This is a genomic window from Mesotoga sp. BH458_6_3_2_1 (assembly GCF_003664995.1).
Classification (GTDB): Bacteria; Thermotogota; Thermotogae; order Petrotogales; family Kosmotogaceae; genus Mesotoga.
This window is the reverse complement of sequence record NZ_JFHL01000017.1, coordinates 1-85,112: the sequence shown is the minus strand read 5'-3', so window position 1 is coordinate 85,112 and position 85,112 is coordinate 1. Positions and strand designations below refer to the sequence as shown.

Genomic DNA, 85,112 nt, shown 5'->3' with positions numbered 1-85,112 from the left:
CGCAAGGCTGGCGAAGAACACGCCAGGACGCAATGCCCGCTTCGCGGGGAAGCAAAGGATCGGGTTAAAAGAACGGGTTAAGAAAACCGGGTTATGAGAATCGGGTTAGGAAGAACAAGATGCTTAATTGAATTCAGATAACGGGATGTAACACATTCCTAGGACCCGAGGCAGTCATCCTGACAATGCTCCTGGTCAGGATCCCTGTCTCTCGCGAAAAATGGGGCAGACCATAGAAGAAGTCGCAAGGCACCGAGAAGCATCGGCGGTCGCAAGGCTGGCGAAGAACATTGCCGGAAGTGATGCCGCTTCGCAGGAGGCCTGTCAGGTCAGCCGTCAACGGTCCGCCGCTGATGTTTCAGAACCGCTTTTGTTCACCAGACCCTAGACCCAAGACCCTAGATCCGATCACAATTCCGGTGGCAGGGAAAGTCAAAATGAGGACTGAGAAGTTCCTGCGTCGGTTGTCCCCAGTTCGATTATCACGAAAAACAAGGGCCCTTTCGAGCCCTTGACTTGATTGAGTAGGGGTTTTATCTCTTACAGCTGTGCTGCTTTTCCGAATCCTCTGCCGAGTCCCGGTCCCTTTTCGCCAGAAGCTCCGTGCCTGTAGCCTGTTCCGTCCTGGGCATTCTTCAACTCTCTTACACCGTCATTCGGGCAGTTGTCATTTATTCCGTCGCCGTCTGCATCTACGAAGTTCTCACAAGTAGTATCCTGACTTCTCTGCATTGCCTTCGCTCCGTAACCTACTGCCAATGTCATTCCACCGATCAAAAGAATCGCTATCGTAATCAACACTATCTTTTTCATCTCTTACACCTCCATATGATTTTTGGTACATTCTCAGTCTACGGCCCGTTTCTTGGAGCCCGCTTAAAAGCCGCTTAGAGATTGCTTAGAGATTTGAAGAGGCGGGTCTGGGATTGTGGGGTCTAGGGTCTGGCAAGAGCGGGACCCCGAACAGGATTCCTGAACAGGAGCACTTCATGGCAGGATCTACGTGATGACACTGAACAAGGGCATTTCAGGGTAGGCCCTACACAGATGGTATTCTTTGATTATTGCGATAACAGCACGTATCTGAACTTTTTCAGCACCCTGCTCTCTGTTTTGATCTTGGCCAATAACGAAGAACAAATCCTTGCTCTGGAAATAAGAACAAACTCTCTCCTCGGTGAAAGGATAACCGTCACTGGACAACCCATTTCTTGGCACATCCCTCCCAGTTGCCTCGGCCTATTCGCTTTTCTCACAGATTGCCCAGATACCTGCTAATAGATGTAATAATTGAGTCAAGAAGGGAGATGACATGAATGGAACTGGAAAGGGTTCTTGTTGTTGATCCAGTAGATGGGGAATACACGGCAAATGTCAGAATATCTGGAACCAAAATCGAAGCAATTGCAAGAATCGGTGGAGAATTCAATTCAATAGCTATGCCTGGCTTTGTCGATACACATTCGCATGGTGCAGTTGGGATTAACTGCATGACGATGAATACAGGAGATCTTCAAGAGTGGGAGAGATTTGCTGAAACTCACGGCGTAACTTCTCTAATTCCCACTACGGTCTCCGCAGACTCAAATGAAATGAAGAGAGTGGCTGACCTTGTCTCAAACTATGTGAGTGAAAGACCCAGAACGGCCGTTCGAGGAGTGCACTACGAGGGACCATATATTAACCCTAAGAAGAAAGGGGCTCAGAATCCCTCTGCAATAAGACCAGCAACAATCAAGGAGCTCAGATCAGTGCTTTCCGATATCGTCGTGCTGATAACAATGGCTCCAGAGATCGAGGGCTTCCTAGAGGTCCTTCCCGAAATATTCAAGCATGAGATTATTGTTTCAATTGGACACACAGATGCCACTTATTCTCAAATCAAAGAGGCTTATGAATCTGGTTGTGGAAGGATGACTCACTTTCCTAACGGTATGAACGTTCTTCACCACAGAGAAATAGGTTGTGTCGGGGCAGGTTTCCTACTACCTATGAAGCTTGAGATGATAGTAGATGGAATTCACACAGCGCCAGAGTTTGTCCAAATGGTCCACAAAATGCGTGGCAGTGAAGCTATTATCTTGGTCACCGACTCGCTTGACGCAACCGGTCTCAGTGATGGAATGTATGATCTCGGGGGTCTAAAAGTGGAAGTCAAAGGCAGTACGGCAACACTTGAAGATGGAACTCTTGCAGGAAGCACTCTTACTATGGAAAGGGCAGCCAATAACTTTCACAGGTGGACTGACTGTAGTCTTCAAGAACTGGCTAAAGTGACTTCATATAACGCTCTTCAAAATCTTGGAATACCCAACAGAGGCAGATTCAAAGAGGGATTCGTTGCTGATCTTGTACTACTCAACAGAAAACTGGAAGTGGAGGAAACGATTCTGGCAGGACAGTCAGTCTTCAAGGCAAGAGAAGGTCAAGGATAATTTCGAACTTCGTTCATCAAAAAAACTCATTAACAGGCTTGAAGTCCTGCAAACAGGTTCAAGAAGCTAATTAGCATCTGTAAATCTCCAAAGAGGATTTCTGATGATTCAGAAAGGAGAGCAAGAAATACTGTTTGATAGGAAGGCGTACTTAACTGACTATGGATACGAGCTCAGCGAACTTGAGAAGAAACACTCGAACCGATGTTTGATGAAGTGTACTTAGTCTAGAACTAACTACTATTTTCCTTCTTAAGAGATGATTCTTCACTATGGCTGGGGTAAGGAATTCTCAATTCCTAATGCTATGCTGTAGAGTGAAGACCGTTAAGGAGGTGTATCTATGGAACTTCATTCATCAACAATTGCTTACTCGCTGAACAGGAGGCTCGACTACTTAATATCCCTCCCACTGCAGTACTCCTCAGAAGAAGCCGACTGGCCTCTCATACTTTTCCTTCATGGAGCCGGCGAGAGAGGTGACAATCTCCAATTGCTTAGAAAACACGGAATACCTAGAATCGTGAGTGAGATGGCTGATTTTCCTTTCATAACGATCTCACCACAATGTCCGGAGAATGACTGGTGGCTTAACAAACTTCAAGATCTGAAATTCCTGCTGGACACTGTCATAAAGCAGTATAGAGTCGACATTTCTAAAATGTACCTCACCGGACTTTCAATGGGAGGGTTTGGAACCTGGCACATGGCTGTAGAGTATCCGGATCTCTTTGCGGCAATAGCACCTGTTTGCGGGGGTGGTCTTGGAATCCTGGGCTTCCCGGAGAGAGTTCTGGAAATCAAGGACTTGCCTATTTGGGCCTTCCATGGCGGAAAAGATAACATAGTCTCAGCCGAAGAGAGCAGGATCCTAATAAGAACGCTGAAAGATGCCGGCGGAAGACCTCTGCTCAAGATATATCCTGAAGCCGGTCACGATTCATGGACAGAAACTTACTCTGATCCGGAACTGTATGAATGGTTCATGAGCAATCAGAAGTTAGGTTGATTTCATTCTTATGGGACTAACCTGAGATCTATTGAAAATCATTCCCGCCGGTCTTAGATTTCTGCTTCTGAAAACGCTCTGGTTCTTCCCGATTTGTTTGCGAACCTCCATATAGGCCTTCAGGGAGAGTAACCAGATTGCTCCCACCAAAACCCAGAAGGCTATCAATACTACTAAAAGCCATCCAAAACCGCTAAGTCTGTCTCCCGCACCAAAAAAAGCCGCAATTCCGTAAATTGACGCAGGTGTTACTATAGCAAAGAGAACCGATGCTCTTATGAAGTTATTCCTAATATGTCCTATTCTGGGCCTCTTGCTTCTCCTAACAGCAAAACCCATCAAAATCACCACCTCGAATTACCGTTACTCCTAACATGATAATTATACACTTCTTCTTTTGCCTGGCCTTTAATAATGACCGATATGCGAACAGCATCGACAGGATCCACTCAATGATTTCATCACATGCCTACACAATAATCTGAACTACATCGCAATTGAGCTGCAAATTCCACCGCCCTCAATTTAGCGAATGATGGACTTGTCTCTGAAATCGCGTCCTAGTCTAGAAATCGAACAATCCTATCTTTTCTAGAAGGTAATTCTTGCCCAATTATGAGAGTTGGTAAAGCTGTTCTCCACTGTTCTAAGGAGAATGTACTATTTCAGCGGGATTTTGCAGGTATCTTCATTACATCATGCAATCTAAAACACAGCTCCTCTAAAGTTTTAAAGCAGGTCGACGGGCAAAAGAGACAGCGATCTAATTGGGTTGAGACACTCACTTCTCCGATAATGGTTGTCAAAACGTCTCGTTGAAGAACACTTCCGATTTCCTTATGTTTTCTCCGACGTATCCTGCAAGGGCCTTTGCCCGCCCCAGCTCAACCATTCTAGACAGTGATTCTCTCCCAGAAATCACAGTTGACAGACTGCCAATGCCTATCTCGATCTGTGGGGTTCCGCCCTCGCAAATCGAGAGAGCGTTGTCCTTTATTTCGAGCCGGTAATTGCCGTCATTCCACGAGCACTGGCTATCCTCGATTTTCATGTCAATTCTTACGTCTTCACTTAGTATTTCAAGCCCGTTAAGTCTCTTTAGGTCCACAATTCTTATCATTGAGGTCTCTCTTAGGTGATGCTCCTGAGGACTCTCATTTATATAAGGCCAAATCTCGAAATGCTGAGGGAGCCACATCCTAACCTCTTTCACCTGGTGAGAAAGCCTTCTCAGATATGTGAACATTGCATTCCTTGCTTCTTCATTTTGCGAAGCAAATGTGAATATCGAGTGGAAGGACGTGTCTTCCTTCTGATTGAAACCAAGTGTATAGTCAAGAATGCCTACAACCTTCTCATCTTTCGAGAACTTGACGATACGCTTGTCAACCTGATCTGGCCAAACCGGCGACAGTCTCTCCTTCCAGTCGACTTCTGATCGGAGCGTGCAGTTGAAGTGGGTCCGAGCATATTCCTTGTAGAAACTGATGGAATCGAAATCCGGAAATGCCATGTCAGAAGCATCTATTCCTGTCGATTCGTGTTCAGTCAATGATCCAGGAGAAAACTTGACGTACTGCCAGCGATCGAATACCTCCCAACCATACTTTCGATAAAAGTCTCTCGAAAACGGATAAAGGACCGATACTTTGAAATCCTTTCTGAGCTCTAGCAATAATTCCGTGAAGAGCTGCCTAATTCCTCCCTTTCCCCGGTAATCCTGTCTTGAACACACCATTGCGATACCGGCCATTGGAACGAAACTCTGTCTAAGTCTCATTTTGTAAGGAAAGACGATGCATCCTGCTACTATTGTCTCTCCGTCGTAGATTCCGTAGAATCTCTTCCCCTGACTCTCCAGACTCTTCAGATACTCCTCCAATGTCCCCTGATTCTTCTTCTCGAAAGAAAAAGCAAGAACAACCATTTCAATCATTTCCCGATAATCGTTGAATCTTCTGAACTCCATGTCTACCCCCGTAATTCATTCAAAAGAATAACCCCGATAATTTTATCACGACAGTTCCTGATTCCATTAACGCCGGATCTGAGATAGAATATGCGTTGTACACTTGAATGAAGGTGGTGTCGCATGATAAAGAAGGTAGAAGACTCAATCCTGAAAAGTTTCATAGAATACAGTCGTCGTGTGGGACCAGAACACGACGACTCATACCTTCCTTCCGACGACTTCGTTGCAGATGAAAGACATCCTTCTGTAGCACTCTTAAATGAAGAAGGGAAAATGATTGGAGCAGCTTCACTAATTCTTGAAGATCACTACAGAAAGGCTAGAAAGGGAAGATTCATGATCTTTCATTCGGTGACTTCACAAGCGGAAGCCTACAGATCTCTGCTAAATGCCATAAAAGGCATGATATCCGAAATCGATGAGGTATATCTATTTGTCTCGCCTGAGCAACCCATTCAAAGTATCCTAGAGGAAATCGGTTTCTCTTTGGAAAGATACTCTTTTATCTTAAAGAGAAGGCTACACAGTGTTTCTTTAGAAATTCCCAATGAAATCCATTTCGTAGATTTCGATCCTGAGACTCACGGAGAAATCTACTGCAATATTATCAACTTGGCTTTCGCTGAAATTGCCGGTCATCTAGATATCGATCAAGAATGGTTGAGAAGATTTCTCTTGAGAAGTAATGTCCCGAGCTCTGGCATACAGCTCCTGATAAAAGTTGACGAGCCAATTGGTCTATTCTTCTCGGAGGTAAATGAAGATGGACTTCTGGAGATAGGCCCTTTGGCTGTATTACCTAATTATCAGGGGCAGGGTTATGGAAGACTCTTGTTAAGAAAGGCATTACTTCTTTCTCTTGACTTGGGCCTCGAAAGTGTCCTTTCAGTAAACGCAGAGAATGAAAAAGCCCTTTCCCTCTATATTGAAGAGGGATTTGAGAAAGCGTGGACAAAAGTGTGCTATAAGTTTGCCCTCTAAATCACTTCAGATTGCTTATGAATTCTAGGACTTCTTCTGCATGGCCTTTCACTTTGACACCTCTGTACTCTTTGACTAAAACTCCGTTCTCATCAATTATAAATGTGGATCTCTCAGTTCCCAAGTACTCGCGGCCATACATCTTCTTCGGCTTAATCACATCGAACATCTGATGAATCTCTCCGTCTTTATCGCTCAGAATAGAAAAGTCAAGATCAAGCTTGAGTGAGAAGCCTGCATGCGATTTCTGAGTATCTTTGCTAACTCCAATTATAACTGTGTTCTTGTCCGCAAATTCGTTCTTTAGATCCCTAAAACTTTCTGCTTCTAGAGTACACCCTGATGTATTATCCTTGGGATAGAAATACAGCACAATCCGTTTACCTGAAAACTTTGATAAAGACACTTCTTTCCCATTTTGGTCGAGCAACGAAAAATCCGGAACAGTCTTGTTTAAAAGAATTTCAGCCATCATTACACCTCCTGAATACTAAGAAATTATTGATCAACACTTCGCACGATTGACAACAAGAAACGATCACCATAACTCAGATTATATGGCAAAGAGTTCATGTTTCTTAGTTTATGATTCTCCTTCATTTCCTACTCATAATTGTTCGTTAGACTGTTATGCTTTTTTTTGCGGTCCTGTTTCCGGGTACGGGAAAGGATAATGAATCAAATTCGACATTGGAAATTCAGTGAAGCTTACAACAAGGATTGTACAGAAATGCTCTAAAGGAAGGAAGATACATCGGGTCATTTTGGCATAGATTTGCTTTGTACTATTCAGTGGAGAAAATTCCACCCCTTATATCTCAAAAGAATAGCGGCCTCGAAGAAGAGGCCGCCTTTTTTCCGATTCTCTCCTGCTGTTATAATCAACTTAAGTCAAATTGGAATTTTGCATAGGAGGGGTAGAGATGGAATTTCTGGCAGCACAACTTCCGGAAAGGATTAGCTGTTTCGAATCGATTGGAGACTACAAGGGCGCTTTAGAGGAGATTGAGCATCAACTCGAAGATTATCTTCCCTCATTAGTGGAAAAGAGACTCTTGTGGGAGAAAGAGAGAATCCTCAGGCTGAAAGACAATTACCCGTACAAATCAGAAAAGGCTTTTGATATTCTCTCAGACATTTTCGTAGACTTCTCAAGAGAGGAGTTTGACTCCCTGAGTGATGCGAAGAAGCTTGACTCAATTGTCTTCGATGGCGAAGAACGTTTCGAAAGAAGATTCGACAAAAACCTTCTCTTTGTAATGCCCGAATTTGAAAACAGACTGAAGAAGAAAGATACTGACAGGGAAGAAACCAGAGCCTCTCTTCACAGAGAGATAGACAGGCTAATAAGCGACAGACGACCCGCTAAGTATAAAATCAATGCAAGGTCGTCAATCGCAGTCCGAAGCTCTGAGGGTAGTCTCTTTCGCTGCTGGCTCCCTGTGCCCAGAATTGGTGATCAAGTGTCTTCTGCCAAAATTATTAAGACAAGTCACAGCTGTTTCTTGTCACCAGATACCTATCCCCAAAGAACCGTGTATATGGAAGCAGATTCAAAGCATGATACATTGTTCAGTGTCGATTTCGAATACGAGATTTCTGAAATCTCATCTTCACTTAACCCCTATGAATGTACCGAACCCGATGGCAAGAGATTTCAAAACTATTTAGGCGAAAGGGCTCCACATATTGTCTTCTCGCCCCTAATGAAATCTCTGGCAAAGGAGATTGCCGAGGGTGAGACTAATGCCTACTTCATAGCAAAGAGTTTCTACAACTGGATATGCGAAAACGTCAAGTATACTTTCATGAGTGAATATGCCCTTTATCCAAACCTCTCTGAATTCGCCGCCATTAACCTTAGAGGGGACTGTGGAGTGAAAGCCCTCTTATTCATAACGCTTTGCAGAATCAGGGGCATTCCGGCAAGATGGCAGTCTGGATGGTTTGCAACTCCCAAGGGAGCAAGCCCTCACGATTGGGCCCTAATCTGGCTAGAGCCCTTTGGCTGGATACCTGTGGACTGCTCATTTGGGGGCTCCAGGAATGACATTCCGGCCTACAAGGAGTTCTATTTTGGCAACCTGGACGCATTCAGAATGGTTTCAAATTCTGCTTTCATGTCGCCGTTGATACCAGCGAAGAAATTCTACAGATCCGATCCATTTGACAATCAGGTCGGAGAGATCGAAATGGATTCCAGAGCAATGAGATCGTACGAGAGAGATTACTCTCTCGAGATACTCTCCTTTGAGAGAGTGCTCTAGCGGATCCAATAACTGAATGGCCGTACACAATGACACCTGTTACTTAAGTCTTTGTGAGTCATCAACATAAACATGATCAGAAGAAATCGATGCGAACATTCCAAAATGATTTGATTCTTGGAAGAACTCTCATATAGTTCCATTCAGAAGGATAAGCGTCTTTTCTCTGTTTACGGGAATTCTTTTGTTGATTCACTTCGGTGCAATTTCTACTATCTTCAAAAGATCAAAAAAACCCATCTAACTGATAAACTAATTTATATTGATTCCAATTAGGAGGCCTTTTGATGCAAAAGACGGTTATCTTCTTCTCTATGATAATAATCTTTGCGGTTTCGACGTTCGCTCACATCCCAACATTTCTAGGGCCGGACGACTTTGTGAATGGTGCATACCTTGTAAGAGACATAGATCTATCTCAGATCTTTTACTACATTCTCTCAGAAGGAGAAAGAATTGTGATCACGTTTGAAGGCTCAATCGGGATGCAATTTCATATGCTTTTCGGAGTTCCAAAGGAAAATGAGGGTATGGAAAGTACGAAGGATTTTCGACCTGAGCTTACTGTATACGATCCCGACAGAAATGCATACGAAAGCTTCGTGCTGGAGAGCATCGAACCTGAGATAATGTACGAATTTTTTGGAGACACTCACTCATATCTCTATGTTAGACATGACTCGACCCTTACAAAAGATGGTTTGTATTCCATTGAGATCGAGGCAACAGATCCAGGAAGAGTCTGGATTACTTTCGGTTTGAAAGAGAAGTTCACTGCTTCTCAAATAGCTTCTATTCCAAAATGGATTAGAGAAATTAGAGAATTTCACTATTTGACAGGACTCGCTAAATGGGAAATGTACGGACTTGGGATTGCGGGCATTCTAAGTGCAGCCTCGATCCTCCTGATCTTTCTCTGAACACACAAGAAGCGCAAGCTTGACTAAAAAAGAAGACATCCATTTCGGACGTCTTAGTTTACATTATATCACGAATATTTGTTAAAGTCAATTGCCTTGAACATTACCATGAAGTAAACCGCCTTTTCAAGGTACCAAGTCAAAGATTACGGCTGGAAAATATCTTCTGGTTCAAACACGACGCTTTCAACCATTTCAAACTGAAGAGCGGTTTTTTCTATCTGGGCTCGCAAGAGATTGACTCTGCATGACCCACCCGAAGTAAACCCCGATGGGTCAGAGAATTTCAGATAAAGAACCCCGTCTTCAAGTCTGGCCCCTAGAAACTGAAGCTCCCTCCCGGGGAATTCTGTTCTGAATCCCAGATCTTCTTCGGCCTTTGTCAATTCTCCTCTTATTAACAACCGAATGACATCGTTAATGGGCGACTGAGAATTAGGGATCGTTCGACCAACAGGTATAACAGCTTCAGTATCGCAAAGGACTTCGCCATTCATAAGTCTATCGAGAAGCTCGTTGTAGTAATAGAGATTTACTTCCATCGTTCTCTGGACACCGGTAACTGCGCTAAGTTCCATCTCAAGCGCAGCTTGATGCCTTTCGAGGCTGGCTATTCTTGTTTCAAGACTCTTCAGCTTCCCAGACTGAAAAAAGCAAAGAATAAGAAGGAAAACCGAAAGTCCACAAAAGGCGACAATGACTAATCTTATAGTTGGGAAAGATTGCTGCTTTTTAACCCTCAACGAGCCTCACCTCTCAATCGATATCCAACTAATTATACATTCTTCCTCCAAGACTTCGGATAAAATACATGTATGAGGAGGTTGCGTATGAAAATTGGATATCCTTGCATAAACACGACTCTTGACTGCAGCTCGGCAAGAAGCTTCAGATTAGCATCCTACAGCGAAAGAAGACTGATCGAAACCGTTGGGGCCAATCTTGCATGTCTTGAGAAAATAATCGATTACAACAAAACGAAAAACATTCTCTTCTTCAGAATCACCTCGAATTTGGTCCCGTTCGCTTCCCATCCAATCTGCAAGACCGATTGGGTAAAATTCTTCAGGAGTGACTTTGAAAATGTCGGGAAGAAGATAAGAAGATACAACATGAGAGTGTCGATGCATCCCGATCAATTCGTCTTGCTCAATTCCCCTAAGCGGGAGGTTGTAGATAACAGCATCGCAGAACTTGAGTATCACGCCAAGATTTTGGATCTCATGAATCTTGACAGAAGTGCGAAAATCCAGATTCATGTAGGTGGAGTATACGGAGAGAAAGAAGCGGCTGTCAGCAGATTCGTTGATGAGTACAAGGGACTATCAAGCGAAATAAATGATAGGCTGGTAATAGAGAATGATGAGAGACTTTATTCACTTGCAGACTGCCTGTCAATTCATCATGCGACAAACATCCCGATACTTCTTGATGTCTTCCATCATTCGATTCTTGATGGGGGAATAGATTTCGCTGATTCCCTCGATTTGCCACGGTCAACATGGTCTAAAGAAGACGGCATACCGATTGTCGACTACAGCACTCAAGAAAATGGGGCACGAAAAGGGAGGCATGCTCAGGCTATCGATCTGGACCATTTCAACTCTTTTTTGATCAAGAGTCGTCCTTATGATTTCGACATAATGCTTGAAATAAAGGATAAGGAGAAATCCGCCGAGGTTGCTATCAGTGTCGCTAATCAAGATAATAGATTCATTGTGAACTGACTTTGAAAATCTGGTTCAAGACAGCCTCAGAAAGCTGCTAATCTTCTAACATAGCCCCTTGTGTGCTAGAATCTCCATGAGGTGAGGAGTTTGATAAAACTCGGTGAACTATCCAGCTTCAGAAGAAACCTAATGCTTCTGATTCTCGATTCAGCGATAGTATATTTTGCGTACATATTGGGTATGTACTTCAGATACGGTATCTTCACTCTGGATGAACCTCAATTTTTCGGTAATGGAATATATTTCAGTATTTTTATTGTCGCTTCTCTTATTCTAAATGGCGTATACAGAATCGCCTGGAGTTACAGTTACTTCAGAGATTATTTCATTATACTTAGGGCAGTTGCAGTTGGTTATGCGGTCGGATTTGCTGCGGGAAGACTTCTAAATCTGTTTAATGTAAAGTTTCTTACAGTGCCCTTCACAGTATCTACCATGGCAGCCATCATCTCGGTATTTCTCATAATATGGTCAAGAATTCTCTGGCTGAGTATCTTGAGCAGGAACCATCAGATTGTCTCTTCTGCAGAGAGAGTCTTCATAGTTGGGGCCGGTGACGCTGGAACTTCTATAGCCGAAGAATTGTCCCGCCATCCAGGACATGGATTTGTTGTTGGGTTCATAGACGACTCACCTCGAAAGCTTCGAAAGAGAATTCGTGGAATTCCCGTGCTAGGCAATACAAGTGAAATCATGAATTTGGTTGACAAGATGGGAGTTGGAAAGGTAATTATCGCGATCCCCTCCGCCGATGCCGCCGCTCTGAGGAGAATCTTTTCAAGAATTGATGTGGAAAAGGTTAAAGTCCAGACTTTACCAAGCATAACAGAGATAATGGACGGCAAGGCCAAACTGGGATATTTGAGAGAGATAAACATTGAAGACCTCCTTGGAAGGGAGAGTGTTCAAATAGATTTGGGGTCGCTCAAGGACTATATAATTGGCAGAAACGTGCTAATAACCGGCGCCGGAGGAAGCATTGGTAGCGAACTGTGTCGTCAGATAGCCCCTCTCGAACCCAGGAGACTCCTACTAGCTGGAAAGGGAGAGAACAGTATCTATGAGATAAGGCAGGAGATAGGCACAATGTTCCCTGATCTCAACCTATGCCAACTGATCTGCGATGTCGCCGATTCATCAAGAATGAGGTATATCTTTGAGGCGGTTAAACCCGAAGTCGTCTTCCACGCCGCCGCTCACAAACATGTACCTCTGATGGAGGAAAATCCGACCGAGGCATTCCGAGTGAATTCACTTGGTACTTACAACATTGCAGGCTTGGCAAGCGAATTTGGCGTTGAGACTGTGGTCATTATCTCAACAGATAAGGCAGTGAAGCCAAGTTCGGTTATGGGTGTTTCGAAAAGAATCGCAGAAGAGTTCGTCAGATCGATCTCATCAAGGAGCAAAACAAAATTCGGTATAGTGAGATTCGGAAATGTATTGGGGAGCCGCGGGAGTGTGATCCCTCTTTTCAAGAAGCAAATTCAGTCGGGCGGTCCCGTTACAGTGACTGATCCCAGAATGACTAGGTATTTCATGACTATCCCAGAAGCCGTATCTCTTGTGCTTCAGGCAGGAGCTTACTCAGGAGGTGGAGATGTCTTCGTGCTAGATATGGGAGAACCCGTCAAGATCTCTTCCCTTGCAAACGAGATGATCACACTGGCGGGATACGTACCGCAGCAAGAAATAGAAATAAAGTACACAGGAGTTCGACCGGGCGAGAAATTATTCGAGGAACTTGTCCTCTCAAACGAGGAATTCATTCAGACGAAGCATCCGAAGATTTTTCGCCTAAAGACAAAGGAAGCAATGGATGAAAAGACCTTACTTACGATAGCCAGTCGCCTTAGGGCAGCCGTTGATAACAACGATTTTGATGAGCTGAACAAAATTACGGCCGAAATAGTCGACGATGCCACAGTTGAAATAAGTGCCGGGTGTGATTTTCGATGAGATGGTATGTTGAATTTGTCAGGGATTTCCCCTTTGTTTCTGCAATGATTCAGTTCTCAATTCTCGGCACTCTAGGCGATTATGTCAGTGCAAAGATTGCAGGTACTAAGGCAAATTTCTCTGCTTCCCTCATGGTTTTGAAGGCGCTAGAATGGGCTTTTCTGGCTATCTTCATAAAGATCGCGTTTATCGGTTACGAAGGATTCGTATCTTCTCTAGTGATAAACAGAGTCCTTCCACAAGTTTTTGTCGAAAGCGTACTCCTAAATGCAATCACTCGCTCTATATCAATGAATCTTCAATTTGGAGTTTTCTTAGTCATTTTTCATAGGTTACTTGATAATCTTGTCCTTCAAACGAAGAACTGGAAGAACCTTGACAAAGCTCTGTTGTCTTTGGTGTGGTTCTGGATACCGGCCCACACACTTACATTCGTATTGCCGAAGGACTTTCAGGTTGGTCTGGCTGCACTGTGGTCATTTATGTTAGGTCTTCTACTCTCTCTCTTTTCAAAATCTCCCCAGGAGGTGAAATGATGTTCATTCCCCTTTCCAAACCCGACGTGACTGAAAAGGAAATCACCGCTGTTACCGATCTAATGAGTAGTGGAATCTTATCTATCGGCCCCAAAGTTGAGGAGTTCGAAGAGAGATTGGCGGAATATATAGGGGTCAAACATGCAGTTGCAGTTAACAGCGGAACCAGCGCCCTTCATCTTATAGTTCGCTCTCTCGACTTGAAACAGGGCCAGACGGTGATCACGAGTTCCTTCACTTTTGTGTCCTCAGCCAATGTTGCAATATACGAAGGTGCCGTTCCTGTTTTCGCAGATATTGACGAGTCAACATACAACATCTCTCCAGAGACTTTGGAAGATGCTCTCGGCAATTATTCGAAAAACGGTTTGAATACAGATCAAATTAAGTTAGGACCCTTCATTCCAGATGTTTTCATGGCGGTCGATATTTTTGGTCATCCCCTTGAATGGGACGGGATAGAAGGTGTCTGTAACAGAAACGGCGTAAAAATCGTAGAGGATTCTTGCGAGGCGCTGGGAAGCTCCTTTATGGGGCGTAGAACCGGCACTTTCGGTCTCGCAGGTGCATTTGCATTCTATCCTAACAAGCAAATCACAACTGGAGAAGGCGGAATAATTGTCACTGACGACAGCAAAATTGCCGAATTATCGAAAAGCATGAGGAATCAGGGAAGGGGTACATCAGAAAATTGGCTTGAACATGTGAGATTGGGCTACAATTATCGGATGGACGAGATGTCGGCAGCACTGGGTATAGAGCAGTTGAAAAGGATTGATGATATTTTAGCAAAGCGTCAGAGAGTTGCCGACAGATACGGAAAACTGCTTTCAAAGATTGATGGAGTAGAGACTCCCTTTGTGGCAGACTATGCTACTAGTATCGGCTGGTTCGTATATGTCATAAGACTTGATGAAAAGATAGAGAGAGACAACTTCATGAAATATCTCAATGACAATGGTGTTCAGTGCAGAGACTATTTCAGACCCATCCACCTTCAACCCTTTTATATGACGAAGTTCGGATTCAAAAATGGCATGTTTCCCGTAACTGAAGAGCTTGCAAGAAGAACGGTTGCTATTCCTTTCTTCAATAATCTGTCTGAAGAAGAACAGCAGTTCGTTGCTCACACTATTGAAAAGGCTTTGGAGTACAACTGATGATGGCTTTTTTCTACGCTCTCGTTCTCTCGGCCGTACTATGTTTTCTTTTTCGAAGAGTTGGCATTGGGCTAGACCTGGTAGACAGGCCTTCGGGTACTCTAAAGCCCCACGAAAAGCCGATTAGTTATATGGGCGGAACAGCGATTCTCCTTGCGCTTGTTCCATGGCTAATTCAGAGTCCTGAATTCTTCCCCGCAATAATCATCATGTGGGCGCTAGGCTTTGCGGACGATATAAGAGGCATATCCCCAAAAATCAGACTGGCAGTGGAAGTTATTGTGGGATTCTCTGTAGCATTCGTAATCTACGGCTTTTCGACAGTTGATTCGATAATACTCTCCATCATCTTTGCAGGAACGGTTAACGCCTATAATATGGTGGATGGACTTGATGGCATATGCTCAACTAATATGATTGTTTTTGGAGTCTTCGCTTTCTTCACGGGATTTGTGCCTCTTATGTCTCTTGCAGTTGCTGGTGCTTATTCCGGCTACTTGATCTTCAATTTTCCCCCTGCAAGGCTTTTTATGGGAGACCAGGGATCATACATCGCCGGAACATTTGTGGGAACGTTACTTATACAGTCTTGGGGAAGTCAGAATTTCGTACGAATTGCCGCTATTTGCTGGCCCGTAGTTCTTGACCTTTTCGTGGGCTTCTTGAGAAGATCTATTGCGAAGAAATCACCTTTCGCAGGCGACAGAGATCACTATTATGACAAAATATTCAGGCTCTTTGGACAGAAAAAGAGAGTCACGCTATTCATCTCTATCGGCATGGCTCTCTTCTATGCAGTCTTAGGACTATTCCTTCCAGTTGCGTTAATTCCCCTCGTACTGCTGTTGACTTCGTTGACTCAGATCTTCCTCCTTAAGTCTCTACGCACTACTTGAACCATCTAATTTTGAAAAGTATTATGGCAACTAGAAACGCCACAACTCCCGAGAGACCCATTGACCAGTAGAAGATAGAGCTGTCGTGCATGAAAGGAAGCTCGACATTCATTCCATATACCGATGCAACCAGTGTCGGAATCTGAAGAGATAAAGTCACTATTGTGAGTATTTTCATTACAACGTTGAGGTTGTTAGAAATAACAGAGGCAAAGGCATCCATCATTCCTGTCAAGATGTCGCTGTAAATATTCGCCATCTCTATAGCCTGTCTGTTCTCAATGGAAATATCCTCAAACAGCTCTTCGTCCTCCTCGTATAAGGTCAGAATGTTGGCTCTCTTAAGCTTTTCAAACATCAACTCGTTGGACCTAAGAGATGTGGTAAAGAAGACCAAAGACTTTTCGAGATTCAACATTGCCACCAGTTCTTGATTCCTGGTGGATCTGTGCAACTCTGATTCGACTTCATTCGATAGTCTTCGGATTTCCTTCAAATACCTAAGGTAATAAACTGTTGCCCTGTCGAAGATTCTTAGAAGAAAACGATTTCGCTTCTTAGTCGATATGTCTCTTACACGACCTTCGATCACATCGGAAACAATCGCACTTTCGAAACCGCTTATTGTGACGAAATAGCCAGATTTCATGGCTATTCCAAGGGTCATTGTCTTGTATGGAACTGTCTCATCGCTCGTGTCAAGATATGGCAGTTTGGTGATTACGTATATTAGATCTTCATCTTGCTCAAATCTTGCTCTCTCTTCCTGGTCTAGAGCATCGAAAACGAAATCTTCATCGATTTCAAGGCTCTTCAGAAAAGCAATATCGCCACTATCAGGAGCAACCACATTTATCCAGCAGCCTTCCACAGGTGTTCCCACGACATTCATTTTTCCGTTTTCAGAAATTAGAATCTCCCGCACATCCATCCCTCCTCTTCTAGTAATGCCATAAGCTCTTGTCAAATAGAAGGAGGTTTCAATGGGCGAGATAGATCAAAGTGGCGGTTCACTCTCACTACTGTATAATTCCATATTCCTCACCTCCGCTCTGAGATTATATCACGATGCAACCAATCACAGTTCCATGATGATCTACAGCTCCTTGGAAGGTCAATCGCCAACTGTAATCTAGTGTTGAAAGGGACTCACAGAAAAATCGGTGGTTAGATGCAACGTGATTTTTCCGTTATAATCTATAATGAACTGATGCAAGCTTGATGACTACAATTGATCAAAGGAGTTGATTGCATTGAAAAAATACATTGTTACCTTTTCCTTGTTCTTACTGATCTTCGCTCAGACATTTTCGGTATACTTGAACGATGTTTCTCAAGACGGAGTTACAGTTAACTGGTTCACCGAAGAGCCTTCTAACTCTTATCTAATCGTCTATGATGGCTCCAATGAGTCGATATTTTCAGAACAGGAGGTAACCCTTCACAGATTCAGAGTATCCGGTCTTCAACCTGGAATGAGTTACGCATATACCGTAAAAAGTGAGAAAGAAGGCGAAGTGATCTACAGGAAAGGCGGTATCCTTACAACAGCTCCTCTCAATAAAACACCGTTTAGCTTCGCAGCCTACGGAGACAGCAGGAGTAATAAAAGCGGTCATCTAGAAGTTGCTCAAGCAATCGCAAATGAAAACGTTCCACTCGTTATTCATACGGGTGATATCGTCTACGGAGACGATCTTATAGAGGAGTGGATTAGTTTCTTTGAAGTCGTCGAAGTTCTGTCAGATTGTGTTTTCTACAGTGCTATTGGGAATCATGAATCAGAAGCATCCAATTACACGAGGTTCTTTGCTTTCCCCGGGAACAAGAGGTATTACAGCTTCTGGTATGGTGATATTTTCTTTGTATGTCTAAACACAAACGAAGCTTTCGACAAATACTCTCAGCAACATGCATGGCTTCTAACACAACTCGAGGAAGCTAAAGAAAAGAACCCCGCATTTGTTATTGTTTACTTCCACCACCCCCCCTACAGTTACGGAGCACATGGCGATCATGTTTACCTGAAACAATACCTAGTTCCTGTGTTCGAAAGCTACAAAGTGGATCTGGTTCTAAATGGCCATGATCACGGATACCAGAGAATCGAGAGAAACGGCGTTACCTACATCGTTACTGCCGGAGGCGGCGCTCCGCTCTATGAAATCGGCTCAGGCGACGGTTTGATAGCCTCCGCAGAGGCACACCACTACATGCTGTTCAACTACACTCTAGATGGATTGACTGTATACGCAAAGACAGAGTCTGGTTTGATACTTGATAGCTTCTACATTTCGAGACGCGATTAACTCTCCTTTAAGGGAATTCACTGAATTTAATATTCTTCAGTTTCAGGTAATATGACCTGTCAATCATCTTTAAGCCTCATCAAAAGACAGTTAAAGATGATTGATTCTCAAGGATTACTTCCGGAGTTCTGATTCGATATCTCTGTAATTGTCTCTCGTATTGCTCTTCAACAATCAGCGAAACTCCTAATAATGGAATAAAACCCCAATAACACCTTCCGTGTATAAACGAACTGTGGAAAAAACTTTAGGAGGTGTAATTTTGAAGAGTTTTGGCATTGTAGTTGTTCTACTCATATTAGTTGGAACGACACTCGGTTCTACACTCGTTATTAAGGGCTCCAACACTGTGTATCCTGTCGCCCAGTTATGGGCCGAAGCTTACAAAGAAATCAATCCAGATGTTGAAATATCGATTGAGGGTGCGGGGTCTTCAACCGGTATCAAAGCCCTGTTCAACGGACAGACGGACATCGCAAATTCCAGTAGATGGATCAAGACTTCTGAGATCGAACAGATGAATCAAGATGGTAAGTACTTCATCCCATTCATCGTTGCTTACGATGGGATAGCAATTGTCGTCAACAAGTCTCTTGAGATTGAAAACATAACCGTTCAACAGCTTTACGATATTTACTCGGGAAAGGTCACCACATGGAATCAGATCGATTCCTCGCTGCCGAAAGTGCGAATCGTACCCATGTCCAGGGACAATGCATCAGGAACATTCGAGTACTTCGTTGAGCACGTGATGAAGGGCGAAAAGTTAGCGCCGCAGGTTCAGCAGCTTGCATCGACGAGAGCAGAAGTTGAACAGGTTATGCAAAATCGCTATGCCATTGGTTATATCGGAATGGGATACATTACCGAAGACGTAAAAGCTCTTACAGTAGAAAATATCGAACCAACCGTGGCTAACGTAAACTCCGGTGCATACCCAATATCTAGGCCACTATTCATGTTTGTTGACGCAACCGATGGGTTGCCTACAGGTATCATAGGTGAATTTCTGAGATTCGCTCTCTCTCCGGAAGGTCAGTCAGCGGTTCTCAGTGTGGGCTATGTAAACGCTTACGGTATGAAGTAGGAACGGATGAAGCGAGTTGAGTAGGAAGAGAATTGACCTTTTCTCAAGACTGTCAGTAACTGTCGCTGCCCTACTAACAATGGTTATTCTGTTCGGAATATTCTTCTTTCTAATATCTGACGGCGTAAAAGTCTTTGGAAAGATATCATTAAAAGACTTTTTCCTCAGTACTCGCTGGTACCCAACATACGAGGATGCCGAGTATGGCATCCTCGCTCTCCTGTCAGGGACTCTTGCAGTCACAGGACTTACCTTGCTTGTCTCTATTCCGCTGGGGTTCATATCCGCAATTTTCCTTGCAGAGTTCAGTAACAGGAAGACTCACGATTTCCTGAAGTACGTTTTTGAGCTTACGGCAGGAATACCTTCTGTAGTACTGGGAAGTTTCGGTCTGAAGTATATATCAAGATGGTTGATGGAACTATTTCCGATGAAAGTGTGGACCGGACTGAATATTCTAAACGCCTCTTTGATGCTTTCTGTTCTTGCAATGCCTTATTTCGTCACGCTGATTGAAGATGCGTTGAAGGCCGTTCCAGTAGATCAGAAAGAAGCCTCTCTGGCGCTCGGTGCCAATATGACCTCAACTCTTTTCAGGGTACTAATTCCACAGGCCAGAAGTGGAATTCTCAACGCAATCATTCTTGGAACGAATAGAATAATTGGAGAGACGATGGTGGTTTTAATGATTGCAGGGGGTGCAACCATGATTCCACAATCGATCTTCGATCCGGTAAGACCCCTAACAGCTGCAATAGCAGGTGAAATGGGAGAAGTGGAGCTTGCAAGTACTCATTACTTCGCCCTCTTCATGATAGGAGTAGTCCTTCTGACGATTTCTCTTATCTTCACAGTTACAGCAATGCGCTTGAAGAGAGGAATGAAAAGATGACAATTGATCGAATTGCGAAGATAGTTTTTGGAATCATATCCTATCTTCTGGTGGCCATAATTCTTCTGATCGTCGGGTTCCTCATATTATCAGGTCTGGATGATATAAACCTTGAGTTTCTGACTTCATTTCCAAGAAACTCAATGACTGAGGGTGGAATCTGGCCTTCAATATTGGGGACTGCCTATTTCCTGTTGATAGCTCTTCTTTTCTCGGTACCCGTTGGGATTCTCGCAGCAGTATACCTTAGTGAATATAGTAAAGAGAATCGTCTGCAACGTCTAGTGCTGACGGCAAACAATATTCTTGCAGGAATACCTTCAGTCGTCTTTGGAATGTTCGGTTTATCACTTTTCTCAATCACATTTGGATTCGGAACTTCAGTTATTTCAGGAGGCCTGACACTCGGAATTATGTCCCTTCCGTACATAATTTCCAATACTCATGAGAGTCTTGTAGCAGTTCCGAAATCATATAGAGAAGCATCAATGGCCTTGGGTGCCAACAAAGCTGAAACAACCTTCAAAATTGTTATACCGGCATCCTCTTCAAGAATACTTACCGGAGTAATCATAGCAATTGGAAGAATAATTGGTGAGACCGCGCCGTTGCTTTTCACAGGAGCTGCATTTTATATAACCAGGAATCCTACTAGTCCTTTTGAACCGGCGATGGCTCTTCCTACTCATATTTTCGTGCTATCCGCTATATATCCTGACAATGTAACTCCAAAGTTGGAGGGAAGCATATCCGTTCTCTTGATCATCGTAGTGGCACTGTTCATGTCGGTTGCAATCAGAAGAAGAAGGGAATCTCGGAAGATGGAGGGATGAGATGACTGAACCAATATTCAAGATAGAAAACCTAAATGTCTTCTATGGCGAGAAGCATGCTCTTAAAGAAGTCACCTGTGATATACCTCAGAGAAAGGTAACTGCAGTGGTAGGTCCATCAGGCTGTGGAAAATCGACCTTTCTGAAAGTTTTAAACCGAATGAATGACTTAATTCCTTCATACAGGCATACCGGTTCTGTCAAGCTCTTAGGCAATGAAATTCTCGACATGGATCCTGTATTACTCAGGAAGCATATCGGGATGGTATTTCAGAAGCCAAACCCTTTTCCAAAGACAATACAGGAAAACGTCACTTATGGGCCAAGAATTCATGGCATAAAGAACCGCCAAGTTCTGCGTGAAATAACCGAGAAATCACTAAGACAAGCTGCTCTATGGGACGAAGTCAAAGATGAACTGAAGAAGAATGCAACAAATCTGTCGGGAGGTCAGCAACAAAGACTCTGCATAGCAAGGGCTCTTTCTGTAGAACCCGACGTCCTCCTTTTGGACGAGCCGACGAGTGCTCTTGACCCTATTGCTACTCAGAGAATAGAAACGTTAATAGAAGAACTCTCTGAAAAGTATACTATTGTTATAGTAACCCATAATTTGCAGCAGGCGCTGAGGATCTCGGATTATGTTATGTTCTTTTATGTTGGAGAGTTAGTAGAGTTTGATACGACGGAAAAGATTACTTCAAATCCCAAGGATCAAAGGACAAGCGACTATCTGAGAGGAATCTTTAGTTGACGGGAGTTGGTTCTGATGACACCAGAGAGACAAAGACATCTTGAAGCAGGCTTCAACAGGCTCAAATCAATGCTTTCAGACATGATGGAGAACGTAAGATCTAGTATTCAGAGAGCCATCGATGCGCTGGACAGACTTGATGGCGACCTTGCAAGAACTGTTATCGAAAATGATGAAGTTATTGACGACTTGCAGAGAAAAATGGATACGGAAATCTGCAATTACATTGGCCGATTTCAGCCTCTGGCAGAAGACCTCAGGTATGTTCTGACAATGATGAAGTTGGCTACTGATCTCGAAAGAATTGGCGATCTTGCTGTAAACATTGCTGAAGTCGCAGTTAGATACGAGAACCAGACTTTGGTCAAGCCCCTCATACACATAAAGAAGATGACTGCCGTTGTGGAAAAGATGTTGGAAGAGGTAATTGATGCTTATTACAACAAGGATACGGAAGCAGCCAAGAGAGTGTGGAATGAGGACAGTAAGGTTGATGAATACTATCTGTATATCAAGAGTGAAGTGAGAGACAAGTTGATAAGCATGTCTGACTCCGGCGCAATTGGTCAGCTTCTTGACCTCCTGCTAGTATCAAGGTTTCTGGAAAGAGCCGGCGACCACGCGACGAATATTGCTGAAGAGATCTACTACATAGAAAAGGGTGAGAGTCTTAAGGAGGAAATGCGACGTTGAAGGTATTGATTGTTGATGACGATCTCGATATTCTGAATATTGTCAGGACGGCTTGTGAGAGCGAAAGCATGGAGACTTCAGCCGCTGCAAATGCAGAAGAGCTTTGGACGGTTCTGCGCGCGGGAAAACCAGACGTCATACTTCTCGACATTATGCTGCCAGACGCAAATGGTCTTGACCTGGTTAAGAAAATCCGGATGAAGTATTCCAGAATTCCAATAATATTCTTGACCGCAAGAAAATCTGACCTCGACATGATTCTCGGACTTGAGCTTGGCGCAGATGATTATGTCACTAAACCTTTTAACCCAAGAGCTTTGGTAGCAAGAATCAAAGCTGTAATGAGAAGAAGCGAGATATCTGGCACTCTTGAAGAAACGTTGACGATAGGCGATGCGATTGTGAATTTAAAATCGTATACAGTGACCAGAAATGGAAAGTCAGAAGAGCTGACGAGGCGAGAATTCGAATTGCTTAAGTTACTCGCAGAAAACCCTGCGAGAGTCTTCACTAGAGAAGAGTTGCTGGACAAAGTATGGGGAATTGATTTCTTTGGAGACTTCAGAACGGTGGATGTTCATATAAGCAAATTGAGGGAGAAGGTTGGAGAAGGTTTTATAAAAACAGTGAGAGGCGTTGGCTACAAATTTGTCCTTGGAGAACAGAAGTGAACAAATCGTTGCTCGATGAGCTAAGCGAGGGGATCATGATAGTCGATGAGGGCCTTGTGATTTCATACGCGAACTCATCTGCGAAAAAAATGTTGGGCGAAATTGAAGGGTTGGCTCTCCCGGACGCTCTTCATGTTCAAGGCATTTCGAAGATCGTCGATAGTCTCATCTCAGGGCTTCATCATAGTACAGATACTGTTTTTGTAAGAGACGAGATCACTCACTATTTAAGAATAAAGGTCTCTCCACCATATATAATTGCTAAAAATATCACAAGCGAGAAGCTGTTCGAGAGTGCCAAGATGGATTTCGTCAATTCAATCGTTCATGAATTTTCGACACCGCTAGCAGTAATAAACGGCTACGTCCAGCTGCTTATGGACAGGAACAGTGAACTGCCCACCGATGTCTCTGAGACAATCGATAGAATATCCAGATCAACAGGAAGACTTTCAAGACTCGTCGAAGAGCTTGGCATACTATCTAACCTCGAACTGCAGAACTACAGAGTGAAAGTCGAAACAGTAAATCTAAGAGAGCTTGTAGATGAAGCCATAGGCGACCTTCAAGCCAAATGGAATCGGAAGAGACTCGAGATCATCACAACTGTGTCGCCGGATACTTACGCGGCCGTTGACTCTATGCTCCTTTTCAGAGTAATATCCAACCTCATCTCGAATGCTGTCAAGTATTCGAGTGTTGGGGATACAATTAACGTGGTTTCTCGTGAAGAAGAGTCTAATATCTACATCTCCGTTAAGGATTATGGAATAGGCATTAAGAGCGACGAACTCCCCAGAATATTCGAAAGATTCTATCGAGCGAGCAACGCGAGGACATCGGGATCGTCTGGTCTTGGACTGGGGCTATCTCTGGTCAAGCACGCTCTAAATCTAATTAATGGAACGATAGACGTCAGGTCAAGATATATGATGGGAACAACTGTAACCATCACTTTTCCCAAGAACATGTAAGTGTATAGTCTTCAAGACTTCAAGATTTCTGATTTTCCACGTGCAACCGACTAATAGTCCTTGCAGAAGGTCTCTCGGTGATTTCCTCAAACAAGTGTGTTGCTTAGACGGATTTTGCACATGCTATAATTTAGGAAAGTGTTCATTCAGACCAAATTCGAACTCATTATTGGAGTTGTTGCTAATGAAATTCGGATCTCACAGTATTGCTTTATATAACAACAATGAAGCCTTCAGAGTTGTGCTTGACTCCATTTTGGGCGAAGGTCTGTCGAATAACGTCAAGATCCTCTGTCTGGGGGCCGAATCGGAATTCAGAGTTTTGAAGAAAACCCTTCTTGACAGAGAAAGCAGTATCGACGAATTGCTGGAAGCGAAGTCTTTGGAACTTGTGGAAACAACTCAATCGTACCTAAGACAAGGGACTTTCGATCCAAATGGCTCTATCATGTTTCTTGAAAAGGCGGTAATGAATGCTCTAAAAGAAGGATTCGAAGGCCTTTACGTGGCAGGAACTGGCACTCCGATCCTCGAATCGGGAGCAAGGATTGAAAGGCTTCTTGAGTACGAAGCATCCGTCAATGACTTGGTCGAAGAATTACCATTGGGGGCAACCTGTCTATACGATACAGCAAGAATGGACCGAAAGAATGTTCTTGAGATCTCTAGGCTTCATCCATACGTTTATCGAATGGGGGAGTTTTCAATGAATGATGATTACTGCACCGCTCCTGATAGAGCTATAGGGTTCGATATTGCCAGCCGTCTTGATATCTGCAGGGGGACCGCCGATTCGCTGCTACAGATGTTCAAAATCAAGAGCATCTATGTGGAAGCACATGAGGATAATGTCTCAAGGCTTGCGGTGGCTATAGCCGATGAGATGGGTCTTGACTCCTTTACAAAAACCTGTATAGAAATGGCAGGAAAGATTCACGATGTTGGCATGATTTCACTGTTTCTTGATATGATTAGCAGGCCAGGCCCTCTCCAAAGTTTTGAGTGGAAGCTTCTTCAAGAACATCCAAGAACCGGATTCGAACTTACCAAAGGCGTTCCATTTCCGGACAAAGTCTCAAATGCGATTCTTCAACATCACGAAAGGATGGACGGCTCGGGATATCCAAATGGTTTAACTGGCTCGGAAATAAGTCTTGAAGGATGTATTCTTGCAGTATCAGAGGTAGTTTCAGCAATGAGCTTCTATAGACCCTACAGGACCACCCACGGAGTGAAGTTTGCTCTTGCTGAAATCGTGAAGAACAGTGGATCTCTTTATCATGCCGACGTAGTAGAGTCTTGTCTCACCGTTTTCAGAAAGGGCTTTTCTTTTGGGTAGAACTCCACAAATTCCCGAAAAGCAGTACCTTCAACAGTTCGTAAATTAAATCTAGTGCCTGCTACGCAAGTCAGATCTACTAATATCTGCAATTCGTAGTCCGTACAAACCAATTCTTCACCTACTACAAAACGACACTCCTCATAATAACTAGTTCAGATGTATCTCTTCTTATCAAGTGTTCTATCGACTTTTTCCAGTGTCTGCATTGTTCCGTTTCGAAGCCTTATCGACTTCTCGAGCAAGAGTTGAATCACAGCAAGCTGGCATACTCTTGGTTGAAGAAGTGGTATCCCAGTCTCATGCCCTCCCTGGGCAACATAGACCGTCTCAGTAGAAACGCTGACAATTCTTGATCCGATCCCACCCGTAATCGCTACAGTATATGCTCCAGAATCAGAGGCTACTTCGATTGACTTGACCGTATCTCTGATATTTCCGCTGGCAGAAATCCCAAAAACAATGTCGCCTTTGTTCAAAGAAACGGCCGTCATTATTTGTAAATGAGGATCAGTATAGAAAGCTGTTGAAAAGCCCGCCCTCATGAAGAGAGTGGCTCCAAATTCCGCCACTATTCCGCTAGAAGCCACTCCGAAGAATATTAGCCTGCTTGCCTTCACAATTCTACTTGCGATTCTGTCAAGCTGGACTTCGTCAATTAGATGATTCTGCTGATTCAGTGCTTCAATAAGATCTGAAATTAACTTGTTCTTGTCGGCAGAAATCGATGGAGTTTCACTCGAAAGCTCTCTTGCCAGTTGGATCTTGAAAGCCTGGTAGCCATTGAAACTCAACTTTTTTGATAATCTGAAGATAGTGGTCTCACTGGTCCCGGCAAGTACTGAAAGCTCGCTAATTGAATGGTGAATCACATCATCCGGAAAATCGATAATGTACTTCGCAGCCTTCTTCTCAGCTGGATTTAATCCTTTTATCATCGCTTTGAGTTTCTCTGTTATTCTGAACTCTTCTCCCATATTGACATCAACTCATCCTTTGCGCTCACAAACTTCTCAAGGAGTCTGTCGGTTTCCTTTTCGGCATCCTCTTGAGTCTTTTCCTCAGTTCTCGAAACAAAACTCGCAACTCTCCCAAAATAAAGAGGAACGAGCAACTCAATTAATCTCTTCCTAAGTGCAACATTTCTGTATCTTGAAGCAATCCTGTATATGATTCTAACCCATAGATCATCATCAATCATCGCGCTGGCTTTTCCAAGAAGGAACAGCTCATGAGAAATTCCCGATCCAAGGATCTCCCCAATAAAGGCCTCTTGCTCTTTAATGCCCTCATAACACTTGAGAATCATATTCCCCAAATCGACTTCTACCGATTCTGGAACTCCAGCTGCCACTTCACCATAGATTGGCGATTCAGAGTAAACTGTCACCGCTCTCCAGAAATCTTCATACCTCTGCATTAGGGAAAACAGAGTGCCGACGACTTCTCTGAACATATTTCCAAGCTGCTTGCCTGGATCCTTCACGTCATGAATTTTCGTACCTAAAGCTGCCTGGTATATACTCCCTCTCGCCTCATTGATTGCAGAAGTGGTCATCCAGATATCGATTCCAAACCTGGAAACGTCGGATTTCCACGTCTCCTCAGATACGGAGGTGTAATAGTCAAGCATTTCTCTGCCTACACCGAAATCTCCTCCAATAGGTTGTCTTATCTTCTTTCCGTAAAGGGTCGTTGTGAGAGGGTAGCATATGCTGTTGGTTATCGTTCCGTCGTACTTGTGTCGTATGTAGTAAGGGGTAACGTACGCGGCATTCTTTTCAAAAATCGGCCGGGCAAGTCTATCTATCCAAAAAGGTTCTACGCTTCTTAAATCCGAGTCGAGAAATACTACTGCCTGAGCATCGAGAGTGAGGGCTTTCTCCATTATCGATCTCATTGCGCTTCCCTTTCCGGAGATCCCCCGGTATCTGAAAGACAGCAGATCCGTTCCATTACTGGAAGCTGAATAGAAAACCTTTTCCGTATTGTCCGTCGATCCTCCGTCTGAATTGATGATACACCCTCTCAACGATGGGAAAAACTGACCAAGACCTTTTGCTGCTGTCTCGACAACGTATTTGATAGTATTCGAGTTGTTAAAACTAGGTATTCCGATTACTATGTCATATGATTTGTGATTCAGTCCAGGCATATTTCCACCTCCTATTCTTTGACACCTCCGGCAGTAAATCCGCTTGTCAGATACTTCTGCATAAGACTGAAGATAAATATGATTGGGATTGCCGAAACTACTGAAGCTGCCATCAGCCTTCCCCACACTGCATGAGCCGAACCGGAAAACGCATTCAACCCAATTGGAAGAGTGAAGAGATCCTTATAGGATTTTAGGCCAAGGAAGGCAGATGCAAACAAGTATTCGTTCCATCCAATCATAAAGGCATAGATATATACTGTGACAATTGCTGGAAGAGAGAGCGGAATAACAATCTTGAAGATCGCCTGCACTCTGGAACACCCATCAATGATTGCCGCTTCCTCAATTGAAAATGGTATTGTTCTGAAGTAATTTCCCAACATGTAAAGGGAGACCGGAAGAGTCTGAATCACATATACCATAATCAAATACATACCCGTCCCTAGAGGAGAGGAAAGGATTCCAAGTTTCACCGCCATCTGATAAAGAGGGACCATTATTACGGTGCCGCCGAATAGATACACGAAAAGAACCGATCGCTGGACTGGTCCCCTTCCCTTGAATCTAAGTCTTGAAAAGGCATAAGCGCCAAGAATCGCAACGAAGAGACTTATCAAGGCGGAAGTTCCCGCAAAAATCAGAGAGTTCCTCAGATACTTCAGGAAGGGAAATTCGCTTGCCCTTTCTTCTAGAATTTTCGTTTTTTGATCTTCGTAAGATTTTAGCTGAGCCTTTGCGTTTTCGAAACCGAAAATCAGTGATTCCTCCGTCAGCGCATTCTCAATCTCAGTTCTCAGATCTGTAAATCGCTTGATATCGTTTACACTGAATATTGACTCCATATTCTCTTCAATGGTCTTGGCCTCTTCTGTGCCGGGAATTAGGGAGTTTTCTACAAACTCTTCCCTATTTTCGACCTCAAGTCCGCTGAAGTCAATTACGAGATCTACGATGTCTCTGAGTTCTTTCTCTTTAGCCTTCAGCTGAACGTCACGAACATATTGAGTATATGCTTCAAGCGAGGCTGTTCTTTTCTTCAACTCATCTATCCTCTTCAATACAGGTTCTAGATTCGCTCGTATTATCTCGTCGCCGAAAAACTCCGTTTCGCTGCTCTGAATGAGCCCAAATATCTCCAGATAGTTCCTTACTGTGAAATCGGAAAATGTTAGCTTATTTGGATCATAGTCTGCTTTAAGAGATACATGAACCATGAAATAGAAGGGAATTAGAATAAAGAAACAGATTGTGAGAATTCCAAGAACAAACATTATTCTTCTGAAAGGTGTCTTCTTCTTTACCATTTCAACACCTTCTTGACGTATGCGGTTATCAATCCGAGCATGACGACCATGAGAATTGTTGCAATTGCAGCCGCTACTCCATACTCAGGTGAAGTTGTGCCTATAACCCTTTCATAAATAAATATCGGAAGAGTACCGGCTCTTTTGCTTATCAAATATACCTCGTCGAACTTGTAGAAGTTCCAAATTCCTCTCATAAGAGCCACTGCTCCCATAACGAAGAAGAGCTCGGGAAGAGTGATATTCGTAAACTTCTGCCAAGCTGTTGCTCCATCTATCTCCGCTGCCTCGTAGTAATCCTCGGGAATTGATTGGAGCCTTGACAAAAGCATCAAGTAAACGAAGGGGAAGTTACGCCAAATGTTGAAGATAGATGCTACGAGGAATGCATTGTTTGAGTTGTTAAGAAGATCGAGTTGAGGGGAAACCCATCCGAGAGTCTGACTAAAAAGCTGCATGAAGGGGCCATAGCTGGGATCAAAGATATACTTCCAGGAGAAAACAATCGAGATCAGGGGAGTAATGTATGGAAGCAAGATGATTGTTCTTACTATTGCTCTTCCCTTGAACTCTTTGTTCAACATTAGTGCAACTCCAAGACCCAACAGTATACTCCCAAAAACTGTTATTAGGGTGAATCCAACAGTTATGAAGAACGACTTCCAGAATGCACCATCTTTGAAAACTCTGATGTAGTTCTCCAGTCCAACAAACGTGGAACTCGTAATCCCGTAGTCGAAAAATGAAATGTATATGTTGTAAGCAACTGGATACAGTATGAGTATCATCAAAAGAATAACCGTTGGTGATACCAGTTTCCAACCCAAACTGTTTTCTTTCCTCAAAATGGAAGAGGTAACTTGCTGCATGAAATCTACCTCCAAAAAAGGAAGGCCCCGGCTCCGGGGCCTTCTCTGTCAGATGTTTATCTGCCTATCAGCTTTCTTATGTCCTCTCTCCAGAAAGTCAGAACTTGATCGGGAGTTGCGTTGTTATCGAACATCATAACGATTCCATTTCCAATTGTGAAGGCTCCAGATATCTTTCCCATCTCAGGGAAGACCTTCCCTTCAACGTAACCGAACTTCTCAATATTCTCCATTCCATAAATGATTGCCTTGATCTTTTCTGCGCCGTAGCTCCTGTAAATCCCCTTCGGATCATTGAGGAATTCTTCACTTTCAGCTGTGGAAGACCTTGTTGGAAGCATTCCACCGGGAGCCATATGTATGTACTTAATGTAGTTGTCAGGCTCGAACATGAAATCGAGGAGTTTGAGAACATCAAGCTTGTTCTGGGAAGACTTAACAACGGCAAGTGACAAGACCTGTCCAAAGGAGGAAGATCTACTATTTGTCATCATTGGAGCAAATTCGGTGTTCCTAACGAGATCAGGATCAAAATCACTAATGTACTGAGTCTGAATTTCGGCCAGAGCTAGATCGTCCATGACATAAGTGGAGTAGAACATCATTGGGGTTTTGCCTGCCAGGAACAGCTCTCTTGCTTGCTGCCAATATGTATGTCCTGGAGCCGAGTATGCGCCTAGGTCCTTGTAGTACTGAAGCACTTCCTTCATTTCTGGGGAATTTACTATAACATTTCCATCCTTATCAAAAATCCTTGCTCCATTTGACAAAGCGAAAATCGTGAATACCTGTTCGGCATATGCGTCGTTTGTTTTTCCAAGAACAATTCCATACATCCCATTCTGTGGATCATGGAAGTGCTCAGCAGCCTCCATTATTGCTTCCCACGTCGTCGGTTCAGATAGTCCCTCTTCTTCAAACCAATCTTTTCTGTACCAGATTCCCTGAACCCATCCATGATAAGGAACCGCGAAGTACTGATCTCCAGACGGCGTAATAACGAATCTTGTGGCCCCGTTGTAGAAGTCTCCGGCATTATTAATGAATCTAGTCGGAATCGCCGTATCGAGAAGACCATCCGCTCCGAGACCAAGAATAGTCTCAGCGCCCGCTTCAATTATATCCGGAAGTGTATCTGCAGCGGAGGCTGCGGCAAGTTTTGAGAACATCTCATTCTCTTCGATCGCCACCACTTCAACTTCGATTCCAGTTTCAATTGTGAACGACTCGATTATTTGGGAAATAACCTGCTGCCTTGATTCTTCTTCTTGAGTATGCCAATAGACAAGCTTTCCAGTCATTGTTACCGAAAGCATCAAAACAAGAAATACCACAAAGAAAATTTTTTTCACTGTCATCACCTCCGAAGGAAATTTTTTTCTTCCATATCATAGCAGATAACTTCACGTTTTCCAAAGACCCGTCAAGATTGCTTAGCTGCGATTATCACTCTTCAGACACTTTTATTTACGATTATTGGTTCATACCATTCACAAATACAAGATAGTATATAGTTATCTTTTGCAATGAAGCCGTACTAAAGATAATAAAGTGAGATAATTTCCCTCTACTGGATTCATTTAATCGTGAACAACAGTAAGCTCTTCGGCCAAAGGTTCCTATTGATCGCCATTGGCAGCTTCGTTTATCATCTTTCACTTTCTTGTGACCAGTTAAGAGTGTCCAAGATCATTTGGAGTTAGTGATTAGAGGAATATACTTGATTCAATGAGGTCTTCCATGACTTCGATTGGAGATGATAAAATGAAAAGAATCGCAATCTTGATAATGTTCTCTGCTCTCGTTTTGATATTGACTTCCTGTTTTCCCGGTTCATTCCCAAGAGTGCCAAAAACCCTTCTCATAGATGACTCCCATAATAACAGAATCGATGATGACGCCTCTGTCGAACTGTCGAAGCTGATTAAGGCTTTCGAAGATAAGGGGTATACAGTTGATCTTTCATCAGAGACGGGATTCTCTCCTGAAGGGTACGGCATCGCTCTTGTTCTAGCACCACAATCGTCTTACTCGGTCAATGAGATGAGCGGGCTGGCCACACTCTTGAGCAGGGGCGGAAAAGTGTTGTTATTGGGAGAGTATTATCCGTACTACGACAATGCTCCAATTAATGCCATAGCCTCTTATCTCGAAGTAGGAATCCAATTCAACAATAATCTTCTCCATGACAGTACGAACAATTATGATAACGAGGAAATCTGGGTCACAACTACCAAATTCAACGCTCACCCTTTGACTGCCGGTCTAAGTAAGATAGTATTGATAGCCGGAGCAACCTTGAATACGTCCGGAGAGGCTCAAACAATTGCATATGCTGAACCAACCTCATATGTCCCTCTAAATGTTGCCGCCATTGAATCTTTGTCCGGTGTGGTCGCAGGAAGCGGTTCTTCGTTAACTGAATTCTCTAAGCAAGTTACTATAGTAGTTCCGCTTGTAGCTGCGGCTTCAGTCGGTTCAGGAAAGGTTGTAGCGATTGGAGATATTAATCTCTTTTCAGACGATATATGGGAATATATCTCCGGAGATTTTATTGATCTATTTGATAACAGGAAGTTGCTGAATAACATCATCGACTGGTAGGAGAACACCTCCTCATTAAGATGAAGAGTTACAGTTACTTACATTGCAAACAAAGCGGGCTTGCACCCGCTTTGCTTCTAGTATTGTACGCTATTTGGACTATCAAAGGCTCTTATGACAGAACCACCAATCGTAGCAGCCTTCCTTACCCTTTCTCTCCTCAGCCGTCTTCACGTCTGATGCAGGAGGAATTATTACGTGATCTCCAATAATTTCGTTGTTGGGCCAATCTGCAGGAATTGCCACTCCATTCTTATCGGCGACCTGGAATCCCTTAATCATTCTCAAGATTTCGTCCATGTTTCTTCCAAGTTCTTGCGGATAGTAAAGAATTGCTCTTATCTTTCCCTTGGGATCAACAATGAACACTGCCCTGACTGTGTTTGTACCCTTCGCTGGGTGAATCAAGCCTAGCGTCATTCCTACTTCTCCCATTTCATCTGCAATAATTGGGAATTCAATCTTGACACCTAGCTTTTCTTCTATCCATTCAGTCCATTTAATGTGGGAGAATACCTGGTCAACACTCAAGCCGATGAGCTCACAATTGAGTTCTCTGAATTTATCATATCTCTTCTGGAATCCTACGAACTCAGTAGTGCAGACTGGTGTGAAATCTCCTGGATGACTAAAGAGAACGAACCACTTTCCTTTGTATGCTTCCGGCAGAGTCACAACCCCGTGAGTTGTCTTAACTTTCATTTCTGGAAAATCTTCACCGATCAATGGAATTCTCTTTTCCATAAAGCACCTCCATAATTAGAACCGTTATTATTAGCTACGAAATCATTATACTTTTATCTTTTTGATTTGTCAACCAAACAAAAAGAGGGCCACAGGCCCTCTTTTTATGTCTTTAACAGAGTAGATAAGGTGTTTCTTCACCATCTGGATAGATGTATGAACTAACCACTCTGTAATCAGGGAAACTTGTTTCCAGCGCTCTTGAGATCAATGAAAGGTACTCGTTGATCCGTGGCACTACTTCTTCGAAAGAACAGGACCCTTTGAGAGCCATGATTTGTACTTCAATAGTATCTTCCGTCTCGGCTCTCATATTGAGCGTGTCACCTTGGGCTCCCAGAAGCAACTTTTTTGAGAGCGTCTCAAGTATCATTTTCAAAGCCTCTGTGGATCTACTTTCAGACACAGCATACCTCAAATCGCACACAATGTACATGGCGCTCCCTCCTTCGTCTGGTTTCTCTGATTCCGTTAACAACTAACATAGGAAGGTACCAGATGTAGATCCTGATTTCTGGAAAAGCCGTTTTTGAATGACCATTAAGAACTGTTTTTGCAGAGTGATCAGCCCGTTCGTTTAATTATACCTCAAACCACAACTACCCTGCATTAGCCGAGAACAGATGGGAATGCTTAACCAGCTATAATCTTTCGAATTATTAAGGTAGAATCTTGTAGACAGGGGTGATTAAGATGATATTTAGAACTCTCGGTAGCAGAGGAGCAGAGATTCCTGCTGTTGGACTTGGAACCTGGGAAGTAGGAGGAAGAGATACCCCCGACAAATCCAGAGACAGGGAACATATTGAGACTATTTCAAGAGCAATTGAAATGGGTTACACACACATCGATACGGCTGAATACTATGGTGGAGGCCATACTGAAGAACTAATCGGAGAAGCAATATCCATCTTCAGTAGAGAGGAGTTGTTTATTACATCTAAGGTCTGGCCCAGCCATTTGCAGAGAGCCGCACTCCATGAAGCACTAGACGGCACACTCCAAAGACTTAGAACTGACTACCTGGATCTCTACTTGATTCACTGGCCTAATCCCGATGTTACTCTTGAAGAAACGCTTTCAGCTATGAGTGACGAAGTCCAGAACGGTAGAGTTAGATTCATTGGTGTATCCAATTTTGATACGTCTCTGTTGAAGGAGGCTGTTGCCGTTTCGCGAGAACCGATTGTCAACAATCAGGTTCTTTTTAACATCGACGACAGACTCGCAATGAATGAACTTCTTCCCTACTGCCAGAATCAGGGAATAACAGTGACGGCATATTCTCCACTGAGAAGAAATGCTGTGAAGACCTCAACCGAAAAACTGCTCAAGGATCTTGCCAGTAAATACTCGGCTTCCATTCAACAAATAATGCTCTCATGGCTACTGGGGAAAGATGGAGTAGTAGTAATCCCAAAGGCATCGAAGCTGGAACACCTTAGATCCAATCTCGAAGCAGCAAGCATTGTCCTCGATCAAGTCGATGTAAGAATGCTTGATTCGCTCAAATAAGGAGGGTACTTTGAACGACATCAAAAGTAGTTTTGCCGATGCTCTCGATTCCCAGGATAAGGAAAGAGCCGTACTCCTTTGCGTGGAGGGGCTCGAATCGAAAAGCATCGAAGTGATTGACTTGTATCTGGATATACTTGCCCCAGCCCTAAAACACTGGGAGTGCGACTATATAGGTGACAGACTATGCATATGGAAAGAGCACATTAGAAGCTCGATCGTCAGAACAGTCTTGGAGTGTTGTTTCCCCTATATTGTGAAGAAAAGAAGGGATAATGGATCATCAAAGAGTGATCAGACGGTGGCAGTACTCTGTCCGCCCGAAGAGTATCACGAGATCGGAGCTAGAATGATCTCGGACATCTTCACTATTGCTGGATACAATTCCATATTCGTCGGAGCAAACACCCCGCTAGACACCTTCCTTCAGGCTGCGAAGAAACTGAGTCCATTGTACGTTGCGATTAGCGTTTCAAACTACTACAACCTCATAAACACACGGAGGATGATTTCACGAATTAAAGAAGCCGGTTGCGAATCGAGAGTTGTCGTAGGTGGAAATGCATTCGAAAATAATCCCGACTACTGGAAGGAAGTCGGTGCAGATATCTTCCTGAAAGATCCGAGAGAGATTCTTGCTCTGGGGAAGCGTGATGTAAAATGAGATTGGCTTTTTCGATTGCGATGCGCTTTCTATCATCTAGCAAGGCACAAACTCTTCTCATAGTGTTGGGAATTGCTATAGGTGTTTCCGTACAGGTATTTATTGGCTCGCTTATCCAGGGGCTTCAAAAAGACCTGGTGGATACAACAATTGGAAGCTCTTCACAAATAACTGTCTCCTCTACGGAAAACAACGGAGTGGAAGAGTGGCAGAACATAGTTTCGGAAATCGCCTCTATTGATTTGCCAACCGATCTGACGGCTCTTTCTGCAAGCGCAGATGTTCCTGTCTTCATAAGCAGCGGCGACAGGACTTTATCTGTTCTGCTTCGAGGCCTGCAGTTCCCTGAATCACACGTTATTTACAAGACGGATAGTCGTCTCATTGATGGTAGCCTTCCTGAAGGCGACGGAGAAATCATTATCGGCAAGGGTCTTGAGGATGAGCTCGATGTGAACCTTGGAGAAGAAATCACAATCTTCACTCCGGATAGAACAGTTGAGACCCTGAAGGTGGTCGGTGTTTTCGATCTGGGTGTTGCAAGCCTTAACAAGAACTGGCTGATCTCAACGATTGGCACCGCTCAATCAGTTGGGAAACTTGGTGATGCAGTCACATCGATAGAGATGCAGGTGAGTGAGGTCTTCAGAGCTGATGAAAATGCCTCTGTCATTTCGGAACGTCTCTCGACGTCTGCTTTGCAGGTTACTAACTGGAAATCTCAGAACGAAGATCTTCTCTCCGGACTGAACGGGCAGAGCGTCTCAAGCATAATGATTCAGGTATTCGTGATCATAGCCGTTTCCCTTGGAATAGCAAGTGTCCTTGCAATAACTGTAGTCCAGAAATCAAGGCAGATCGGAATCCTGAAAGCCATGGGGCTTAAGGATTCCACGACAAGTTTCGTCTTTCTCTTTCAGGGACTGGCTCTCGGTGTTGTGGGTGCAGTAGTTGGAATTGCATTCGGAATCTTGCTAATAATAATGTTCTCCACTTTTGCCGTAGGGACTGACGGAGAACCGATCATCAGAATCTCACTGAGTTATGGGTTTGTAATGTTGTCCGCGCTCATTGCAATTGGCGCTTCAACTATTGCCGCAATGGTCCCAGCCAGAAGATCCTCTAAACTCAGCCCCGTTGAGGTGATACGAAATGGCTAACATAATCGAGCTCAAGGATATAAAAAAGGTTTACGGAACGGTTGTGAAGACAGAAGTTCTTCACGACGTGGATCTCGAAATCGAAGAGTCGTCGTTTCTTTCGATAGTCGGACAGTCTGGAAGCGGCAAATCTACACTCATGAATATTATGGGCACACTGGATCAACCCACGAGCGGTGAAATAACGATCTCGGGCAAACAGACGAACAAAATGAACAAAAATGAACTCGCAAGCGTTAGGAATGAGACTATCGGCTTTATATTCCAGTTTCATTATCTGCTTCCCGAGTTCACTGCTTTCGAAAACGTAATTCTACCCTACAGAATCAAGGGCCTGAAACCCTCGAAGGAAATTACGGAAAGGGCAAAGGAACTAATGGATGTCGTCCAAATAAGCAAGGTTAAGGACAATCTAGCTCCCAACATGTCGGGAGGTCAACAGCAGAGAACCGCAATAGCAAGGGCCCTTATCAACAATCCGAAGATTATCCTTGCAGATGAACCTACGGGCAATCTCGACTCCGATACCTCAGCCAAGGTTTTCAGCCTCATGCGTGATCTCAACAAGAAATACGGAACAACGTTCGTTATAATTACTCACGATAGAAGAATCGCAGAAGAGACAGACAGAATAGTTGAAATCAGAGATGGCAACATTTTCAATGATATAAAGAGATGAGGGGGGGAAATCCCCCCATTTCTCTCAATGAAAACACTACCAGAAAGCTATTTGGACTTTCTTAAGGGAGACTCCCTTCTGAGACGCATCGTATCTTTGGTGAGGAAGACCCCTTCTCTTACCTTTCGAATATCTTCAACAGACATGAACGCCTTTGGAACGCATTCGAGAGCGATTCTCTCGAAGTCTTCCACTTCTTTCCTGTTTATGATACTGTAAACAATGTAAGCCTTTCCTCGAGCACCGTGAGCGTCTATCTTTGTCACTCCAAATCCAGCCTGGCATAGTTTTTCGATAAGTTCAGTCGGATCTCTCGAAATTATCAACCTGACCGAAACGGTCCCAATTGCAAGCCTCTCATCAATGAGCATTCCTATGTAGCTGCCGGCTGCAAAACCACCTGCATAAGCAAGTATATAAAGTACGTTATCAACACTCTGGATTACTTTGCTGGCAACGAGCAACCAAAGAATAATCTCAAAGAAACCGATTGCACTTGCCATTTCTTTCTTGCCTCTCGAAACCATTATGATTCTCGTGGTTCCAAGAGAAACGTCGATGATCCTTGCGAAGAAGATTATTAGGGGCATAATTACCCATCTGAACAGATCTCCGTTTAAGAACTCTTCCATAGAAAACCCTCCTACCGTATTTCATGAAAATTATCTGCCCATCCGTGCAGATTATAAGATATATGACGACGCGTGGGGTGATTAAGAAATTACCAAAGTGACAGTTAGTCCTCCCTTCAAGGTAAGAAAACACTCACCACTGATCCCGTAAGTTCCAAAGCCTTCAGGAATCGGCTATCCTTTTCTTTCTGTTATTCTGTCTCTTGCGTCCACATGACTGCAGAGAATCGGGGACTTTGAATCGTATCTCCCGAAATTTCTATCAATCGTCTTCTTGCTGAAGTTCGCGTAGCAGTAAATGCAGCGATGAAGACAGGTATTATATGAACCGATGTCAACGCTTTCAACGCATCTACATGCAGATCTTTGATATCTGTCCTTTGAATACTGTTTGCTCTTGCCCGTAAGCCTGTTTATCAGATTGCCGTCAATACAGCTGCCGTGATTTACTCCGAACTCATCGAAATCTCCCTTTTCAGAACAAGTTTCAATACGGATCCCCGCGTCCTTTGCTTTCCCGGCAAAAAACCGAACAACATCTCTGATTTCATCTCCTTCCGGCCTTCTCAAACCTAGTTTTCCTAGACCTGAAGAGATTTTCTTATAGTAATCGAGAAAACTAATCACACATTTGTCTGTGTATCCTTGGAGTAGATCGACCATCTTCTCAAAGGCTCTAAAATGGAAAGCTACATTGAACTTCTCCGAAACCAGAATCGGATCATATCGCCAGATTACTCTTTCCCTACCGATTCTATCCGCCAGCTTCTTGAAAGTCTCAATGATTTTTCCCTTATCACGTAGTCCGGGCTCTACAGATCTATCATAAGGTGTGATTGTGAACTGGAAGTAGTAGCAGTAATCTTTCAAGTAAGACAGTTTATCTAGCATGTTCTTGGGGTCTTTGGTCCAGAAAACAAGACAATCTACTGCCTCCGGATTCAAAGCCACCTTACTTACCTGTCTGGGATTGAAGGGATTCCTGACCAGAGCGAAACCGCTTCTGATTCTTTCAATAATCCAGTCGGAATAGAAGGCCGGGATATCCGTCCTCCTGCTTGCGCTGATTATCAATTTTGTCTCCTTTCGAACACAAGTTCATTTAGACTTCCGTGAAAACCACCATTTCAATAGTTACGTCAAAATCGGATTCATGCTTGTTCGGCACTTCTATGATATAAGAAAGTAAATTACGATGCCAAAGAAGCAGAAAAATCGGAGCGAGGAAAAGTGAACGACGACTTGGAAACAATGAGAGCTTTCTTCGATAGAAGAGCCAATTCCTACGAGACTCATATGAAGAACAAAGTAGAAGATTCCGAGAAATTCTATATTGAAGTGTCTAATCTAGTACCCGAGACTACCGGAGTAAGTATTCTAGATCTGGGCTGTGGAACCGGCCTTGAGCTAGACCAAATTTTCAGCAGAAATCCGACGGCCAGCGTCACAGGTATTGACCTTTCTGATAAGATGCTCGAAATCCTTAGAAGCAAGCACCATTTCAGAAGTGATCAACTGAATCTCATAGCCGGCTCTTATTTTGAAGTCGAATTTCCATCTGAAGGATTCGATCTGGCTATTTCGGTCCAATCAGTGCATCATTTCGGATATGGGCAAAAACTGTCTATCTACAACAAGATTTTCCGTAGTCTGGTTGGTAACGGAATGTATATCGAAGCAGACTATGTGGTAAGCACCGAAATTGAGGAAAAGGAATATCGCAAGAGATACGAGTCTCTGAAAAGTGTGTGCAACGTACCTGACGGTTTCTATCACTTCGATTTGCCGCTTTCCATAAACAATCAACAAGCAGTTCTAGAAAAGGCTGGGTTCATGCCTGTAAAACACCATGCAAGATACGGGAATACCAGTATTTTTGTTTCGCGAGAGCCCATATCAAAATGAAGATGAATCTATTGAAGACAATGGAGAGCCAGTGGCTCTCCATTTTTATATTCAGAACAGAATATTGTTTACTGCGTTCAGATAATTATATTGATTATCTTGTCTTGAACGTAGATGATCTTTCTTATTGACTTTCCTTCAAGCATTTTTGAGAGTTTTTCGTCGGCCATTACCGCTTCCATTGCCTTTTCCTGGGATGCATTCTGAGAAAGCACGACCTTTCCCCTCATCTTTCCAGTGATCTGGACAGGCAATTCCGTCTTGGCCATGGATGCGTACTTCTCATAACCATATGGAAAACCATCGTCAAGAATTGTCTTCTTCTTTCCACCTTTCATACTGTAAATCTCTTCGCAGACAAACGGTGCAAATGGAGAAAGAAGCTTCGCCATATCTATGACAAGCTGTCTCTCGATAGAAGTCTCTTTCGAAGCCTCATTGACAAACTCCATAATAGCGGCAATTGCCGTGTTCGGCTTGATGTTGTTGATTGAATACTCCACTTTCTCCACAGTCTCTGACATCTTTATCTTCAACTCGGTAGAACTTTTCCCTTCAGGCATAGTTGCGATGTCCCATACACGATTGAGAAATCTCCTCATTGCGTCCATCCCACTGTCTCTGAAATCTCCGCCTTCTAGAAAAGTACCCATGAACATCAAGTAGGTCCTGAGCGCATCCACTCCATGGGTCTCAAAATACTCGTTTGGATTGACAATATTGCCCTTGGACTTCGACATCTTCTCTCCGTCCTTAATTATGAGCCCGTGACCTCTGAATGAGGCGAATGGCTCTTCAAAAGGAAGAAAGTCGATATCATGAAGCGCCATTGCTAGAAATCTCGAGTACATAAGGTGCAGGGTAGCATGTTCATTTCCCCCTATATACATATCAACAGGACACCATTTGTCAACGAGCTCATCATCAAAGGGGACACTTCTATTCTTCGGCGAAAGATACCTAAGGTAATACCATGCTGAATCCAGGAAGTTGTCGGAAACATCAGTCTCCCTTCTGGCAGGCCCTCCGCAAACAGGACAAGTTGTGTTAACAAACTCTAGATTCTTGGCAAGAGGTGATTTCCCGCTGCCGTCAGGTATGTAGTCATCAGTATTGGGCAGCATTACGGGCAGTTCATCTTCAGGGACGTGAACCGTTCCACACTTCTCACAGTAGACAATAGGAATAGGTGGACCCCAGTAGCGCTGTCTCGAGATACACCAATCATGAAGGTGGTAATTTACAGAACCTTTTATACTATCGCTAACTTCATCTATCTTGTCGATGAAGTCAACGCTCAGCATGTCCGAATACTTTCCGCTGTTGATCATCTTTCCCTTCTCAGTATAGGGCAATTGCGAGGGATCACATTCGATAACCTGTTTTATCTCCAGTCCATACTTCTTCGCAAAGACATAATCTCTCTCATCGTGCGCCGGGACGGCCATAACAGCACCTGTTCCGTATTCTGCCAGCACGTAATCTCCTATCCAGACTGGAAGCTCCTCACCTGTAAGAGGGTGAATGGCATAAGAACCGGTGAATATCCCATTCTTGGGGCGCGAAATAGATGTTCTTGTTGCAAGATCCATGTTCTTGACTTCTTCTTTGAAGTTTTCAAAGGTCTCCAGCGTTGAAGGTGTGATTAGCTTGCTGACCAGACCGTATTCAGGAGCCACAACTATGTAAGTTACTCCGAATATTGTATCTGGACGGGTTGTAAACACATCTATCTGCTCATTCATTCCATGTACTTCAAAAGAGATCGTAGCTCCGGAGGATTTGCCTATCCAGGCCCGTTGAAGATTCTTGGTTGTATCGGTCCAGTCAAGCTTTTCCAGGTTAGATAGAAGCTTCTCTGCGTACTCTGTGATTTTAAAGAACCACTGACTCATTTCACGCTTCTCAACTTCGTTGTTGCACCTTTCACAACGGCCATCGATGACCTGTTCATCGGCAAGCACCGTTTTACACGATGGACACCAGTTCACATTCGATGAGCGTTTTTCTGCGAGTCCTTTCTTGAATAACTGTATGAATATCCACTGAGTCCACTTGTAGTACTCTGGAGAGGAGGTTATCGCTTCGCTGTTCCAATCGAAGATATTCCCGATCTTTTTCAGCTGCTCTTCTCTGAAGTACTCTATGCTTTTCGGAGTGAGTTCAGCAGGATGTCTCCCAACTCTCAAAGCATAGTTTTCGCTATGTATACCGAAAGCATCGAAGCCGATCGGTTCAAATACATCATAGCCCTTCAGTTTCATGAACCTTCCATATACATCCGAACCTATGAAGGAAAACATATTTCCTATGTGAAGTCCCGCTGCGGAGGGATATGGAAACATCATGAGATTGTAGAAAGGCTTCTCCGCTTTCTTGAGATCTATGTTAAACGGCTTTTCCTTCGCATAATAATCCTGCCATTTCCTTTCAATCACCCTGAAATCGTACATATGCTACCTCCCGAAGCGATGATGAAGCTTGACTAAAGCAATTTAGATGCATTATAACACGGTTATGTTAAGGGAATTCTTGCCTTGGAACCACGCTCTCTGCACGCGCAATCCCGGCTAGTCGGTTAGCAACAAGTCTACAAAACCGTGCTCATTCGTAAGCTGCTTTAAAACTCTCACATAACCATCAAGACGATAGTTATTTGGGAATAAGCTATCCTGAATGTATAATTGATTCTGAACACGAAATCTAGAAAAAGGGGGTAAGAGAATGAAGAAAGCATTGTTCGTAACTCTGTTGCTTGTATTCCTGTTCTTTGTCTCTGGCTGCTTCAAAATCAACAATCCGCCAGTAGTATCGTTAACAGGCTCAGTAACAGAAGGAGAGGAAATTGCTCCGAAGACGCTTGTGACTTTTGAGTGGGAAGTAACGGACTTCGATGACACAGAAGTTACCGCTGAATTCAAGCTATACAAGAATGGGGCTGAAGTTCTTTCAGTGACTGATGGGAAGAAAGCTGTGTATGCGCTTGATGAAGAGGGGAAATATCTGGCAGAGGTAACTGCAACTGATTCGATGGGTGCTCAATCGAAAGAGGCAATTTCCTTCAAAGCGACCAATCTGAAGAGGGAGATTTTCCAGTCCGGATCAGGGCTAATGTATTTCGACTACACTGACTTGTTCCAGTATATCGAAGATGAGTTCTTCGGCATTAGGTTTTATAAGGCTGCATCGGAGGAAATTGTTCCTGCAGAAGAGGTTACAGTCAGAAAGCGACTAAACCTACTCGACACCAATGATGACGGCATCTATGACACCTGGGAAGAAATACCGAATGACAGGCCCGATCTTCAGACATATGTGTATCTTCCTGGTTATTTGATAGATTACGATACGCTATGGGTGCCTTATGGATTCGAGTATGGCGAGAAATCGATAAGGGCATACTATGCCGGTGTTGAAGGTCCTTACAGTGGATATGTCTTGTTCTACAAGTTTGCTGAAGTGGGATTTGATCTTAACACAGTTTACGCGAGATGGGTTGAGGCCCATGTATTTGGAAACACATTTAATGACTATGGAGAAGCATACAAAGCCTTCTCTCTTAGAGAAAGATACGACTCCGATGAAAAACCTGTGATCAGCCTTTCTACTCCTGATAGCGATATAGGACCCGGCGATTCATTTACTGTCGGTGTTATGACAGAGAATGTCGCAAGTTTTGCGGATCTTTACGATGTAAGGTATATTCAACTTTCTCTATGGAACTCAGAAGGCATTGTTCTTGAAAGCGTTGAGTTCGGGAATTTCATGGCTGGTTTGAAGGACGTCGGAACATTCAAGAGCAGTGATGAAGCAGTTACCCTTTACAAAGCCTTCCTGAACGGAGAAGATGAAGCTGAAGCTGCCGATAATGTCTTCGCAACTCTCACTTTTTCAGTTCCAGAGGATTATGAAGGCGAGATCATTGCCGTTGGACTGGCGTACGAAGGTTACTGGGATACATATGACATTTACCCCGATTTGCCAAATCCCGCTTTCAGAAATGTAGACAATGGTTCAGTTGACGGCTTCATTGTTGACCATGAACCAATTGTCTTCTTAGAGTAAAGGGGGGGATGACTATGAAGAAAACCTTTATAGTTCTATTTACGGTAATGTTGATATCGTCGTTTGCACTGGCAAATATTGCAACTCAAGTAAGATCGGCTGAGGAAGAGATAAATTCGTCGATCGCAGAATTAAATTTGAGCTGGAAAGCAGGACTGGAAGACAGCTTTGTAGCAAAGCTTGAAACCGCAAATATCTCAGATGTCGGTGCGATATTTGAGCGGCTTAATGGTTACATTGACCTTCCAAAGGATGTTTCCAATCGGTTAGTTGAATACCTTAGAATGGCATATATAGAAGAAGTAGAGGACTTTTCCATTCAGGGGATGACCACAACAGACGATCTTATGATGTCAACTTTCGTTCTTTTGGAACCGAGAGAAGTGGCTGAAAGCTATTTTGTGAGGCTTGAACCCGTAAGAGACCAGTTCATTCATGGCAGCTGCTGGTCTTTCGCTACTGTTGGTTCTTTTGAAAGTGCACTTGCAGTTCAGATCTTTGGAATGAACGGCAATGTGGACAATACTTTTGACTACTCCGAACGATGGGGAACTTACCATAACATCGACTGGGATATCTACAGTTTTTCACCAGACAGTTATGTTCAGGACAAGAACAGTCTTGAGGGTGGAAACAGCTACTTTGCAATGTACAATCTCATAAGGTATGGAATGATGGAAGAACAATACGCTCCATATTCTGAAGTCTATCTCGATCCCAGAGAAGAAGTTCCACTGCCCCCTTCGGCTTATACTGCTCCATTGCTGAAATCCTCAAGAACAGTTATGATACTTCCGGCCGATGCAGCTTATGAACTTGGTTATACGTATGAAGAGTATCTAAACGCCATAAAAACCGCTCTACTAGACTATGGCTCACTGGCAGTATCATTCTCTGTTCCCGCCAGCTTTGATTACTATTCGAAAGGGATCTTTTCTCCAATCGAGGGTGACTACAGCACGGGCGGACATGCTGTCACTCTTGTGGGCTGGGCCAGCGCAACTGATCTTGACGATGTGATACTTGCCGGCAAAACCAATCCAGAGGCAACTCCTATACTAGCTGAGGAGATTGAAAGCTATACATATGTAGATCCGACGCAATCTGGTTCCCCTGTCTTCACCACGACAACTTTCTGGATAATTAAGAACTCGTGGGCATATGATTGGGGAGACGGTGGTTACTATGTAATTCCCGCTATTAGCGAGGAACAGTATGAGAGCGGGCAGATAGGTTTCTGGGAAATCGAGGGACGAGAGATGTATTTGCCGATTTTCCATGATCTTGCACATCACGAAGAAGACAGTCTTGATGTTAACGGTGATGGCATTGTTGACGAGAAGGACTTCGAGGCTTTGGTCGAAAAGATTGGTTCTACAGAAGCAGAGGATATAGCAACATGTGACATTTCTTTCCCAAAAGACGGGAAGATTAACGGTGAAGACGTAGCTGCTTGGGTATTCCTCTATAACAACAGATAGATAGATCGAAAAATCTCTTAAGAAGAACCCCTAAGTGGGTTCTTCTTTTTTTTTTGCTATCATTCAGCAGTCTCTCTTCTGGCATAATTGTTGTGGAGGTGAGTGTAATGCAGGAAGAAATAGTGCTGGACATAATGATAGAGATTCCGAAGGGGAGCAGGAATAAATACGAATACGACAAGAAGCTTCAAAGAATAAGATTCGACAGGACTCTGTTTTCTGCAGTCCATTATCCAATGGACTACGGCTTCATTCTCAATACACTTGCTGAAGATGAGGACCCGCTTGATGCGATGGTTTTGCTCTGGGAGCCAACTTTTCCCGGATGTTTGATTGAGGCAAAGCCAATCGGCGCATTCAAAATGTGGGACGAGAAGGGACCCGATGAGAAGGTCCTTTGTGTTCCAATTCACGATCCAGTTTGGAATTACATTGAGACTCTCGATGACGTTCCACCTCATTTACTTAAAGAGATAGAGCATTTCTTCTCCGTATACAAGGATCTCGAAAAGAAGAAAACGGGTATCGAGGGCTGGGTAAGAAGGGAAGAGACATTGGAAATTATCGCGGCATCAAGGATAAGATATCTTGAAGAAACTCAAAATTCTTAAGATGCTCGACAGGACGAAATTCCCAAAAACGTTTATCATTGAACTAGACATCAGAAAGGGGAAATAGTTATGTTTGAATATGTAATCTGGGATTTCGGCGGCACTCTTTTTGACACATACCCCGCAGCAGCGGAGGTATTCTCGAGGGTTCTTGAGAAGTATGAGGTAAGAGCTTCTGTCAAAGAAATTCTCGAAAAGCTTAAGGAATCAACATCGAAGGCTGCCAGATACTTTGTGGATAAGTACAAACTTCACAATGGATTTCTGCAGGATTTCTACAGTATAGAGAACCATCTTGAACCGGAGAGACAACCTCCCTTTGAAGGGGCAAAGGAAATGTGTATCCAGATCAACAAGAACGGAGGCAGCAATTTCCTTTTCAGCCATAGAAGCAACTATTCCATGACTAAACTTCTTAATTACTACAACATGCTCGATCTTTTCTCTGAAATTGTATCTGCAGACAGTGGTTTCACCAGAAAGCCCGATCCACAGGCAGTTATGTATATTATCGACAAGTATGGACTCGAAAGAGAAAGAGTGATTACGATCGGTGATCGAGAGATAGACATGGAGGCCGGAAAACGTGCCGGAATAGCTACCTGCCTCTTCAATCCAGATTCGGCATCGACAAGCTCAAAAGCTGATTTCGTAATCACTTCCCTGAAGCAAATTCCTTCTGTTTTGCAAGTGTGCAATAGATACAGTGGGTGTGAAAGCTGATGATCGAGAATCTTATATGGGATTTCGACGGTTCGCTCTTCAATACCTACCCCGCTATGGTTAAACTGTTTAAAAAGGCTCTGCTTAGAAAGGGATATGTCACTTCCGAAAACGAAATTCTCTCCCTAATGAAGGACACCCTGGGAAAGGCCGTTGATTTCTATTTGGATAGAGGAGTTGACTATGATTTCTACAAAGACTTCAAGACATCTGAAGAAAAACTTGACCCGGCCGAGCAACCTCCCTTTGAAGGCGCTCGTGAGGTATGTTCAATAGTGGTAAGGAATGGCGGAAAGAATCTGATCATAACCCATAGATCGCGAAAGACTGCTTTCAAGCTGCTGAGCTACTTTGAGATGACCTCACTCTTCAGCGACATAATCACCAGAGAAAGCGGATTCAAGAGGAAGCCAGACCCCGATGCTTTCATCTACGCGATAAGAAATTTTAGACTGGACCCTAGATCAACTCTCTCCATTGGTGACAGAGACCTTGACGTCATTGCTGCAAGGGACGCAGGAACAAAGACGTGTTTCTTCTCGCAGAATGGGACTAGACCATCTATTGATGTTGATTTTATAATATGTGATCTGGTGCAGCTTGAGGAAATAGTTTTGAAAGACAGTCATTCCAGATAGATGCAAAGCACATAAAAGAAGTGCATACGCAGTAAGATGCGTATGCACTTCTTTATTTCGAATCAATACTCTACTGTAGATACACCATTTTTGAATCTACTTCAGAAGGATCTTTAAAGTAGAATCCCAATCCATTTTCCACAATGTCCGCATGTTTTGGAGCTGAGATCTCAAATCCACGTTCGGGGTTCTTCTTCGTCCACTGAGACAGAATCTCCTGAATAACTGAAGAATGCTGTCCAACTCTTCTGTCCATGGAGAATCCATTCTCATCGTAAGGAACGTATAGAAGGCCCTTTTCGCCAGCTTTGAGAACAAATGGATCTATGCCGTCAATAATCAGTTCAGGCGTTTTTGCAGCGGTAATCTGATCCAAGTGTACTCCAGGAGATTCCAGCAAGAATGGATAGGCATCAGACCAATCTCCAATCTCCCTGTGAGAAAGACCTCTGTAACCTGAAGGCGAAGACTCTACGTGATTTTCAAACTTTTCCCTTCCCTTGACGTAGAATGCCGCTCCAATTGCATAGGGCATGGATTTCTCAGGAGCAACTATACAATTGGTTACTGGATACATGGCTTCCGCCTCGTGAAGATCGATTGCAATATCGATTCCTTCGCCGCGAATCATTTCCATGGCAGCAAAGCATACCTTCTCAGCAAGGTAACCGTCCGGTCTTCCTGGCCATGCTCTGTTCGTATTTCTGGCATCTATATACGAAAGGAGCTGCCCGTCGGGATAGTGGACATACACGTCTGGGTCCGGCCATTGATCAAGCGCCTGGAACCCTCTGTCACCCATTCTGAAGGCCTGTTCACCCCAGGGCGTATCAAGATAGTAGTAAAGAGGGAAGCCGCCACCGGGCTGCGGTCCCAGAGAACCACTCAGGTTGAAATGCGGAATAATATATACTGTTCCCTTTTCCACTTCAAGATTCTCAATGAAGAAATAGGCTAGTAAGGCGGCAGATGGTTCGTTAGCATGGGTTCCGGCTATAATAAGCGTCTTTCCACCTTCTTCTGCACCCTTAAGTTCAAAAACGTCTGTGTCAGCTATTGTTCCTTCGATTCCATCGAAGTACTTACTGAGTTTGAATACGTTCGTTACACTTGGCCCGGCAACAACTTCTTCTTTGAACCCCCTCTGAATATATAGAGGTATTCCACCAGCCAGGACTACGAGCACTAGAATAACGGCTATTATTAGCTTTCTCATCATAATATCCCTCCTACCTCATTCTAAGCAATCTGAGAATGAGGGGCAAGAGAGCCAGTGTGTATAATATTTCGCTCTTGATATCCTTTGTCTTTATGAAGTTCCAGATAAGCATGCCTACCACATAGGCTGTCATCACATAATACAGAAACATAATCAAAGTCATGACGACACCTCCTCCTCAACCTACCATCATCAGGAAGTTGAATTTATTTGCAAAGATAACCAGAATCATTGCAACGACAGTTATGGCTACCCAGGGTACCACGCACTCTTTTAAGAACGAGCCATATGAGCCTTTGTACCCGACTGTGCTAACTGTCAAGCGTCCGATAAGTGCAGTCGGGGGTAATCCATCCCCAAGAGGCCACAGTAAACTCAGTCCTGCCAAAACGATTACCGGGTTGATCCCGTTCGAATTCAACATCCACATGAGAGGTATACCTATTACCATAGCACCACCATAAGTCAGGAGACCTTCCGATATCGGTATTATGAAAGGAAGTAGAATCCAGACTATTGCAAGAGGAGCTGTGACAATCCACATAGAGATCAAGCCCTTGACACCGTTGAAACTCATTACCTGTATCAGCATACCGACAACTGCAGTAGTCGCTATGAGTGGTGTTAACTGAGCCACGGTTTCTCTGCTGACCTTCAAAATATTTACTCTCTTGAAGTTCATTAGCCACGCTACCAGAGTACATATCGCAAATACCAAAGGCAATCCAAGGACCGGGAACCCGAACGGCCAGATTCTCGGTGCCCCAAGCAAGAATATCAAGACAAGGAAAGGAACAGCAACGCTCCACCCGGAGAGCCCTTTGGGATCGGGAATCTCTTTTAGAGCCTTTTCTTTGTCGATGTTTCCAGCTCCACGTCCAAAAAATAGAACCGAGAAGAGACCGAGAATCAGCACCGGTACCAGAAGTGGCATGGTAAATCCAACGTAAGGAATGGCTGTTCCGGCGCAGGTCATCATCGCCCAGATATTGACTGGAGGAGCAGCGGCACTCAAACCGGCAACAATGAAAATCAATGCAGATATTCTTACCTTTGAAAGTCCCATTGCATTGAGAGCGGCCGCGACCGTTCCTCCGACAACCAGAACAGAGATGCTTCCCGCTCCTGTAAGTGCTCCTGGAACTAATATTACCAGCATAAGAAGTATAAGCATCAGTATTCTTTTGTTGTGGAAAGCTCCGATAATCTTTCTGACTATATAATTCGTTCCTCCCGACTCTTTGATAATATTCATGAAAATCGTTGCAAATACAAAGATGAGTCCAATGTCGAGGTAGGTTACCGATCCTTCGGCAATATGCCTGAAAGTGTCAAAACCTGCTCCTCCGGCAATTGCTCCTCCGATTACTGCAACAAACATACATAGTTCCGTTGAAAACTTCAGAAACTTTCCAACGGCGTAGGCTCCAACCATGACTAGCCCGGCTATGATCGTTTGCATGTATATTGCGTCAGCTGACATTTTGATTCCCCCCTTTAATTGGAGCCGGCACGGTAGATGATTCTACTGTGCCGGCCACCAAAAAACTACAAACCGAATACCTGTGTAAAAGTATCGAGAAGATCAAACGCAGAATCGATTTCTACTATTGGAACGTTTCTATCTTCCGCTGCCTTCGTGAACTTCCCATCACCGTTTGAATCCTTTGTAACTACGAAAACGTCAGCGTGAGGTGCAACTGTATCGATCATTGTCTCAATTGGACTACCTGGAAGACCCCTCTGAATCTCTCCTCCAATAGCAATTGCAACAATCTTTATTTCGTTTGCCTTCGCATATTCTATAAGGTCCTTGAGTCTGTCTACTTCTGTGTCTACAGAGAGACCGGAAGCACCCATGCCCTTGAGGCTGGCACCAAGAACGAGTACCAGAGACTGGAACTTAGTGCCTTCTGGATCGGGAGAGAGCGTGGTAACGTGCTTTCCTATTGCTGACTTGGCTCCACCGAGTCCCACTCCAGCCGCAAGCTCATCCTTAGAAAGGACATCACAGTAGTCGTACTTCAAGCCGACTTCATCGGCAACATAGTTGACTGTTTCAACCTCTGCGCTCTGACCTGCAGAAGTGATTACAACTGGCAATCCGAGCTGCACCTCGGGTTCGGCAAACGCAAAAACACTGACAAGAGAAACTACAATCAGAACTAACAGAAATCTTCTCATGTAAGTAACCTCCTCATTCGAAATCTTCAACACTATATATGAATCAAAAATCGTCTACAAGGTTTGAAATAAAAAAAGAGCAAAACCCGCCCCGCTGTGGGGCGGGCAAGTCGATTACTTGGCTTTGTAGCCGTCGTCGCCGAAAATGTGACCTTCGTCGTATCCTACTGCATCAAGCCACCAGTCGGGGTATCCAGCTGAAGAACCAACGTTAGGTACGTTTATGTATCCATCTCTGTACTTGGTTATTAGATATTCGTTGAAATCCCATACTTCTGCCATTACTCTGTCAGTTACGTCGGCAACGTAATCAGTAAGGAATTCCTTACACAGTTCTGGATCTGTTTCGTAAAGCTGTGCAGCTGCCGCTTCGATCGCTGGCTGTACTGCAAAGAGCTTTCCTTCGATCTTCTTCTGTAGTTCCTGAATCTCGGGGTACATGTAGCTCCACTTCAGTTCCGCCCAGTTGCCCATGAAGTTGAATGCCCATGATGCGACATCATAGTCGAATTCCTGAAGGCTACCACTGTCATAAGCATAAGGAACGTCCGTTATTCCACAGTACATCGGCACAAGAATCGTTTCGTGAGGTGCAGCTGCTCCCCACCATACTACTCCACCTACAGGATCAGGAAGCCAGTCTCTAACCTGAGAAACGAAAACGTACTCACATCTGAAGATAGAAAGGGCTCTTTCCCAGCTTCCCTTTATTAGCTTACTGGAACCGGCATAGCGATTAGGATTGCCAAAAGGTCCTGCGGCAAGTCCTTCAGTCAAATCAAACTCTGTTCCCTGGTAATGATCCCTGAAGAGGTCGATAACATCGGCCACAGACAGTTTCTTGTCAGGTACGATAGAGAACGGGTAATCTTTTGTGAAAGTGTCTTCTACCCAGGGAGAAAGTCCAAGAGATGGGGAGACTCTGTCGAGAACTCTCCAAGTTCTTCTAAGACTGTAGTAAGGGTAGGAATATTCTCCTGTGCTTACAGTTGCCATCCAGTCGATAGGACCTGTACTGGGATCGTACCAGCCGGCTTCTGTAGCAACATCGATAAGATTCGGCGAGAACATATTGTCAGGACTTTCTGGATCGAGTTCTCTTATCCTGAACATGTTCGATTCTACGAAGACTTCTCCATCGGGAACCTTCTTTGCCGCCCATAGAGCGCTCTTCTTGTCAGGCGACGCACAGATTTCGAAGACCCAGGCTTCGTTGGGATCTGTTACTGTCAATGTTTCTCCCCAGCCGTAGTAACCGTATTCGACAGCAAGGGCTCCCATGAGTTCTATTGCTTCTCGGGCTGTGGTAGTCCTTTCCATTGCAACTCTCGAAAGAGCAGCAACGTCGAAAATACAATCTGCACTTGACTGCGCATAGACCTTCGCAGAACATGTACATTCACCGATTGCCAGCTGATGTTCATTAATTACGCCATATACGGCATCAAAATAGCCAAATGTGTGCTCGACCTGATCGATGTAACCCAGAGGCTCTGTTGCTGGAAGGTCTGGATCGTTGTAGGTCGGACCCATGTCTGCACCGACATAACGTGGATATGGCTCGATGAAAGGATATACTGCTCTCTTTGCTCCCGCTTCATAGTCTGCGGGTGGAACATAGACGTACCTGAAATCACAAAGGCCGCAGTCAGCTGAATGGCTCGTCATTACCGAACCGTCAACAGACGCACCCTTAGTAACGATGATCGTGGTACATGCAAGGCCAATACTGACTATTGCTGCAGCCACAATCAGGACCAATAGGATCTTACGCAAATGAAACCCCTCCCAACTAGATTTTATTGGGGATATACCCCAGTTTAAGGTCGCTAGACCTCATCTATTTCCCTAACGAAATCAACCAGATATCTTTTCCGCCCTTGTTGCTTTCAACGTCTCCATCAGATGATGTTGAATAACCACAGAAAATATGCTTTTCATCTGAACTGACACCCGAAAGAATTAAATCGTCCGCCGACCCACCTACCGATAATGATTCGACAAGCTCACCGTTCTCCTTTATCACAATTATCCACCCATCGTTCATACCTAGAGGATCTTTGACGTCAACATTCTGTGAAGTTGTGTGACCTGCAACAAGGAAATAACCGTTTCCGAATGGCTGAACCACGCGTGCTATATCTGTAAAGGTTCCTCCATAATTCTTCGCCCAGATTTCATGCCCATTGCCGTCTACCGTTACAACATAAAAGTCTTTCCCTCCGAGTCCGCTCGAAAACATGGATACTCCAGCATCCTGTTCACCAACAATAACGATCGTATCCTCAGAGATCATCACATCGTAACCATCTTCAAGATACATACCACCGTAGCTCTTATAGGAAGAGACAACTCCTTCATTATCGATGATTGCGAGTGCAGCCTGTTCGTTGACGTAATTACAGCTAATTCCTACGTCTTTGTAAGCCGTATAGCCTACAGCCAGTATCTCGCCTTTGTCAGTAATCAGTAGCTTTCGAGCAAGATCTTCGTTGTTGTTTTCTCCATCTATTGTCCACTGGTTTAGAAGCTCTCCTGTAGAAGTGAGCTCAATTATCCAGAAATCTTCACCCCATACGTGGCCTTGAACATCTCCATCTACCGATCTCGTGTAGCCTGCAACGACCAAATTTCCCGAGGCCCTCTCAGCAACATCGTAAGCATGGTCCTGGCCACTTCCCCCGAATGTCTTCTCCCAAAGTAATTCGCCTTCTGAGGAAAGCTTGATTATCCAGAAATCTCCAAGCTTGTTACTCACGGAAACATCTCCGTCAGATGATTCTGTCATGCCAACAACGATGAAGCCGCCGTCTCTTGTCTCAGCTATCGCTTCAGCGACATCAGAATCACTACCACCGAAAGTTCTAGACCACAACACTTCAAAAGAGCCGTCAATTTTCACTACAAGGAAATCCTCTTCCCCTTTCGAGGCCCCGAAATCTCCGGTAATTGACGTTGTATGTCCTGCAATTAGAATACTTCCGTCTTTGAGCAAAACCAGATCGTTCGCAAGGTCGTCGCCTTCTCCTCCGTAAGCAAACGAATACTCAACATTGATCTCTGTAAATGCAAGTACGCTTAACATAATAACGGCCAATAAGAATATTCTCTTCATAAATCCTCCTGTTAGTCACAGCACCTGCCGCCGCCGAAGTCCCTTTCAAATACTGAGATGAGATCTACGACAACCGGCAACTCCACCAGTACCGGGATATCACCTTTCAGAAATGGCAAGTATTGATCAGTGGGGCTCTCAGCTACTATAAGGACATCTAGAAACGGAACTATTGTTCGGACGAATTCTCCCTTTACGGGATTGTCTCCAGTTCCTTCAACATCGACATCTATTGCCAGAACCTTTCCTCCAGATCCCTTCACTGAAGAGGCGAGCATCTCAATTCTAATGATATCTTCTGCTGATTCCTGTTCAGCACCTCCGACTATGACAACAAGAGTACGGTATGGAGTTCCAAAAACGTAGAAGGGATGAAAAATCTCTTCCGGTAGCTCTCTCCCAATCCTGAACCCCGCACCGGAATTCAGATCTTCAATCTTAGCAGTCGGAGAATAGTCACGAGCAATCTGAAGGCTGTCACAGAAATAGTTTATATTCAGAAGCTCCATGCTCTCACCCCAAACTGTCATTAACATAGGATCTTCAATCGCGGGCAAAGGTTCGACTGTCAGAGAGCAAAGAATCGAACAAACTAAGAGAATCAATGTAACCGTAGCAATTTTCAAGAGTGCCATCCCCAAAGTAAATAATAATTAGTCCAAAGCAGAAAACTCATTAAGTTAGGTTATAAAACTTTCTTATAATCATTATAGCAAAGCCTTCTGCCAATTTGCTCGCTTGTCGCAATCGATACACAAGTGTTAAATAGGAGGAAAAAGCTCTAGTTAGCCATACAAGGAAACGGAGTACATAAATGATGCAGGATTCCTGACCTACAAAATACAATGATTGGCTCCGACGAATCCTTGAAACAGGGACGTTAATACAAGAATGTTGTTTTGCTCTTTGAAAGGGCTTGCCAAATCCTCTGTTTCAGAGGAAAGGTTCTGCGATAAACGAATTCATCCGCAAATAGAAGAAGGGCGGAGATCTCCCCGCCCTTCTCAACGAATAATTACTCTATCTCTGTGTTGTTGCTCCGTATCCTACTTCTTCAAGCCACCAGGTTGGGTAACCTGCAGTAGAACCATTTACATAACCATCGTTCAGTGTGTAGATGAGTTCATCGGCCAGTTTCCACCATCTATCTACAACTCTGTTAGCGAGACCGTTACTGTAGTTCGTGATGAAATCAATCGCTGCTTCTGGATTGCTCTTGTAAAGATCAAGCGCAACCTTTTCAATCAACGGCTGATTCGTAAGGAACTCACTTTCAAACTTCGTATATTCCTCTTTGATCATCTCGATGGCTACATCATATCTAAGATCGGCAAGGTTCGAAACATGGTTAAATGCCCACCATGCGAAAGTTCTATCGAAGTAATCCCTTGCGCCCTGGCTGAATGATTCGGGAACGCTTGTCGCACCTGCATAGAAAGGAATGTATACCGTTGAGTGAGGTGCGTCTTCACCGAACCATGTAACTCCACCTATTGCATCTGGCATCCAGTTTCTTGCCTGCCCAACTATGACATATGAGCATCTGAACATGGAAATCGCTCTTTCCCAGCCGTCGTAGTTGACACCTTCTGGCCTTTGGCTGGAAGAGGTCGCGTATCTGTTGGGATTGCCAAAAGGACCTGCGGCAAGGCCAACCGTGAGATCGAATTCTGTTCCTTCATAATGATCACGCTTGATCATCATAAGATCATGAACAGAAACCTTTTTGTCTGGTTTGACCGACAGAGGGTATCTTTCTGCCCAGGGATCGAGTTCCAGAGAGGGGGCAAGAAGATCGAGAACTCTCCATTCTCGTCTCGTGTTATAGAAGGCATTCTTTGGACCGTAGGCTGCATAGAAAACGAAGGGTTCCTGTCCGTCCCACAACTCGAGTTCCTGTGCCGTTGAGTACACATTTGGTGAGGCCATGAAGTAATCCGTGTTCTCAAGATCGATCTCGCCAATCCTCGATCTGTTTGCATGCACGAGGACGTGGTCATCTGGAATTCTCTGTGCAACCCATACGGCTCCGGGTTCTTCGCTTCCGGGAGACCAGAACGGACCGGGACCACAAACCTCAAACAACCACGCTTCGTCACCATCGATAACGGTCAGACCTTCGCCGCCATCTCCGTAACCGTACTTCTCTGCGAGTTCGCCCATTATCTGGATGACTTCTCGCGCAGTTGTGCCTCTCTGCAGGCCCAGAACCTGAAGCTGTTCAATTGTCATCCAGCCCTGCGAATTTCTCAGCGCTCTCTCACCACTCCAGGTAGTCTCTCCGATAATGACCTGATGTTCGTTCATGAAAGGATAACCGATGTGGAAGTAGGTGTATGTCTCAGGAACCTGAGGAATCTCGCCGACGTAGCTGACGGTTCTCCCGGGAACAGTAGCCTGGCAGAGACCTTTGTAGATGCTGACTGTTTCGCCTTCTTCATGAACTCCACCAGCAATTACCTGCAGCCTTGCATCATAGCTACCGTCGCAAGTATGCGTTACCATTGTGGAACCGTCAACAGATGCGTCTTTCCCGACAAGTATTGAAGTGCATGCCAGTGCAGTTACACCATAACCGACAATGAGGACCAACACTAAAATAAGTGCACGTCTCAAATTTCTCACTCCCCTTTCACAAAATGGGGTCGGCCAGTGACCGACCCGAATAATAACTTGAAATCTTACACTTATGGAAGCCTTAGTATAAGTGAATCTGCAAGATCCCAATAAGCTTGTTCAACTTCAACCATTAGAGAATTCGTGTAAGTAGTCAAGAATTCGACAGCCATGTCCCTATCAGTTTCGTAAAGCTTCAGGGCCGTCTCTTCGATTGCGGGCTGCATATCGTACATCTTCTGCTGAAGAGGAATTCTGACTGCATCGATTCTAGGCATCATATCTCCGTATCTCTGCGCGGAAAGTCTGTCAACGGTATAGAATGCCCAGAAGGCCGCGTCTCTGTCAATCTTGGCAATTCCTCTGTTAACTGTCGCCCAGGATTCCGGAACTCTTGTGATACCTGCGTAAATCGGAACAACTGTTGCTTTGTGACCGTTTCCAAGTCCAAACCAAGATACTGCACCAATTTCAGGCGGCAGCCAGCTTCTAGTCTGGTTTATGAAGTAACAGCTCGTACTCTGAACGCCAATGAACCTCTGGCTAGATGGAAGACCCAGAAGATTTCTAATCTCGGTTCCAGGTTGAGGTGTCGCTAGGTTGCTAAGAACATCGTTACCATCTCTGTCTTTGTATAGCCATGCCTCGTTAGCAAGCTGATCGCCAGGGGTGTCAGTCATAACATCACGATACAGTTCGATAATGTCGTAAACCGAAACCAATCGATCCGGCCTGAAGGAGAACGGGTACTCGGAAGTGTTTCCACCATATTCCCAGTTTCCGGAAGGCTGGAACATCGAAAATACTCTCCACAGCCTTGGATTCCAGTCACGTATGGTACCAATTACTTTCTTCCAGATGAATGGTCCTTCCTGGCCTTCTGTCCATAGACCGAGTTCGATAGTGCTCTGGAGATAATTGTCACATATCATGAAGTCGTCTGCGGAAACTCCAGGGGGGAGATTCGTCTCGAGATCGATCTCACCAATGATACTTGCGTTTCCATTTACCATTATGTGGTCGTCCGGAACACGCTGTGCTGCCCATATCGCTCCAGGGCCATCACCTGGTTTCCAAAGCGGGCCTACTCCGTAGATCTCAAACCACCAAACTTCCTCACCGTCTGCAATTGTAAGGCCCTCGCCACGGGAGCAGGATTCTCTGTAGCCATACTCAACTGCCAACGAGCCCATAAGCTCAATGGCCTCTCTAGCAGTTGTACATCTCTGGAGTGCAAAGGCCTGAAGCTGCTCAATAGTCATTATGGCATCCGGGCTGTTTGCGGTTTCTCTTGCTCCACCTTGTGTTGTCTCGCCCATAAGCAAACCCTTTTCGTTGGAGAATGGATAGGAAGTCTGGATCCATGAATACGTATGTTCCACCTGGGGTATCTCACCAAGCTGAACCAACGGTCTTCTGTCAGCATAGACTATCCATTCCCAAACCGGCGTCATGCTTCCCGGTTCGTGGTCTGCGGCTGGCTGAATCAGAAGTCTGGAGTCATATGAACCGTCTACAGACTGGGCTGATATAACCGACCCGTCAACGGTCGCAAGTTTGCCGACTCCGATGTCAGTACAGGCAAGCAATCCCGTGTAGAAAACTGATAGTACAAGAACAATCGTTACTAGTAGCTTTCTCACCTAAAAACCCCTCCCTTTTGAGGAAAAACGCTCAACAAAATAATGTTATTACCGGTCATTCAAAGTAGATCTTGCTCTCACTTGCTTTGGATGGATCCTGAAAATAAAAGCCGGTACCGTTACTAACTACCTCGTCGTACCTTGGAACTCCTCCAACAACTACCTCCTTTCCGGGATTAAAGTCATTCCACAATTCGAGAACCATGAGAGTCGAGGAGCAGTGTCTGCCGACTCTCAAATCGATTGGCCAACCTTTCTCATCGATCTTCTCGTATAGAAGGCCGTACTTTCCGGCCGTCACAACAAATTCATCCTTGCCGGTTAACAGAAGTGCCTCGTCAGTGATTCCTCTAACCCTATCCAGGAAAGGTTCGGGAGTCTCAAACAGCAAAGATATGGCGTCGGAATGATCTCCAACCTCTCTATGAGAAAGCCCATGAAGGCTCGGAGGTGAGAACTCCATGCCAATCCTAAATTCAGATGAGGTAAGTATCATTGAGGCTAGTCCTGCAATATCAGCGGCTTTCTGATGAGCAACTATCGTGCTTATGACAGGGTACTCCAGCTCGGCCTCATGAAAATCGACGAAGACGTCTACTCCCTCTTCTCTGATCAGATTCATGAATGCATAGTTAGTCTGTTCCGTTATCATTCCGTTGTCCCTACCCGGCCATGTTCTGTTGAAGTTACGTATGTCCATGTAGGCAAGAAGTTGACCGCTGGGGTAGTGAACGTACGCTTCGGGATCTGGCCAGGAATCCAACGGATTTGACCATCTGTCTCCCATTCTGTATTTGCTCTCTCCCCAGGGTGTTTCAATCGTGTAGTACATCGGATATGCGTCGCCCGGTCTTGTGACTCTTGACGCACTTTGATTTGCCGTTATGGCAACGATAAGTCTTCCCTTGCTTAAGCTTGCATTTTCTACCAATATCTTGGCAGCTAGATTTGTCGCAGGTTCTTCAGGATGTGACCTTCCGATTACCAGGGCCGTCCCACCGGGCACGCCGCTGTCGATAATGTATATATTGGTATCGTTTATGGTGCCCTTCAAGGGTGTATAGTAGTCACCGAGAGTCTTAACTGAAGTGACTCCCGGCCCTATGACAACCGGTTCCTGGAAATTTCGGTGGTTGTAGAACTCAATTCCCGAGATTATCAGGGCAATTCCGACCAGAACCGATGACACAATCTTGACAATCATAAGGTTTCTGTCAGTCATATCAGCACCCCCTACTTGATTCTCAAGATTCGCAGAATGAACGGCATTAGCATGACGGAAAAGAGGATTGCCTCCTGAAAACTCTTGGTCTTGACTAAGTTTCTAGCTATAACAAAAATGATAAAAGCAATTATCAAGTAGTAGCAGACGCTAATAATTGTATACAGAATAGCCATTAAAACCACTTCCTTTCGACCATGACATCACCCGCCAACCAAGAAGGAAAGTTCATTACTGAATATCAAGAACAATGTAGCAATCAGTAGAATGAACCCCATCGGTACAAGCGAAGTTTTCAGAAAATCCTTATAGTAGCGACCTTTGAACTTGAGCTCCATCACGGTTGCCCTTCCAACAACTGCCGTAGGAGGAAGAATGTCTCCCACAGGCCACATTACTGCCATCGCAGAAAGGGCGATTATTGCGTCCATACCCTTCATGTTAAACAGAAGTATAAGGGGCACTCCAAGAAGCGGCGCAACCGCGTACTGGAGCAATCCCTCTGACACCGGTAGAATAAGCCATAGCGCCGCAAACAGAACCCACATAGGCAGCGTTACAACCGCAAGAGAGATCAATCCCCTTGCGCCGCTCAAAGCCATTATCTGTATCAAAATACCCACAACTATCATGATTCCTACAAGAGGGATCAAAGTGTTAATGGTATTTGTAGCGATTTTGAGGATTTCTAGCTTCTTGGGGCTTAGGAAAATCGCAAAGATGGATGCCACAACGAACATGAACGGTAGTCCCAGCGTAGGAATTGAGTGAGGCCAAATTCGTCCCGCCATTATTAAGAAGATCAGAACAACAAAGGGAATACCTACCCTTACCCAGTTCATTTTCGCAGGCGCTTCCGGCAGCTCTTTAAGCGCCTCGCTCAGCTCAACTTTTTTGCCTTTTCCACCAAGGAAGAACATTGCAAAAAGAGAGCCCGCAAGCGACAGTACTAAAAGCGGAATGAAGAAGCCTACATAAGGCATGTTCGAGCCGGCGGCTGCCATCATGGCCCAGAGATTAACTGGGGGCGCAGCAGCACTCATTGCGGCACAGATAAAAATTATCGCAGCCACTCGTTTTTCGGATATTCCCATGTACGTGAGAACCGTACCTACCAGTGTTCCTACTGTAAGAACAGTAGTAGCACCGGATCCAGTCAGCGCTCCAGGAATCAATAAGAGCAGGGTCAGGAAGAAAAGGCAAAGCGCCCTGCTTTTGTGGAAGGCGGTAACTATACGCCTTACTAAAAAGGCGACTCCCCCAGACTCCTTTATCAGATTCATGAAGAAAGTAGCCGTAATAAAGATCAAACAGACATCAAGATAAGTGAAAGAGCCTTCAACCAGATGACGAACAGGAATTGCGCCTCCCGAATGAACAATCGCCGCTGCAATTGCAGCAACCAGCATAGAGAGCTCAACACTTAACTTTAGAGCCTTTGCAATCCCAAACGAGATCGCAATAACGGCAAGTATTAGACCAGCGTGGAAGTACACTAGCACACTCCCCCTTTAGAATCGACCTAAAGGTCGATGGATAAGAGAATCATTGTTGTGCTCTCTCCTACTAAAACAGTTCTTTGAGAGCGGGTCCAATCTCTAGCGATTCATTAACCTTCACTAGAGGTATTCCATTCTCTTCAGAGTAATTGGTGAAGAAACCATCAGAATCACTGTCAGCAATGACAAGAATCAGATCTGATTCTGGAATCACTGTGTTGATTGACTTCTCGTCAGTAGAATCTACACGGCGCGCCATTCCCTCAATGTGTGCACCAATTATCGTCATTCCGAGTTCTTTAGCCTTGGAAATAAGAGCTTCAACCCTTTTCACCTCGAAATTCATATCAATACCGGCAGCTCCCATTCCTTTGAGACTCGTTCCTGTGGTTATGACCAATGTCTTTGGAGCATTTTCTCCTGCCGCCATCTCGGCAAGCTGTTCGGCAGTCAAGAGATCCTCCTGAACACAGGCAATCTGGCTTCTAGTACACACCAGTCTGAACATCAAAGCACCCGGACTCTGCCCCATAGTGGTTACAACCATAGGGGGCTGAACAACAGGCATCTCAGTCTCCGTTGAGAAAAGAGTTGAACAAGGCAAGACTAAAAGCAGTAGTAATAGAAATCCTAGAATAGTCTTTCTCATAAAATACCCTCCCTTCAAACTATTGAACTAATATATAGACTAAAAACAACGACACTAAGTTTACATGTTCAAATTTCAAGCTGACTAGTCAATACTGGATCCAAAACGATCCTCTTGAAGGCTGCCGAAGAATAAAGAAACAGTCAATTAAATAAGTACGTAATCCTTATCGTTTACAGACTCATTCTACCATCTCTTCCATCCCTTACAAACTATGATCAGTCAAGTTAATCTCCAATCTAGCGCAACTACGGTTGATTATCACTTCGTAGTTAATTGAGATGTGATCAGCCGGATGGCAGATGCCTTCTTGTTAAATTCTCTGCTTTCATTCGCTTTCGATTCAGTTAATTGCACGCATTGTTATGTTCGTGGAAATTCTGCATACTCATCTTATGCGTGTTACCATAGAAACCGAAAATCTCTTTCAGGAGGGTTTTGATGAAGAACTGGAAGGTCTGGGAAGGTTACGAATATATAATGATGAAACCAGACGAGTTAAAGGATATAAGAGATGCCATAAGATATTACGATGCCAAAGGAAGACTTGTCGCGGTACAGGTACTTCGAAAAACAAGCGAACTGGGGCAGATGAAGATTACATAATCATCCAATAATACAGGTTCTCATGTCCATATCCTGGACAATTATCAGACCCATCGAATACATAACCAGGCATAAAAGGGAATATAGCCCAAGAGGAATTAGTACTCTTAAGACTCTATTGGAAGTTCTGGAATTCATTTTTTCAACTACGAAATTGACTGAGAGTATTATAGCTACAACAAGAACGTACTCGATTCCAAACAAAAAGAATGGCAAATTGTTTATCTGGTTAACACTGAAATAGGCTTGCCCGACTTTCTCCCAGAAAGGCCAGGGTGTGAACATCAAATGGCTTATAAGATATATTGCCCACGTGCCAAAGACAATCGGCAAACTCTTAGAGGTCTTCAGATAGTATTTCGAAAAGAGGTAGGCACCAATAACTATTCCCGAAAGATGCACGACGTCATATACTATCTGGAGCATGTAAATATGGTCGGAAAGATCGAGAGTTGAGAGCGCCGCAACAAGAGAAACTCCCATTGTCGCCATTGCCCCCTGTTTGGCCCACTCCCACCCAAATAACAGAGCCAACCAACCGATCAAGAATATTAGATAACACAGATAGATCAAATTATGTAAGTTGTTCGTCGAGAAATAAGTAATCTCGCCGTCAGCAGTACGCTCGTATTCCATATCAAGAAGATCGAGATCGAAATGCTGGTTTGGCCCACTGTAACCGCAATCTTGCCACTCATAAAGCCACCCGTCCCAGGTCAAGTAGAAGATGAAAATCACGATCCACAAAACCATGAAGAAAACTCCAAGCCTTCTCTCGAATTTGTTGTGGTTAAGCTTCATAAAAACTCCCGTCAAAAAGACCAAAGATAATCCAGATTTTATCATGATACAACGCATAATAGAATTCATCCAATGGAGTGATTTTCTTGTCACTGAACTGGATCGATGTTAAAAACATTGACATCAAGACTCATCTACTGCTGGAAAAGCACAATATCTCCCATCTTGCAAGAAACCATTTATTCTAACAATCTCTGGCAATAGTTCTAAAGACCAATCCAGAAATCCTCTGGTACTTCAAGAAGGTTCTTCCTAACACCGAGGAGATATTCGAAAGAATCGTGAAAGAAACCTCGGAAAACTCATCTAAAGAAGAGATCAGAGAAGCAGAATAAGAAGTACTGAAGAATGCGAACGACTGGATTGTATACATCGTCGATCCATCTGTATACGACTCTCTCGAATTCACGAAATGGAATGACAAATTACTGACAGACTTGGTTAAATTAAGTGGCAAGAGAGTTGTCGATTTGTGAGCGGGTACTGGCAGGCTGTCATTCGTTACGGTGAACTAGGAAAAATCAGTCGTTCACGTAGTTGAGCCGATGAGAACTTTGAGGGCGTACTTGAAAAAAGGGGCGAAAGTAGAAGGATTAAGTAATTTCTATGTTGTTGATGGCTTGGTAGAGGAGATTCCCTTTGAGAAAGACTTCACGGATGTTGTCATCTCGGGGCACGTTTTTGGAGATTTCCTTGCAGCCGAATTCTGCGAGATGCACAGAGTTACTAATAATGGGGGAGATACTGCTATCTTTCCTGGCAATAGTGATTCCGATAATGAGATTCACGAGTTTCTTATAAGAAGAGGATTCAGATTGGGGAAGTTTCAGGAACCAGGAGTTGGCTATGTAAAATGATATCACCTAGAAGTACATAAGAAATCATTCTAGGTGCTTGGCTTCAAAAAACTCCCAGATCATTTCACTGGCTTTTATGCTTGCATTGGAGGAACTGCTGAGAGAGTCGATCCCCTTTTCTCTTCCCGGCCAGGTGTGATCACCGTCAGTTATAGTGTAGAAATGGACAAGACTTCTCTCGTCTTTCCCGGTGTACTCTTTCAGTATGACCAGTCCATTTTCCTGTTGTGTCTCTTGTAGGGTACTTGCTCCCATCTTTGTTGCCCAGAATTCCACAGACTCTTCTGCCGGGGGAAAATACATTCCGTTGGCTTCGGAGCTGCTCGAAAAACCTCCCTGAAAGGGTATTATAGGATCTTTCATCCCATGAAACACTATAAGCGGAACTCCTACGTCCGGAGGGTCTATCATAACTACGGCATTTTCATCAGTTCCACCCGCTGGAGAAGAGGAGACAATGGCACAAGCTGCAAATAGTTCTGGATACTGGGACATAAGCCTATAGACAAGCATACCTCCATTAGAAAGACCGACAAGATAAATTCTAGTCTCGTCAACGGGATAGCTGTTTCTTATTTCGCCAACTAGCTCGTAAATATACGAGACATCATCAACATTGTTTTCCATAGCGTATCCGCAACAGAACCCCGAATTCCAGCTCAAGAAAACACTGTTCAGAGGGCCGGTCCCTTCAGGATAGACCGAAATGAAACCCTCTTTGTCTGCAACTTCCGTTATTCCGTATGTATTCTTTGTGTAGTTACTATTGCCAAAAAGACCATGAAAGACAAAGACTACTGGCAACTCCTCGTCTTTTATTGTCGGAGGTAGATGAACTATGCTTTGTCTCGTTCTGCCGTCATACTCCATCGTTACAAACTCATCTAATCCTTTTTTCGTACCGCTGACGAGGTAGAATCCCATTGCAAGAAGAGTGCCGATTATCACCATTGTTTTGAACATTTGGCTGCCCCCCATTCACCCCTTTATTCCGACAGCAAATAACACATATCAATACTACCACTTGCCAAAACTACAATCTCTTTCTCAACTTCTCTAAAAAATCAAATGCGCTGTCCGAACAGACTATCTTCGAAACTCTTACTAATTGGCATTTGGAATGTGAAAGCATCTCCCTCGCATAGTTCAAAGAGCGGACCTCCATAGACTGAAACAGCAAATCTGAAGCTGTTTTTAGCCTGCCGGAAGATGGATCTCTAAGGTTTACCAGAACTATATCTCCATCCGAGAGAAACGATACCGGAATCTGGCTAAGATAAGTAGTGGTAACGTATCTATCCATATAAGGCGGGAAAAGACCGGGGAGAGAAATGCATGAGGCCGCAACTCCCCTAGCCATTCCCGAGAAAAGTTTTACCGTCCGTTCTTCAAGATCAAAGACCTCAGCTCTGAAATTTGTGGTCCCTGAAACCCCTTCCAGAAAGAAATCTCTCACATCGCTCTCGAATACACGATTCTGTCTGGACCAGATCCGGCAGTGCCGAACCTTTTGCAGCCTGTACGACAGCCCTAGCGATGAGGAGACCGTGAAGCCATCCATAACTTTCAGCGTCTTGAAGAACCTCTTCACAAACTCAGATAACCGGCTCATCGCCTTATTTTCTCCCAGCGTCTCTGAAATCACTGCGTAATACCCCGCCAGTCCGTTAAGAATCATCTCTCCCTTGCCAATGAGGTCATTTATGTGCTCCACAGCGGCGAGGCCCTGAAAACCGTATCCTCCGACATGTATCCTCAAAGTGTCACTCCGTTAAAATCATATTTGAGCGCTTCTTCATACGATTCATTCATTACATCAATACAGGATGAAGAATCCATCAAATCGATTCTCCTGGTCATAACTGGAGATACTACAATATCTGCAGCAGCTATTTCTCTCTGCAAAATCACACCGGCTTTGTATTCATCTATTATTCCCAATATTGAATTCGAAGTATTGAAGGAAGTAACCTCATCAGATGAAGAAAGATCTACCGCAACTACGAAAGTGCTGTTCGCCTCTCTTGCTACACTTACAGGAAGGTTGTTCAGTATACCGCCATCGGCAAGTATTAGCCCTCCTTTCTCTTCAGGTTTGAATAAGCCAGGAATAGCCATTGAAGCTCTAAGAGCTTCATATATACTTCCATCATTGTGGATGCAAAGTTCAGCGGAATTCATGATTGTAGATGTACACATAAAAGGAATCTTTGTATCGGAGAATCTGTACCCCCCCAAGTGCTTCCTAAGAATTCTGAAATATCTCCTGGAGGGAAGTACTTCTCTAAAAGTGTTCACATATGCACACACGATCGCACTCAAGATCGGCGAATGCGTTCTTGCCGCTGATTTCTTTAATGAAAGCCATCTGGCCGCCTTTCTGTAGGTCCTCAACGTAATTTCCCAGAGGCTACTTGAATCAGCCAATATTGAATATGCCGACCCGACTAGCGCACCAATGCTAACTCCCACAATGAGGTCAGGAACGAACCCTTTCTCTTCAAGCGCGCGAATAACCCCAACGTGAGCCACACCTTTTGCTCCTCCACCACCCAGAACCAACGCTCTCTTCATATGACACCTCGAAATTCGATAAGCTACGACAGCCTCCGTGAAACGAATAATTGGGGAGAAATCAATTCTCATTTATCCTCACAATGCCGGGATCTTTTTCAAATCAAGAGATGCTCTGTCCTTCAATATCGCACATCCCCATCTATGATCTGTCTTAGCCGAAAAGACTGCCTGCAATTCTAATATCTGTCGCGCACTGACTGAGTTATTATCTAGATCATTTACAACTTCCTGTTAGTTAATAGTCTAAATTGGGCCTCCCCGAATCAGAAAAAGCATATCTAGTTTGAGTTGTCGCTTTTAAGAATTTCCGCTAGAGAAATGATTGAGTTTTTATCAGTGATTCTGTCAAGTTCTCCATTGATTTCATCTCTGGAGATTTCTTTTATTGGTCTGCCACTCTCAAAAGAAATCGCAGAGGCCACTCCAATAGCCTGTCCCATTCCGGCCGACGTAGGCATAATCCTTCCGGCACTTTGACCTTCAAAATCACTTGAAAAACATCTGCCTGCGGTGTATAGATTATCGAAATCGCAGCTGATGAGTGCCCTTATAGGAATCTCGTAGTAGTCAGAATAGAGAGGAACACTGTCCCTCATTTCTGGAGTAATCTTTTGTGTTTCAGGAGAATGTATATCTATTCCATATGTCGCTTTGACAACTCCGTCAGCGAATTTCCTGTGCGACCTTACATCTTCTCCAGTGAAAACGTAAAGCCCCTTCACTCTTCTACTCTCTCGAATTCCTATATCGTCTGCGATTTTCTCAATTCTTGACTTCTCAAATCCCCGAACGTACTTCCTAACGAAGGCGACAAGCTGATCTATCTGCTCAGAGCATTCGAAGACTGATTGACTCAGTTCAAAAGGATTAACGGGATCTCTATCGAACGAGTGAGTTGTGTTTATGGATACTCTGTCTTCTCCGGGAAGTTCAACGAAGAAAAAGTAGTCGTGAAGATTGTTGAATCCGCTCTTTCTGGCCTTTTCGATCTCCTCGAAGTAGCCCGCAACTGAAAGAGGCTTTGAATCGGGTCTCACCCATTTGAAGAAGTTGCTTCTTCTACGACGAACGTCCTCTCTAATTATCTCAAAGTCGATGTTGCTCATTGTAAACATAAGGGTTGTAGCCTGGTGTGCACCCTCAATATTACCGGAGAAGAGAGTGGCACCTGCCATTTTAGCTAGCGAGGCGTCCCCCGTTGAATCGAGAAACATCTTTGCTCTTGCAGTGAACTTGGCTCCCGAAGAGGAAATAAAACTAACTTCATCAATTATTCGCTCGGAGGAGACGACTTCTGTAGGTAGCGAATGAAGGACAAGCGAAACTCCTGCCTTTCTAAGCTTTTCCAAAAAGATAATCTTAAGAGTCTCTGAATCGAAGGAGTTTCTGAGGATCCCCCCACTCTCATGAAGGTCAACCAGGATCTCCCCAAAAATCCCCGAAACAAGAGATTCGCCCCCAAGCCAGAATCTCATAAAGGGACTGCATAGGCCTACAGTGGAAATGCCACCAACGCAGCCATTCCTTTCAACAAGCAGTACTTCAAGGCCTTTTCTGGATGCAGCCAAAGCTGCATGGATTCCCGATATTCCAGAACCAACAATAACTAGATCCTTCTCAATGAAGCTCATGACTCATCCCTTGCCTCAAAGCTCTTGATGTGACTTCTCCTAAGAAGATTGCGGAATCGTTATTTTCCGTCTTATGTCGGGTAATCGCACTCCATAGAATCACAAAAACACCTCTTTCTCAGAGCACTGAAGCAGGAAGAATAATTCTCAGGCCCTGGAATATAGACCGGATGATCCTGCTGTTTTTCTTTGTAGTATCTTCCAATCTTCTTCTAACACCATCCGATTCACACTCAACTGCTGAAAGCAAATTCCTTCAACATGAAGCTCCTACTTCAGAAGTTCTCAGATTGCTTTTCCCCGGTCTCCACTATCACTGATATAGAATGCTCCCAGTCTTTTTATATTAACATTGGCGGTAGCTAGATACTTTCAAATTCGAGAAAGCAAATGACCGTCATTTCAATTTTTGGCTTTCCAACTCTTCTCTCAAATCTGGAATGAATCCTTATAATTTCATCAATTGTTTAAATCATATGAAACGAAGACAGACATCAACCTTCTTTGATCTAAGAGAACACTGGAATATAATTATCAGGTCATAGTCATTCTTTCTCTCGATTCTCACTTCAATTTTTGCCAAATTCTACGGGGAGGCGATTCTATGAAACGCATTGTCATTTTAGCCCTTGTATTGACGACACTTCTCATGTTTTCTGGATGTTACCTAGTTCTGAAATGTGTTGACTTTGAAGGATTCGCTGTTGGAACACAGTACCATAATGGTGATGTCTTTTCTGAACTTACAACACAGATGGTAATGAAGCCATTCTTTTGGTTCAATGGAACTCTCACGCCAAATGGGGTAATGACCGTCACGAATGCAGGAATGTCAGGGCATGCGGGTAAGGATGTCAATCTGAACAACATCACTATCTCTTTTAAGTTCCCTGTAAAACCCTCTGGTCTCGTTCTCTATTACGGAGAATACGGTGGAAACATCAATGTAGAGATAAATGGAGTTCTAGAAAATGTTCAGGACTTCTCCGACATCAATGGAAAAATAATCGGTGGAGTAAGTGTGACTCTGACAGGCGTGAGCGGTCCTAAGGGAATACTGAATCTTCAGGGTACAATTACATCTTTTTCGATAGGAGGTCAGGAACTCTGGATAGACCACATTTGTCCGAGAAAATGAAGTTACCGAAGCTCAGCACTTCTGATGCCCTTCAGTCTTGAAAGCCCAACAATAAGGGTCTTAACTTTTATGGCATCGCTTTTACTGACTTCAACCAAGAGACTTAGGCTCTCTTCATCCTCATCGATCTCTAGTGACTCTACTGTCAATCCGTTATCCATGAACCATTCTGAAACCTTTCTAGACATCTCTTGAGTGTTGTTCGCGACAATTAGGACCCTGGGTAGATTCCTTCCCCCTATGAGAAGCTCTATTCTCTTGAGAAAGAGAACAATCATCAATGCAAATACAGTAACTACTGCAGATAGAAGGTATTCTCCACTGCCGAAACCCATGCCTACGGCAGCGGTTACCCATAGTGTTGCAGCAGTTGTCAAGCCTTTAACGGAAAAACCCTTCTTCAATATTGTTCCTGCTCCAAGAAATCCTATTCCAGAAACGATTTGTGCCGCAACACGCCCAGGGTCACCATGTTCGGCAGTTACGAAAACGGTTGTGGATAGAACAGTTATGAAGGCGGCCCCAACGCAAATTAGTGAATGCGTCCTAAGGCCAGCAGGCTTGTATATTCTCTCTCTCGTGACTCCTATCAATGCTCCCGCAACGAGGGCACAGAATAATCTTAAGGACAGATCCAGATACTCCAATTGCAAACCCTCCCTTAAGTAATGATTATAACTCTTCTTTCCGGTAAGAAGGTGCTGAAATACACCTTTTTTTGTCAGAACGAACTTTCCGGTAGTCTTACTGAACTGCACTTGATCACATAGACGGGAGAACCGATTTGGATTCTCTTGACATTGTGACCTAATGCTTATTGTGAGTCATCAACAGCCCTGGTTATCTTTTGAGGATAAAATAGATACTATTAATAATCTTGCTGAGCGAAAATGCTATCATTGTTTTAGAGGAGGGATCAACGTGCTGGTTCCAGTAGTTCTGGCTGCTGGTAAGGGGAAAAGGTTGAAAACTTCAATACCAAAGCCTCTTGTCAAAGTTAGAGGAGAATCAATGATAGTGCACGTACTCAATAAAATCAAACGAATCTGTGATAGCAATACTTCGATCGTTGTTATCAATCCCGATTCTGAAAATGATTTTAGGAAAGCTCTTGATAGCAGCGTTCTAATAGCAAATCAGGATTCCCCAAAAGGAACTGCCGACGCTTTGAAAAGGGCGCTTCATCTGATTCCTGAAAACTCAGATATTCTCGTTATGTACTCAGACCTCATACTCATCAGAGAGGATTCTTTGAAAGCTATGACTGACCTCCACAGCTTCAATAAATGTGATATCACCTTTCTCTCTGGAGTAACAGACAAAAGATTTCCATATGCCCTGGTAGAGAGGGACAAATCAGGCAATGTCATCTCTTTCAAGGAGAGAAAGATTCCTGACTTTCCTCCGCCCTGGGAATTCTATATAGGCCCGATAATTATCAGGAAGGAAATTGTGGAACAGTACATTGAAAGACTCGTACCCAACAGTGAAACGGGAGAAATTTACATTGCCGATATTGTCTCTCTGGCATTGAGTGACAATAAGTCTGTATGCGGCTTTAAGACAAAACATGATGAGGAGTTTCTGGGTGTTAACACTCCTGAAGATTTAGAACTCGCAGAAAAAATCCTATCTGACTGAACCTTTTTCTTCGGGGTTAAGTCTCATTATCAGAGACCAGAGAAACCACAGGCACAACCCCTTTAGAATGTAAGGCAAGCGAAGGCGACATGGATTACCCCTGAGTTACAAAGACCGGGACTAAGTCCCGGTCTTTACTTTATCAAGTTGATGCTAATCAGTATTTGTCTAAATCGGTGAACTGATCCCATTCTTCAAGATGGCTGAATTCAGGGGATTCACTCCAATCGAGACCCTTTCTAATGAAATCCATAAGATTTTCGAGAATTATCTGATGTTTGTTTTCTTCGGCGGCTAACTTAAGGAGTGTTTCTTTCTCAGATGGTTCACTCGTAAGCTTAGCCTGATCAAGGTAAAGCTTGACACTCTCTTTCTCCATCTCGACTGCATGCTCGTATGCGTCAAGATTAGTTGCCTCAACTTCGAAGCACTTCTCGTCTTTAAGCATTTCCGAGAACATATTCCTGGTTGTCTTGAAAGTGTAAGTCCCCTTATACATGTAGTTCTTATCCTTAAAACCACTTATGATCTCATAGTGTCTTTGTTCATCGTTTGCAAGCATCTCAAACAGCTTCTTCAGCTGCAAGTCCTTTGCACATTGTGCCTGCTTTGTGTAATAAGCCTTTCCATCCTTTTCCAACTTAAGGGCGTAATCGATAGCGTTCATTGAAAACCTCCTTCAGAGAATCTCAAAAACAGAAAAACCATCCGATTCTGACAAAAAGCGGGTGGCGGTGAACCACCCGCACAATTCACATTGAATTAATCAGAGGCCAGCCTTCTGTATGTTTCATATCTTTCTTTAGCGTCTTCCTCAGCCTTCTTGAACAATTCATCGGCAATATCGGGGAACGTCGATTTGAGGGCGCTGTACCTCACTTCACCCATCAAGAAGTCAACAAACGACTCTTTTGGCTCCTTCGAGTCAAGAATGAAGGGATTCTTGCCCTGTTCCTTCAAGAGCGGGTTGTATCTGTAGAGATGCCAGTAACCTGCTGAAACTGCTCTCTTTTCTTGCTCTTGAGTCTTTCCCATTCCGATCTTGATACCGTGATTGATACAGGGAGAATATGCAATAACAAGCGATGGGCCCGGATACTTCTCGGCCTCTGTGATAGCCTTCATAAGCTGATTCTTATCTGCTCCCATGGCAACTTGCGCAACATAGACATAGCCATAAGTCATTGCCATTCTGCCAAGATCCTTTTTCTTCGTTTTCTTTCCTGAAGCGGCAAATTTAGCTACAGCTGCTGTCGGAGTAGATTTGGAAGACTGACCACCGGTATTAGAGTAGACTTCAGTGTCGAATACGAGAACATTCACATCTTTGCCGGAGGCGAGCACGTGGTCGAGACCGCCGTATCCAATGTCATAGCCCCATCCGTCTCCCCCGAAGATCCAAACGGACTTCTTAATTAGTAGATCCTTTCTCTCTTCAATCGCCTTCATAAGTTCCTTGGCCTTTTCATTCTTACAACCCTTCGAAATGACTCTCAATATATCAAGCGTTGCTGCCTTTGAAGACTTCGCGTCGTCTTTTCCTTCCAACCAAGCTTCAAATGGTGCCTTCATGTCTTCGGGAATGTCTTGCTTCAGAAGCTCCTCGATTATCTCGGCAAGCTTACTCCTACCATGATTAATTGCCATTGCCATTCCGAATCCATACTCAGCGTTATCTTCGAAGAGAGAGTTGGCCCAGGCCGGTCCCTTACCTTCGCTGTTCTTGCAATAAGGAGTTGCTGGGGCCGAAGCTCCCCAAATAGACGAACAGCCTGTTGCGTTGGCGATGAGCATTCGATCTCCGAATAATTGTGTCACTAACTTCGCATATGGTGTCTCTCCACAACCCGCGCAAGCTCCAGAGAATTCAAGAAGAGGTTTAGAAAACTGACTACCCTTAAGGGTCTCAACATTCATGACATCTTTCTTCTCCGAAACAGTAGTGGCAAATTCCCAATTTGATACTTCTTTTTCGATCTGTGTCTCAAGGGGCTTCATAACCAAAGCCTTGTTAGGAGCCGGACAGATGTCTGCGCAGTTTCCGCAACCCGTGCAGTCCAGTGGCGAAACCTGAATTCTGTACTTCAGTCCGTCGAAGGTCTTTCCACCCATTGCTTTCTTAGTCTCGAAGAAATCGGGAGCCTTGTTTTCTTCTTCATCATTGATCAGGAATGGCCTAATTGCTGCATGAGGACAGACATAAGAACACTGGTTACACTGAATACAATTGTCTATCTGCCATTCTGGAATCATAACCGCTATTCCGCGCTTTTCGTATGCCGATGTACCGTTTGGGAATTCTCCGTTTTCTCTCCCAACAAATGCAGAAACCGGTAGTTTGTCTCCCTGCTGCCTGTTCATAACATCTGCGATGTTTTTAACGAATTCTGGTCTTCCAGATTCTTCCTCTCTCTTTTCATCCTTAGCATTCTTCCAGGATTCTGGAATCTCTATCTTCTTCAATGCTTCAATACCGCTGTCTACTGCCTTGTAATTCATCTGTACAACTTTCTCGCCTTTAGTTCCGTAGGACTTAACTATTGCGTCCTTAAGATATTTGATAGCATCTTCTATTGGAACAACATTTGCGAGTTTGAAAAAGGCAGACTGCATTATCGTATTTATTCTTGTACCGAGTCCTATCTCCATCGCGATCTTCGTAGCATCGATCGTGTAAAACTCTATCTTGTTTTCAGCGAGGTATTTTTTCATTCCTCCAGGGAGATTCCTGTCGAGCTCTTCAGAATCCCAACTAGTATTGAGAACAAACGTTCCACCTTTCTTAAGTCCTTCAAGCAATTCATACTGATACACATATGACTGCTTGTGGCAGGCAACATAGTCAGCTTCATCAATGAGGTATGTAGACTTTATCGGCTTCTTTCCGAACCTCAGGTGCGAAATCGTTACGCCTCCAGACTTTTTCGAATCATATGCGAAGTATCCTTGTGCATACATATCGGTATGATCGCCGATTATCTTGATTGCATCTTTATTAGCTCCAACAGTGCCGTCTGAACCTAATCCCCAGAACTTGCAGCGTATGGTCTCCTCCGGAGCAGCATTTATCTTCTCCTTGATCTCAAGAGAAGTGTTGGTAACGTCATCAACAATACCTATTGTGAAGTGATCTCTCGGTGTCGAAAGCTTCAAATTATCAAATACGGCCTTTATCTGAGAAGGAGTCGTATCCTTAGAACCTAGTCCATATCTGCCACCGAAGATCTCAGGAGCATTCTCATCTCCATAGAATAGAGTCTTGACATCTTCATAAAGAGGTTCTCCAAGAGAACCGGGCTCTTTTGTTCTATCAAGAATGGCTATTCTCTTCACCGACTTTGGAAGGACATCAAGAAAGTACTTTGCTGAGAACGGTCTGTAGAGATGAACCTTGATTACTCCTACCTTCTCACCCTTCTTCATAAGGTAATCAATTGTTTCCTCTATCGTATCGGTGACAGAACCCATAGCGATAATTACGCTCTCCGCATCGGAATCACCATAATAAACAAAAGGCTTGTACTCTCTGCCAGTTAGCTTAGAGATCTCGTTCATATATTCGGCAACGATCTCAGGAACTGCATCATAGAAGCTGTTTGAAGCTTCTTTCGCCTGGAAGTATATATCGGGATTCTGTGCCGTTCCCATTGTCTTTGGATGATCGGGATTCAAAGCTCTGTCTTTGAACTCCTTCAGCGCTTCATAGTCGAGAAGTCCTTTAAGGTCCTCATAATCCATAACCTCAATCTTCTGCACTTCACTCGATGTTCTGAATCCATCAAAAAAATGAAGGAAAGGAACTCTTGACTTAATCGCCGAGAGATGCGCCACAGAACCGAGATCCATTACTTCCTGAACACCTCCCGAGGCCAGAAGAGCAAATCCAGTCTGTCTTGTAGCCATAACGTCAGAGTGGTCTCCAAAAATTGAAAGAGCGTGGCCGGCAACTGCTCTAGCACTGACATGGAAGACTCCGGGCAGGAGTTCTCCGGCAATCTTATACATGTTCGGAATCATCAATAATAATCCCTGTGATGCTGTGAATGTGGTTGTAAGAGCGCCTGCAACAAGGGATCCGTGTACTGCGCCGGCCGCGCCGGCCTCTGATTGCATTTCTATTACGTCAACTGGTTGTCCAAAGATATTCTTCATTCCATTTGCTGCCCATGCATCCGCAAGCTCTGCCATTGATGAGGAAGGGGTAATAGGGTAAATAGCCGCAACTTCCGTGAAAGCATAAGCAACATGGGCGGCAGCAGTGTTACCGTCCATTGTCTTCATTACTCGTGCCATTTTGAACCTCCTGTAATCCTCGAATTATTTCTTGATCTATCTAGCATTACATAAAAAAACCAAGTAAGACCACAGTCTTCAACTATATTATAAAACATCTTCCCAAAGCTTTCACAGATCTGACTTTTCAATTTGGCAAATAGATGCCACTATCCGCAAGCATAAAGATCTCTCTTTCGCCTTACAGAATTACAGTTGAAGATTCTGAATATAAAGTGGAGACCTTGCGGTTTCCTGACGATGACTTAACTCTACTGGTTTGCAGGGGAATAGCTTACTCAAAGTCTCCTAATAGAGATCGGAGATTCGCGAAGCTCCTTGAAGGCAAATCGTCTCTTTTGAACTACCTAACGATCAGCATTTATGTTTAATTTCAGACTTAACTCTTAACTAAGATCTGTTTTATGCAGCCAATCAATTATGTCGTCTCTCTCAACGCATTTAGGGAGATTGTGAAGAGCTTCTAAAATGCTTGGTTTAGAAAAATCAGTTCCCGTGAGGCCTTGTCTCAAATGCTCAATAAAATCAACATCCATCGAGTCAGAGTAGATCGCGACATCGGCAATTGTACCCTTTCTGGAAGTGAACAGTAACTCTATTCCTCCCCAGGAAAATCTATTACTGGTTCTGAAGTTGAATTCTGGACTCCTTCCAAGAAGCCATTCTTTTGATGAATACTTATCATAGAGTCTCGTGACATCCGTTGAAACCGCCAGTTTTTCGAAGTCAAGAACGCTGTCTATGCGACCGTATTCTTCAATGAAACCCATGTACATCGCCTTTTTCATTTTCTCAATGGACAGGTCCGGCTTCAACTCCTTAAGATTCACAATCCTTGATACGACCGACTTCACGCCTTTTGATTCAATCTTTGCTTTGGAAACGTTCAGGTATTCTGATAGTTTTCCTGTATCTACGTCAATCAGAATTGTGCCGTGATGATAGGATGCGTACTGTCCATGATAAAAGGCGTTTCCGGAGAATTTCTTTCCCTCGGCGAGTATGTCATTTCGACCGCTGAAATGGGCTTCGATCCCGATTTCCTTCACGGCGTCTACAATTACCGAGAGTTGCCTGTGAAGGTTGTACTCTCTCTTAGGCAATAGAAAGGTGAAGTTCAAGTTTCCAAGATCGTGAAAGACAGCCCCGCCCCCTGAAAGCCTTCTTGCCAGTTTTCCGTTATCCCTTTCAAGGTTGTTAAGCCTGCACTCCTGCCACGCATTTTGATTTCTGCCGATAACGACCGTATTTTGATTTTGCCATAGGTATAGAACGATGCTCTCACTGGCAAATGAATTCAGGAGATACTCTTCGACGGCCAGATTTAACCAAGGATCATAAGAGCTTGACTCAATGAACTTAGTGCTGTAGATACTATCTACCCCCAACTCCAAGGCTATCTGTTTCTCTTCTAACGTACATGTAATTGGATCCCGTAAGATAGCCTCTCGGATCTCTACATTGATCTCTCGAATCAATGATCTCAAAGTGAAGATGAGGTCCTGTTGACCTCCCCGTCTCTCCCACTCTACCGATCAACTCTCCCCTTAAAACTCTTTGCCCGACATAGACACTTATATGATTCAGGTGAGCATACCTCGTTTTGGCACCGTCATAGTGTTGAACTATAATATTCAGCCCATACCCACCGTTTTCCTGAGCCTCAATTATCGTTCCTTCCTTTGCAGCGAACACGGGAGCATCTCTCTGAACTGCTATGTCCATACCTGAATGAAAGGTAGAGACTCCTGTGAACGGATCCTTCCGCCAACCAAACTCCGAAGAAATCTTCCCGTACACTGGCCAAGTGAACTGTGTGCCGGGATTCGCGTTACTGCAAACACTTATTGATTCAAGTGGAACAAACAGTCTCTGACCGGGATAAATAACTGAATTGCAACTCAAGTTGTTCGCAGCAATGAGGTGTTCTGCAAGTGCAAAGAAGAGTTTGGCAATGTAATCGATGGAATCACCATACTGAACCTCGTAGAAGAAGCCGTCCCCTGTAGGGAGGTATATAAATTCGCCCGGTTCAAGATTGCGAGGATCATCTATGCTGTTCAGGTCAAGCACGGTGCTGATCCTCAAATTGTAATCCCTAATTATATTGAAAAGCCTATCTCCGGGCCTAACCAGATATCTTATAGATCCAACTCCGAAAGCACTTACGATAAAGAATAGAATACCAAGCGTCAAGAGAATCTTAACCTTCATCTGAAACCCCCAAACCATCTTTTTTTGATCCGCTAAATAAGAAATCGAGCTAATTGAACTAATAGTATTTTTAATAATATCACAGTGAATATCCTTAAAAGAAGCTTATTACAAACAGGTCCAAGATCGAACACCAGGAATTTACATGATCTATGGATCTTGAAGATCATTTCTTGATGCAATTATTGATTTGCTTCAGTTCTTGTTAGCAAATCTATTCAGCTTATCTGGCTCCTTCAAAGAACGGAATATCACCAAGATAATCGCCTGTTTTCTTTAAACCATCAATCCTGATAAAAGTCCCTTTCTCAGTCTCAATCTTTCTCAGCTGATCTCCCCTATTCCAATTGCCTTTTTCGTCTCTTGTGATCAAACAAAACACAAACACATCACACTTTTCCATAATCTCTTCGCGCGTCCATTCCTCACCATATTCGTGGGTCTCTCCAATGTTCGGATGAATGAGCGCCGCTTCTATTAGCCAAGTCCCGTTTCTGTCTGAATAACTCGCAGCAGATATCCAGTAATCTATCTTCTCAAACATGGTTATGACCTCCCTATTTCAGGATACAAAAGTTTCCACGATTTCTGCTACTCTTGAGAAGAGAGGATCTTCTTTGGAGGTGGACAAAGTGACTTTCGTTAATGATACGTCACGGTCACCAAGAGCACAGGTGAGACCTATAGCAATTGAAAGAGTAGAACTGGCGGGTTTTGTAAGAAGATATCAAGATCTGATGAAATCGACCAGTCTCGCTCTTCAATATGATTATCTTGAATCTAGTGGCAGAATTGATAACTTCAGAAAGGCTATAGGGAGCATGGAAGGAGATTTTACAGGCTGGTTCTTCAATGATTCCGATATTTATAAGTGGATAGAAGCGGCCTCGTATTCCCTTTCGTATGACGAGGATTCCGAGATTCAAACAAGAATAGAATCTTTGATAACCCTTATAGAGAGTGTTCAGAAGAAAAGCGAAGTAGGTTACGTTAATACTTACTTCACAGGTGAAAGAGCATCGGAGAAATGGAAAGACTTGAAGAGTATGCATGAGCTCTACTGCGCAGGTCATCTTATTCAGGCGGGAATAGCTTACAAAAGAGTTACCGGGAATGAGTCCCTCTTCAACGTATGTGTGAAAGTGGCCGATAACATCCTGAAAACTTTTCCCGATGATGACTGTGAAGTGACTACCGGGCATCCAGAACTGGAAATGGCAATGATCGAGCTGCACCGCGAGACTGGAAATCGCAATTATCTGGAATTTGTCCAAAGGCTCATTGACAATCGAGGAAAGGGTTACGCCGGTGGTGATGAATACCATATCGACCACGCATCTTTCAGAGACCTTAAGGAACTCGCAGGGCACGCGGTTAGAATGCTTTATTTACTGACAGGAGCGGCCGACGTATTTCTCGAAACAGGCGACGAAACACTTCTCGCCGTTCTTGAGAGGCTGTGGATAGATCTGACATCGAGAAAAATGTACATTACGGGCGGAGTAGGATCAAGATATGAAGGAGAGGCTTTTGGGGAAGCTTATGAACTGCCAAGCGGGAGAGCCTATTCCGAAACATGTGCCGCGATTGGAAATGTTTTCTGGAACTGGCGAATGTATATGCTCGCTGGTGATGCGAAGTACCTCGATGTACTTGAAAGGTCTTTCTATAATAGTGTCTTGTCGGGAATCTCTCTTGACGGGAGACGCTACTTCTATGTGAACCCACTTGAAGACGTCGGCAACCACAACAGAAAGGAATGGTTTGAGTGTGCCTGTTGTCCCCCGAACATTGCCAGGCTTCTCACCTCATTCAGTGGCTATCTTTACGGTACAACACTCGATGAGATAAGAGTCAATTTCTATGAAGCAAGTAGAGCGTCAATTCCTTTCAGAGACGGAGAGGTATCAATCGTTCAAAAGACAGCCTTCCCTCATTCTGAAGAAGTGAATCTCGTAATTTCCACAGATCTTGATACCAGTCTCTCCATTCTCCTGAGAATTCCAGAATGGACTGAAGGAAATTTCGACCTTCAAATTGATGGTGTTAAGCAAAAGATAAGACCGGAAAAGGGATTCGTCAGACTTGAGGGAAACTGGAAGGGCAAGACTGAAGTCTCGCTCACACTTCCGATGCGAATCCGAATGATGACAGCAAATCCGCTTCTGAGAGAGAATACTGATAAAGTGGCCATCCAAAGAGGCCCGTTAATCTATTGTGCAGAAGGTATAGACAACCCCACTTTTGATGTACGAACGTTGTCGGTTCCTTCGAAAAGAAACTTCGAACTATCCGAGAGTGACGCTCTAGATGGGAATCCAGTTGTTATAAGTGGAAAAGGAATAGCTTATGATCTTGATGACTGGGATAAGAAGCTATACGATTCTCTTGGTTCAGTCAAGAGCAAGGGCAAGAACGTTAGATTTTCTCTTATTCCCTACTACGCGTGGAATAACAGAGGAAATTCACCAATGTGTGTGTGGCTTCATGTCCACTAGGAACTCCTCATGAGAGCCTCATCGACGTTTGTGTCCATTATCAAGCGATTTGGAGAGTTTGCTTAGAGAGCTTCTATCTGTTTCACGAGGAGATCGAAAAAATGGAAAAGAATGGTGACAACAAGTTAATTGGCGTGCCCCGCTTGAGAACTGTCTTCGCCGTAGTGCTTTTGTTTGCCTCAACAGTCTGTCTATCATATGAAGGACAGATATTGTTCAACGGGAACGAAATCTACTATGAAGTGGAGGAGGCAGATGGTGAATTTATCGTAATTGTTGGCGACGGACCTGGCCTTGACAGCTCTTATATGAAAGGTATTTTTGATCATGGAAAGTCTCTGAGGTACAATCAGTTGGGGAGTGGAATGTCCCAGAACTTGTCCTCTTTAGATATTACTTTCCAATATTATATTTCGGAACTCGCCGCGCTGATCTACTCACTTGATATCGAGTCATTTCATTTGATTGGCCATGGTTTTGGGGGTGCAGTTGCCGTAGGATTAGCTCTCACAAACCCTCCCGGACTGCTTAGTCTAGTGATTGTTAACCCTAGACTAAACTATCCGGCAATCGATTCAGCTCTGTTCGAAGCTAGAACCCAGGAGTCGACGAAAGAGCTTGACAAGTTTGAACTCCTGTTTGGCAATTCTTCCGAGTCTGAGAGTGAGTCCTCAATCGCCAAGAATTCGATTAACATGGAAACATACAATCTCTTCTGGGGTAATGATTCATCCTTCATAAACGGAAAACTGCGTGGGTTTGACTTATCTTGTGGACTCGCCGATATTGATGTGCCTGTTCTTGTCTGTACCGGACTGAAGAGTTTTCCAGGCGTTATCCACACAATGACCTATCAAGTAGGAGCCCTCGAAAGTGAATTTGTTACCTTTATAGACAGCGGACACTTTCCAATGACTGAAGAAACCACTGCCTTCAAATTGATTGTCGAAGATTTCCACAGAAGAGTAGAACAGACTGTAGAAAGTAATCGAGAAGATGAAGCCTGCTTTGATATCCTATCGGAGACACCTGACGAAAGAATTTTCGGGTTACAAGACTCGCAAAGGACTCTGGACATGCAAGTTGGAGAAGATTTTACTGTTATGCTTCCGTCAAATCCAGGCGCGGGCTACTTCTGGAGCGTGGAAAGCTTCGATGAAGACGTGTTGAGACTTATTTCGGATCCATTTTATGAAGAACCGAAAGAAGCCGGTAGCGGTTACGATATTTTCGGCTTTAGAGTCGTTGGTTCAGGGTCTTCTCCTCTAATATTTTCCTTTGGTTCTTCATGGGACGTTGTTCCAATAAAGAGCTGTTCTATGTTAGTTCAGGTTGAGGAGCATTTCGTTGAACCCCTTATCATTCATGCGTCAGACTCGGGAAAGACTTTCATTGTTGGGCTTAATGAACCGATCGAAGTAGTTCTCGAATCTACAGTCAGTTCAAGCCTCAGCTGGCGTATAGTATTGACAAGTCCCGAGATTGTTCGGCAGCCAAAGGAAAGTGAAAGTAGAGTCTTTGAAGACTCTTCTGGTCTGGCAAAAAAAATCGAGCAGGTCTACTACTTTGAAGGAATGAACTACGGAGAGGCTACTCTTGAATTTGCTTACGGAAGCCCATGGGACGATGTACCCCCGGAAAAAATCTTCGAAGCCACTTTGATCGTTACCGAGCCTTTTAAAGAAGTCTCTATTGTTCAGGACTCAGATAATGGTAGAGCAATTGAAATAGGACCCCATCATACTTTGATAATAAAGCTTAAGAAGGCCCTTGCGATAGATAGTGGATGGAAAATCTCTTCTCTGGATCCGAAATTTCAGCTTATTGAGGACCCTTATGAAGCTGAGTACTTGGAAGTCTCGTATTCGGTATTCCACTTGAGACCCACCGAATTTGGAGAATCTTTTCTAGAGTTTTACTACAGTGAGGATGCAGCGTATGATCAGCCGGTAGGAACCTTCAAGATCAAGATACAAACAAATGAAACCGTTGATCGTTCGAGAGTACCGCTTCAATAGAACAATACCAATCAGCTTAAAACAAAAGCTCATAAGCAACTCAAGAAACGCTTTTCAGAAAGAACCACCATGGTGTTCACTTATGGCGAAGAATCATTCAGACTGTAGGGAGATCTCTTCAAAAACCACTCTGTAACCGCTACCTTTTGGGCTGCAGCAGTAAGGTCCCACCATAACAGGAAGCTTCCCATCGTCTTCCAGTAACCTGGCAAGTCTCAATTGAACCCATCCGTTTTGCCAAGCATAAACGGAATAATCAGGACCTTTCCTGTCTACTCGTACTCTGAGGCTCTTCGTCTCGGCCGGAACATTTTGAGTTGACCAGTCCGAGTAACCTGAATTAGTTACCACTGCTCCCAATCGTGCGGGATCAGACCCCTCGAACTCAACCGAACTCTTAAGCCAACAAGAAGGAGAAACTCTTACCATAACTCCAGCTTGATCATACTGGTTCACTGGAGAGAATTTGGCTCCAACAACCAGAGAAAAATCGCATGTGAGAGAGAGAAACAGGAAATGCCCATTGTCATTCCGAAACCCATAATGTGTTTTCTGCCAGAAATCTGTTCGAGCGTCTGGCCTGACGATTAGATTCCCGTCTTCCAATTCCCAATGTTCTGGCTCATTAAACCATGTAAAACGCCTTATTGTTTCTGCATTGAAATATGACAAATTCATTACCTCCACAAGTTTGGTTTCCTAGATTATATCGCGCGAGTTAATTAAATATCAGTCCTTAAGTATATAATTGTTTTGAGTAATCAGAGCTTCCTAATGTTTTCTTGTGATCTTGCAATACAGTATGTCCATTAAGAATGGCAGATGTTGCAGATGCGCTTTTCCCCTATTATGTCGTTTTAAAGCCTTTCCTAAGACTGTCAATGCCGCATGAAAAAAGCTAGAGTAGCGTAATGAAGAAAGTTGTCAAAGCTATAGAGATTAAATTGATTGCCCCACAGGGGCTCAAGAGCAAATCAAATTGGACCACATTTCATAAATGAATCAGCAGAAGAATTCATCCGTTTATCGAGGTGAGTTATGTACTGGAAGTATGCAATCAAAAGAGTTCTCTATGGACTATTGATGTATGCAATTCTGATCTTCATTTTCTCGGCTCTATTCAACACTGTCATGGAACAGACTTTGAGCGCGCAGATCGAGGAACAGATCAGGGGCGAGACGATGCGAATGACAAGCCTCAATGAAAGTCAGCTTGAGAACTACGTCATGAATCGGAGAAACGATCTATACTCTCTCTATCGCCTGAACAAACCTGTTGCTGAGAGAATAATGTGGCGAACATGGGACACGTTAACTCTGAATCTCGGAAATTCCACGATAATAAGGTCTTCAAAAGGCAGCAGAAGTGTGTGGGATGTTGTTTCCGAAGCAATTCCCAAGACTCTTCTCCTCTTTTCTGTAGCAATGCTAGTTGACATTGTTCTAGGTCTTCTTCTGGGACTGAAGAAAGCTCAAAAAGCCGGCGGAGTTCTGGACAAAAGCACCTCAGTTGGAACGATGGTAGTTTTTGGCATGCCCTCCTGGTGGTTGGGGATGATCATGATCATGTTCTTTGCCTACGGAGTGAAGATCTTTCCCTCTGGTGGTCTGCATTCCACACCCCCTCCAGAAGGGATCTCATATTTCTTCGACCTTCTTTATCATCTTGCCCTTCCGGTCCTAACACTTGTTGTTATTGGATTTTGGGGGCGCGCCTTCCTTACGCGAAACATAGTCCTTGGAGTACTTCAGGACGACTACATAATGGCAGCAAGAGCAAGGGGAATTCCCGAAAGAAAGGTCTTATACGGCCACACGATGAGAACATCTGCCCCGCCAATTGTCACAATGTCACTCTTAGCTTTGCTAGCCTCTGTGGGGGGCAACATAGTGTACGAAGGGATTTTTTCTTGGCCAGGAATGGGAAACTTATACTGGATTGCTTTGCAGCAAAATGATGTTCCAGTCCTTATGGGAAACCTTGCAATAACTACGGGACTGTATATTTGCGGTCTTGTAATCCTGGATCTCATCTATGGTTTGCTTGATCCAAGGATCAAGGTAGGTGGCAGACAATGACTGTAAGTGATTTCAGAAGATCTGCAAGCGAATTCTGGAGAGAATTCAGAAAGGTTAGATCTGGAGTGTTTGGTCTTATCTTTCTTGCAATATTTATCTGCATTCTAATTTTCGAACCGGTCATTGTACCTTATCCAGAAGCCAATGAAAAGTGGAGAGATATAACTTACTGGCAAGATCTCCCCTCAAGCGCGCCGCCCTCGTGGATAAATCTCTTCACCTCAAAGAAGCGAGCTGTTTCGGAATCCATAGAGGAATACGCTTTTTCGGAGACCCTCGCAGGCGCAATGAGAATACAGGAATATGTCTTTGAATATGATTACTCCGCATCTGTTGCTCCTTCAGATGTTGTTTTCCACGCTTCTGGAGTTGGTAAACCCACTGTGGTTATCTCGATTCAAAGGCCTGACGGCCTTTCAATTGATCTATATAGAAAGCAGCTTGAAATGTCTCCTACTCAGGACGCAAGAGTCTCTATAGACAGATCGGCGCAGGCTGCATCAATGAATTTCGGCAAGAAATACTCTCCTTCAGAAGGGGTCCAGCTTCAAACTATCAAAACCACCGATGTGATCTTCTCCGAAGCAAAGCAAGGGATATTTAGAAGTCCTTCTCCTCTCGCCGGAATATACAAGCTGAAGGTAACCCTCCTGCTTCAAAGAGCAGAGGAAAATATTGAGAACGCCTTCGTGACTATTGCGGGCAGAGTACATGGAATTCTTGGAACGGATAACTCCAAGAGAGATATCTGGAGCGGGGTAATTGCCGGAGTGAAATGGGCAATGTTGATTGGACTCCTTACGGCGCTTGTTTCAGTTTCAATTGGTGTCATTTATGGTGTCATTAGTGCTTACGTCGGCGGATGGAAAGACTCTCTAATGCAGAGGATATTCGAGATATTCATAAGTGTTCCAATGCTTCCCGTTCTCATCGTAATGAGCGCAGTCTTCAAGCCAAACATATGGGTAATGATTGGAATAATGTGTATATTCTACTGGGTTGGACCGGTGAAGACTGTCAGGAGCATGGGACTCCAGATAAAGGAAGAGACCTACATAGAGGCCTCAAGAGCCCTCGGGGCATCTAACACAAGAATAATCTTCAAGCATATGGTGCCTCTGCTTATCCCTTACGCCTTCGCTTCAATGGCGCTCAATGTCCCAGGAGCTATCGTTGTCGAGGCCACGATAAGTTTATTGGGTCTTGGGGACGCGACAATTGTTACCTGGGGTCAGATATTGCAGGCAGCTAACAGTGGAGGCGCGATGCTGAGCGGGATGTGGTGGTGGGTAGTACCGCCGGGGATGGCAATAGCCTTCATGGGGATGACATTCGCATTTGTCGGGTTTGCAATGGATAAGATACTGAACCCGAAACTGAAGACGAGGTAATGAGTATGGATAATATATTGACCGTAGAAAATCTCAAGCTTTACTACTACAC

The 85,112-nt window shown here is 44.0% G+C and carries 79 protein-coding genes and 1 pseudogene; 39 read left to right on the top strand and 41 right to left on the bottom strand.

Annotated features, from left to right (window positions below):
* Window positions 1-540: 540 nt before the first annotated feature.
* Window positions 541-813: a hypothetical protein gene (locus Y697_RS08905; RefSeq protein WP_121551278.1), complete on the bottom strand. Its 273-nt coding sequence runs from the start codon at window positions 811-813 to the stop codon at window positions 541-543.
* A 503-nt stretch (window positions 814-1,316) separates the two neighbouring features.
* On the opposite strand from Y697_RS08905, the gene nagA reads away from it, so the two are divergent.
* Complete coding sequence (gene nagA / locus Y697_RS08895; RefSeq protein WP_121551276.1) at window positions 1,317-2,435, top strand: N-acetylglucosamine-6-phosphate deacetylase; 1,119 nt, start codon at window positions 1,317-1,319, stop codon at window positions 2,433-2,435.
* A gap of 343 nt (window positions 2,436-2,778) precedes the next feature.
* On the top strand, window positions 2,779-3,444 hold the full coding sequence (locus tag Y697_RS08890) for a prolyl oligopeptidase family serine peptidase (RefSeq protein ID WP_121551275.1): 666 nt from the start codon (window positions 2,779-2,781) through the stop codon (window positions 3,442-3,444).
* Here the strand turns inward: Y697_RS08890 and Y697_RS08885 are convergent.
* Both Y697_RS08885 and eis read right to left on the bottom strand, forming a co-directional pair.
* On the bottom strand, window positions 3,436-3,783 hold the full coding sequence (locus tag Y697_RS08885) for a hypothetical protein (protein ID WP_121551274.1): 348 nt from the start codon (window positions 3,781-3,783) through the stop codon (window positions 3,436-3,438). The two genes, Y697_RS08890 and Y697_RS08885, sit on opposite strands and share 9 nt — an antisense overlap.
* Window positions 3,784-4,246: 463 nt before the next feature.
* Window positions 4,247-5,413 (bottom strand): enhanced intracellular survival protein Eis, encoded by a 1,167-nt coding sequence (gene eis, locus Y697_RS08880; protein ID WP_121551273.1) that lies wholly within the window; start codon window positions 5,411-5,413, stop codon window positions 4,247-4,249.
* Between the two features lie 123 nt (window positions 5,414-5,536).
* On the opposite strand from eis, the gene Y697_RS08875 reads away from it, so the two are divergent.
* A complete protein-coding gene (locus Y697_RS08875) occupies window positions 5,537-6,397 on the top strand; it encodes a GNAT family N-acetyltransferase (RefSeq protein WP_121551272.1) in 861 nt (286 codons plus the stop codon).
* A 1-nt stretch (window position 6,398) separates the two neighbouring features.
* Here the strand turns inward: Y697_RS08875 and Y697_RS08870 are convergent, their stop codons facing one another.
* A complete protein-coding gene (locus tag Y697_RS08870) occupies window positions 6,399-6,869 on the bottom strand; it encodes a peroxiredoxin (protein WP_121551271.1) in 471 nt (156 codons plus the stop codon).
* 451 nt (window positions 6,870-7,320) lie between these two features.
* Between Y697_RS08870 and Y697_RS08865 the strand changes: the two genes are divergently transcribed.
* Both Y697_RS08865 and Y697_RS08860 read left to right on the top strand, forming a co-directional pair.
* Window positions 7,321-8,664, top strand: a complete 1,344-nt coding sequence (locus Y697_RS08865) for a transglutaminase-like domain-containing protein (RefSeq protein ID WP_121551270.1) — start codon at window positions 7,321-7,323, stop codon at window positions 8,662-8,664.
* Between the two features lie 287 nt (window positions 8,665-8,951).
* Complete coding sequence (locus tag Y697_RS08860) at window positions 8,952-9,584, top strand: hypothetical protein (RefSeq protein WP_183083767.1); 633 nt, start codon at window positions 8,952-8,954, stop codon at window positions 9,582-9,584.
* 146 nt (window positions 9,585-9,730) lie between these two features.
* Here Y697_RS08860 and Y697_RS08855 read toward each other — a convergent pair whose 3' ends face one another.
* Window positions 9,731-10,327: a GerMN domain-containing protein gene (locus tag Y697_RS08855; RefSeq protein ID WP_121551269.1), complete on the bottom strand. Its 597-nt coding sequence runs from the start codon at window positions 10,325-10,327 to the stop codon at window positions 9,731-9,733.
* Window positions 10,328-10,414: 87 nt separating this feature from the next.
* On the opposite strand from Y697_RS08855, the gene uvsE reads away from it, so the two are divergent.
* From uvsE to Y697_RS08830, 5 genes are all read left to right on the top strand, one after another.
* Window positions 10,415-11,311 (top strand): UV DNA damage repair endonuclease UvsE, encoded by an 897-nt coding sequence (gene uvsE / locus Y697_RS08850; protein WP_121551268.1) that lies wholly within the window; start codon window positions 10,415-10,417, stop codon window positions 11,309-11,311.
* 90 nt (window positions 11,312-11,401) lie between these two features.
* Window positions 11,402-13,273 (top strand): nucleoside-diphosphate sugar epimerase/dehydratase, encoded by a 1,872-nt coding sequence (locus Y697_RS08845; RefSeq protein ID WP_121551267.1) that lies wholly within the window; start codon window positions 11,402-11,404, stop codon window positions 13,271-13,273.
* On the top strand, window positions 13,270-13,809 hold the full coding sequence (locus Y697_RS08840) for a hypothetical protein (RefSeq protein WP_121551266.1): 540 nt from the start codon (window positions 13,270-13,272) through the stop codon (window positions 13,807-13,809). Before Y697_RS08845 ends, Y697_RS08840 begins: the two co-directional genes overlap by 4 nt.
* Window positions 13,809-14,969, top strand: a complete 1,161-nt coding sequence (locus Y697_RS08835; protein WP_121551265.1) for a DegT/DnrJ/EryC1/StrS aminotransferase family protein — start codon at window positions 13,809-13,811, stop codon at window positions 14,967-14,969. Before Y697_RS08840 ends, Y697_RS08835 begins: the two co-directional genes overlap by 1 nt.
* Window positions 14,969-15,865: a glycosyltransferase family 4 protein gene (locus Y697_RS08830; RefSeq protein ID WP_121551264.1), complete on the top strand. Its 897-nt coding sequence runs from the start codon at window positions 14,969-14,971 to the stop codon at window positions 15,863-15,865. The genes Y697_RS08835 and Y697_RS08830 overlap by 1 nt, the downstream gene beginning before the upstream one ends.
* Here Y697_RS08830 and Y697_RS08825 read toward each other — a convergent pair.
* Window positions 15,858-16,796: a magnesium transporter CorA family protein gene (locus Y697_RS08825; protein ID WP_259462414.1), complete on the bottom strand. Its 939-nt coding sequence runs from the start codon at window positions 16,794-16,796 to the stop codon at window positions 15,858-15,860. The genes Y697_RS08830 and Y697_RS08825 overlap by 8 nt on opposite strands.
* 52 nt (window positions 16,797-16,848) lie before the next feature.
* Between Y697_RS08825 and Y697_RS14705 the strand changes: the two genes are divergently transcribed.
* From Y697_RS14705 to Y697_RS08780, 10 genes are all read left to right on the top strand, one after another.
* Window positions 16,849-17,001: a hypothetical protein gene (locus Y697_RS14705; protein WP_183083766.1), complete on the top strand. Its 153-nt coding sequence runs from the start codon at window positions 16,849-16,851 to the stop codon at window positions 16,999-17,001.
* Window positions 17,002-17,118: 117 nt separating this feature from the next.
* Window positions 17,119-18,174: a metallophosphoesterase gene (locus Y697_RS08820; protein WP_121551262.1), complete on the top strand. Its 1,056-nt coding sequence runs from the start codon at window positions 17,119-17,121 to the stop codon at window positions 18,172-18,174.
* Between the two features lie 262 nt (window positions 18,175-18,436).
* Window positions 18,437-19,261 (top strand): PstS family phosphate ABC transporter substrate-binding protein, encoded by an 825-nt coding sequence (locus tag Y697_RS08815; protein ID WP_121551261.1) that lies wholly within the window; start codon window positions 18,437-18,439, stop codon window positions 19,259-19,261.
* Window positions 19,262-19,277: 16 nt separating this feature from the next.
* Complete coding sequence (pstC, locus tag Y697_RS08810) at window positions 19,278-20,153, top strand: phosphate ABC transporter permease subunit PstC (RefSeq protein WP_121551260.1); 876 nt, start codon at window positions 19,278-19,280, stop codon at window positions 20,151-20,153.
* The gene (gene pstA / locus Y697_RS08805) at window positions 20,150-20,986 is read left to right on the top strand and encodes a phosphate ABC transporter permease PstA (protein ID WP_121551259.1); all 837 of its coding nucleotides are present in this window, start codon (window positions 20,150-20,152) and stop codon (window positions 20,984-20,986) included. Before pstC ends, pstA begins: the two co-directional genes overlap by 4 nt.
* A gap of 1 nt (window position 20,987) precedes the next feature.
* On the top strand, window positions 20,988-21,740 hold the full coding sequence (pstB, locus tag Y697_RS08800) for a phosphate ABC transporter ATP-binding protein PstB (protein WP_121551258.1): 753 nt from the start codon (window positions 20,988-20,990) through the stop codon (window positions 21,738-21,740).
* A 15-nt stretch (window positions 21,741-21,755) separates the two neighbouring features.
* On the top strand, window positions 21,756-22,433 hold the full coding sequence (gene phoU, locus Y697_RS08795) for a phosphate signaling complex protein PhoU (RefSeq protein ID WP_121551257.1): 678 nt from the start codon (window positions 21,756-21,758) through the stop codon (window positions 22,431-22,433).
* Window positions 22,430-23,104, top strand: a complete 675-nt coding sequence (locus Y697_RS08790) for a response regulator transcription factor (RefSeq protein WP_121551256.1) — start codon at window positions 22,430-22,432, stop codon at window positions 23,102-23,104. The genes phoU and Y697_RS08790 overlap by 4 nt, the downstream gene beginning before the upstream one ends.
* Window positions 23,101-24,078: a cell wall metabolism sensor histidine kinase WalK gene (locus Y697_RS08785; RefSeq protein ID WP_121551255.1), complete on the top strand. Its 978-nt coding sequence runs from the start codon at window positions 23,101-23,103 to the stop codon at window positions 24,076-24,078. The genes Y697_RS08790 and Y697_RS08785 overlap by 4 nt, the downstream gene beginning before the upstream one ends.
* 184 nt (window positions 24,079-24,262) lie before the next feature.
* A complete protein-coding gene (locus Y697_RS08780; protein ID WP_121551254.1) occupies window positions 24,263-25,417 on the top strand; it encodes an MEDS domain-containing protein in 1,155 nt (384 codons plus the stop codon).
* Between the two features lie 155 nt (window positions 25,418-25,572).
* Here the strand turns inward: Y697_RS08780 and Y697_RS08775 are convergent, their stop codons facing one another.
* From Y697_RS08775 to Y697_RS08755, 5 genes are read right to left on the bottom strand one after another with little or no spacing between them, the layout of a single operon-like run.
* Complete coding sequence (locus tag Y697_RS08775; protein ID WP_121551253.1) at window positions 25,573-26,394, bottom strand: MurR/RpiR family transcriptional regulator; 822 nt, start codon at window positions 26,392-26,394, stop codon at window positions 25,573-25,575.
* Window positions 26,373-27,572, bottom strand: coding sequence for a glycosyltransferase (locus tag Y697_RS08770; RefSeq protein ID WP_121551252.1), 1,200 nt, complete (start codon window positions 27,570-27,572; stop codon window positions 26,373-26,375). The genes Y697_RS08775 and Y697_RS08770 overlap by 22 nt, the downstream gene beginning before the upstream one ends.
* Before the next feature lie 11 nt (window positions 27,573-27,583).
* Window positions 27,584-28,879, bottom strand: a complete 1,296-nt coding sequence (locus Y697_RS08765) for a carbohydrate ABC transporter permease (protein ID WP_121551251.1) — start codon at window positions 28,877-28,879, stop codon at window positions 27,584-27,586.
* On the bottom strand, window positions 28,873-29,748 hold the full coding sequence (locus tag Y697_RS08760; protein ID WP_121551250.1) for a carbohydrate ABC transporter permease: 876 nt from the start codon (window positions 29,746-29,748) through the stop codon (window positions 28,873-28,875). Before Y697_RS08760 ends, Y697_RS08765 begins: the two co-directional genes overlap by 7 nt.
* A gap of 56 nt (window positions 29,749-29,804) precedes the next feature.
* Window positions 29,805-31,106, bottom strand: coding sequence for an ABC transporter substrate-binding protein (locus Y697_RS08755; protein ID WP_259462413.1), 1,302 nt, complete (start codon window positions 31,104-31,106; stop codon window positions 29,805-29,807).
* 406 nt (window positions 31,107-31,512) lie between these two features.
* On the opposite strand from Y697_RS08755, the gene Y697_RS08750 reads away from it, so the two are divergent.
* A complete protein-coding gene (locus Y697_RS08750; protein ID WP_147433194.1) occupies window positions 31,513-32,352 on the top strand; it encodes a hypothetical protein in 840 nt (279 codons plus the stop codon).
* Between the two features lie 102 nt (window positions 32,353-32,454).
* Here Y697_RS08750 and Y697_RS08745 read toward each other — a convergent pair whose 3' ends face one another.
* A complete protein-coding gene (locus tag Y697_RS08745) occupies window positions 32,455-33,096 on the bottom strand; it encodes a peroxiredoxin (protein ID WP_121551247.1) in 642 nt (213 codons plus the stop codon).
* A gap of 112 nt (window positions 33,097-33,208) precedes the next feature.
* Window positions 33,209-33,532, bottom strand: a complete 324-nt coding sequence (locus tag Y697_RS08740) for a hypothetical protein (protein ID WP_121551246.1) — start codon at window positions 33,530-33,532, stop codon at window positions 33,209-33,211.
* Between the two features lie 257 nt (window positions 33,533-33,789).
* Between Y697_RS08740 and Y697_RS08735 the strand changes: the two genes are divergently transcribed.
* The 4 genes from Y697_RS08735 to Y697_RS08720 are packed head-to-tail and all read left to right on the top strand — an operon-like array spanning window position 33,790 to window position 37,114.
* Complete coding sequence (locus tag Y697_RS08735) at window positions 33,790-34,611, top strand: aldo/keto reductase (protein WP_121551245.1); 822 nt, start codon at window positions 33,790-33,792, stop codon at window positions 34,609-34,611.
* Between the two features lie 10 nt (window positions 34,612-34,621).
* Complete coding sequence (locus Y697_RS08730) at window positions 34,622-35,275, top strand: B12-binding domain-containing protein (protein WP_121551244.1); 654 nt, start codon at window positions 34,622-34,624, stop codon at window positions 35,273-35,275.
* The gene (locus tag Y697_RS08725) at window positions 35,272-36,435 is read left to right on the top strand and encodes an FtsX-like permease family protein (protein ID WP_121551243.1); all 1,164 of its coding nucleotides are present in this window, start codon (window positions 35,272-35,274) and stop codon (window positions 36,433-36,435) included. The genes Y697_RS08730 and Y697_RS08725 overlap by 4 nt, the downstream gene beginning before the upstream one ends.
* Window positions 36,428-37,114, top strand: coding sequence for an ABC transporter ATP-binding protein (locus Y697_RS08720; protein ID WP_121551242.1), 687 nt, complete (start codon window positions 36,428-36,430; stop codon window positions 37,112-37,114). The genes Y697_RS08725 and Y697_RS08720 overlap by 8 nt, the downstream gene beginning before the upstream one ends.
* 47 nt (window positions 37,115-37,161) lie before the next feature.
* Here the strand turns inward: Y697_RS08720 and Y697_RS08715 are convergent, their stop codons facing one another.
* Both Y697_RS08715 and Y697_RS08710 read right to left on the bottom strand, forming a co-directional pair.
* On the bottom strand, window positions 37,162-37,746 hold the full coding sequence (locus tag Y697_RS08715; RefSeq protein ID WP_121551241.1) for a DUF2179 domain-containing protein: 585 nt from the start codon (window positions 37,744-37,746) through the stop codon (window positions 37,162-37,164).
* Between the two features lie 174 nt (window positions 37,747-37,920).
* Window positions 37,921-38,820 (bottom strand): DUF1848 domain-containing protein, encoded by a 900-nt coding sequence (locus Y697_RS08710; RefSeq protein ID WP_121551240.1) that lies wholly within the window; start codon window positions 38,818-38,820, stop codon window positions 37,921-37,923.
* 156 nt (window positions 38,821-38,976) lie between these two features.
* Here Y697_RS08710 and Y697_RS08705 point away from each other — a divergent pair, with 156 nt between their 5' ends.
* Window positions 38,977-39,651 carry a class I SAM-dependent methyltransferase gene (locus Y697_RS08705; protein ID WP_121551239.1) on the top strand — a complete coding sequence of 225 codons (675 nt, stop codon included), beginning with the start codon at window positions 38,977-38,979 and terminating at the stop codon, window positions 39,649-39,651.
* 77 nt (window positions 39,652-39,728) lie between these two features.
* Here Y697_RS08705 and leuS read toward each other — a convergent pair whose 3' ends face one another.
* Window positions 39,729-42,104 carry a leucine--tRNA ligase gene (gene leuS, locus Y697_RS08700; protein WP_121551238.1) on the bottom strand — a complete coding sequence of 792 codons (2,376 nt, stop codon included), beginning with the start codon at window positions 42,102-42,104 and terminating at the stop codon, window positions 39,729-39,731.
* A gap of 271 nt (window positions 42,105-42,375) precedes the next feature.
* Between leuS and Y697_RS08695 the strand changes: the two genes are divergently transcribed.
* The 5 genes from Y697_RS08695 (at window position 42,376) to Y697_RS08675 (ending at window position 47,169) form a co-directional block, all read left to right on the top strand.
* Entirely contained in the window at window positions 42,376-43,716 is a 1,341-nt protein-coding gene (locus tag Y697_RS08695; RefSeq protein WP_121551237.1) for a hypothetical protein, read from the top strand.
* A 14-nt stretch (window positions 43,717-43,730) separates the two neighbouring features.
* Window positions 43,731-45,197, top strand: coding sequence for a C1 family peptidase (locus tag Y697_RS08690; RefSeq protein WP_183083765.1), 1,467 nt, complete (start codon window positions 43,731-43,733; stop codon window positions 45,195-45,197).
* A gap of 107 nt (window positions 45,198-45,304) precedes the next feature.
* On the top strand, window positions 45,305-45,808 hold the full coding sequence (locus Y697_RS08685; protein WP_121551235.1) for an inorganic diphosphatase: 504 nt from the start codon (window positions 45,305-45,307) through the stop codon (window positions 45,806-45,808).
* 69 nt (window positions 45,809-45,877) lie between these two features.
* Complete coding sequence (locus Y697_RS08680; RefSeq protein WP_121551234.1) at window positions 45,878-46,531, top strand: HAD-IA family hydrolase; 654 nt, start codon at window positions 45,878-45,880, stop codon at window positions 46,529-46,531.
* Entirely contained in the window at window positions 46,531-47,169 is a 639-nt protein-coding gene (locus tag Y697_RS08675) for an HAD-IA family hydrolase (protein WP_121551233.1), read from the top strand. Before Y697_RS08680 ends, Y697_RS08675 begins: the two co-directional genes overlap by 1 nt.
* A gap of 70 nt (window positions 47,170-47,239) precedes the next feature.
* On the opposite strand, the gene Y697_RS08670 is transcribed toward Y697_RS08675, so the two are convergent.
* From Y697_RS08670 to Y697_RS08625, 13 genes are all read right to left on the bottom strand, one after another.
* Window positions 47,240-48,385 carry a succinylglutamate desuccinylase gene (locus Y697_RS08670; protein WP_259462411.1) on the bottom strand — a complete coding sequence of 382 codons (1,146 nt, stop codon included), beginning with the start codon at window positions 48,383-48,385 and terminating at the stop codon, window positions 47,240-47,242.
* 13 nt (window positions 48,386-48,398) lie between these two features.
* Window positions 48,399-48,551, bottom strand: a complete 153-nt coding sequence (locus Y697_RS14700) for a hypothetical protein (protein ID WP_183083764.1) — start codon at window positions 48,549-48,551, stop codon at window positions 48,399-48,401.
* 15 nt (window positions 48,552-48,566) lie between these two features.
* Window positions 48,567-49,871 (bottom strand): C4-dicarboxylate ABC transporter, encoded by a 1,305-nt coding sequence (locus tag Y697_RS08665; RefSeq protein WP_121551231.1) that lies wholly within the window; start codon window positions 49,869-49,871, stop codon window positions 48,567-48,569.
* A 65-nt stretch (window positions 49,872-49,936) separates the two neighbouring features.
* Window positions 49,937-50,572 (bottom strand): DUF6305 family protein, encoded by a 636-nt coding sequence (locus Y697_RS08660; RefSeq protein WP_121551230.1) that lies wholly within the window; start codon window positions 50,570-50,572, stop codon window positions 49,937-49,939.
* Between the two features lie 114 nt (window positions 50,573-50,686).
* Window positions 50,687-52,348 (bottom strand): dipeptidase, encoded by a 1,662-nt coding sequence (locus tag Y697_RS08655; protein WP_121551229.1) that lies wholly within the window; start codon window positions 52,346-52,348, stop codon window positions 50,687-50,689.
* A 64-nt stretch (window positions 52,349-52,412) separates the two neighbouring features.
* A complete protein-coding gene (locus Y697_RS08650; protein WP_220665737.1) occupies window positions 52,413-53,687 on the bottom strand; it encodes a hypothetical protein in 1,275 nt (424 codons plus the stop codon).
* A gap of 11 nt (window positions 53,688-53,698) precedes the next feature.
* Window positions 53,699-54,322, bottom strand: a complete 624-nt coding sequence (locus Y697_RS14695; protein WP_259462410.1) for a DUF6305 family protein — start codon at window positions 54,320-54,322, stop codon at window positions 53,699-53,701.
* A gap of 385 nt (window positions 54,323-54,707) precedes the next feature.
* A complete protein-coding gene (locus Y697_RS08645) occupies window positions 54,708-56,303 on the bottom strand; it encodes a C69 family dipeptidase (RefSeq protein ID WP_121551228.1) in 1,596 nt (531 codons plus the stop codon).
* Window positions 56,304-56,374: 71 nt separating this feature from the next.
* Window positions 56,375-57,946 carry a dipeptidase gene (locus Y697_RS08640; protein ID WP_121551227.1) on the bottom strand — a complete coding sequence of 524 codons (1,572 nt, stop codon included), beginning with the start codon at window positions 57,944-57,946 and terminating at the stop codon, window positions 56,375-56,377.
* Between the two features lie 55 nt (window positions 57,947-58,001).
* A complete protein-coding gene (locus Y697_RS08635) occupies window positions 58,002-59,168 on the bottom strand; it encodes a succinylglutamate desuccinylase (RefSeq protein ID WP_121551226.1) in 1,167 nt (388 codons plus the stop codon).
* Window positions 59,169-59,179: 11 nt separating this feature from the next.
* Window positions 59,180-59,344, bottom strand: coding sequence for a hypothetical protein (locus Y697_RS14690; protein ID WP_183083763.1), 165 nt, complete (start codon window positions 59,342-59,344; stop codon window positions 59,180-59,182).
* A gap of 27 nt (window positions 59,345-59,371) precedes the next feature.
* A complete protein-coding gene (locus Y697_RS08630; RefSeq protein ID WP_121551225.1) occupies window positions 59,372-60,664 on the bottom strand; it encodes a C4-dicarboxylate ABC transporter in 1,293 nt (430 codons plus the stop codon).
* Window positions 60,665-60,734: 70 nt separating this feature from the next.
* Window positions 60,735-61,316 carry a DUF6305 family protein gene (locus Y697_RS08625; RefSeq protein WP_121551224.1) on the bottom strand — a complete coding sequence of 194 codons (582 nt, stop codon included), beginning with the start codon at window positions 61,314-61,316 and terminating at the stop codon, window positions 60,735-60,737.
* 441 nt (window positions 61,317-61,757) lie between these two features.
* Here Y697_RS08625 and Y697_RS14685 point away from each other — a divergent pair, with 441 nt between their 5' ends.
* Window positions 61,758-61,922, top strand: a complete 165-nt coding sequence (locus Y697_RS14685; protein ID WP_183083762.1) for a hypothetical protein — start codon at window positions 61,758-61,760, stop codon at window positions 61,920-61,922.
* Here Y697_RS14685 and Y697_RS08620 read toward each other — a convergent pair whose 3' ends face one another.
* Window positions 61,923-62,723, bottom strand: a complete 801-nt coding sequence (locus tag Y697_RS08620) for a hypothetical protein (RefSeq protein ID WP_121551223.1) — start codon at window positions 62,721-62,723, stop codon at window positions 61,923-61,925.
* Between the two features lie 539 nt (window positions 62,724-63,262).
* Here Y697_RS08620 and Y697_RS08610 point away from each other — a divergent pair.
* Window positions 63,263-63,580 (top strand): annotated as a pseudogene (locus Y697_RS08610) (methyltransferase domain-containing protein); the annotation flags it as partial.
* Window positions 63,581-63,604: 24 nt separating this feature from the next.
* Here the strand turns inward: Y697_RS08610 and Y697_RS08605 are convergent.
* The 4 genes from Y697_RS08605 to Y697_RS08590 all read right to left on the bottom strand — a co-directional run bounded on the left by Y697_RS08605 (window position 63,605) and on the right by Y697_RS08590 (window position 67,788).
* The gene (locus tag Y697_RS08605; protein ID WP_121551220.1) at window positions 63,605-64,543 is read right to left on the bottom strand and encodes a PHB depolymerase family esterase; all 939 of its coding nucleotides are present in this window, start codon (window positions 64,541-64,543) and stop codon (window positions 63,605-63,607) included.
* Between the two features lie 70 nt (window positions 64,544-64,613).
* A complete protein-coding gene (locus tag Y697_RS08600) occupies window positions 64,614-65,339 on the bottom strand; it encodes a hypothetical protein (protein WP_121551219.1) in 726 nt (241 codons plus the stop codon).
* Complete coding sequence (locus Y697_RS08595) at window positions 65,336-66,154, bottom strand: patatin-like phospholipase family protein (RefSeq protein WP_121551218.1); 819 nt, start codon at window positions 66,152-66,154, stop codon at window positions 65,336-65,338. The genes Y697_RS08600 and Y697_RS08595 overlap by 4 nt, the downstream gene beginning before the upstream one ends.
* A 281-nt stretch (window positions 66,155-66,435) precedes the next feature.
* Entirely contained in the window at window positions 66,436-67,788 is a 1,353-nt protein-coding gene (locus Y697_RS08590) for an FAD-dependent oxidoreductase (RefSeq protein WP_121551217.1), read from the bottom strand.
* Window positions 67,789-68,392: 604 nt separating this feature from the next.
* On the opposite strand from Y697_RS08590, the gene Y697_RS08580 reads away from it, so the two are divergent.
* Window positions 68,393-68,926, top strand: coding sequence for a hypothetical protein (locus Y697_RS08580; RefSeq protein ID WP_259462408.1), 534 nt, complete (start codon window positions 68,393-68,395; stop codon window positions 68,924-68,926).
* Window positions 68,927-68,928: 2 nt separating this feature from the next.
* Here the strand turns inward: Y697_RS08580 and Y697_RS08575 are convergent, their stop codons facing one another.
* A complete protein-coding gene (locus Y697_RS08575) occupies window positions 68,929-69,573 on the bottom strand; it encodes an MgtC/SapB family protein (RefSeq protein WP_121551215.1) in 645 nt (214 codons plus the stop codon).
* 274 nt (window positions 69,574-69,847) lie between these two features.
* On the opposite strand from Y697_RS08575, the gene Y697_RS08570 reads away from it, so the two are divergent.
* Complete coding sequence (locus Y697_RS08570) at window positions 69,848-70,567, top strand: sugar phosphate nucleotidyltransferase (protein WP_121551214.1); 720 nt, start codon at window positions 69,848-69,850, stop codon at window positions 70,565-70,567.
* A gap of 157 nt (window positions 70,568-70,724) precedes the next feature.
* On the opposite strand, the gene Y697_RS08565 is transcribed toward Y697_RS08570, so the two are convergent.
* The 5 genes from Y697_RS08565 to Y697_RS08545 all read right to left on the bottom strand — a co-directional run bounded on the left by Y697_RS08565 (window position 70,725) and on the right by Y697_RS08545 (window position 77,618).
* Window positions 70,725-71,234 carry a ferritin family protein gene (locus Y697_RS08565; protein WP_121551213.1) on the bottom strand — a complete coding sequence of 170 codons (510 nt, stop codon included), beginning with the start codon at window positions 71,232-71,234 and terminating at the stop codon, window positions 70,725-70,727.
* Window positions 71,235-71,329: 95 nt separating this feature from the next.
* Window positions 71,330-74,860 (bottom strand): pyruvate:ferredoxin (flavodoxin) oxidoreductase, encoded by a 3,531-nt coding sequence (gene nifJ, locus Y697_RS08560; RefSeq protein WP_121551212.1) that lies wholly within the window; start codon window positions 74,858-74,860, stop codon window positions 71,330-71,332.
* A gap of 386 nt (window positions 74,861-75,246) precedes the next feature.
* Complete coding sequence (locus Y697_RS08555; RefSeq protein ID WP_121551211.1) at window positions 75,247-76,254, bottom strand: lipoate--protein ligase; 1,008 nt, start codon at window positions 76,252-76,254, stop codon at window positions 75,247-75,249.
* On the bottom strand, window positions 76,235-77,074 hold the full coding sequence (locus Y697_RS08550) for a M23 family metallopeptidase (RefSeq protein WP_121551210.1): 840 nt from the start codon (window positions 77,072-77,074) through the stop codon (window positions 76,235-76,237). Before Y697_RS08550 ends, Y697_RS08555 begins: the two co-directional genes overlap by 20 nt.
* Before the next feature lie 223 nt (window positions 77,075-77,297).
* A complete protein-coding gene (locus tag Y697_RS08545) occupies window positions 77,298-77,618 on the bottom strand; it encodes a hypothetical protein (protein ID WP_121551209.1) in 321 nt (106 codons plus the stop codon).
* 88 nt (window positions 77,619-77,706) lie between these two features.
* Between Y697_RS08545 and Y697_RS08540 the strand changes: the two genes are divergently transcribed.
* Together Y697_RS08540 and Y697_RS08535 are read left to right on the top strand one after the other, a co-directional pair.
* On the top strand, window positions 77,707-79,572 hold the full coding sequence (locus Y697_RS08540; RefSeq protein WP_121551208.1) for a glycoside hydrolase family 127 protein: 1,866 nt from the start codon (window positions 77,707-77,709) through the stop codon (window positions 79,570-79,572).
* Between the two features lie 101 nt (window positions 79,573-79,673).
* Window positions 79,674-81,590, top strand: a complete 1,917-nt coding sequence (locus tag Y697_RS08535) for an alpha/beta fold hydrolase (RefSeq protein ID WP_121551207.1) — start codon at window positions 79,674-79,676, stop codon at window positions 81,588-81,590.
* A 93-nt stretch (window positions 81,591-81,683) separates the two neighbouring features.
* Here the strand turns inward: Y697_RS08535 and Y697_RS08530 are convergent, their stop codons facing one another.
* Window positions 81,684-82,268 carry a DUF1349 domain-containing protein gene (locus Y697_RS08530; protein ID WP_121551206.1) on the bottom strand — a complete coding sequence of 195 codons (585 nt, stop codon included), beginning with the start codon at window positions 82,266-82,268 and terminating at the stop codon, window positions 81,684-81,686.
* Between the two features lie 360 nt (window positions 82,269-82,628).
* Here Y697_RS08530 and Y697_RS08525 point away from each other — a divergent pair, with 360 nt between their 5' ends.
* On the top strand, window positions 82,629-83,669 hold the full coding sequence (locus Y697_RS08525) for an ABC transporter permease (protein ID WP_121551205.1): 1,041 nt from the start codon (window positions 82,629-82,631) through the stop codon (window positions 83,667-83,669).
* The gene (locus Y697_RS08520) at window positions 83,666-85,060 is read left to right on the top strand and encodes an ABC transporter permease (RefSeq protein WP_121551204.1); all 1,395 of its coding nucleotides are present in this window, start codon (window positions 83,666-83,668) and stop codon (window positions 85,058-85,060) included. The genes Y697_RS08525 and Y697_RS08520 overlap by 4 nt, the downstream gene beginning before the upstream one ends.
* Window positions 85,061-85,112 lie beyond the last annotated feature (52 nt).

Bases quoted from the DNA above. Each gene is read 5' to 3' on its own strand.
- Y697_RS08780 (WP_121551254.1), top strand. From the start codon at position 24,263: ATGAAATTCGGATCTCACAGTATTGCTTTATATAACAACAATGAAGCC.
- Y697_RS08595 (WP_121551218.1), bottom strand. From the start codon at position 66,154: ATGAAGAGAGCGTTGGTTCTGGGTGGTGGAGGAGCAAAAGGTGTGGCT.
- Y697_RS08775 (WP_121551253.1), bottom strand. From the start codon at position 26,394: ATGGGAGAAGAGTTCAGAATAACAGAGAAACTCAAAGCGATGATAAAA.
- Y697_RS08905 (WP_121551278.1), bottom strand. From the start codon at position 813: ATGAAAAAGATAGTGTTGATTACGATAGCGATTCTTTTGATCGGTGGA.
- Y697_RS08865 (WP_121551270.1), top strand. From the start codon at position 7,321: ATGGAATTTCTGGCAGCACAACTTCCGGAAAGGATTAGCTGTTTCGAA.
- nagA (WP_121551276.1), top strand. From the start codon at position 1,317: ATGGAACTGGAAAGGGTTCTTGTTGTTGATCCAGTAGATGGGGAATAC.
- Y697_RS08825 (WP_259462414.1), bottom strand. From the start codon at position 16,796: ATGGATGTGCGGGAGATTCTAATTTCTGAAAACGGAAAAATGAATGTC.
- eis (WP_121551273.1), bottom strand. From the start codon at position 5,413: ATGGAGTTCAGAAGATTCAACGATTATCGGGAAATGATTGAAATGGTT.
- pstB (WP_121551258.1), top strand. From the start codon at position 20,988: ATGACTGAACCAATATTCAAGATAGAAAACCTAAATGTCTTCTATGGC.
- Y697_RS08665 (WP_121551231.1), bottom strand. From the start codon at position 49,871: ATGTCAGCTGACGCAATATACATGCAAACGATCATAGCCGGGCTAGTC.
- Y697_RS08670 (WP_259462411.1), bottom strand. From the start codon at position 48,385: ATGAGAAAGCTAATAATAGCCGTTATTCTAGTGCTCGTAGTCCTGGCT.
- Y697_RS08675 (WP_121551233.1), top strand. From the start codon at position 46,531: ATGATCGAGAATCTTATATGGGATTTCGACGGTTCGCTCTTCAATACC.
- Y697_RS08545 (WP_121551209.1), bottom strand. From the start codon at position 77,618: ATGTTTGAGAAGATAGATTACTGGATATCTGCTGCGAGTTATTCAGAC.
- Y697_RS08765 (WP_121551251.1), bottom strand. From the start codon at position 28,879: ATGGTAAAGAAGAAGACACCTTTCAGAAGAATAATGTTTGTTCTTGGA.
- uvsE (WP_121551268.1), top strand. From the start codon at position 10,415: ATGAAAATTGGATATCCTTGCATAAACACGACTCTTGACTGCAGCTCG.
- Y697_RS08525 (WP_121551205.1), top strand. From the start codon at position 82,629: ATGTACTGGAAGTATGCAATCAAAAGAGTTCTCTATGGACTATTGATG.
- Y697_RS08625 (WP_121551224.1), bottom strand. From the start codon at position 61,316: ATGAGAAAGACTATTCTAGGATTTCTATTACTACTGCTTTTAGTCTTG.
- Y697_RS08745 (WP_121551247.1), bottom strand. From the start codon at position 33,096: ATGGAAAAGAGAATTCCATTGATCGGTGAAGATTTTCCAGAAATGAAA.
- nifJ (WP_121551212.1), bottom strand. From the start codon at position 74,860: ATGGCACGAGTAATGAAGACAATGGACGGTAACACTGCTGCCGCCCAT.
- Y697_RS08835 (WP_121551265.1), top strand. From the start codon at position 13,809: ATGTTCATTCCCCTTTCCAAACCCGACGTGACTGAAAAGGAAATCACC.
- Y697_RS08760 (WP_121551250.1), bottom strand. From the start codon at position 29,748: ATGCAGCAAGTTACCTCTTCCATTTTGAGGAAAGAAAACAGTTTGGGT.
- Y697_RS08530 (WP_121551206.1), bottom strand. From the start codon at position 82,268: ATGAATTTGTCATATTTCAATGCAGAAACAATAAGGCGTTTTACATGG.
- Y697_RS08890 (WP_121551275.1), top strand. From the start codon at position 2,779: ATGGAACTTCATTCATCAACAATTGCTTACTCGCTGAACAGGAGGCTC.
- Y697_RS08875 (WP_121551272.1), top strand. From the start codon at position 5,537: ATGATAAAGAAGGTAGAAGACTCAATCCTGAAAAGTTTCATAGAATAC.
- Y697_RS08720 (WP_121551242.1), top strand. From the start codon at position 36,428: ATGGCTAACATAATCGAGCTCAAGGATATAAAAAAGGTTTACGGAACG.
- Y697_RS08860 (WP_183083767.1), top strand. From the start codon at position 8,952: ATGCAAAAGACGGTTATCTTCTTCTCTATGATAATAATCTTTGCGGTT.
- Y697_RS08635 (WP_121551226.1), bottom strand. From the start codon at position 59,168: ATGACTGACAGAAACCTTATGATTGTCAAGATTGTGTCATCGGTTCTG.
- Y697_RS08650 (WP_220665737.1), bottom strand. From the start codon at position 53,687: ATGAAGAGAATATTCTTATTGGCCGTTATTATGTTAAGCGTACTTGCA.
- Y697_RS08550 (WP_121551210.1), bottom strand. From the start codon at position 77,074: ATGAAGGTTAAGATTCTCTTGACGCTTGGTATTCTATTCTTTATCGTA.
- Y697_RS08535 (WP_121551207.1), top strand. From the start codon at position 79,674: ATGGAAAAGAATGGTGACAACAAGTTAATTGGCGTGCCCCGCTTGAGA.
- Y697_RS08870 (WP_121551271.1), bottom strand. From the start codon at position 6,869: ATGGCTGAAATTCTTTTAAACAAGACTGTTCCGGATTTTTCGTTGCTC.
- Y697_RS08680 (WP_121551234.1), top strand. From the start codon at position 45,878: ATGTTTGAATATGTAATCTGGGATTTCGGCGGCACTCTTTTTGACACA.
- Y697_RS08605 (WP_121551220.1), bottom strand. From the start codon at position 64,543: ATGTTCAAAACAATGGTGATAATCGGCACTCTTCTTGCAATGGGATTC.
- Y697_RS08740 (WP_121551246.1), bottom strand. From the start codon at position 33,532: ATGTACATTGTGTGCGATTTGAGGTATGCTGTGTCTGAAAGTAGATCC.
- Y697_RS14685 (WP_183083762.1), top strand. From the start codon at position 61,758: ATGAAGAACTGGAAGGTCTGGGAAGGTTACGAATATATAATGATGAAA.
- Y697_RS14705 (WP_183083766.1), top strand. From the start codon at position 16,849: ATGGGCGAGATAGATCAAAGTGGCGGTTCACTCTCACTACTGTATAAT.
- Y697_RS08735 (WP_121551245.1), top strand. From the start codon at position 33,790: ATGATATTTAGAACTCTCGGTAGCAGAGGAGCAGAGATTCCTGCTGTT.
- leuS (WP_121551238.1), bottom strand. From the start codon at position 42,104: ATGTACGATTTCAGGGTGATTGAAAGGAAATGGCAGGATTATTATGCG.
- Y697_RS08885 (WP_121551274.1), bottom strand. From the start codon at position 3,783: ATGGGTTTTGCTGTTAGGAGAAGCAAGAGGCCCAGAATAGGACATATT.
- Y697_RS08685 (WP_121551235.1), top strand. From the start codon at position 45,305: ATGCAGGAAGAAATAGTGCTGGACATAATGATAGAGATTCCGAAGGGG.
- Y697_RS08770 (WP_121551252.1), bottom strand. From the start codon at position 27,572: ATGCCTGGACTGAATCACAAATCATATGACATAGTAATCGGAATACCT.
- Y697_RS08620 (WP_121551223.1), bottom strand. From the start codon at position 62,723: ATGAAGCTTAACCACAACAAATTCGAGAGAAGGCTTGGAGTTTTCTTC.
- Y697_RS08590 (WP_121551217.1), bottom strand. From the start codon at position 67,788: ATGAGCTTCATTGAGAAGGATCTAGTTATTGTTGGTTCTGGAATATCG.
- Y697_RS08660 (WP_121551230.1), bottom strand. From the start codon at position 50,572: ATGAGAAGATTTCTGTTAGTTCTGATTGTAGTTTCTCTTGTCAGTGTT.
- Y697_RS08715 (WP_121551241.1), bottom strand. From the start codon at position 37,746: ATGGAAGAGTTCTTAAACGGAGATCTGTTCAGATGGGTAATTATGCCC.
- Y697_RS08830 (WP_121551264.1), top strand. From the start codon at position 14,969: ATGATGGCTTTTTTCTACGCTCTCGTTCTCTCGGCCGTACTATGTTTT.
- Y697_RS08565 (WP_121551213.1), bottom strand. From the start codon at position 71,234: ATGAACGCTATCGATTACGCCCTTAAGTTGGAAAAGGATGGAAAGGCT.
- Y697_RS14700 (WP_183083764.1), bottom strand. From the start codon at position 48,551: ATGACTTTGATTATGTTTCTGTATTATGTGATGACAGCCTATGTGGTA.
- pstA (WP_121551259.1), top strand. From the start codon at position 20,150: ATGACAATTGATCGAATTGCGAAGATAGTTTTTGGAATCATATCCTAT.
- phoU (WP_121551257.1), top strand. From the start codon at position 21,756: ATGACACCAGAGAGACAAAGACATCTTGAAGCAGGCTTCAACAGGCTC.
- Y697_RS08690 (WP_183083765.1), top strand. From the start codon at position 43,731: ATGAAGAAAACCTTTATAGTTCTATTTACGGTAATGTTGATATCGTCG.
- Y697_RS08840 (WP_121551266.1), top strand. From the start codon at position 13,270: ATGAGATGGTATGTTGAATTTGTCAGGGATTTCCCCTTTGTTTCTGCA.
- Y697_RS08725 (WP_121551243.1), top strand. From the start codon at position 35,272: ATGAGATTGGCTTTTTCGATTGCGATGCGCTTTCTATCATCTAGCAAG.
- Y697_RS08750 (WP_147433194.1), top strand. From the start codon at position 31,513: ATGAAAAGAATCGCAATCTTGATAATGTTCTCTGCTCTCGTTTTGATA.
- Y697_RS08695 (WP_121551237.1), top strand. From the start codon at position 42,376: ATGAAGAAAGCATTGTTCGTAACTCTGTTGCTTGTATTCCTGTTCTTT.
- Y697_RS08755 (WP_259462413.1), bottom strand. From the start codon at position 31,106: ATGACAGTGAAAAAAATTTTCTTTGTGGTATTTCTTGTTTTGATGCTT.
- Y697_RS08580 (WP_259462408.1), top strand. From the start codon at position 68,393: ATGAAACGCATTGTCATTTTAGCCCTTGTATTGACGACACTTCTCATG.
- Y697_RS14690 (WP_183083763.1), bottom strand. From the start codon at position 59,344: ATGGCTATTCTGTATACAATTATTAGCGTCTGCTACTACTTGATAATT.
- Y697_RS14695 (WP_259462410.1), bottom strand. From the start codon at position 54,322: ATGGCACTCTTGAAAATTGCTACGGTTACATTGATTCTCTTAGTTTGT.
- Y697_RS08520 (WP_121551204.1), top strand. From the start codon at position 83,666: ATGACTGTAAGTGATTTCAGAAGATCTGCAAGCGAATTCTGGAGAGAA.